General features: G+C 37.7%; 103 protein-coding genes, 1 riboswitch and 4 other annotated features (1 of these 108 cut by a window edge). Of the genes, 8 read left to right on the forward strand and 95 right to left on the reverse strand.

The features are described 5' to 3' along the window. The 8 genes from DZB84_RS07510 to DZB84_RS07545 form a co-directional block, all read right to left on the reverse strand. Positions 1–1293: the 5' portion of a GspE/PulE family protein gene (locus tag DZB84_RS07510; protein ID WP_116351648.1), read on the reverse strand. The gene continues 363 nt to the left of window position 1, outside the view; the window shows 1293 of its 1656 coding nt (coding positions 1–1293); the start codon lies at positions 1291–1293; the stop codon falls past the left edge of the window. Positions 1294–1307: 14 nt separating this feature from the next. After that, positions 1308–2618 carry a G5 domain-containing protein gene (locus DZB84_RS07515; protein ID WP_116351649.1) on the reverse strand — a complete coding sequence of 437 codons (1311 nt, stop codon included), beginning with the start codon at positions 2616–2618 and terminating at the stop codon, positions 1308–1310. A gap of 586 nt (positions 2619–3204) precedes the next feature. Continuing rightward, positions 3205–3690 carry a collagen-binding domain-containing protein gene (locus DZB84_RS07520; protein WP_116351650.1) on the reverse strand — a complete coding sequence of 162 codons (486 nt, stop codon included), beginning with the start codon at positions 3688–3690 and terminating at the stop codon, positions 3205–3207. A gap of 2 nt (positions 3691–3692) precedes the next feature. Continuing rightward, positions 3693–4730 (reverse strand): pilus assembly PilX N-terminal domain-containing protein, encoded by a 1038-nt coding sequence (locus DZB84_RS07525; RefSeq protein WP_116351651.1) that lies wholly within the window; start codon positions 4728–4730, stop codon positions 3693–3695. A 10-nt stretch (positions 4731–4740) separates the two neighbouring features. Beyond that, positions 4741–5133, reverse strand: a complete 393-nt coding sequence (locus tag DZB84_RS07530) for a prepilin-type N-terminal cleavage/methylation domain-containing protein (protein ID WP_116351652.1) — start codon at positions 5131–5133, stop codon at positions 4741–4743. 5 nt (positions 5134–5138) lie between these two features. After that, a complete protein-coding gene (locus tag DZB84_RS07535; protein WP_189655180.1) occupies positions 5139–5570 on the reverse strand; it encodes a type IV pilus modification PilV family protein in 432 nt (143 codons plus the stop codon). Positions 5571–5730: 160 nt separating this feature from the next. After that, positions 5731–7032: a bifunctional folylpolyglutamate synthase/dihydrofolate synthase gene (locus tag DZB84_RS07540; protein WP_116351654.1), complete on the reverse strand. Its 1302-nt coding sequence runs from the start codon at positions 7030–7032 to the stop codon at positions 5731–5733. A 68-nt stretch (positions 7033–7100) separates the two neighbouring features. Continuing rightward, entirely contained in the window at positions 7101–9743 is a 2643-nt protein-coding gene (locus DZB84_RS07545) for a valine--tRNA ligase (RefSeq protein WP_116351655.1), read from the reverse strand. A 202-nt stretch (positions 9744–9945) separates the two neighbouring features. Further along, positions 9946–10287: a binding site (T-box leader), on the reverse strand. Between the two features lie 340 nt (positions 10288–10627). Here DZB84_RS07545 and DZB84_RS07550 point away from each other — a divergent pair. Then, positions 10628–10822 carry a hypothetical protein gene (locus DZB84_RS07550; RefSeq protein ID WP_116351656.1) on the forward strand — a complete coding sequence of 65 codons (195 nt, stop codon included), beginning with the start codon at positions 10628–10630 and terminating at the stop codon, positions 10820–10822. Between the two features lie 13 nt (positions 10823–10835). On the opposite strand, the gene ysxE is transcribed toward DZB84_RS07550, so the two are convergent. The 8 genes from ysxE to hemA form a co-directional block, all read right to left on the reverse strand. Further along, entirely contained in the window at positions 10836–11876 is a 1041-nt protein-coding gene (gene ysxE, locus DZB84_RS07555) for a spore coat protein YsxE (RefSeq protein ID WP_116351657.1), read from the reverse strand. Positions 11877–11963: 87 nt separating this feature from the next. Continuing rightward, entirely contained in the window at positions 11964–13172 is a 1209-nt protein-coding gene (spoVID, locus tag DZB84_RS07560) for a stage VI sporulation protein D (RefSeq protein WP_116351658.1), read from the reverse strand. A gap of 194 nt (positions 13173–13366) precedes the next feature. Further along, complete coding sequence (gene hemL / locus DZB84_RS07565; protein WP_116351659.1) at positions 13367–14656, reverse strand: glutamate-1-semialdehyde 2,1-aminomutase; 1290 nt, start codon at positions 14654–14656, stop codon at positions 13367–13369. A gap of 74 nt (positions 14657–14730) precedes the next feature. Next, the gene (gene hemB, locus DZB84_RS07570; RefSeq protein ID WP_116351660.1) at positions 14731–15711 is read right to left on the reverse strand and encodes a porphobilinogen synthase; all 981 of its coding nucleotides are present in this window, start codon (positions 15709–15711) and stop codon (positions 14731–14733) included. Between the two features lie 2 nt (positions 15712–15713). Next, on the reverse strand, positions 15714–16514 hold the full coding sequence (locus DZB84_RS07575; protein ID WP_116351661.1) for a uroporphyrinogen-III synthase: 801 nt from the start codon (positions 16512–16514) through the stop codon (positions 15714–15716). Further along, positions 16514–17446 (reverse strand): hydroxymethylbilane synthase, encoded by a 933-nt coding sequence (gene hemC / locus DZB84_RS07580; RefSeq protein ID WP_116351662.1) that lies wholly within the window; start codon positions 17444–17446, stop codon positions 16514–16516. Before hemC ends, DZB84_RS07575 begins: the two co-directional genes overlap by 1 nt. 15 nt (positions 17447–17461) lie before the next feature. Further along, entirely contained in the window at positions 17462–18295 is an 834-nt protein-coding gene (locus tag DZB84_RS07585; RefSeq protein ID WP_116351663.1) for a cytochrome C assembly family protein, read from the reverse strand. 16 nt (positions 18296–18311) lie between these two features. Then, on the reverse strand, positions 18312–19664 hold the full coding sequence (gene hemA, locus DZB84_RS07590; RefSeq protein ID WP_116351664.1) for a glutamyl-tRNA reductase: 1353 nt from the start codon (positions 19662–19664) through the stop codon (positions 18312–18314). Positions 19665–20036: 372 nt separating this feature from the next. Here hemA and DZB84_RS07595 point away from each other — a divergent pair, with 372 nt between their 5' ends. Next, positions 20037–20522 (forward strand): LiaI-LiaF-like domain-containing protein, encoded by a 486-nt coding sequence (locus DZB84_RS07595; protein ID WP_116351665.1) that lies wholly within the window; start codon positions 20037–20039, stop codon positions 20520–20522. Positions 20523–20924: 402 nt separating this feature from the next. Here DZB84_RS07595 and DZB84_RS07600 read toward each other — a convergent pair whose 3' ends face one another. From DZB84_RS07600 to DZB84_RS07705, 21 genes are all read right to left on the reverse strand, one after another. Next, positions 20925–21647, reverse strand: coding sequence for an amino acid ABC transporter ATP-binding protein (locus DZB84_RS07600; RefSeq protein WP_116351868.1), 723 nt, complete (start codon positions 21645–21647; stop codon positions 20925–20927). Positions 21648–21677: 30 nt separating this feature from the next. Next, positions 21678–22340 carry an amino acid ABC transporter permease gene (locus tag DZB84_RS07605; protein WP_116351666.1) on the reverse strand — a complete coding sequence of 221 codons (663 nt, stop codon included), beginning with the start codon at positions 22338–22340 and terminating at the stop codon, positions 21678–21680. Positions 22341–22425: 85 nt separating this feature from the next. Next, a complete protein-coding gene (locus DZB84_RS07610) occupies positions 22426–23208 on the reverse strand; it encodes a transporter substrate-binding domain-containing protein (RefSeq protein WP_189655181.1) in 783 nt (260 codons plus the stop codon). Positions 23209–23423: 215 nt separating this feature from the next. Beyond that, positions 23424–24005, reverse strand: a complete 582-nt coding sequence (yihA, locus tag DZB84_RS07615) for a ribosome biogenesis GTP-binding protein YihA/YsxC (protein WP_116351667.1) — start codon at positions 24003–24005, stop codon at positions 23424–23426. Next, positions 24002–26326, reverse strand: coding sequence for an endopeptidase La (lon, locus tag DZB84_RS07620; protein ID WP_116351668.1), 2325 nt, complete (start codon positions 26324–26326; stop codon positions 24002–24004). The genes yihA and lon overlap by 4 nt, the downstream gene beginning before the upstream one ends. A 168-nt stretch (positions 26327–26494) precedes the next feature. Beyond that, positions 26495–28165, reverse strand: a complete 1671-nt coding sequence (gene lonB / locus DZB84_RS07625; RefSeq protein ID WP_116351669.1) for an ATP-dependent protease LonB — start codon at positions 28163–28165, stop codon at positions 26495–26497. Between the two features lie 209 nt (positions 28166–28374). Continuing rightward, positions 28375–29637, reverse strand: coding sequence for an ATP-dependent protease ATP-binding subunit ClpX (clpX, locus tag DZB84_RS07630; protein ID WP_116351670.1), 1263 nt, complete (start codon positions 29635–29637; stop codon positions 28375–28377). Positions 29638–30045: 408 nt separating this feature from the next. Continuing rightward, positions 30046–31332, reverse strand: coding sequence for a trigger factor (gene tig, locus DZB84_RS07635; protein ID WP_116351671.1), 1287 nt, complete (start codon positions 31330–31332; stop codon positions 30046–30048). A gap of 205 nt (positions 31333–31537) precedes the next feature. Next, positions 31538–32566 carry a tetratricopeptide repeat protein gene (locus tag DZB84_RS07640; protein WP_116351672.1) on the reverse strand — a complete coding sequence of 343 codons (1029 nt, stop codon included), beginning with the start codon at positions 32564–32566 and terminating at the stop codon, positions 31538–31540. Positions 32567–32698: 132 nt separating this feature from the next. Continuing rightward, positions 32699–33286: a 3-isopropylmalate dehydratase small subunit gene (gene leuD, locus DZB84_RS07645; protein ID WP_116351673.1), complete on the reverse strand. Its 588-nt coding sequence runs from the start codon at positions 33284–33286 to the stop codon at positions 32699–32701. A 2-nt stretch (positions 33287–33288) separates the two neighbouring features. Then, positions 33289–34716, reverse strand: a complete 1428-nt coding sequence (gene leuC, locus DZB84_RS07650; RefSeq protein WP_116351674.1) for a 3-isopropylmalate dehydratase large subunit — start codon at positions 34714–34716, stop codon at positions 33289–33291. A 98-nt stretch (positions 34717–34814) separates the two neighbouring features. Further along, positions 34815–35927, reverse strand: a complete 1113-nt coding sequence (gene leuB, locus DZB84_RS07655; RefSeq protein ID WP_116351675.1) for a 3-isopropylmalate dehydrogenase — start codon at positions 35925–35927, stop codon at positions 34815–34817. A 51-nt stretch (positions 35928–35978) separates the two neighbouring features. Further along, on the reverse strand, positions 35979–37523 hold the full coding sequence (locus tag DZB84_RS07660) for a 2-isopropylmalate synthase (protein ID WP_116351676.1): 1545 nt from the start codon (positions 37521–37523) through the stop codon (positions 35979–35981). After that, positions 37510–38538: a ketol-acid reductoisomerase gene (gene ilvC, locus DZB84_RS07665; protein ID WP_116351677.1), complete on the reverse strand. Its 1029-nt coding sequence runs from the start codon at positions 38536–38538 to the stop codon at positions 37510–37512. The genes DZB84_RS07660 and ilvC overlap by 14 nt, the downstream gene beginning before the upstream one ends. A 330-nt stretch (positions 38539–38868) precedes the next feature. Next, a complete protein-coding gene (gene ilvN, locus DZB84_RS07670; RefSeq protein ID WP_116351678.1) occupies positions 38869–39387 on the reverse strand; it encodes an acetolactate synthase small subunit in 519 nt (172 codons plus the stop codon). Continuing rightward, the gene (ilvB, locus tag DZB84_RS07675) at positions 39384–41102 is read right to left on the reverse strand and encodes an acetolactate synthase large subunit (protein WP_116351679.1); all 1719 of its coding nucleotides are present in this window, start codon (positions 41100–41102) and stop codon (positions 39384–39386) included. Before ilvB ends, ilvN begins: the two co-directional genes overlap by 4 nt. A gap of 279 nt (positions 41103–41381) precedes the next feature. Then, positions 41382–41642, reverse strand: a binding site (T-box leader). Positions 41643–42175: 533 nt separating this feature from the next. Further along, positions 42176–42589 (reverse strand): group I intron-associated PD-(D/E)XK endonuclease, encoded by a 414-nt coding sequence (locus tag DZB84_RS07685; protein WP_116351681.1) that lies wholly within the window; start codon positions 42587–42589, stop codon positions 42176–42178. Positions 42590–43262: 673 nt separating this feature from the next. Further along, positions 43263–43772, reverse strand: a complete 510-nt coding sequence (locus DZB84_RS07690; RefSeq protein ID WP_116351682.1) for a metallophosphoesterase family protein — start codon at positions 43770–43772, stop codon at positions 43263–43265. Beyond that, a complete protein-coding gene (locus DZB84_RS07695) occupies positions 43769–44374 on the reverse strand; it encodes an XTP/dITP diphosphatase (RefSeq protein ID WP_116351683.1) in 606 nt (201 codons plus the stop codon). The genes DZB84_RS07690 and DZB84_RS07695 overlap by 4 nt, the downstream gene beginning before the upstream one ends. A gap of 1 nt (position 44375) precedes the next feature. Beyond that, complete coding sequence (rph, locus tag DZB84_RS07700) at positions 44376–45125, reverse strand: ribonuclease PH (protein ID WP_116351684.1); 750 nt, start codon at positions 45123–45125, stop codon at positions 44376–44378. A gap of 138 nt (positions 45126–45263) precedes the next feature. After that, a complete protein-coding gene (locus tag DZB84_RS07705) occupies positions 45264–46325 on the reverse strand; it encodes a GerMN domain-containing protein (RefSeq protein WP_116351685.1) in 1062 nt (353 codons plus the stop codon). Between the two features lie 174 nt (positions 46326–46499). On the opposite strand from DZB84_RS07705, the gene DZB84_RS07710 reads away from it, so the two are divergent. Then, positions 46500–47420 (forward strand): nuclease-related domain-containing protein, encoded by a 921-nt coding sequence (locus DZB84_RS07710; RefSeq protein WP_189655182.1) that lies wholly within the window; start codon positions 46500–46502, stop codon positions 47418–47420. 586 nt (positions 47421–48006) lie between these two features. Here DZB84_RS07710 and racE read toward each other — a convergent pair. The 7 genes from racE to DZB84_RS07745 form a co-directional block, all read right to left on the reverse strand. Then, positions 48007–48801: a glutamate racemase gene (gene racE / locus DZB84_RS07715; RefSeq protein WP_116351687.1), complete on the reverse strand. Its 795-nt coding sequence runs from the start codon at positions 48799–48801 to the stop codon at positions 48007–48009. 10 nt (positions 48802–48811) lie between these two features. Then, positions 48812–49270 (reverse strand): MarR family winged helix-turn-helix transcriptional regulator, encoded by a 459-nt coding sequence (locus DZB84_RS07720; RefSeq protein WP_116351688.1) that lies wholly within the window; start codon positions 49268–49270, stop codon positions 48812–48814. A gap of 355 nt (positions 49271–49625) precedes the next feature. Continuing rightward, positions 49626–49850, reverse strand: coding sequence for a spore germination transcription factor GerE (gene gerE / locus DZB84_RS07725; RefSeq protein ID WP_010678342.1), 225 nt, complete (start codon positions 49848–49850; stop codon positions 49626–49628). A 166-nt stretch (positions 49851–50016) separates the two neighbouring features. After that, positions 50017–50481, reverse strand: coding sequence for an acyl-CoA thioesterase (locus tag DZB84_RS07730; RefSeq protein ID WP_116351689.1), 465 nt, complete (start codon positions 50479–50481; stop codon positions 50017–50019). A gap of 167 nt (positions 50482–50648) precedes the next feature. Then, positions 50649–51407 carry a succinate dehydrogenase iron-sulfur subunit gene (gene sdhB, locus DZB84_RS07735; RefSeq protein WP_116351690.1) on the reverse strand — a complete coding sequence of 253 codons (759 nt, stop codon included), beginning with the start codon at positions 51405–51407 and terminating at the stop codon, positions 50649–50651. A gap of 1 nt (position 51408) precedes the next feature. Continuing rightward, positions 51409–53169, reverse strand: coding sequence for a succinate dehydrogenase flavoprotein subunit (sdhA, locus tag DZB84_RS07740; RefSeq protein WP_116351691.1), 1761 nt, complete (start codon positions 53167–53169; stop codon positions 51409–51411). A gap of 72 nt (positions 53170–53241) precedes the next feature. After that, a complete protein-coding gene (locus DZB84_RS07745) occupies positions 53242–53850 on the reverse strand; it encodes a succinate dehydrogenase cytochrome b558 subunit (protein ID WP_116351692.1) in 609 nt (202 codons plus the stop codon). 385 nt (positions 53851–54235) lie between these two features. On the opposite strand from DZB84_RS07745, the gene DZB84_RS07750 reads away from it, so the two are divergent. After that, the gene (locus tag DZB84_RS07750; RefSeq protein WP_116351693.1) at positions 54236–54691 is read left to right on the forward strand and encodes a YslB family protein; all 456 of its coding nucleotides are present in this window, start codon (positions 54236–54238) and stop codon (positions 54689–54691) included. 90 nt (positions 54692–54781) lie between these two features. Here DZB84_RS07750 and DZB84_RS07755 read toward each other — a convergent pair whose 3' ends face one another. The 13 genes from DZB84_RS07755 to zapA all read right to left on the reverse strand — a co-directional run bounded on the left by DZB84_RS07755 (position 54782) and on the right by zapA (position 70339). Beyond that, entirely contained in the window at positions 54782–56026 is a 1245-nt protein-coding gene (locus DZB84_RS07755) for an aspartate kinase (protein WP_116351694.1), read from the reverse strand. 84 nt (positions 56027–56110) lie between these two features. Then, a riboswitch (Lysine riboswitch) is annotated at positions 56111–56289 on the reverse strand. 67 nt (positions 56290–56356) lie between these two features. Continuing rightward, on the reverse strand, positions 56357–58129 hold the full coding sequence (gene uvrC, locus DZB84_RS07760; protein ID WP_116351695.1) for an excinuclease ABC subunit UvrC: 1773 nt from the start codon (positions 58127–58129) through the stop codon (positions 56357–56359). A 169-nt stretch (positions 58130–58298) separates the two neighbouring features. Further along, positions 58299–58613, reverse strand: a complete 315-nt coding sequence (gene trxA / locus DZB84_RS07765; RefSeq protein ID WP_116351696.1) for a thioredoxin — start codon at positions 58611–58613, stop codon at positions 58299–58301. Positions 58614–59017: 404 nt separating this feature from the next. Further along, entirely contained in the window at positions 59018–59995 is a 978-nt protein-coding gene (locus tag DZB84_RS07770; RefSeq protein ID WP_116351697.1) for an electron transfer flavoprotein subunit alpha/FixB family protein, read from the reverse strand. Positions 59996–60066: 71 nt separating this feature from the next. Next, positions 60067–60843, reverse strand: a complete 777-nt coding sequence (locus DZB84_RS07775; protein ID WP_116351698.1) for an electron transfer flavoprotein subunit beta/FixA family protein — start codon at positions 60841–60843, stop codon at positions 60067–60069. Between the two features lie 268 nt (positions 60844–61111). Then, on the reverse strand, positions 61112–61885 hold the full coding sequence (locus DZB84_RS07780) for an enoyl-CoA hydratase (RefSeq protein ID WP_116351699.1): 774 nt from the start codon (positions 61883–61885) through the stop codon (positions 61112–61114). 51 nt (positions 61886–61936) lie between these two features. Then, entirely contained in the window at positions 61937–62530 is a 594-nt protein-coding gene (gene fadR, locus DZB84_RS07785) for a fatty acid metabolism transcriptional regulator FadR (protein WP_483867254.1), read from the reverse strand. 214 nt (positions 62531–62744) lie between these two features. Continuing rightward, a complete protein-coding gene (locus tag DZB84_RS07790) occupies positions 62745–64433 on the reverse strand; it encodes a long-chain-fatty-acid--CoA ligase (RefSeq protein WP_116351701.1) in 1689 nt (562 codons plus the stop codon). A gap of 278 nt (positions 64434–64711) precedes the next feature. Then, positions 64712–65131, reverse strand: coding sequence for a DUF350 domain-containing protein (locus DZB84_RS07795; protein WP_116351702.1), 420 nt, complete (start codon positions 65129–65131; stop codon positions 64712–64714). A 39-nt stretch (positions 65132–65170) separates the two neighbouring features. After that, positions 65171–67531 (reverse strand): endonuclease MutS2, encoded by a 2361-nt coding sequence (locus DZB84_RS07800; protein WP_116351703.1) that lies wholly within the window; start codon positions 67529–67531, stop codon positions 65171–65173. A gap of 53 nt (positions 67532–67584) precedes the next feature. Continuing rightward, a complete protein-coding gene (polX, locus tag DZB84_RS07805) occupies positions 67585–69303 on the reverse strand; it encodes a DNA polymerase/3'-5' exonuclease PolX (RefSeq protein ID WP_116351704.1) in 1719 nt (572 codons plus the stop codon). A 232-nt stretch (positions 69304–69535) separates the two neighbouring features. Then, positions 69536–70063, reverse strand: a complete 528-nt coding sequence (locus tag DZB84_RS07810) for a CvpA family protein (RefSeq protein ID WP_116351705.1) — start codon at positions 70061–70063, stop codon at positions 69536–69538. A gap of 6 nt (positions 70064–70069) precedes the next feature. Next, the gene (zapA, locus tag DZB84_RS07815; RefSeq protein ID WP_116351706.1) at positions 70070–70339 is read right to left on the reverse strand and encodes a cell division protein ZapA; all 270 of its coding nucleotides are present in this window, start codon (positions 70337–70339) and stop codon (positions 70070–70072) included. Between the two features lie 294 nt (positions 70340–70633). On the opposite strand from zapA, the gene rnhC reads away from it, so the two are divergent. After that, positions 70634–71557 (forward strand): ribonuclease HIII, encoded by a 924-nt coding sequence (rnhC, locus tag DZB84_RS07820; protein ID WP_116351707.1) that lies wholly within the window; start codon positions 70634–70636, stop codon positions 71555–71557. 130 nt (positions 71558–71687) lie between these two features. Here the strand turns inward: rnhC and pheT are convergent, their stop codons facing one another. From pheT to DZB84_RS07840, 4 genes are all read right to left on the reverse strand, one after another. After that, positions 71688–74102: a phenylalanine--tRNA ligase subunit beta gene (gene pheT, locus DZB84_RS07825; RefSeq protein ID WP_116351708.1), complete on the reverse strand. Its 2415-nt coding sequence runs from the start codon at positions 74100–74102 to the stop codon at positions 71688–71690. A gap of 15 nt (positions 74103–74117) precedes the next feature. Next, complete coding sequence (pheS, locus tag DZB84_RS07830) at positions 74118–75152, reverse strand: phenylalanine--tRNA ligase subunit alpha (protein WP_116351709.1); 1035 nt, start codon at positions 75150–75152, stop codon at positions 74118–74120. A gap of 173 nt (positions 75153–75325) precedes the next feature. Continuing rightward, positions 75326–75565: a binding site (T-box leader), on the reverse strand. A 215-nt stretch (positions 75566–75780) separates the two neighbouring features. Continuing rightward, a complete protein-coding gene (locus DZB84_RS07835) occupies positions 75781–76485 on the reverse strand; it encodes a YwaF family protein (RefSeq protein ID WP_317616386.1) in 705 nt (234 codons plus the stop codon). A gap of 15 nt (positions 76486–76500) precedes the next feature. Beyond that, complete coding sequence (locus tag DZB84_RS07840) at positions 76501–77250, reverse strand: TrmH family RNA methyltransferase (RefSeq protein ID WP_116351711.1); 750 nt, start codon at positions 77248–77250, stop codon at positions 76501–76503. A gap of 122 nt (positions 77251–77372) precedes the next feature. Here DZB84_RS07840 and sspI point away from each other — a divergent pair, with 122 nt between their 5' ends. Then, positions 77373–77582: a small acid-soluble spore protein SspI gene (gene sspI / locus DZB84_RS07845; RefSeq protein WP_116351712.1), complete on the forward strand. Its 210-nt coding sequence runs from the start codon at positions 77373–77375 to the stop codon at positions 77580–77582. A gap of 38 nt (positions 77583–77620) precedes the next feature. Here sspI and DZB84_RS07850 read toward each other — a convergent pair whose 3' ends face one another. Both DZB84_RS07850 and dut read right to left on the reverse strand, forming a co-directional pair. Then, positions 77621–78706: a M42 family metallopeptidase gene (locus DZB84_RS07850; RefSeq protein WP_116351713.1), complete on the reverse strand. Its 1086-nt coding sequence runs from the start codon at positions 78704–78706 to the stop codon at positions 77621–77623. Positions 78707–78786: 80 nt separating this feature from the next. Then, positions 78787–79224, reverse strand: a complete 438-nt coding sequence (gene dut / locus DZB84_RS07855; RefSeq protein WP_116351714.1) for a dUTP diphosphatase — start codon at positions 79222–79224, stop codon at positions 78787–78789. A gap of 109 nt (positions 79225–79333) precedes the next feature. Here dut and DZB84_RS07860 point away from each other — a divergent pair, with 109 nt between their 5' ends. After that, the gene (locus DZB84_RS07860) at positions 79334–79729 is read left to right on the forward strand and encodes a sigma-w pathway protein ysdB (protein ID WP_116351715.1); all 396 of its coding nucleotides are present in this window, start codon (positions 79334–79336) and stop codon (positions 79727–79729) included. Between the two features lie 16 nt (positions 79730–79745). On the opposite strand, the gene DZB84_RS07865 is transcribed toward DZB84_RS07860, so the two are convergent. The 25 genes from DZB84_RS07865 to citZ all read right to left on the reverse strand — a co-directional run bounded on the left by DZB84_RS07865 (position 79746) and on the right by citZ (position 105939). Then, positions 79746–80333, reverse strand: a complete 588-nt coding sequence (locus DZB84_RS07865; RefSeq protein ID WP_116351716.1) for a TVP38/TMEM64 family protein — start codon at positions 80331–80333, stop codon at positions 79746–79748. Between the two features lie 70 nt (positions 80334–80403). Further along, positions 80404–80673, reverse strand: coding sequence for a DUF1294 domain-containing protein (locus tag DZB84_RS07870; RefSeq protein ID WP_116351717.1), 270 nt, complete (start codon positions 80671–80673; stop codon positions 80404–80406). 360 nt (positions 80674–81033) lie between these two features. Next, positions 81034–81390 (reverse strand): 50S ribosomal protein L20, encoded by a 357-nt coding sequence (rplT, locus tag DZB84_RS07875; protein WP_010678372.1) that lies wholly within the window; start codon positions 81388–81390, stop codon positions 81034–81036. Positions 81391–81429: 39 nt separating this feature from the next. Continuing rightward, positions 81430–81630 (reverse strand): 50S ribosomal protein L35, encoded by a 201-nt coding sequence (rpmI, locus tag DZB84_RS07880; RefSeq protein ID WP_116351718.1) that lies wholly within the window; start codon positions 81628–81630, stop codon positions 81430–81432. Between the two features lie 21 nt (positions 81631–81651). Next, positions 81652–82170, reverse strand: coding sequence for a translation initiation factor IF-3 (gene infC / locus DZB84_RS07885; RefSeq protein WP_116351870.1), 519 nt, complete (start codon positions 82168–82170; stop codon positions 81652–81654). Positions 82171–82235: 65 nt separating this feature from the next. Further along, positions 82236–82370, reverse strand: a sequence feature (ribosomal protein L20 leader region). A 121-nt stretch (positions 82371–82491) separates the two neighbouring features. Next, complete coding sequence (gene thrS, locus DZB84_RS07890; protein WP_116351719.1) at positions 82492–84423, reverse strand: threonine--tRNA ligase; 1932 nt, start codon at positions 84421–84423, stop codon at positions 82492–82494. Positions 84424–85089: 666 nt separating this feature from the next. After that, positions 85090–85941: a putative sporulation protein YtxC gene (gene ytxC, locus DZB84_RS07895; protein ID WP_223254399.1), complete on the reverse strand. Its 852-nt coding sequence runs from the start codon at positions 85939–85941 to the stop codon at positions 85090–85092. 118 nt (positions 85942–86059) lie between these two features. Beyond that, complete coding sequence (gene dnaI, locus DZB84_RS07900; RefSeq protein WP_116351721.1) at positions 86060–86989, reverse strand: primosomal protein DnaI; 930 nt, start codon at positions 86987–86989, stop codon at positions 86060–86062. Positions 86990–87004: 15 nt separating this feature from the next. Then, entirely contained in the window at positions 87005–88390 is a 1386-nt protein-coding gene (locus DZB84_RS07905; protein WP_116351871.1) for a replication initiation and membrane attachment family protein, read from the reverse strand. A gap of 64 nt (positions 88391–88454) precedes the next feature. After that, positions 88455–88913, reverse strand: coding sequence for a transcriptional regulator NrdR (gene nrdR, locus DZB84_RS07910; protein WP_116351722.1), 459 nt, complete (start codon positions 88911–88913; stop codon positions 88455–88457). A gap of 94 nt (positions 88914–89007) precedes the next feature. Further along, positions 89008–89391 (reverse strand): cytosolic protein, encoded by a 384-nt coding sequence (locus tag DZB84_RS07915; RefSeq protein WP_116351723.1) that lies wholly within the window; start codon positions 89389–89391, stop codon positions 89008–89010. 109 nt (positions 89392–89500) lie between these two features. Further along, the gene (gene speD, locus DZB84_RS07920) at positions 89501–89881 is read right to left on the reverse strand and encodes an adenosylmethionine decarboxylase (protein ID WP_116351724.1); all 381 of its coding nucleotides are present in this window, start codon (positions 89879–89881) and stop codon (positions 89501–89503) included. A 625-nt stretch (positions 89882–90506) separates the two neighbouring features. After that, positions 90507–91538: a glyceraldehyde-3-phosphate dehydrogenase gene (locus DZB84_RS07925; protein WP_116351725.1), complete on the reverse strand. Its 1032-nt coding sequence runs from the start codon at positions 91536–91538 to the stop codon at positions 90507–90509. A 203-nt stretch (positions 91539–91741) separates the two neighbouring features. After that, positions 91742–92353 carry a dephospho-CoA kinase gene (gene coaE / locus DZB84_RS07930; protein WP_116351726.1) on the reverse strand — a complete coding sequence of 204 codons (612 nt, stop codon included), beginning with the start codon at positions 92351–92353 and terminating at the stop codon, positions 91742–91744. A 24-nt stretch (positions 92354–92377) separates the two neighbouring features. Next, entirely contained in the window at positions 92378–93013 is a 636-nt protein-coding gene (gene ytaF / locus DZB84_RS07935) for a sporulation membrane protein YtaF (protein ID WP_116351727.1), read from the reverse strand. A 239-nt stretch (positions 93014–93252) separates the two neighbouring features. Beyond that, positions 93253–94089: a DNA-formamidopyrimidine glycosylase gene (gene mutM / locus DZB84_RS07940; protein ID WP_116351728.1), complete on the reverse strand. Its 837-nt coding sequence runs from the start codon at positions 94087–94089 to the stop codon at positions 93253–93255. A gap of 162 nt (positions 94090–94251) precedes the next feature. After that, positions 94252–96882, reverse strand: a complete 2631-nt coding sequence (polA, locus tag DZB84_RS07945; RefSeq protein ID WP_116351729.1) for a DNA polymerase I — start codon at positions 96880–96882, stop codon at positions 94252–94254. Positions 96883–97300: 418 nt separating this feature from the next. Further along, positions 97301–98230 carry a protease modulator HflC gene (hflC, locus tag DZB84_RS07950; protein ID WP_116351730.1) on the reverse strand — a complete coding sequence of 310 codons (930 nt, stop codon included), beginning with the start codon at positions 98228–98230 and terminating at the stop codon, positions 97301–97303. After that, complete coding sequence (gene hflK / locus DZB84_RS07955; RefSeq protein WP_116351731.1) at positions 98227–99195, reverse strand: FtsH protease activity modulator HflK; 969 nt, start codon at positions 99193–99195, stop codon at positions 98227–98229. Before hflK ends, hflC begins: the two co-directional genes overlap by 4 nt. A gap of 195 nt (positions 99196–99390) precedes the next feature. Continuing rightward, positions 99391–100839 carry a two-component system histidine kinase PnpS gene (gene pnpS / locus DZB84_RS07960; protein ID WP_116351732.1) on the reverse strand — a complete coding sequence of 483 codons (1449 nt, stop codon included), beginning with the start codon at positions 100837–100839 and terminating at the stop codon, positions 99391–99393. Continuing rightward, positions 100832–101548 (reverse strand): response regulator transcription factor, encoded by a 717-nt coding sequence (locus tag DZB84_RS07965; protein WP_116351733.1) that lies wholly within the window; start codon positions 101546–101548, stop codon positions 100832–100834. The genes pnpS and DZB84_RS07965 overlap by 8 nt, the downstream gene beginning before the upstream one ends. 117 nt (positions 101549–101665) lie before the next feature. After that, on the reverse strand, positions 101666–102142 hold the full coding sequence (locus tag DZB84_RS07970) for a MaoC/PaaZ C-terminal domain-containing protein (protein ID WP_116351734.1): 477 nt from the start codon (positions 102140–102142) through the stop codon (positions 101666–101668). Positions 102143–102455: 313 nt separating this feature from the next. Continuing rightward, a complete protein-coding gene (mdh, locus tag DZB84_RS07975; RefSeq protein WP_116351735.1) occupies positions 102456–103397 on the reverse strand; it encodes a malate dehydrogenase in 942 nt (313 codons plus the stop codon). Between the two features lie 66 nt (positions 103398–103463). Continuing rightward, positions 103464–104738: an NADP-dependent isocitrate dehydrogenase gene (icd, locus tag DZB84_RS07980; protein WP_189655194.1), complete on the reverse strand. Its 1275-nt coding sequence runs from the start codon at positions 104736–104738 to the stop codon at positions 103464–103466. An 82-nt stretch (positions 104739–104820) separates the two neighbouring features. Beyond that, on the reverse strand, positions 104821–105939 hold the full coding sequence (gene citZ / locus DZB84_RS07985; protein WP_116351872.1) for a citrate synthase: 1119 nt from the start codon (positions 105937–105939) through the stop codon (positions 104821–104823). A 545-nt stretch (positions 105940–106484) separates the two neighbouring features. Between citZ and ytvI the strand changes: the two genes are divergently transcribed. Continuing rightward, the gene (gene ytvI / locus DZB84_RS07990) at positions 106485–107600 is read left to right on the forward strand and encodes a sporulation integral membrane protein YtvI (RefSeq protein WP_116351737.1); all 1116 of its coding nucleotides are present in this window, start codon (positions 106485–106487) and stop codon (positions 107598–107600) included. A 37-nt stretch (positions 107601–107637) separates the two neighbouring features. On the opposite strand, the gene DZB84_RS07995 is transcribed toward ytvI, so the two are convergent. The 7 genes from DZB84_RS07995 to ystJ all read right to left on the reverse strand — a co-directional run bounded on the left by DZB84_RS07995 (position 107638) and on the right by ystJ (position 115208). Further along, the gene (locus DZB84_RS07995; RefSeq protein WP_116351738.1) at positions 107638–108027 is read right to left on the reverse strand and encodes an FxsA family protein; all 390 of its coding nucleotides are present in this window, start codon (positions 108025–108027) and stop codon (positions 107638–107640) included. Positions 108028–108228: 201 nt separating this feature from the next. Next, the gene (gene pyk / locus DZB84_RS08000) at positions 108229–109989 is read right to left on the reverse strand and encodes a pyruvate kinase (protein WP_116351739.1); all 1761 of its coding nucleotides are present in this window, start codon (positions 109987–109989) and stop codon (positions 108229–108231) included. Between the two features lie 73 nt (positions 109990–110062). Then, complete coding sequence (gene pfkA / locus DZB84_RS08005; RefSeq protein ID WP_116351740.1) at positions 110063–111022, reverse strand: 6-phosphofructokinase; 960 nt, start codon at positions 111020–111022, stop codon at positions 110063–110065. Between the two features lie 284 nt (positions 111023–111306). After that, positions 111307–112287 (reverse strand): acetyl-CoA carboxylase carboxyl transferase subunit alpha, encoded by a 981-nt coding sequence (gene accA, locus DZB84_RS08010; RefSeq protein WP_116351741.1) that lies wholly within the window; start codon positions 112285–112287, stop codon positions 111307–111309. Beyond that, complete coding sequence (accD, locus tag DZB84_RS08015) at positions 112281–113144, reverse strand: acetyl-CoA carboxylase, carboxyltransferase subunit beta (protein ID WP_116351742.1); 864 nt, start codon at positions 113142–113144, stop codon at positions 112281–112283. Before accD ends, accA begins: the two co-directional genes overlap by 7 nt. A gap of 207 nt (positions 113145–113351) precedes the next feature. Further along, entirely contained in the window at positions 113352–113960 is a 609-nt protein-coding gene (locus tag DZB84_RS08020) for a FadR/GntR family transcriptional regulator (protein ID WP_116351743.1), read from the reverse strand. 18 nt (positions 113961–113978) lie between these two features. Further along, positions 113979–115208: an NADP-dependent malic enzyme gene (gene ystJ / locus DZB84_RS08025; protein WP_116351744.1), complete on the reverse strand. Its 1230-nt coding sequence runs from the start codon at positions 115206–115208 to the stop codon at positions 113979–113981. Positions 115209–115343 lie beyond the last annotated feature (135 nt).

A 115343-nucleotide genomic window follows, 5' to 3' on the forward strand; every position in this document is an offset into this window, starting at 1 on the left:
AAGAGATGAGGCAACAAGAAATGGTTCAACCCCCATATCAATTAAGCGTGTAATGGTACCAAGTGAATCGTTCGTATGGAGAGTACTTAAAACTAGATGACCTGTTAATGATGCTCGAACAGCTACATCTGCTGTTTCCTGGTCACGAATCTCCCCAACCATGATGATATTAGGATCTTGTCGTAAAATGGCCCGAAGTCCTTTGGCAAATGTCATTCCGATATTCGGATTTACTTGTATTTGATTGATACCTTCTAACTGGTATTCAACAGGATCCTCAATTGTAATGATATTTACATCTTCTGAATTAAGCTGATTTAGTGCAGCATATAGAGTTGAAGATTTTCCTGATCCGGTAGGACCGGTAATTAATACAATGCCAGTTGGGTTATGTATCAGTTTTTTAAATCGTTTGAGATTCACATTATTAAAACCTAATTGTGAAAGATTATTTAATGCACTCCCTAAATCTAGAACCCTCATTACAATTTTTTCACCAAATACAGTTGGCAATGTAGAAACACGTAAGTCAATATGATGTGCTTCAAGATTTATTTTTATTCGGCCATCCTGAGGGATGCGGCTTTCGGTAATATCTAGATTTGCCATAATTTTAATTCGTGCTGTTAGGACTCCCTGCATACTCTTTGGTAACGACCGTTCCGTGCGGAGCACACCGTCCACTCGATAACGAAGTAAGACCTTTGTTTCATGCGGGTCGACATGAATATCACTGGCACGCTGTTGAACAGCATTTTGCAGGATCTGGTTTACTAATTTAACAACTGGAGAATCCTCATTTGTAATTCTTTCTTCTTCAATTTCCGTTGGAGCCTCTGCAAAAAGCTCCTTTACCCCTTCGTCTAAATCATAAAACTTATTGATCGCCCGTAATATCTCATCCTTAGAAGCTATGACGGGCTCGATCTGAAACCCAGTCGTTAGGCGTAAATCTTCAATTGCGTAATAATCCATTGGGTCTGCCATCGCAACAAATAGCTTGTCCCCATCTTTGCGAAGGGCAATTAAATGATGTCTTCTTGCCATTTCTTTTGGTATCAATGTTGTTAATGATGTGTCGATTGGATATCGAAATAGACTCACATGTGGGATACCTAATTGGAACTCAAGAACCTCGATTAATTGTTGCTCCGTAATAAACCCTTTTTGAAGAAGAATATCCCCCAGTTTTTGTGATTCTGATTGATCTTCAAGGGCTTGTTTTAATTGTCGCTCTGTTAAAAGACCTGCCTCGATAAGCAAATCACCTAATCGCTTACGACCTCTTAGCATAGATTTTCCCCTCCCTAAGATTTTTGTAAATGCAATGGATCAGGATCCTCCCATAAATCTATCTTTTCCTTTTCGTTATCTTCATCCGTTTCATTTCCAGATTCCAGATTATTTTCTTCTCGGTTTGAACCATTGTTTGTTTCAGGATTTCCATCTAGATCCGTTACATCCTCTTCAGGTTGAGGGGGTTCCGGAAATAAAACACTATGGACTTCGATTGTGTGAACAGGTGGATAATAGTCTTCAGCTACCTTCACCTTTTCATCTACCTCACCTGCTTTTTGAATGATGCGATAGATTTTACCAAATTGACCTGCAGTCCCTTTTTGTTTTACGACCATTTCGCCTTTTGGAAGAGTACTATCATACTGCTTAATAATCTTAGGTTCGGGGGATTCTACATCTTCGATTTTTACCTTTATCGAAGACTGCATTTCTGGACCAATAAGCTGTACGGTGAATTCACGGTTTTTTAATGAAAACAGTAGTCTATATTCGAAAGGATTAACATTATAAATCATTAAATCCTTTTTTTCTTTTTCAATCATTGCTTCATTTCCGAATGTTGCATAATAAGGCAACTGAGCACTAATATGTCTTTCAATGATTTCAAAATTGGAAGATAAAACAGTCGAATATATTCCACTAGCAATCACACTTAATGCTTCATTCGAATAGTTAGATGTTGCTCCGCTTTCCGATAAAAATGAGAGCAAAGAAAATGGCTTATTAGCAGGCAAATATACAACACCAAATTCTTTTACCCACTTTACGATCTCACTTTCATCGTTAAGATTGCGAATCACTGATTGAGATACGACATTATTTTCATCAACTTTAACAAATTGCAGAAGATTAATCTCAATTGCACCGGGATGTAAAGTCGAGGCAGGAAGGAGCATCTCATTTTTAAGCTCAACTGTGTTAATATTTTTTGAGCTAAATTCGGTAAGAACTTTTTCTAAGTTTTCATCCTTTACCCCTGTAAACAAAGGGTTTTGAGTACCATCAACTGCTGTATTTACACTTTCAAGGATATCGAAACTAAACATTTCTCGTTTATTTACTTCATTTTTCATATCACCCGAAACTAGCGTTATGTCACCCATTCCATACCAGGTTTCAATCTCTGATAGTAAGGCTGCTCTTGCATCCTCTTCACTAAGACCCGATACATCAACTGGTCCAATCATTGTTCCTTCTTTGAAAGAATCGCCGGCAAAGAAGGCATGGTATGTTTTCGTTCCAAAAGTCGAAAAAAGGGATAGGAGTAAAACACAAAGTAAAAGCAAGCTGAAAATTTTAACTGTATGTAATTTCTGCATCGTTGTGCTCCTTTCAACTCTTTTTGACTTCTTTATTCAAGGCTTTTTTCGTAAATTTTGTTGTTATTGTATATGATCGTGCTAAGGGAATAGTAATTATTGGCGCCCTGTGATTTCAGCGGAAGGTACGAGATCCTCGAAAATGCAAGCATTTTCTTCGTGCGGTGAAGTTTCAAGGCAGCAAACTCAACGTCCTGCGGGAATAGCGAGCCAAGCGAGACCCCGCAGTGAAACGAGGAGGCTTGCGGATCGCCCGCGGAAAGCGAGTACCAGGAGCTGAAATCACCTATGTTTAAAAACAACAATCTTTTAGAAATGAGCCTTATTTAAAAGTGGTTAGTTTGTATTGTCTCCAGATTCAATTACATGATTTTAAAAAAGACGTTATAAACACTCAAAATCCGATAGTAAAATATACCTATTCTTTTTCTATCATTTTATATGAAAATAGGAAAATACTAAAGATAATAAACGGTCTATTTGTAATAAAAACAATTTTTTTGTTCCAATTTGTCACTTTTTTACTCAAACCGCTTTTTTTGGCAGAAAAAAAGGAGCGATTCGCCCCTCTATGCATTTCATCAACTTATTTTTCACGAGTAGGTTCCGCCGAAAGAAGATCCTTTGGTGAAATGGTTTCTGTTGCACCACCTAAAATGGGTGGTAAATCCTCACCAGAAAGGTTCATATATGTTACCGAACCTCCCCCTGAAATAGTAAGTGTCTTTGAAATGATATTCCCTTTAATAGTTCCACCACCAGTAATATTCACATTTGAATTTGGCGCATAAAATACTTGTGTTACAGCATTAGCTCCTCCACTAATATCTATTTTTCCACCACCTGTAATAATATGTCCTTGAAAACCAGAACCTCCAGTCATTGTGATATTTGCATTTTGCGCGTACAGAGAACCGTAAATTCTTTGGTTTCCAGACATATCTAAACTAGTTCCTTTATAAAAAATATCAAGCTTATTTATTTGTCCCTTGATAAGTTCCAGCTTTGTTTCTTCATTCACTTTATTATTTTCAATTTCATTTGTTGTATTAATAACACTACCGGCCCCCATTGTTATCTGATTGTAACATAAAGGGTAAGCTTGCCTGTGCCAATTATATTTATTTTTCCATTTGGAACATTTAAATGATTTACAACGATGTTTCGATCAGCACTACCTAAATCAATATTTAACGTATTATTTGAAGTAATATAAATCTCATTGAATTGTATATCCTTATTCATCTTTAATGTATAATTATTTGCAATCCAACTATTAATGAGTAATGATTTGTTAAATATGACATCATGGCTATTGTTATCTTTATAAATTCTTTCATTATTTGGTATTGAATTACTGCTAGGAAAAGCAGGAAACTGAGGTAAATCGAATATTTTAATATAGGGTAGTTTTACTACTTGAATATTTACATCCTTATTATTTGTATCAATAACATCATTTCCAGCATTTGGACCAACAAATACTGTTCCTGAAATACTGGCTCCCCCATCAAGAACGATTGACCTTGGGGCAGATGAATTGGTTCCGACATCTCCCGTAATGTTTGCTCCACCAGACAAATTAATCTTCTCTTTCACAAACACTGCCGTATCAGGAATTTCAATATTTGATTTATCAACCCAAGAGATGCGGATTTGTTTCTCCACTGTCCGGGACCGATTATCGATTGTTCCAATCGAAGTTATTTTATAATCTCGATGGCTGTCATTCACATCGTTATTCCCAACCTTTTCAATCGTTACTTTTGCCTCTGGTATATGGCCAAAAGCTTCTTCAAAATCACGGTAGGGTAGTTCATTATTTATGTCCGTAATCATATTATTAATTTCTTCAAAAAAAGCGCCTTTAGTGGTGGAGCCATTATAGATATTTACAATACTGTCATTTACTATATCCATTGTATAGGTTATGCCAGATTCAGCTATATAATAGGTAGATTGGTAGGTTCTTTCACCCGAGCTCATTTTCATATTGTTTAATGTAAGTCCCATTAAAGCTAGTCCTAAAATTGTCATGACTGTAAGAATTAATAGTACCATGACAAGAGCAATACCTTTTTCATTTTGGATAAATGAAGTTTGTTTTTTCACAGTATCACGCCTATTCTCGGATATAAATAGTGGTTTCTGGCAGTTCACCTATTTTTAAAATCACTTGATTCCCGTTCATAGAAACAGTAAAACCATTTATATTCGTTATAAACTCTTCATTATTTTTCGTAATTATCGTTCCCTCATGTTTGTATACATCCGTGCCATTAATGGTTAATTCATTGGGGTTATTGATTTCAACCGTCGCTGCTTTTCTTATTTCTTTTGTAATTAGACTTGAAGCGAGTCTTTCTTGTGATTGGATTTGTACTTCATTCTTTTGGGTATTCATCTGTTTTTGCCCAAATAAGTGAACAGAACTCGCAAGCAGAAGAATAATTGACAGAAGTGATATGGCAGCTAAAAGTTCAACTAATGTTACACCCTTCTCACATTTTGTCATCCAGATCACCCACTCTTTTCCCAAGTTAAGATTGTTTCCATCTGGGACTCGAGCTTTTGTTTACTCGAATCTCTATATACTTTTAAAACAACCTTCCCTAGGTCAGTTGAACTATCCTTTATTTGTACAAATACATAGCGCTCATCTTTCATCATTCCATAACAATGGCTACATGAAGGATCGTTGCTGTATCCTTTATTTATCATTTGATTTGATAATTCATTTAGGGATGGTGAATCAGACTTCGTATTTAATTGGATTATTTCTTCCAACTCTGATTCAGCAAGATACGTGGATTCAGTAATACTCTTAGAAAGATTGTTTGCTTTAGATGATTGAATGAACATCGGTACAATTGAGACAATGATTAGAGAAAGTATGACAATGGAGGCAAGAACTTCAATTAAGGTGATTCCACTTTGATTTTTTTTCTTCATCCTCCACTCCCCCTTCTCGAATAGTTCTTTAGCACCATTATAGGCTGAATTCATAATTTAGAAAAGAAAAAAACATAAATCCAAGTCATATGTTGTCTTTTTCATAAAAAAATAGATAAGAAAACCTTTCTTATCTATTTCACATAGGCCTTGTCTCTATTCAGTTTAATAAAAATCCCCTAACCTCTGAAATAAAATATAGGGAACCTGTAATAATTAGGGCTGCATTTTCTACCGATGATACTCGCTCTACTCCTGCTTCCACTGCCTCCTGCCAATTATCCACAGTATTTATCGATTCACCTGCAGATGAATTTTCATATAGTTCTCCTGTGGTTGCAGCTCTTGGGTAGTCAAAGCTTGTAAAAGTTAAGGATTTTGCGATTTTTTCAAGTTGCCTAATCATCGTGTCTAATTTTTTATCGCTTAAAGCACTAAAAATAATGTGAATGTCTTTCCCTTTCAAATGAGATTCTATCGTATCCACAAGACTGTTAACGCCTTCTGGATTATGGGCACCATCTAGAATAACAAGTGGATTCTTTGATATTTCTTCAAATCGACCAATCCATTTCGTTTTTTCTAAACCTGCCGCAAGTTGACTTTCTTCTATTTGTACGGCACCACAATCTTGTAATATTTGCACTGCCAATACGGCTAAGCTTGCATTTCTCACCTGGTGAGCACCTTTCATCGTGATTTGAAGATTATGAAAAGTTTTATTCTGTGTTTTTACAGTAAAAGATTCTCCATCGTTTGATTGGTGACCTAGGATAAAGAAATCATGACCAAGTTGATAAAATGGGCTATTTTTCTCTTTTGCTTTCATACTTATTACTTCAATCGCTTCCGGTTGTTCAACCGCCGTAATAACAGGTACATTTCGTTTAATGATTCCCGCTTTTTCGCCTGCAATTTCTTCAATTGTGTCTCCCAGAATGTTCATGTGGTCAAAGCCGATACTGGTAATAATCGATATTAGAGGATGAATGACATTTGTTGAATCAAGTCTCCCTCCTAATCCAACCTCCATAATCACAAAGTCGATATCGGAAGCTTCCCCAAAATAATAAAAAGCCATTGCTGTGATCACTTCAAATTCAGTGGGACCACCAAGTTCTGTCTCCTCCAACTCATCCGCTAATGGTTTTATCACCTGTAATAGAGAGACAATTTCATCATCTGAAATAGGTTGTCCATTTACACTGATTCGTTCATTAAAGGTCTCAATATAAGGAGAAGTGAAGGTTCCAATTTTATAACCTGCTTCTTGTAACATGTTTCGGATGTAGCTAACTGTGGATCCCTTCCCGTTCGTTCCCGCTACATGTATGGCCTTGATTTTTTTTTGCGGATGACCAAGTCGTTCCATCATCCATTCCATTCTAGATAGGCCAGGCTTCATGCCGAGTCTTAATCTCCCGTGAATCCAACAAAGGGCTTCGTCATATGTCTGTATCATATACGTTCCTCCAAATATAGTTAAAATGAAGGAAAGACGAATCTATAACAGATTCGTCTTTTATTCATTTAGCCTCTTAATTCTGCAATGCGCTCACGAACTGTTTCTCGTTTTTCGAGATAATCTTGTTCTTTTGCTCGTTCTTCATCGATTACTTTTTGAGGTGCTTTCTTAACAAAACCTTCGTTGCCAAGTTTTTTCTGAACGCGTTCAACCTCTTTATCAAGCTTATCAAGTTCTTTCTCTAGTCGCTTTATTTCTTCATCGATGTTAATAAGTCCTTCTAGTGGAAGGAATAATTCCGCACCTGTTACAACAGACGTCATTGACTTTTCAGGTGATGTAATGTCAGTTGCAAGTACAAGCTCACTAGGGTTACAGAATCTCTCTAAGTAAGAACGGTTCTTTTCTAGTTGAGATAGAATTGTTTCATCCTTTGCTTTAATGTGTAGCTTGATCTGCTTACTCATTGGTGTATTCACCTCTGCACGGATGTTACGAACAGAGCGGATAATATCTACTAATAGTCGCATTTCCTGTGCTGCTTGATCATCTGAAAGTTGCTCGTTTACTTCTGGCCATTTTGCAACAGTAATGGATTCGCCATTATGCGGCAGATTCTGCCATATTTCCTCGGTAATAAACGGCATGAATGGATGTAGCAATCTCATTGTATTGTCTAATACGTATGCAAGAATTGATCTTGTTGTCTTCTTTGCTTGCTCATCTTCACCGTATAAAGGAAGCTTCGCCATTTCAATATACCAATCACAGAAGTCATCCCAAATGAAGTTGTATAATACTCTTCCTACTTCACCGAATTCGTATTTATCAGCAAGATTTGTTACGGATGCGATTGTTTCGTTTAGGCGAGTTAAAATCCACTTATCAGCAACTGATTTTTCACCACTAAAGTCGATGTCTTCAAACTTTAAATCACCCATGTTCATTAATGCAAAACGGGATGCATTCCAAATCTTATTCGCAAAGTTCCAAGTGGCTTCAACTTTTTCCATGCTAAAGCGTAAGTCTTGCCCTGGTGAACTTCCAGTTGATAAGAAATATCGTAATGAGTCGGCACCGTATTTAGCAATGACATCCATTGGGTCAACACCATTTCCTAGTGACTTACTCATTTTTCGACCTTCCGCATCACGTACCAGACCGTGAATCAGAACATCCTTAAATGGACGTTTTCCTGTAAACTCAAGACCTTGGAATATCATTCTTGATACCCAGAAGAAGATGATATCGTAGCCCGTTACAAGAGCAGCTGTTGGGTAGTAACGTTTAAAGTCTGCTGCATCCTCATCTGGCCAGCCCATTGTTGAAAATGGCCATAATGCAGAACTAAACCATGTGTCTAATACGTCTTTGTCCTGTTCCCAGTTGTCGATATCTGCTGGCGGTTCATGATCAACATATACTTCACCTGTTTCTTTATGGTACCAAGCAGGTATTCTATGCCCCCACCATAATTGACGCGAAATACACCAATCACGAATATTTTCCATCCAATGGAGATACGTCTTTTCAAAACGTTCTGGAACAAAGTGGACCTTATCTTCCTGATTTTGAAGCTTTATCGCTTCATCCGCTAATGGCTGCATTTTTACAAACCATTGTGTGGACAAATATGGTTCAACAACTGCCCCACTTCGCTCACTATGTCCTACAGAATGAAGATGGTCTTCAATTTTGAAAAGTACGCCTTCTTCTTGAAGGTCCTTCACAATCTGCTTTCTGCATTCAAAGCGGTCCATACCTTGGTATTTACCAGCATTCGCATTCATCGTTCCGTCTTCATTCATGACGAGAACGCGTTCGAGATTATGACGATTACCAACTTCGAAGTCATTTGGGTCATGGGCAGGTGTGATTTTTACAGCACCAGAGCCAAATTCCATATCAACATAATCATCACCAACAATCGGAATTTCCCTTCCTACGATTGGAAGAATAACAGTTTTTCCGATCAGATGTTTAAAGCGCTCATCCTCTGGATGAACCGCAATGGCAGTATCGCCAAGCATGGTTTCAGGACGAGTTGTTGCAATTTCAATCGATCCGCTACCATCTGCTAAAGGATAGCGCATGTGGTAAAATGCACCTTGAACATCTTTATAAATAACCTCGATATCAGATAGGGCCGTTTTTGTTGCAGGGTCCCAGTTGATAATGTATTCCCCACGATAAATAAGACCTTTTTTATACAAGGTAACGAACACTTCACGAACTGCTTTTGAAAGTCCTTCATCAAGTGTAAATCGTTCTCTTGAGTAGTCTAAACCAAGTCCTAGCTTAGACCATTGCTCACGAATATGACTTGCATATTCTTCTTTCCACTTCCACGTTTCCTCTACGAATTTTTCTCGCCCTAAATCATAGCGAGATTTTCCTTCCTCACGTAACTTGGCTTCCACTTTAGCTTGAGTCGCGATGCCGGCATGATCCATTCCAGGTAGCCATAGAACATCATAGCCTTGCATTCTTTTTATGCGTGTAAGAATATCCTGTAGAGTTGTATCCCACGCATGCCCTAGGTGTAACTTCCCTGTAACGTTTGGTGGTGGAATGACAATTGTATATGGTTTTTTCGAAGCGTCATCTTTTGCTTCAAAAAATTTACCATCCAACCAATATTGATAGCGTCCCGCTTCAATTGATTGCGGGTCATACTTTGTTGACAATGTTTTTTCATTACCTTCCATGAGTATCCTCCTTAAAAAATATCCAAAAATTCATTCAAATGCGCCTCGGCGTATTTGCCGCCTAGATTTTTAAGCCCACAGGATGTGGCGTTATTAGTCTTTGTACTGACTGGTTGAAAAGTTTCATTAAAAATCTATGGCATCCCCCGGAGGCTTTTTATTCAGCTTTGGCTGAATAAATAAAAAACTCCACTCATCCTCATAAAAGGACGAATGGAGTGTATTCGCGGTACCACCTTTTTTCATAGATACTATCAAATGCGCCTTGGCGTATTTGTGCCCGATTTTTTTCGAGCTTGCTCGAAAAGTTTCCTTTAAAAAATCGAGGCATCCGCCGGAGGCTTTACCTTTATTCTATGTATAAAGGCAACGTATCTATGCTCTCAAGAAAAGATAACGGCTTTTCACCGGCTTTTACTACTCAAAGTTCATAAAAGCTACTAAAGGGCGACCTTCCATCGTAACGTTCCTAAGAAATCTCACAGCTACTGATTTCTCTCTCTGAAGGGGTATCCGATGTACTCTTCCCTCTCATCGTATGTAAGCAATAATGATGTTAAAAAGTCGCCAAATGATAAATTTCGAATCTCTGCGTCACTCGGTCTCTCCGGTCCTCGCGTATTAAATACATACGCTCCGGTCCTCAAGACTGTCCTTCCTTGACCTTCTCGTTTCTAATTCGTCGACTTTAAAACTTTTATTTTAGTTACCTTAAGATTCTACTACTAATATTCGTGAATTTCAATAGGTATTGTCAATAAGGGTAGCCAAGATTTTTATACTTTATTCACTTTGTTGCTTTTTGTTACAAATTTGACTGATTGGAACTATTCTGTTTATCCAAGCATAGTTTAATTATAGGATATTTGAAGGGAGAGATCAGCATGAAAGGACGTCGTTTTAGAAAATATTCGTATCCTCATTGGTTGCGTCAAACTCGGGATTTTTGTGCACAATTTATAATTCCGATTACAGTTGTTCAAGCTGTTCGGACTATTTTTATTCCAACCACGATTGATGTATTTTTTTTAGCCATCTTAATTTTCCTTGTAGTATGCATTCAGTTAGATTGGGTTTAGAAAATCCCATACATTATTCCGTATGGGATTCTTCTTCTCCCTGCTCTTTTCTTTTTTGTTCTGCCTCAAGAAGTTTCACGGAAACGAATTCAATGTTTTTCGTGAGCCAATAAGCTCTTTGTAAAACTTGGACATGCTCCCGCTCGGATTTCTTTTGTTTATGATCCGTATAATTGCGCACACACCGATAAATCGGTTCTGGATATGTTAAATGACTTAAAAAAAGATAAAATTCCTCTTCCCTTAAAGGAAACCGGCTTTGATAGGCTTCAAACCACTCTAGACAATCCGTACATAATATTGGATATTTTTTCAAGATGCGGTAATAGAGACTCACTAAATCATTTGTTGGACTAGCATAGCCAGCCTTTTCAAAATTTGATAGATACCCTTTTCCGCTATCATCATATAAAAAGTGGGAATCTGAAAGGTTATTTAGCGTTAACGCGTTACGAAATGACTTCCTCTCTTTCATTAATTCCTGCCATTTTCCGAGTTGGGTCCTTGCAAATGACGAAGCAAGACTTGTTTCATAAAAATACGTACAGAATTGTAGTTCAAAGGGGGACATGTACCATTTTGCCTCTGCTTCCACAACAAACCTTTCAAGAAATTGGTTTCGCTCTTCCCATTTTTTGATGATTGTTTCATAGTGTCCTGTAATCTCATTTTCATCATTAATTTGTTGTTTACTTACCGTTGTTAGATGAATCCTTGCAATTTCTTTAAAAAAGCCAAGGTAATGATCATCACGGTGCTCGAGTGTATGACTTTTCAACCATGGCATCAGGTAATGGAATTTTTGGTTATGATATACAAGGTATTTTCCTTCGACGGTAGGGTAAATGGGGACAGCCCTCGTGTAACCCTGTTGAAATAATTGTTGAAGGAAAGTGGGGAAGGATGGATTGATTTTGTGTGAAATAGATTTAAGAGCGTAAATGCCTTTGTCTGTAACGACTTTTGTGACTTTCCCGAATTGTTCAAGTGATAAGGGCTTTAAATTATATTTATTTACGATGGGCCCGATACTACTTATATCGTTTTTATTCATTGGGCCAACCACTCTCTTTCCTAGCAATTTTATAAAGTCCACACATCAAGAAAACAGGGCGAGGTTTTTCTCCCCACCCTATCATCTTTACGTATTCGCTTGGACAGGGATATATAATAACTGTCCTTCAGAAACGGAATCAGTATTTAGTGAATTCACCCGAACTAATTGTTGCACACTTATCTCATAACGCTGAGCAATTTTTTCCAATGAATCTCCATGCTGAACGATACAGATTTTCATCGTCGTATGGTCATCCACTTCATCTCTACCAAATATTTTGGTTAATAATAAATCATTTTCACTTCGTTTTACAGATTCTTCTGTTTGGTCTTTTCTATGCTCTTGAACTACTTCTTTTTCCTGGACGGCTGTGGAGCTTTTCTTATTCGGTTGATCAGAACCAAAGCTTAATTGATTATCATGTCTAGCTTTCACTTCGATTGTAGGTGTTAAAACGGCTTGAATCTCTTCTTCTTCGATTGCTTCAACAACATCAAGTTCCTCGTGTTGTTCCTGATAAACCTCTTTTCTGGCTTCCACCTCAAAAGGAACAAAAAGGTCAGCATCCGCTTCATCTTCTTGCTGTTCCCTTGTAACAATAACATCCTGTTCCTCTACCTCACTATGTAGCACTACTTCCTCTTCGTTTTGTAGCACTACCTCTTTCTGCCCATCATGTGTTACTTTAGCAGCCACATGAACTTCTTCGTCCTCGTTGTTTATTTCTGCAACGACTTGAGTTTCTTCTTCATCTTCAAATAAACTACTTCTAACAAATTCAAACTCTTCTTCAGCCGGTTGTTCAAGAGCAACAGGAGTTTGTTCTTCTTGAATGATCGCCTCAGGGGAAGCTTCCTCTTTAGATGTTTGAGTAACCCCTTGGATACCACTTATGGCTAAATCGGCAACGATCTGTAAACAACCACGCTTTGGAATTTCATAGTCGAATGTCTCAATTAAAACATACACATCATCTAAGCTTTGAACACGGTCTTGTGGAATGGTAATGTCGACAGGGAAGCGATGGTTTAGTTCACTAATCCCATCCTCACGTGTAATAACTTCGTTTACCAGTCGAACTGAGGCAAAGTCACGTTCTCCCTCTTCCGCATTGATTTCATCTATTCGATATTCACCTGTTAGCTGTAGTGCACCGCGAATGGACACATATTGGTCATGCTCTTGAATGACAATATCAGGGTCAAGTGATATTGAGATGAGCTCAGAGACTTCCTGTCCCTTTTGAAACCAGACTGATTCTTCTACTGAAAATCGTAAGTTTTCAGATGACATCAGCTACTCCTCCTTTCAGTCTCCTTCTAAACAGATTTATTATGACATTACAATTTTTATGATAGTTCCAAGCGATTTATGATAAGTTCTTCAAGAAGTTGTTCGAAATAAAAAGGCAGACCCAGTTGATTTTATCTGAGTCTGCCATATGTTTTTAACTTTATTGAGTCGGCTTCAAATCCGCTACGATAAAGTTAGCCTTTAATTTTTAAAAATGCTTTTTCAGCTGCTTGAATTGTCTTTTCGATATCTTCTTCAGAATGAGCGGTAGAAAGGAAAATCCCTTCAAATTGAGATGGTGGTAAAAATACTCCTTCATTAGCCATTTCACGATAATACGTTGCAAAATACTCTAAATTAGATGTTTTAGCAACATCATAGTTAATGACCTTTTCATTAGTAAAGAAGAATCCAATCATTGAACCGGCACGATTGATACAATGTGGGATATCATATTTTTCTGCTGCTTGTGTAAGCCCTTCTTCCAGTCGATCAGCTTTCTTTCTAAATTCTGTATAGTCTTCTGGTTTTAACTGTGATAAAGTCTCATAGCCTGCAGTCATTGCTAGTGGATTACCAGAAAGTGTTCCTGCTTGATAAATCGGTCCAGCTGGTGCGATTTTTTCCATAATGTCTGCACGTCCACCATACGCACCTACAGGTAGACCACCACCGATTACTTTACCTAGACAAGTAATATCAGGTGTAACGCCAAAATAACCTTGAGCACAATGATAATCCACACGGAATCCTGTCATAACCTCATCAAAAATTAACAATGTTCCATACTTTGTTGTAATTTCACGAAGTCCTTCAAGGAATCCAGGCTGTGGAGGAACAACCCCCATGTTTCCTGCTACTGGCTCCACAATTACGCCAGCAATATCTTCACCAAACTGTTCAAATGCATATTTTACCGCTTCTAAATCATTATAAGGCACTGTAATGGTATTTTTAGCAATACCCTCAGGTACACCTGGACTATCAGGTAAACCTAGAGTTGCAACACCTGAGCCTGCTTTTATTAATAATGAGTCACCATGACCGTGATAACAGCCTTCAAATTTCAAGATTTTATTACGGCCTGTATAACCTCGTGCTAAACGTAACGCACTCATAGTTGCTTCTGTTCCGGAGTTTACCATACGAACGATTTCAATGGATGGAACCCTTTCAATTACTAGTTTAGCAAGCTTATTTTCAGATAATGTGGGAGCGCCAAAGCTTGTTCCCATTTCTGTTGCTTTTTTTAAGGATTCGACCACTTGGTCATTTGCATGACCGTGAATAAGCGGTCCCCATGATAGTACGTAATCTATGTATTCATTTCCATCGATATCATATATTTTAGAGCCCTTCCCGCGCTCCATGAAGATAGGATCCATATTTACGGATTTGAAAGCACGTACTGGACTATTTACTCCACCTGGCATTAGGTGTATGCTTTCCGAAAATGCCGCTTTTGACTTTTCATAACTTCTCATCTTCATTAACCCCTTTCTTTTAATGGGGCCTGCCCCCGTCGCGTTAATGAGGGACAGACACTACACTTCATTCGTTAATTTTCTTTTAACCAACGTGCTACATCTTTTGAGTGATACGTAATGATCAAATCCGCTCCTGCACGTTTCATTCCGGTTAGCATTTCCATGACAATTTCTTTTTCATTAATCCAACCATTTTGAGCGGCTGCTTTAATCATTGAATATTCTCCACTCACGTTATAAGCAACTACCGGTGCATTAAAATGATTTTTAACATCGCGAACGATATCTAAGTATGACAATGCTGGCTTTACAATAAGGAAATCTGCACCTTCTTCAATATCAGATTCAGCTTCACGTAATGCTTCTAAGCGGTTGGCATAATCCATTTGATAGGTTTTACGGTCACCAAAAGAAGGAGCACTCCCAGCTGCATCACGAAATGGACCATAAAAGGCAGATGAGTACTTAACCGCATAGGACATGATTGGCACATTTTCAAAGCCCGCTTCATCCAGACCGTGACGTATCGCTGTCACAAATCCGTCCATCATGTTAGATGGTGCAATAATGTCTGCACCCGCTTTTGCCTGACTTACAGCTGTTTTTGCTAATAACTCTAACGACGGGTCATTTAGTATTTCTCCGTTCTCAATCACTCCACAGTGGCCATGTGATGTATATTCACATAGGCAAGTATCAGCAATTACAATTAATTCTGGGTGCTTCTCTTTAATTAATCGTGTTGCCTCCTGAACAATACCGTGATCATGATAAGCTCCTGTACCTACCTCATCTTTATCATTAGGTACACCAAATAAAATGACTGATTTAATACCTAATTCTACAATTTCATCAAGTTCTTGTTGGAGTAAATCTAATGAAATATTATAGACACCCGGCATTGAGGAAACTTCAACTTTTTTATTTTCTCCTTCCACAACGAATAGTGGGTAAATTAAATCATCTGTATGTAGGTGTGTTTCACGGACTAAAGCTCTCATGTTTGCTGATTGACGTAGTCTTCGGTGTCTAGCAAATTGTAATTTCTCCATCTTTATTCTCCTCCTTGTGCTTGTAAAAAATTGATAATTTCCGTGAGTAAATGGTCAGTTGTGTAATTCTTAGGGCAAATATGAATTGGGATATGTAAATGATCTGCCGCTTTCTTTGTTTCCGGTCCGATGCAAGCGAATAGTACATCTTTAGTCAATTCTTCCCAATCCGTTTGTTCCACCAAATTATAGAACTGCTTCACTGTAGATGGACTTGTGAAGGTGATAATATCAATTTGTTTTTCTTTTAAAAGCGTGATTAAATGTTCCTTTTCACGAGAATCTCCAGTTGTCTCATAGACAATTAAATCTGTTGCCACAGCACCGTGTCTCGTGATTTCATCCACTAAATAAGAACGCGATAAATTCCCACGAGCTAGTAAAAAGCGGACACCTTTCATCACATGAGGTCTTAAACTTTCAAACAAACCTTCTGCGATAAATTCATCAGGTACAATCTCTGGTCTATAGCCTTTTGCCAACAAAGCCTTCTCGGTTTTTGTACCGACTACAGCTATTTTGGGCATTGGAATATTCTTCGTTACTATTTCCACAACTTGATCATAAAAATCAAAAAAGAAATCAACACCATTCTTACTCGTAAAAATCAACCACTCATACATGTGTAGATTCTTTATTGTATCTTCAATTAAAGTTGTGTCATTTGGTTTTTGGAACGTTAGTAATGGTATTTCAATTGGAGTTCCACCTGCTGCCAAGATTTTCTTTGAAAACTCAGCAGCCGCACTTTTACCTCTTGTATTTAAAATCGTTTTTCCCAACAGAGGTTGTGTGCCTTCCATTACTTATTAAGCTCCTCTTTTACTTGGTCAATTAATTCTTTTGCACCAAGGTCTGATAATTTTTTCGCAGCTTCATGTCCAACGTCAATTGGATTTTTCCCATAAACCTGTTCTTTGTAAATGGTTTTCCCATCAGGTGAACCAACCAAAGCTGTTAACGCAATTTCTCTATCATCTGACATCGTTGCATAAGCTGCAATTGGAATCTGGCAGCCGCCTTCCATTTTATGAAGAAAAGCACGCTCTGCAGCTACTGTATTTTGCGTATATTCATCATTTAATTTTGATAATGCAAGTAATATTTCAGTATCATCTTCGCGGCACTCAATAGCAAGAGCACCTTGACCAACTGCCGGTAAACAAACCTCTGGTTCCACAAATTCCGATACGACTTCATCAGACCATCCCATACGCTTTAAGCCTGCAGCAGCTAAAACGATTGCATCGTAGTCTTCATTTTCTAGCTTGGAAAGTCTTGTATCGATGTTTCCGCGAATCCATTTAATTTCAATATCTTCTCTTTTTGCAAGAAGCTGCGCACTTCTGCGTAAGCTGCTTGTTCCAACAATTGCCCCACTAGGAAGATTATCGAAGGATACATCCCCCTTTGAGATGATGACATCACGGTGATCTTCACGCTTCGGTACACAACCTATGATAAGTCCTGCAGGAAGTTCAGCAGGCATATCCTTCATACTGTGGACAGCCATATCAATTTCCTTATCATATAAAGCTTGTTCAATTTCCTTCACGAAAAGGCCTTTTCCACCAACCTTGGATAGCGTAACATCAAGAATTTTATCACCTTTTGTAACGATTTCCTTTACCTCAAACTCATTGGGAACACCCAAATTTTTAAGCTGCTGGATTACCCAGTTTGTTTGTGTAATCGCCAATTTACTTCTTCGAGAACCAACAATAATTTTTCTCATACATGCTCCTCCTATCTATGTAAGCCAAAAATGGAAATTCGATAAACTACCAAATAAAAAGAAATTAACAAGTAAAAATAAAAATGCTCCTATGTTCCAGTAGGCAATTGTTTTTCCTTGGAGCTTTTGGACAACCCTTTTATAAAGGTACACTAAGTAAATAACTAAAACAAAAAAGGAACCTAACACCTTTGCATCGTAAAAATAAAAATTCTCAACCTTGATATAGGCCCATAGCACTCCCAAAATAAGCGCTAATAAAAGCATGGGCACCCCAATTAGATTCAATACATAGGACATATGGTCAAGCTTTGTTAAATCATCTAGTCGGAGTAATCGTTTCCCCCATTTTTTTTGTTTTAATAAATTATACTGAAGTAAATAAAGAACGGAAAAAACAAACGACAACGAAAAAGCCCCATATGAAAGGATCGCCATCGTGATATGAATCATGAGTAACTCTGAAATAAGCTGAGTTTCTACCGCACTTGATCCATGTTGCCCTGGAGCAAATGTATGTAAAGCCATAATGAAAAACCCTAATAAATTGGTAAAAAATACAATGAAGTCCACTCTTAAAAACTTGTTTAAAATTAATGAGAGTGTAATCAATACCCAAGCATAAAAATAGAGTCCTTCAAACATGGACAATATCGGTAACCTACCTGTATTTAGCATTCGTGTCAGGAGAAAAATCGATTGAATAATCCATACAAATGCAAGTAACCAGAAGGCAAATTTGTTTACCTTCCGGTTATTATGAAGAAAGTCTATAAAATAAAGTAGGACACTTAAGGCATAGAGAATTACAGTAAACTCATGTAATCTCGTTACGTTCATCTCTACCATATCGATTTTCCTCTCATTATGACTGAAGAGAAGGCTGCTGTCTATTGGCTGCTACCCTGTTCGAATTAATTTGTTCCTTTTGCATCCCATACTCTGAAACAACTGCTTCCTCAATATCGAAAATCTTCATAAATAATGATAGAGTTTCATCTGCGTTTGGCTGTGCAGCAAGTTCCTTCGCTTGTAAAATAGGATCACGCAATAGCTGATTAATAATACTTTTCGTATGTTTGTTTAAAACTTTTCGCTCGCGTTCAGTTAGATTAGGCATTTTACGTTCAATACTCTCCATTGTTTCGGCCTGAATGGCTAATGCCTTATTACGTAACGCTGAAATGACAGGAACTACACCTAAAGTATTTAACCAATTCTTGAATTCAATGATTTCATTTTCAATCATAAGTTCAATTTCTTCAGCAGCTACTTTCCGTTCCTGAAGATTAGCTTCAACGATTCCTTCTAAATCATCGATATCATACAAAAAGACGCTTTCTAAATCGGCAAGTCCCGGATCTAAGTCCCTTGGTACAGCAATATCAACCATAAATAAAGGACGACCCTTTCTCATTCGCTCGATATCTTGCATCATATCCTTCGTGACAACATAGCCTTTTGCACCAGTAGAACTAATCATGATGTCTGCATCAATTAAGGCACATTGAAGTTCCTCGATAGCTTTTGCTTCCCCTTGGAACTTATCAGCAAGGATTTGTGCTTTTTCAAAAGTACGATTCATAACTGTTACTTTTTCAACACCAGAGCCGTGTAAGTTTTGTACAGCTAATTCGCCCATTTTCCCAGCACCTAAGATGAGGACATTTTTATTCGAAAGATCACCAAATATCTTCTTCGCTAGTTCAACGGCAGCATAACTGACTGAAACAGCATTTGAACCAATTTCCGTTTCAGAATGCGCACGTTTTGCTAATGTGATGGATTGCTTAAATAGGTGGTTAAATACAGTTCCTGATGTCCCTAATTCTTGTGCAGAAAGAAAGCTTGAACGTACTTGTCCAAGAATTTGCGTTTCACCAACTACCATCGAATTCAATCCACATGTAACATGAAACAGATGTTCAACGGCACCTTCTTCTTCAAAGATATTCAAATAGGGTGCAAATTCTTCTTTATCAATTCCAAACCACTGTGAAAGGAAATCTTTTATATAATAACGTCCTGTATGCAGTTGGTCGACAACAGCATATATTTCTGTCCGGTTACATGTTGAAACAATGATATTTTCTAAAATACTCTTTTTCCCTTTTAATTCTTTCATTGCTTGTACAATGCTCTCTGAATCAAAGGTCAATTTTTCACGTATTTCGACAGGGGCTGTTCTATAGTTTAGTCCGACCATAATTGTATGCATAATCTCTCACCCCAACTTTTAAATAATAAAATAGATTTCGTTCCAAAAAACTACTACTATTATACCATGTATGATGTGAACGATTGTCGAAAAATGTGTGAACAGTTTTTGACAACCTATGCTAAGATGAATTTATAATAAGAAAAGTGCAAGGCGCCCGTCTATCGGCGACAAGCACAAGACAAGCGCTGACAGAAGGCGGTTTTTGCCTTCAGAAGTGATTGGCTTGTGACCTCGAGCCGATGGCGCCTGGAACTAGACATAAAAATGAACTTATAAATGCGTTTATACTAATAAATAAGTCGTTTTGACTTCAATCGTTACCATAACAAAAAAGCATGGTCAAATCAAGTAACTAGCATGGGGGACTATATGAAAAAAAATAATCTCTTTTCTGGTATTATCCTTGTCGGAATTGGATGCTATCTTTTGCTTCAACAATTGGGTATACCAGTATTTACTAACTTCTATTCGTGGCAAACACTTGTCATCCTTGTTGGGATTGCTTTTCTCGTGCAAGCATCTGTCGAAAACAACCCAAGCAGTATTCTTCCTGGTGTCATTCTAGTTGGTTTTGGATTCCATTTCCATGGGATCAATCAACTTAGCTTTTGGCCGAAACAGCCAGGTACTTTATTGTTCATTGTTGGACTCGGAATGCTGCTTACCTATTTTAAGACAAAAAATGGACTATTCCATAGTATCGTTCTTTTATTTGTTTCACTGTTGTTTCTCAATTATGGCCGATTTTTAAGTTGGCTAGGATTTTTAGAGGGCAGTTTTTCTTTCATTTTAGACTATTGGCCCCTTCTCCTTGTCGGGATCGGCTTTTATTTATTATTCATTAAGAAAAAGTAAATTATACCAAAACCAATCATACCCACGAAGGTTAAACTTCGTGGGTGTTTCTATTACCTTAAGACTGTTTTCGTAAAGCCATTAATAAGTATTATTAGACACTTAAGTGCACCCTCTAGTGATTGGAGCGTATGGTGCGAGATCCTCGAAAATGCAGGCATTTTCTTCGTGCGGTGTTGTTTCAAGGAAGAAAACACAACGTCCTGCGGGAATAGCGAGCCAAGCAAGACCCCGCAGTGAGGCACGAGCGAGGAGGCTTGCGGATCGCCCGCGGAAAGCAAGTGCCAGAAGCGGAAATCACCCTAGTTCCACCAATGACCTTTAAGTTAACAACAATCTTTTAGAAAAGAGCCTACATAAAAAAACACCCCAAAGTTTGACCTTTGAGGTACTTAAATTCCCTTATAGTATAGAGTTTAGAAAATCCTTTGTTCGTTGTTCTTTTGGTTTTTCAAAGATTTCCTTTGGTTTACCCACCTCGACTATTTTTCCATCATGCATATATATAACACGGTCTGCAACCTCCCTTGCAAACCCCATTTCATGGGTTACAACGACCATCGTCATTCCTTCATTCGCTAATTGCTTCATGGTATTTAGAACCTCGCCAACCAATTCTGGATCAAGTGCGGATGTTGGTTCATCAAATAACATGATTTCAGGTTTCATTGCCAACGCTCTAGCAATAGCCACACGTTGCTTTTGCCCGCCTGATAATTTAGATGGATACACGTTGACCTTATCTGCCAATCCAACCTTGCCAAGTAGTTCCTCAGCCTGTCTGACAGCTTCTGGTTTTGAAATCTTTTTAACCTGGGTAGGAGCCTCTATGACATTATCAAGGACTGTCATATGAGGAAAGAGGTTAAAATGTTGAAAAACCATTCCAACTCTTTGTCTAATTTCAGTTAGATTGTGGGTTTTTGGTTCTATTTTTTCATCTTTAATCATGATTTCTCCACTTTCCTTTATCTCTAGAAAGTTCAAACAACGGAGTAATGTACTTTTCCCAGAACCACTGGCCCCAATTAAACAAACCACTTCACTTTCTTCAACGACCATGTTGATATCTTTTAACACATGTAAGTCACCAAATGATTTATTTAAATTTACGACCTTTATCATTTCCTTTTTTCCCATATCATTTCACCATCCTTATTTGTCGGTAGCAGCCAATTTTTTCTCAAGCATACCAACTAATATTGTAAAGATTAGAACCAGGATTAAATAATAAATAGCAACTATGAGTAAATATGTCATATAGTCAAAATTATTCGATCCTAACGTTGTCGAAACATTAAATAGCTCATTTAAGCCGATAAATGCTGCTAGGGATGAGTCCTTTAAAGCGATAATAAATTGGTTTCCAAGAGGTGGTAAGGCTCTTCGAAACGCTTGGGGAAGGATAATTCTTCTCATCGTTAAGGTCCTACTCATTCCCAAAGACTGTCCAGCCTCCATTTGACCACTATCAATCGATTGTATAGCACCTCGAAAAATTTCTGCCAGATATGCACCGTTATGGAAGGCTAACCCCAATGTTACCGACCAAAACATTGATATATCTAAAGCAGATAAACCAAAATAAAAAACAAAAATCTGTACGACTAATGGGGTCCCTCTTACTAAATATATATACAGATCTGCTATCTTTACTAAGATGGTTTTCGCTGAAATTTTTAAGAATGCAAAAAGCAAACCGATAAAAACGGCAATGAAAACGGCAACGATCGTTACTTGTAAGGTTAGAAGCATCCCCTTTAGAAAAAGTGGATAGGTTTCAATTAATTGCTCAATGATATGACTTAATTCTGGCAATTTTACTCAACTCCTTTTTCAAATTGTCTCCCTTTAGAAAAAGAAACGAATGCGTAGGAAAAACACATTCGTTTCGATGATGTTCTTATTTTTCTGGATTCGTCGTTATATCTTCTTTGAAGTATTTTTCGCTTATTTTTTTCAGTGTTCCATCTTCTGTAAGCTTTTCTAATGCTTCATTGATTTTTTTCAGCAGTTCTTCATTTTCCTTTGAAACAGCAATTGCTTGCTCACTCAAACCAAGAATGTCCCTACCTTCAATTTCTAGCCCGTTGCCAATTCCTTCTTTTCCTGTTAAGAAATCCGTAATCACCGCATCATGTTTTCCTATCGCCAAAGCTTCTAATGCCGTTACATCACTGTCATATTGGATCACGTTTCCAGTAACCTCTTGTGCCGTTTTTGCATATGTTGATCCCTTTGAAACGGCAATTTCCAAATCCTTCAGATCTTCTAGGCTTTGAACATCACTATCCGGTCTGACAAAAATTTGTGGTCCTGAATAATAATAAGGTGTTGAAAAATTAACATGCTCAGCACGTTCATCTGTAATCGTATGACTAGCAACTGCAGCATCAAATCTTCCAGTCTTCACACCTTCTACAATACTGTTAAATTTAAACCTCTTTTGATTAGGTTCTAGACCGAGCTCCTTAGCAATTGCCTCTGCCACATCAATATCAAAACCAGTCATAACACCATTTCCATCTGTCACACTAAATGGATTGTATTCACCTGATGACGCAAACGTAAATTTTCCATCCTCCACTACTTTCATCCCGTTTGAAGATGATTTTTCACCGCCACAAGCACTTAAAACACCAATAACCAAAAGTAAAACGAATAAAGAACCAACTCTTTTTTTCACTGCTGTTTTCCCCCTTTTTATCCTACTAAAATTTTTTTAGTAGAGAGTCCCCCGTCTTTACTTATATCTTTATTAGTCCAACCACTTGCATATAACCTAATCGGTAAAATCACCAATAAATCTTTTTGTTTCCCAAAAATTCCTTAAAAATTGTCATGCCTCATTATTACTCAAAAAAAAAAAAGCCAAAGCGATTGCTTTAGCTGTATTTCATATTACATATACGATTGTAAAACGGTCCAGGCCTCTTCTTTTCCCAAACCTGTTTCTGATGAGAATTTAATGAGATGGTCACCTGGTTCAAGCTCCAGTGTCTCGCGAACCACCTTCAGATGTTTATCCCATTTTCCTTTTGGAATTTTATCTGCCTTTGTCGCAATGACGACAACTGGTATTTCATAATGCTTTGCAAAATCATACATGAGCACATCATCATTTGTTGGTGGGTGACGTAAATCAACAATGAGAACAACCGCTTTAAGTGGTTCACGGGTTGTTAAATAGGTCTCAATCATTTTCCCCCATGCTTCTCTTTCTTTTTTAGACACCTTTGCATACCCATAGCCTGGAACATCAACAAAATACAATAATTCATTTATTAGAAAAAAGTTTAAGGTTTGTGTTTTACCAGGCTTTGATGATGTACGAGCCAATGCTTTTCGATTGATCATTTTATTAATAAATGATGATTTTCCAACATTTGAACGTCCTGCTAGTGCAAATTCAGGTAAATCTCCCTCGGGATATTGTTCCGGTCTGACTGCACTAATTACGATATCTGCACTTGTTACTTTCATTTTTTCTCCTCTACTAACGCATGTTTTAAGACTTCATCTAAATGGGAAACCGGAACAAATTCCACATCTTCTCTTACACTCTCTGGAATATCTTCTAGATCCTTTTCGTTTTCCTTTGGAAATAAAATTTTCGTCAATCCAGCACGATGGGCACTAAGTGATTTTTCCTTCAAACCGCCAATTGGAAGAACACGTCCTCTTAACGTAATTTCGCCCGTCATTCCTACTTCCTTACGAACTGCCCTTCCAGTTAAAGCCGAGATAAGGGCAGTTGCAATGGTAATACCAGCAGACGGTCCATCCTTAGGCACAGCACCTTCTGGAACGTGGATATGGATATCATTTTTTTCATTAAAATCCGGATCAATTTTTAATTCTTCAGCTTTAGAACGAATATAACTAAATGCCGCTTGAGCAGATTCCTTCATCACATCTCCAAGCTTACCAGTTAGCACAAGCTTTCCTTTACCCGGTGCTAAAGATACCTCGATTGAAAGTGTGTCCCCACCGAAAACTGTATAGGCAAGCCCAGTCGCTACACCCACTTGATCCTCAATTTCTGCTTGACCATAGCGGAATACTTGTTTCCCTAAAAAGTCAACGACATTCTTGTCCGTGATAACAACACGTTTCTTTTCACCGGAAACAATAATTTTAGCAACCTTACGACAGATTTTTGCAATTTGACGTTCAAGCCCACGAACACCCGCTTCTCTCGTGTAATAGCGGATGATGTTTAACAGGGCATCTTCTCGCATTTGCAATTTCCCTTTTGTTAATCCATGCTCTGTAAGCTGCTTAGGTAATAAATGATCTTTAGCAATGTGGACCTTTTCAAGCTCCGTATAACCAGCGATTGTGATAATTTCCATACGATCTCGAAGCGGTCCAGGAATTGTCGCTAAATTATTTGCCGTCGCAATAAACATAACCTTTGATAAATCATAAGGCTCTTCAATAAAATGATCACTAAAATTAAAGTTTTGTTCAGGATCCAATACTTCAAGCATAGCTGATGATGGATCTCCTCTAAAATCATTCGACATTTTATCAATTTCATCTAATAAAAAGACTGGATTGATTGTACCGGCCTTTTTCATCCCTTGAATTATTCGGCCCGGCATTGCACCGACATAGGTTCTACGATGTCCACGGATTTCAGATTCATCACGAACACCACCAAGCGAAATTCGTACGAAATTTCGGCCAAGAGATTTTGCCACCGATCTAGCTAATGATGTTTTCCCGACCCCAGGAGGTCCAGCTAAACATAAAATTGGTCCCTTTAAGGAATTGGTTAACTGTTGGACAGCTAAATATTCAAGAACTCTTTCTTTCACCTTTTCAAGTCCAAAATGGTCCTTCTCAAGAATTTCTTCCGCTCGATGAATATCTAGACGATCTTCCGTCGCATTTGTCCATGGCAAAGCTAAAAGCCATTCTATATAATTTCGAATTACTGCACTTTCCGCAGAAGTTTGGGGAATTTTTTCGTAGCGATCAAGTTCCTTTAATGCTACTTCCTTTACATGGTCAGGCATACCTACTGCTTCAATTTTTTCTCTAAGAGAGGATACTTCACCCGTTTTCCCTTCTTTGTCCCCTAGTTCCTTTTGAATTGCCTTCATTTGCTCACGAAGGTAATATTCTTTTTGAGTTCTTTCCATTGAACGCTTGACACGTTGCCCAATCTTCTTTTCGAGACTTAAGACTTCTTTTTCATTATTAATGATCGTAATCACTTTATTCATTCTTTCACGCACATCAAGCGTTTCAAGAATATCTTGTTTCTCCTGAAGTTTAAGAGGAATATGAGAAGCAATGATATCTGCCATTCTTCCTGGTTCTTCAATGTCAGTTACAGAAGTGTATGTTTCAGTTGAGATTTTCTTTGAAAGCTTTATGTATTGTTCGAAATACTCTAGCATCATGCGCATGAGTGCTTCTGTTTCAACATCCTTTGTTTCGTCTTCTTCAAATGTTTTAACTCTCACTGAATAATAGCTATCATTGTCATAGATTTCTTTTATTTCAGCACGGTAAAGTCCTTCAACTAATACACGTATTGTGCCATTTGGGAGCTTAAGCATTTGCTTTACTTGTGTTAATGTTCCTATGTTATAAATATCATCCTTAGTTGGATCGTCAATTGACACATCTTTTTGGGTAGTTAAAAAAATGATATGGTCTTCTACCATTGCTTTCTCCAATGCTTGCACTGATTTGTCACGGCCAACATCTAAATGCAAAACCATTGTGGGATAGACAAGCAATCCGCGAAGTGGTAAAAGAGGAACAATGATTTCTTTTTTTCTTGTCATTGCTAACACCTCAAAATTGAATAAATATAGTTCTTAAATGTAAATTTTATCTTATTTAAAAGCTAGTGTCTATTTTAGTGGTTTTTTCTTTTACAAAATAGAAATATAAAAGACTTCGACGCTCCTTTTTAGTATGTCGAAGTCTTTCTATTTTAAACTGATTTGGTATTAGACTGATTCTGACTTTGAATAATTTGTTGATGCAGGGATGATTGATTGCTTTTGCCGTTCAGGTGTTTCAATTGCAATTTCAAACACCTCTTCAAGATTTGTAACCGGAATAATCTCAATCCCTTCAATGTCCTTTAAGATGGATTGCATATTCTCTTCTGGGATGATGACCTTCTTAGCGCCAGCTTGTTTTGCTGCCTTTATCTTCGGCACAACGCCACCAATCGGTTTTACATTCCCATGAATGCTAATTTCCCCAGTCATAGCAACCTTATGATCTACTGGGAACTTATGTATCGCGGAATAAATTCCTGTAGCCATCGCAATACCTGCAGATGGACCATCGATTGGAATTCCACCTGGGAAGTTAACATGAATATCATAATCGTGCGCTGGCACACCCATCGAACGAAGGACTGTAATTACATTTTCAATCGAACCTTTTGCCATACTTTTTCTTCGAACTGATTTTCCGCGGTCTCCAATACTTTCTTCTTCCACAATACCCGTTATGTTAATTGTTCCTTTATCTTTAGCGGGAATCACAGTTACCTCAATTTCTAACAAGGCACCCGTATTTGGTCCATAAACCGCTAAACCATTTACAAGTCCAACTCGCGCACTTGGATAAATCTTTTTTTCATAACGTGGGGTTAACTGGCTGGAATGAAGTACCCATTCAATATCTTCATCCTTTATAAAATTACGATCCTCGGAAATCGCAATACCCGCTGCGATTTGAACCATGTTGACGACTTCACGTCCATTTCGTGCATAGGATGCAAGTGTAGCAATCCCTTTCTCCGTTGCTTGCATACTCACTTTTTCAAGCGCTTTTCTTGTTACAACAGCTAATTCATCCTGATCCAATTCACGGAAAAACACCTCTAGACAGCGCGACCGAATGGCAGGTGGGAGTTCATTTGGTGTCCTTGTTGTTGCACCAATCATCCGGAAATCAGCTGGCAATCCATTTTTAAAAATATCATGAATATGTGTGGGGATTTGGGTATTTTCCTCACTGTAATAAGCACTTTCAAGAAATACCTTTCGATCCTCAAGCACCTTAAGCATTTTATTCATTTGAATCGGATGAAGCTCTCCAATTTCATCGATAAATAATACGCCGCCATGTGCATGTGTTACAGCACCTGGCTTTGGCTGTGGAATACCGGCTTGCCCCATTGCACCTGCACCTTGATAAATCGGGTCATGAACAGAACCAATTAAAGGATCAGCGATTCCACGTTCATCAAATCTTGCAGTTGTTGCATCCAATTCTACAAAAACAGCTGACTGCTTAAATGGGGACTTTGGATTTCGTTTTGCTTCCTCCATTACTAGTCGAGCAGCGGCTGTTTTCCCTACTCCAGGTGGTCCATAAATGATGACATGCTGAGGATTTGGCCCACATAGAGCGGCCTTTAATGACTTAATGCCATCCTCTTGGCCAACGATATCTGAAAAACTAGTTGGTCTTACTCGCTCAGCTAGAGGCTCTGTTAAGGAAATGGATCTCATTTTCCGAAGCTGCTCCATTTCTTTTCTAGACTCTTTATCTATAGATACCTTTTGAGTTCGTTGGTTTTTAAGGAGATTCCAAAAATAAAGCCCGATAATCACTCCAAAAAATAGCTGTACGAACAAAACTATACCTGTCCAACTCATATTATTCCTCCTGCTCGCAAAGATAGACTACTATCAGCTATTATCTCCTGAGTAAAGGTGGAATAAACCAGTTTTGAAGGATTTTTGAACGGACCTTTTGATTAATTGAAGTAATTGAGGGGGTTAGGAATGTTCGTAGGTTGGTACAATCGACGTTACAATAAATTTCATAAAAAAATCCCGAGGTAGGTTACCTCGGAATTTTTACATTAAGCAGAGATTTCTGTATTTTCAACTACTGTTCCATCATCCAATAGAAGCTTTGGAGTTGTATTTTTTGAAACTGTTTCTGCTGTAATAATACATTTTTTAATATCGTCTCTTGATGGTAGATCAAACATCACATCAAGCATGATTCCTTCAATAATGGAACGTAAACCACGTGCTCCTGTTTTACGTTCAATTGCTTTTTTCGCAATTTCTTTAAGGGCATCTTCTTCAAAATCTAGTTCAACTTCATCTAACTCAAGCATTTTTTGATATTGCTTCACTAGGGCATTTTTAGGCTTTGTTAAAATTTCAACCAATGCATCCTCGTCAAGTGGCTCGAGGCTTGCAATCACTGGAAGACGACCAATAAATTCAGGAATTAATCCAAATTTTAATAAATCTTCTGGTAAAGATCTTGAAAGTAATGATTTTTGGTCTAAATCTTCTTCCACAACGTTAGAACCAAACCCAATTACTTTTTTACCAAGACGACGCTTAATGATTTGTTCAATTCCATCAAATGCTCCACCACAAATAAACAAGATATTTGTCGTATCGATTTGAATAAATTCTTGGTGCGGATGCTTTCTTCCACCTTGTGGAGGTACACTTGCCACTGTTCCTTCAAGAATTTTTAAAAGGGCTTGCTGAACACCTTCACCAGAAACATCCCTTGTAATCGATGGGTTTTCCGATTTACGTGCTACCTTATCAATTTCGTCGATATAGATAATGCCTTTTTCTGCTTTTTCTACATCATAATCAGCAGCTTGGATGAGCTTTAAAAGAATGTTTTCTACATCTTCACCAACATATCCAGCTTCTGTTAAAGAAGTAGCATCTGCAATCGCAAATGGCACATTTAAAATACGAGCTAATGTTTGAGCAAGTAATGTTTTACCACTACCAGTTGGACCAATCATACAAATATTACTCTTTGACAATTCAACATCATCAATTTTGCTGTTTGAATTGATACGTTTATAGTGATTATACACAGCAACCGCTAAGGATTTCTTTGCTGAGTCTTGACCAATCACATATTCATCTAAAATTTCTCTAATTTCTTTTGGTTTCGGTACGTCTTTGAATTCAACTTCTTCTTCAGTACCTAATTCCTCTTCCACGATTTCAGTACATAGTTCGATACATTCATCGCATATATAAACACCAGGTCCTGCAACTAACTTACGGACCTGATCTTGTGTTTTACCACAAAAAGAACACTTAAGTTGCCCTTTTTCATCGTTAAATTTAAACATTATGTCACCCCTTATTAGTTTCTTCTCTCTACAATAAGCCAAAATTCTTTCGGTATCGATTTGCTTCGGATCCCTTCGTCCTCGCATCTCGTACACCTTTATCTTTAAAAAGTCTGGCTTGAACTTAGGCCCCATACCATCAGTTCGATAATTCTAATTCGTTATGTATTGCACATTGTACCATATTTCTTCTTCAAATAGGTAATAAATAACTCTCATGCATATTATGTAAGTATGTTTGGGTTGGAAAACGCCTAGTGAAACGTGTGAACTTTGCCCTCCTTTTAAGTGTTCCCAGATTCGTTAGAATAAAACTACTACCAACAGCCTATTGTATGTACTACTTCCATATTTTGGGTATAAAACAAGGCACGATCATATCGCGCCTTGATATTCCCTTATTTAATATTATGCAACACTTTTGCTATTTTCTACAAGAAAATCGATTGCTTTTCTTATTTTTAAATCTTCTTTAACTCCATCGATGCCACCAAGCATTTGCTTAAGTTGGTCAGCAGATACTCCGTACATAGTAGACATATTTTCAAGCTCTGCATTAATTTCTTCTTCAGAAACTTCGATGTTTTCAGCTTTTGCAATTGCTTCTAAAGTTAAGTTAACACGTACGCGCTTGCCAGCATCTTCTTTCATTTGTTCACGTAATGCATTTTCGTCTTGGCCTGAGAATTGGAAGTAAAGGTCAAGATTCATACCTTGCATTTGTAGACGTTGTTCGAATTCACGAAGCATACGATCTAATTCAGTGTTAATCATTGCCTCTGGAATATCGATTTCTGCATTTTCAGATGCTTTTTCGATTAATGTGTCTTTAAGGCTATTTTCAGCATCTTGTTTCTTAGTTTCTTCTAAACGAGTTCTTGTTTTCGCTTTTAACTCATCTAATGTTTCCACTTCATCGTCAACATCTTTTGCAAACTCATCATCTAATTCAGGAAGTTCTTTTCCTTTGATTTCATGAACCTTTACTTTAAATGTAGCTGGCTTTCCTGCTAGATTTTCAGCATGGTACTCTTCAGGGAATGTAACTTCAACGTCTTTTTCAGCTCCAGCAGCAACTCCAACTAATTGCTCTTCGAAACCTGGGATGAATGAACCAGAACCAATTTCTAATGAATAGTTCTCAGCTTTTCCACCTTCGAACGCTTCTCCATCAACGAAACCTTCGAAATCAAGTACTACAGTGTCACCATTTTCAACAGTACCTTCTTCTTTTACAACAAGTTCTGCATTGCGCTCTTGTAATTGCTTGATTTCTGCATCTACTTCTTCGTCAGTTACTGTATCATCAAGTTTTTCCACTTCTAGACCTTTATAGTCGCCAAGTTTAACTTCTGGTTTAACTGTAACTTTTGCAGTGAAAATAAGGTTTTTACCTTTTTCGATTTGCTCAACGTCAACTTCTGGACGGTCAACTGGCTCAATTCCAGTTTCTTTGATTGCATTTTCATATGCATCTGGAAGAATGATATCTAATGCATCTTGGTATAATGATTCAACACCAAAACGCTTTTCAAACATTCCACGAGGCATTTTTCCCTTACGGAATCCAGGTACGTTCACTTGCTTAACTACCTTTTTAAATGCATCGTCAAGTCCTTTGTTAAATGTTTCAGCGTCAACTTCTACAGTTAAGACACCTTGGTTTCCTTCTAATTTTTCCCACTTTGCAGACATAATTCTTTCCCTCCAACTATCTATTTACTAACTATTTTTTCCGATATGTAAATTGGGTTAACTATTACCATATGTCGGTAAACTAGCATTTTACAACCATTACATTATAACACAGAATGGTCACCTTTCAACATATAGAAAATGATTATATTGTTAGAAAGTTTACCCAACTATGCTACATTATAAAATTTCGAGATTCTTTTATTTATTCAATATAAGAAAATCGTTCTACCTTTTCTAGCTTGTCTAAGGTTTGTTTTAGTTCAAAAAGATTTACTCCATAGATTTGCTCAAGTGTTTGATTCTCAATCTCCATTCCATGTAATTCTGCACTATATAAATGTAAAGTAGCTGCATATTTTGAAGGTTCCTCTTCCTCCAATGTGAATGGATAGAGTACAAAAAGATGTCTTAGCCAAATTTCTTTTGCCATTTCGTAAAGGGTAGGATTCTCATTTTCCAATTGTTCTTCTAAAATGGAAAGAACCCGAATGGTGAATGGAGACATCGATGGATCAACAAGGTTTTTAGGGTTTACCTTTGTTGTTTCACCGAATTTCTCTACCTCTACCTCAAGATCCACCTGATTTGTAACAAGCAACTGCATGATGATGGTTTTTACAATTGGATGGTTCTCAGGTATCACAAGAAATGGAATGAGCAAATCGAGGTATTTTCTTATATTTAGTTCCTTCAAAGATTGAATAGTGGCAATTTGTTTTCCGACTATTCCTTCATTATATAGGACGTTTTGAAGCTCCTCCTCCACATCCTTGTTCACGTATTCAGCTTCTTTTTCCACCCCATCTGCAACAAGCATTCGTTTACTTAGCTCGAGTAACTGAGTTAAATGGTCCAAATACTCAGGTGGAACTGCATCTTCGTCAAGCACCGCCTCAATCGTTGATTTGACTTCATCATATTGTCCAAGCTGGATCAAGATTGTTACATAAATTTGAAGGACGTGAAAATAATCCCCGACATCCTCTTTTAACATCATTAAACAACTGTCTTTTGCCTGCTCCAATTCTCCCAATTCAAAAAGACAAATGACAATGCCTAGTTCAATTTCGTGGTTACCTTTTTCAAGCTCTTTTGCCTGTTCCAATAATGCTAGAGCCTCGTTAAATTTTTTACTCGATAAAGCTTCAAGTCCTTTTTCCATCAGTCTTTCTTTTAGCTTAGGAAAAGGAATAATTTTTTCTTGTTTTTTATCTTTGTTTTGCTTATCCATAGAGTTATTCCAACCCCAAATTCGTTTTTTTCTTGAGTTATAAGTTTAACAATGAAAAAAGGAGAAAACAATAGGGTGGCTTGCTAGATTCCAAAAATATAGACAAAGCCGAAAATGGCTTTGTCTACAATTTTAGTTGGCTGTTTTAAGTTCGTGTTCCTTAATTTGCTGCTCGTAGGAAAGTGTTTTATCAATTTCATCCCAACCATTGATCAACATTTCCTTCCAATAGGAATCAATTGTAAACTCTGTTTTGAAGCCTTTTGAATCGACAATGGTTTGTTCTTCTAAAGAAATTGTACATTCAAAATTAGCATCATTGGCTTCTTTTAATAGATACTCGATTACACTTTTTTCTAGAACAATTGGAAGCATTCCGTTCTTTAAGCAGTTATTATAAAAAATATCTGCAAAAGAAGGAGCTAGTATAGCTTTAAATCCATAGTCTTGTAATGCCCATGGCGCATGCTCACGTGAAGAACCACACCCAAAGTTTTCGTTTACTACAAGAATGGATGCACCTTCGTTTTCTTTTCGGTTTAATTCAAAATGGGGATTTGGACTACCATCTGCTTCAAAGCGCCAATCGAAAAAGGCATATTTTCCAAACCCTGTTCTTTCAATACTCTTTAAAAATTGCTTTGGAATGATTTGATCTGTATCGACATTGTTTCGATCCATTCCAGCAACTTTACCTGTATGTGTGATAAATGGTTCCATGTTTATGCCTCCTCTCCAGTTGCTACTTTTTGAAGTTTACGTACATCTACAAATCTTCCATAAATCGCTGCTGCTGCCGCCATTGCTGGACTTACCAAGTGTGTCCGGGCACCCTTACCTTGTCGTCCTTCAAAGTTACGATTCGATGTAGAAGCACATCTTTCACCTGCTGGTACTACGTCAGGGTTCATACTTAAGCACATGCTACATCCCGCATCGCGCCATTCAAAGCCAGCTTCACGAAATACATCTGCAAGACCTTCTTTTTCTGCTTGGCGTTTTACTTGTTGTGAGCCTGGAACGACTAAAGCACGCACTTTAGGAGATACTTTTTGTCCACGTATAATGTCTGCAGCTTCACGTAAATCGCCAATTCGCGAATTCGTACACGAACCAATAAATACATGCTGAATTTCAATTTCGCTAATTGGAGTTCCTGGAGCTAGTTCCATATATTCATAAGCACGCTCTGCAGATTTTCTGTCAACGTCCCTTTTAAAATCCTCAGGGAATGGAACTGTGTCATCAATTGTTACACTCATTGATGGGTTTGTACCCCATGTAACAGTTGGTAAAATTTCATCCGCATGAATTTCTAGAACAGTATCGAAAACAGCACCTTCGTCAGTTGCAAGTTGCTTCCATCTCTCAACGGCCGCGTCGAATTCAGCACCATCTGGGCTATGTTTTCTTCCTTTTAGGTATGAGAATGTCGTTTCATCTGGGCTAATTAACCCAGCTTTTGCTCCGCCTTCGATGGACATATTACAAATGGTCATTCTTTCTTCCATGGACATCTTTCGAATCGCTTCACCCGTATATTCAATTACATGTCCCGTTCCAAAATCAATCCCAAATTTGCGGATAATCGATAAAATAACATCCTTAGCATAAACACCTGGTGATAGATTTCCTACAACATTTACTTGCATGGTTTTAGGTTTTTGTTGCCATAAAGTTTGAGTTGCAAGAACATGTTCAACCTCACTTGTCCCAATACCAAACGCTAAAGCTCCAAATGCACCATGTGTAGATGTATGACTATCCCCACATACAATCGTTTTACCAGGTTGTGTTAATCCAAGTTCAGGTCCAATTACGTGGACAATCCCTTGTTCAGGGCTGTAAAGGTCTGCTAGAGGAACATTGAATTCCTTACAGTTTTTTTCTAACGCACTCATTTGTTTTGCGGCAATTTCATCCTTTGTTTGGAAACGATCGCTTGTTGTAGGTACGTTATGGTCCATTGTTGCAAATGTTAAATCAGGTCTTCTCACTTTTCTATTCTTCAAACGTAATCCTTCAAAGGCTTGCGGAGAAGTTACTTCATGGACAAGATGTAGGTCAATATATAGAAGACTTGGCTTCCCCTCTTCGTGATTGATTACGTGTTGATCCCAGATTTTTTCAATAATTGTTTTCGGTGCCATTCGTATCTTCCTCCTCCTTTTTCTCTTATTTGAAAAGACAAGCTCGGTATATACCGAGCTATCTAGTGGGTCATGCTATGCAATTCTAAAAAGAAAGCTTATGCATAAGCAGACATAATATTAGAAATCGCCCCGTCTTCAACTAAGGCCTCTTTAATTTTTTCCACCATTTCAGTTGTTGACATTGCTCTTTGTTGAGAATCAGCAATATCTGCAGTCCGGTAACCAGCCGCTAACACTTCATCTACCGCTTTTTCTACAGCTCTCGCTTCTTCTTCTAATCCAAAGGATAAGCGTAAAAGCATTGCTGCTGATAAAATGGTTGCGATTGGATTGGCAATATCCTTCCCAGCTATATCTGGTGCAGAACCGTGGATTGGTTCAAATAGACTTGGTCCATCTGTTGATAAGCTCGCTGAAGGTAGCATTCCAAGCGATCCTGTTAGCATTGACGCTTCATCACTTAAAATATCCCCAAACATATTCTCAGTGACGATGACATCAAATTGTCTTGGATTTCGAATTAGTTGCATCGCTGCGTTATCCACAAGCATATGCTCTAGCGTTACTTCTGGATAATCAACAGCTACCTCTTCCGCAACCTCACGCCACATTCTGCTAGATTCTAATACATTTGCTTTGTCAACAGAAGTTACTTTCTTCTTTCTTGACATTGCCATTTCAAATGCTTTTTCAATAATACGTTTCATTTCAGAACGCTTGTAGGATAGAGTGTCAACAGCAGCTTCTTCTCCATCCTCTATTCTTCTTCCGCTTGGCTTTCCAAAATAAAGTCCACCAGTAAGCTCCCTTACAATCACAAAGTCAGCATTTACGATGACTTCTTGCTTAAGAGGAGACGCATCTAGCAAGCTATTAAAACAAGTTACAGGTCTTACATTGGCATATAAATTCAACGCTTTTCGAATTTGTAATAAACCCTTTTCAGGACGTAAATGTGGAGGGTTTTTATCCCACTTCGGACCTCCAACTGCCCCTAGTAATACCGCATCACTTTGTTTACATACTTCCAGTGTTTCTGCTGGTAGAGGAGTGCCTTCAGTGTCTATAGCCACACCACCTATTAAAGCGTGTTGAAATGTAAACTCATGATTGTATTGGTCAGCAATAGCCTTCAACACTTCGATTGCCCCTTTAGTCACTTCTTTCCCTACGCCATCACCACGAAGTACGGCAATACTTTTCTTCATTCTGACTCCTCCTCTTTATTTCCTTTACACACTGAAAATAGTAATTAATACTTATACTCCTACTTTTTCAAGTAATTTCTTATTCTTTTCAACAGCTAGTAATCTATTAACTGCATTTACATACGCTCGAGCAGAAGCTTCTAGCACGTCTTGTGCAGAACCTCTACCACTGCTTTCTGTATTATTATGTCTTACTTTTACGAAGACTTCAGCTAGTGCATCACGTCCTGCACCAACAGACTGGATTCGGTAATCATCTAAAGTAATAGAAATACCGAAGCAACGCTCAAGTGTGTTATACAGTGCTTCAACACTTCCTGATCCTGTTGCAGCCTCTTGAATTTGATTACCTTCGCGATCTGTTAAGGTAATTGTTGCGGTAGGGATTTGGTTTGTACCGTATTGTACTTGCAACGAAGTTAATTGATACATATCTTCTACATTAGCTACTTTTTCATCTACTAATAATGTCACCAAATCATCATCCGTGATTTCTTTCTTTTTATCCGCTAAATCTTTAAATAACTTAAATACGCGATTAATTTCCCCGTCATCTAATGAATACCCTAATTCAACAATACGATTGCGGAATGCGTGTCTACCAGAATGCTTCCCAAGTACCATTGAATTCGATTTAACTCCGACTAATTCTGGTGTGATAATTTCATACGTTGTTTTTTCCTTAAGCACACCGTCTTGGTGGATACCTGATTCATGTGCAAAAGCATTTTTACCGATTACCGCTTTGTTTGATGGAACAATCATACCCGTTAATTTACTAACCAAATCACTTGTACGTTTGATTTCATCCAACTTTAAACGTGTGTTTGCTTGATAGAAATCTTGGCGAATATGCAAAGCAACGGCTACTTCTTCAAGTGCTGCATTACCTGCTCTTTCACCAATACCATTAATTGTTCCTTCTACCTGTAAAGCGCCATGCTCAACAGCTGATAATGAATTGGAAACTGCCATTCCAAGATCATCATGACAGTGAGTAGAAAGGATGACCTTATCAATATTCGGCACGTTATTTATGACATAAGTAAACATTTTTCCATATTCTTCGGGTGCGCCATAACCTACTGTATCCGGTAGATTAATAACATTTGCACCTGCGTCGATCACTTCTTTAATGATTTTTGCTAAGAAGTCTAACTCCGTTCGACTCGCATCCTCTGCAGACCACTGGATGATTGGAAAGAATTTAGATGCATACTTTACACTATCTACTGCCGACTGAATAACCTGTTCTTTAGTCTGTCTAAGCTTATATTTTCTATGAATTGGGGATGTAGCAATAAAGGTATGGAGACGTGGCTCCGCTCCACCCTTTAAAGCTTCCCAAGCAGCATCGATATCGCCTTGTACTGCTCTTGCTAATCCCGTTACAGAAACATTTTTGATGGTTTCAGCAATTTGTTTAACTGACTGAAAATCACCTTCAGAGGCAGCTGGAAATCCGGCCTCCATGACATCCACATTGAGTCGTTCCAGCTGCTTTGCAATTTCAAGTTTTTCGTGTAAGTTTAAGTTTACTCCAGCAGACTGTTCTCCATCTCTTAATGTAGTGTCAAAAATATTAATTTTCCGCACGGGCACCCACCACTTCTTTCTGTTGTCTTTGCTTCACGAATGGCATCATTGCACGAAGCTTCTTACCAACAACTTCGATTTGATGTTCTGCTTCAATTTTGTTAATTGCATTGAACTCTGGACGATTTGCTTGGTTTTCGAGGATCCAGCCTTTAGCAAATTTACCTGTTTGGATATCTTTTAATACTTCTTTCATTTCTGCTTTTACACTGTCAGTAACAATACGTGGTCCAGTTACGAAATCTCCCCACTGAGCAGTATCAGAGATTGAATATCTCATTCCAGCTAAACCTTCTTCGTACATTAAATCAACGATAAGTTTTAGTTCATGTAAACACTCAAAGTATGCAACTTCTGGCTGGTATCCAGCTTCTACTAATGTTTCGAATCCTGCTTTAACTAATGCAGAAGTACCACCACATAAAACTGCCTGTTCACCGAATAGATCTGTTTCAGTTTCTTCTTTGAATGTAGTTTCTAGAACACCCGCTCTAGCTGCTCCAATACCTTTTGCATATGCCAGTGCCACTTCTTTTGCATTTCCAGTTACGTCCTGCTCAATCGCAATTAACGCTGGAACTCCTGCACCTTCAGTATACGTACGACGCACTAGATGTCCTGGTCCTTTTGGTGCTACTAGGAATACATCTACAAAGCTTGGAGGAACGATTTGACTAAAGTGGATGTTAAAACCATGTGCGAATACTAATGCATTTCCTGGCTTTAATCCTGGCTCAATTTCTTCTTTATAAACCTTTGGTTGATTTTCATCAGGAAGTAAAACCATTACAACATCTGCTTGCTCAGCCGCTTCACGAACTGAATATACAGGTAGACCATCATTTTTCGCTTGCTCAAAAGACTTTCCTTGACGAAGACCAACAATTACATCAACGCCACTTTCGCGTAAGTTAAGTGCATGTGCATGCCCTTGTGAACCATAACCAATGATTGCAACCTTCTTATTTTGTAAAGCAAACTCATTAACATCTCCGTTATAATATACCTTTGTCATTTTGAAATCTCTCCCTTATTAGAATTAAATTATATATGGTATTGTGATTAAACCCTTAAGTTGATGTTCAAAAAGTCCGGTGAAAATGACACTTCGAATTTCTTCGTTGGCTTGTTTTTCTGGTCCTCGGAAAAGAAAACCACTTTTCCTTCGTGCGATGCCAATTCTTAGAAGCAATCCTTCTGCTCACGTATTAACTACATACGCTCCGCTCCTCAAAACTGCGCCGCCTTGAACTTTCGACGCACATGATGTGCTAGTGTCGACAATGCCACAGGACGTGGCGTTTTTGTCGACGTGGTCCTTTTCATCCTCCTTTTGAACACATATTTAAACGATAGAAAAATTCTTTGAATTTGAAGCTGTCTTTTGGTTTCCTCTTGTGAAAGCAGTTGTGCCAGTACGGGCAACTTCTTTGATACCGTATGGCTTTAAGAGGTCAATTAACGCTTCTACTTTTTCTGATTCGCCTGTCACTTGAATAACAAGGCTTTCCTTACTTACATCAATAATAGATGCTCGGAATGGATCTATTAAGCTATAAATCTCATTTCTATTGGATGGACTGGATGATACTTTAATAAGAGCTAACTCTCTTGCGACAATCGCTTGATTTGTAATATCCATGACCTTAATAACATCAATTTGCTTATTTAGCTGTTTTGTAATTTGTTCAACTACAGTTTCCTCATCAAGATGAATGACAAATGTCATCCTTGAGAGCCCCTCAGTTTCAGAATGGCCAACTGTGATGCTTTCAATGTTGTAATGACGCTTTGTTAACAGGCCGGTGATTCGATTAAGTACACCTGCACGGTTATTTACTAATAATGTAATAATTCTTTTCACAGCTTAACACCTACCATTTCATGATGACCCTTTCCTGGTGCAACCATTGGGTATACATTTTCGAAAGGCGTCACACTAAAGTCCATTAGAACAGGTCCCTCATATTCAAGTGCTTCTTTCAACACTTGCTCTGCTTCTTGTTCACTGTTCGCTTTTAATCCCTTGATTCCGTATGCATCAGCTAGTTTCATAAAATCCGGCTGGTTATGAAGTAAGGAATGGGAGTATCTTTCTTTATAGAAAATCTGCTGCCATTGTCTTACCATTCCTAACGCTTTATTGTTAAGGATGATAATTTTAATTGGTAGTTTTAACTCATGAATGACTGAAAGCTCTTGTGACGTCATCTGGAAACCACCATCTCCAAGAATCGCAACAACTGTTGATGATTTATCAGCTAGCTGTGCACCAATACTTGATGGTAAACCGAAGCCCATTGTTCCGAGCCCACCTGAGGTTACCCAACGATTTGGCTTTGTAAAATGGTAGTACTGAGCTGCCCACATTTGATGCTGACCAACGTCAGTTGTTACAATCGCTTCGCCCTTTGTATATTTATAGATAAGTTCAATTAATTTTTGTGGCTTTAATTCTTCTTCTGATGATTTATAAACAAGTGGATATTCGGCTTTCCATCCAGCTAGTTTTTCTCTCCATTCTAGTGAGTCTCCAGGTTTACCATTTTGGTGAACTAGGCTCTTGAGAACTTCTTTTGCATCCCCCACAACAGGAATTTTGGTAGGTACATTTTTCCCTATTTCAGCAGGGTCAATATCGATGTGTGCAACGGTTGCGTTTGGTGCAAAATGCTCTAAGTTTCCAGTAACCCGGTCATCGAATCTTGCTCCAATACTGATTAAAAGGTCACATTCGTGTAAAGCCATATTCGCTGTATATGTTCCGTGCATTCCAGCCATTCCAAGATAGAGTGAATGATCTGCAGGGAAACCACCTAAACCTAAAAGTGTATGGGTTAAAGGGATATTTTGTTGTTCAACATATTCTCTTAACTCGTTTGCTGCTTTTGCAAAAATCACCCCAGCACCTGCAAGAATAACTGGTTTTTTTGCTTGGCTTACTGCTTCAACTAGCTTACGAATTTGTAAGTGATTCGGCTGAATGGTCGGTTGATAACCTGGTAAGTGAATTTCTTGTTCATAATCAAAATCCGCTTCCTTTGTTGTCATATCTTTCGGAATATCAATTAATACAGGTCCTGGTCTTCCAGATGTAGCGATATAAAATGCTTCTTTAATAATCTTTGGTAGGTCTTTCACATCCCTAACCTGATAACTATGTTTTGTAATTGGCATTGTGATTCCAAGTATATCTGCTTCTTGGAAAGCATCAGATCCAATTACTGTTGAAGCAACCTGACCTGTAAATACAACAAGTGGAATTGAGTCAATCATTGCATCTGCTAATCCAGTTACTATATTTGTAGCCCCCGGTCCAGAAGTAGCAATAACGACACCTGGTTTTCCTGAAATTCTCGCATACCCTTCAGCTGCATGTATTCCACCTTGTTCATGTCTAGTTAGGACATGAAAAATACCTGAATCATATAAACTATCATAAATATTTAGTACAGCACCGCCAGGATATCCAAAAATGACTTCTACGTTTTCCCTTTTTAATGCTTCAATTAGCATTTGGGAACCGTTCATTTTTGTAGAAGCTTTGGTTTGTTCTTCCACTTTTGCATTTACGCCCATTTTTTCTTACATCCCTTCCTTATAATAAATAATTGGTTTTTAATCAAATACGCCTTGGCGTATTTGCGCCCGATTTTTAGGCCCACAGGAAGTGGGTCATAAAGACGTTGCCACAGGAAGTGGCGCTTTTAGTCTTTGATCATACTGCTCGAATTGTTTCCTTTGAAAAATCTTGGCATCCGCCGGAGGCTATTTTCTTTAATGATTCGGGGTTTGACCTCCGACTTATTAAAGAAAAAAATAAAATGCCAATCCACCCACTAGACCAATTTTCTTGGTCGAAGGGGTGAAAAGGCATTTATCACTTTCCACGGTACCACCCTTGTTCGCGATCTAAAAAATGATCGCCTCAGGAACAACTTTGTTGTTCATTTTGATAACGGGTGAGCTGTTACCAAACACCCGGTTAGCCCTACTAAAAAAATTCAAGCTAACACTCAGAGGTGAGTTCATCTTAACGGGATAACACCGGGTTCCACCATTGCCGGCTCTCTGTCGATATCGTAACGTTAGATTACTTATCCTCTTCAACGTTTATGAATATTAGGAATTTTCATTCTGCATCTTTTAAAGTTCTATGCGCTCGTTAAGTCTTTAATGCCTAAAAACTTAAACGCTTTACACTGCTGAAAACTAAGGTTTAAAAAATAATCCAAATCCACGAACTTTCATCTTTTAAAAATGATGAAGTACTTATGTTAGGACTGTCATATGCTGTTAATTCACGAAATAAACAATAGTCTATTTTGTGAAAATATTTAATATTAGAGCTTATATTACTCTCATTTTTTATAAGAGTCAACACCATTTTAGAGAATTGTTAGATTATTTTGATTTGCAACATAATCTGTATCCGCTTACAACTTTGATGCGACGCCATTTCTGAATTAAAAGAATTTCTTGAAAAATTTGTGAACGAAAACTGAGCTTTTAATGGAAGTATATGGTTGGATATATTAGGTGAGGATCTAACAAATTTTGAGAGAAATAAAAAAACACTTCAATTTCATTTTTATGAAAAGAAGTGTTTGTGATTGAGTATGTAATATGGCAATGTTGCATTTTGGGTCGCCCTATGGAAGTTGACGATATTCATTTACAAAATGTACATTCTCCACCTGTTTATTCTTCGGAGTCTTTACTCTCAATGTTAGCGATTTCTTGCATACTTTTGGATCAAAATAATAACATTCATCAGTGTTGGGGCAGTATACACAGTAAATGTCTATTTCTTTTTTATTTGTTTCTTTAGTCACAACTCCCTTACTGTTGCAATAAGTCGAGCGGAACCTGACTTCCAGTACACCACTCCGATTCAACCCCCTATACTTAACCTGGACTCTCTTGAATTCTTGATTTTTATAAATTACCAAATCAAAAGCGGCATGTTCTGTATGAGGTATTAAAATCATATAACCCTTTTCGTACAAATCAACCTGAGCCTTAAAAACTCCTAAATCTCCTTTTAGCTTAGTATGATGTTCCATGGTTATCCCCCCAATAGAGAATGAAATTTTTAATCATCCAAAACTCGAAACAGAACATATATTCCCTTCTTTTGTAATTTTAGCTTAATTTATTTTATAAAGCTATACAAAAAACCTCTTATAACGAAATTTAACATTTCGATATAAGAGGTTATAATTAGCTACTCACTTATTATGTAATATGGCGTCCCAGGAGAGATTCGAACTCCCGACCGACGGCTTAGCTTACCACTATGACTTTCGCCACCAACGATTGTTGTTTGTAGTCTGGACTATATCTTCACCATTTCAGGTGCGACACGTGTAGTCTCTACGGAACCTCACAATAATCATGATTGATTATTCTTTGGAGTTTCTACCATCATTACATGATCATTCGAATCCCCTCAGTCTTTTATCAAGACGTAAGTTTCCTCGGTATTACCATCAGCTTAAAACTGTTAAGGCTTCACCGATATAGTGTCGTCCACTCTATAAGTTATTGTTTCCCTATAGAGGCTCCTATTCTTGAAGGCCGTTGCTCTATCCTGCTGAGCTACTGGGACATATTATATTTTTTAGTCGTTAACTTATTAGCGACATTTTTTATTATAGCCAGATAGGAATCAGATGTCAATAACTTTTTAAGAAAAATTTACTAAAGGGAGTAGAAAGTACTCCCTTTGCTATTGTATCATAAATTTACCTTCGTCGATAACTCCTCAACTATATTTCCTTCACTATCGTAAAAAACAACATTTGCTTGTTTTTCAACAATCTCTAAAATTACATATGTTTTTTCCCTGCGCATTCTTGGCAAACGAAAACTACCTGGATTAATAAACAAAATACCGTCAATTATTTCTGCACCCGCTATATGGGAATGTCCAAAACAAGCTATGGATGCACCTACTTCTTGTGCACGATATGTAAGATTCATTAACGTCATCTTCACATTGTACAAATGACCATGTGTAAGATAGACCTTTACCCCATTCAATAGAACAACCATATCATTGGGGAAGTTCGAGTCAAAGTCACAATTTCCTCTTACAACTGAAAATCCACTCATTTCCTCTGATTTTGAAGAAAGCTCAGAATCCCCAAGATGGAGCATAAATTCCACTTCATCTTTGTGACGATCCTTTATGTCTAATAATTCCTCAGTCAGCCCATGACTATCGCTTATAATTAGCACTTTCATCTTTGAAACTCCTCACGTTCTCTTAAAAGCTCGTCAAGCTGACGAAGTGCATTACCACGATGACTGATTTGATTTTTCTCATCTTTTGATAGTTCAGCCATGGTTTTCCCTTTTTCCGGTACAAAAAAGATTGGATCATAACCAAACCCATTTTCTCCAACTGGCTTTTCTGTAATAACACCTTCACAAATTCCCTCAACAATCTTCGTTTGTTCCCCTGGTATAGTTAGAGCTAATGCACAGTGAAACCTAGCCGTTCTTTTGTCTTCTGGAACTCCTTTTAACTCATCTAACACTTTATTAAGGTTATCAAGATCATTTTTATGCTCACCCGCATATCTTGCAGAATATACCCCTGGCCTGCCATCAAGATAGTCGATTGAAAGACCGGAATCATCTGCTATAACAGGTATGTGAAGTTTTTTTGCAATGGCTTCCGCCTTTATTTGTGCATTTGCAGCAAAGGTTTCACCAGTCTCCTCAATATCCTCAATATATGGATAATCAAGTAAGGACTTCACCTCCACACCTTGACTTGCAAATAAGTCCCTAAATTCTTTAACCTTCCCTCTATTTTTAGTAGCAATCATGATTTCTTTCACTTTATGAATCCTTCTTTCCAATGAAATTTGCTAAATCACCTAGTGCATTTTTCTGAGCGTCTATCAACTCATGTATCCCTTTTTCGGCAAGTTCTAATAATGTTTGTAGTTGTTGACGGGAAAAAGTAGATTCTTCTCCTGTTCCTTGAAGCTCTACAAATTGACCCCCACCTGTCATTACAACATTCATATCTACATTCGCAGTTGAATCTTCTATGTAATTTAAATCAAGGATTTCTCCTTTTTCGGGGTCTATTCCTACCGAGATGGCTGCCAAAAAATCAGTGATTGGAAAGGTATTCATCTTTTTACTTTGATAAATTTTATGTACAGCAAGAACCATTGCGATAAAAGCCCCAGTAATCGATGCCGTTCTTGTACCCCCATCCGCTTGGATGACATCACAATCTATCCAAATTGTTTTTTCACCGAGCTGTTCCAAATTAACAACAGATCTAAGAGCTCTTCCAATTAGACGTTGGATTTCCATCGTTCTCCCTGAAATTTTCCCCTTGCTCGATTCCCTGATATTTCTCTGTTCAGTAGCCCTCGGAAGCATGGAATATTCAGCTGTGATCCATCCTTTACCAGACCCTCTCATAAACGGTGGCACCCTGTCATCAATGCTCGCATTACAAATGACCTTTGTATCACCGACTGTTATTAAAACAGATCCTTCTGGATGTTTTATATAGTTCATATCAAACCGAATCGGTCTTAGCTGATTATGTAATCGTCCATCAACCCTCAAAAATAAAACCTCCTGTCTTTCACTAAAAAAAGTGGCCACTCATTCGCCCAAGCATCCTTTATAGTATAACAAAATTTTGCTTTACTATTGTACCCTCACAACAAAAATGGATGTGAACAAAGTCCACATCCATTTTCGTTAGAAACTACCTGTATTCACATTTGAAGGACGAGTTACTGGCTCAGTTAAGGATTTTCCATCTTCAGTAACAACGTCTTCACTACCATTAACCGTTATCGAAACACTCTTTACTTCTGGCTGCTCAGTTAAGGATAAAACTAACGAGTTAATGACGTGATTGGAAATCATTTTCTCGTTAAAAGCTCCATAAATTGCCTCATTGAAATCTAGTGTGACTTTTCCATCATCCATTTTTGCACTTAAAAGTTTTACATCTTGATGAATATCGCTAATTAAATTTGAACTCATATTTGGTCCGTTAATTAACGCATTTACTACGGCAGATACTCTGTCATCACCAGTATTTTCAATACGTTTCGTTACTGGTACATAGTAATCACCTTCTTCGTTTTGTGCAAAGAAGTAAAGGGTAACAGGACGGCTGTTCGTAATGTCGACAACATCGCTGTTATCCATATTTATCCCATCAGCTCTACTTAAATCAGCTGGGATTGGAGTACCGTTTACAGGCATTTCCTCTAATTTATAACCATTCACGCTGATGACAACGTTGTTTACATTTTCAAATTGAGTTAATGTCCAAGTAATGGCTTGTAAAATTTTTTCTTCGTCCTCTGGACTATAGGTTTGAAATTCCTTTGAAAAATCAGCTGTTATTGTTCCATCCTTCAGGTTTACACTCACTTCAGTATCCTGTGGAATAACAGCTCTGAACCCGTCCGGTAAAATTTCATTTAACGGTCCACCTGCAACTAAATACTCAAGTACTTGTTTTGCTGCCGCATTTTGCTTCGGAAGATCTACAGTGTAAGGGACCACTAATCCATTTGCATCAATTAGATATAAGTCTCGTTTTACTGTTTCAGTAGCGGCTTCCTCCTGATCAGTTGCCTCTGTAGCTGGGTTTTCTCCTTTTGCGACTGTCTCATCAACCGCTTCGTTTTGTGGTGGATCCATTTGCTTGGCTTCTTCCTTTCCACCTAATAAGCCACATCCTGATAGTAATACTGTTGAAGTAACCACTGTGGCAGCTATTGCAGATTTAGTTATTTTACGCATTCTTTTCCCTCCTAAGGCAGTTTGTACTACTATGTATACGAGCCCTATTTTCAAATTAGACCGCTTTTTAGTGAAAAAAATGGACAAAATGTTTTGATTTTAAAAGCTAATAGATTGTAAAAATAGAATAGAAGATTTAAAATTATTTTGAAAATCAGAAAGGAAGTGATGCGTTTGATCACGAAAAGTCGTACTGTACCAATCGAATTACTGCTCCTAAGATCCATCCGTGCACGGCAGAAAGTTTCCGAAAAAATTGAGAATCAAGTCCATACACTTGAGAAAGGTTTTATTGGAGAAACATGGTTTGACCAGCGATTAGAAAGTCTTTCCCTTGATTGCCTCATCCTTAATGACTTGCTTCTTGAAACAAATAACACTCATTACCAAATTGATTCACTCCTAATTTCTCGCCGCAAAATTCACATTTTTGAAGTAAAAAACTATGAAGGTGATTATGTTGTCAATGGAGATCGCTGGCAAAGTTCATCCTCTGGAATAGAGATCAAGAACCCCCTTTTACAGCTTACGCGAAGCGAGTCCCTTTTTAGACAATTACTACAACAGCTCCGTTCTGATTTCACCATCGAAAGTCATCTTGTTTTCATAAATCCCGAATTTTACCTCTACCAAGCATCACCAAACCTACCGATTATTTTTCCATCTCAACTAAAACGCTTTATTTGTTCTTTGAATGCTCAACCATCAAGATTGGTTGAGAGACATCATACCCTGGCGAAAAACCTACTTTCTCAACATATTAAAAAATCACCTTATTCAATTGTACCTGCTTATAATTTTGATGAGTTTGCAAAAGGTATTTTATGTTCGGTGTGTTGGAGTGGGTTTATGGTGAGTGGGAGTCAACACAAGTTAACATGCAGAAAATGCGGTAATGTTGAGGACATTAAGACAGCAATTTTAAGGAGTGTAAAGGAATTAAAAATCCTTTTTCCTGATATAAGAATTTCAACGAAGACTATTTTTGATTGGTGCAATACGGTAAAGGATAAAAGAACTATCAGAAAAGTTCTTGCGAACAACTACAATTACGTTTCATTAGGAAAATATTCATATTATGAGTTTAAAGAGTAATCCGGGGTTTCTACCTAGTTGCAGTATATGCTTTTCTTTCGATTTTGAAGATATACTTATATCTCTTCTTGCGGTACATACTTACCCGGTTTTTCCGCCTAGCTTGTACCGCTAAACTCGTCTTGCGGTACATACCCTACCGGTTTTCTGCCTAGCTTGTACCGTTAAACTAGTATTGCGGTACATACCCTACCGATTTTCTGCCTAGCTTGTACCGCTAAACCCTTCTTGCGGTACATACCCTACCGATTTTCTGCCTAGCTTGTACCGCTAAACCCTTCTTGCGGTACATAACCTACCTGTTTTCTGCCTAGCATGTACCGCTAAACTCGTCTTGCGGTACATGCTTACCCGGTTTTTCTACATAGTATGTACCGCTAAACTCGTTTTGCGGTACATAACCTACCGTTTTCCTGCCCAGCTTGTACCGTTAAACTAGTATTGCCACCCATGCCCACACATTTTTCTCTTGAGCTTTACCCCATAAACTATGTTTACAAAACATGCTTGCTCTTCTATCTTACAGTCCTGAACCCTCAACTAAGTAATATAAACAAAAAAAGCCCCACCCGGGACTTTTCTTTCCTTATAACTTTACTGATTTCACATTGTAAACCGGTTTTTCAAACCAGTTAGTGGCGATTCGTTGAAAGATTTCTTTCTCGCCTGTTGTGAGGAATAAGTGATTCCTTTTCCTCGTCTTTTTGTTTAATAGTCCACTATAGAACAATACCGTGCTGACCTCGCGGGCGGTTTCGGCTCCGGAATCGATAAGCTTAATTCTATCTCCAAGATAGGCTTGGATGGTATTACGAAGAAGTGGATAATGAGTACAGCCAAGAATCAAGGTGTCGATCTCCTTACCACGTAGGGGCTCGAGTGACTCAGCAACAATTTGTTCTGCCTTTTGACCGACAAACTCGCCTGCTTCCACAATTGGAACAAATTGAGGACATGCAAGACTTTCGACAATGATTTGATTGTTGATTGATTTTAGCGCATCTTCATAAGCTCCACTTTCGATTGTGTTGACTGTCCCGATGACACCAACATAGTTATTTTTTGTGACCTTTAATGCGGTTCTCGCTCCTGGATAGACTACGCCGATTACTGGGATGGAAAGCTCAGCTTGGATTTCATCCAAAACAAGGGCAGTTGCCGTATTACAGGCGATAACAAGCATTTTAATATCATGTGACAATAAATAGTTCGTCATCTCCCACGTAAACTGACGAACTTCCTCTTTAGGTCTTGGCCCATACGGGCATCTTGCGTTATCACCTAAATAGATGATTTCTTCATTAGGTAATTGTCTTATTATTTCCCGAGCAACGGTTAAACCGCCCACCCCAGAATCAATAACTCCGATTGGTCTTTTCAAACGTTTCGCCTCATTCTACTCGCATTTCTTGATGTAATTTCCTTAGACTTTTTTCTAATTGGATTACTTCATCGTCAGAGAAGTTTTCCATGATTTCTTGTAAGTAGTCCTGTCTTTTTTTAATAACTTCCTCGATGATACGTTCTCCTTCTTCAAGTAAATGAATTCGAACGACCCGACGATCTTTTGGGTCTTTTACACGCATCACAAGCTCGTTTTTTTCCATTCGATCAACTAGATCGGTTGTTGTGCTGCAAGCTAAGTACATTTTATTTGATAATTCACCAATTGTCATATCTCCATGTTCAAGCAACCACTGAAGGGCAATAAATTGTGGTGTTGTAATTGTAAAGTTACTTAAGATTTCACGACCTTTTTGTTTAAGTAAGCCGGAAATAAAACGAAGTGATTTTTCAATATCTGCAATAACCTGGTAGTCTTTAGTTTCATTGCTCCCTTGAACTGTCATTACATCCTCTCCTAGTAAGGTTTTTTAGTGTAAAATCCAACTGTTTTCTCTCGTTTCACAGTTAGTGGAATTGTATGATCCGTAAGAACTTCCTTCATTTCAGTAAAAAACTATATTATTCTTATTTTCTACTTTTTTCGCGTAAAAAGCAAGTTCCAGTATATCGAAATATGTAGTTGATCTCTAAATAATGTGTTCAAAAGGAGATAAAAAAAGACAAATCACGCCAATAGGTTGTGGTGACTTCGACGTTTAACACAAACGTGTCTGTTTTTAGTCAAAGTTCCTCTTTTGATGAACTTCCTCTAAATAAGTAACCGGCTACCTTACATGTGTAAAGTGTAGCCGGTAATACTTAAAGTTCAAGTTCTCCCATACGAAGGAGCTCTACAACTGCTTGAGAACGCCCCTTTACTCCCAGCTTCTGCATCGCATTCGAAATGTGGTTACGAACTGTTTTTTCGCTAATGAATAGTTCACTTGCGATATCTTTCGTTGTTTTGTCTTGAACTAGTAATTCAAAAACTTCTCTCTCTCTTTTTGTTAGTAGCGGTTTTGGTTGAAACTCTTTCTCCTTCAAGTATTGTAACCCTCCTTGCTAAGGTTCGAGCTGAACTACTGGATGGGTATATATTTAGTCACAATATAGTATGAGAAGGAGAGGGTTGCTGTGACTGTTAAAAGGTTGATATGTAGACATTTTCGCGTCCATTTTTTAATGTATTGGTATATTTGTTCTACTTAGCTCATACGATATAGGTTAGGTGCTTTTTTAACATATGCTTCATCTCATCAGACCATGGTTCCCCTTTTCCTGTTCGCTTAGACATTTGAACGAGTGTACTCCTACCGACAAAACAAATGGATCCTTCTTTGTCCTTTGCCATATAATGAATATCCATTGAGGAATTGCCAAGCTGATTTATTTTAACGTATAACTTAAGCTGTTCTCCAAAAAAGACTTGTTTCAAATAATCACATTGTTGGCTTGCAACCACGGGGATTGCTTCGCTGGATTTGTCGGTCCATTTTTGCATAAACCCAATTTTATTAAAATATTGAATTCTGGCTTCCTCAAAATACGTAAAGGGTACAGTGTTATTTAAATGTCCAAACATATCTGTTTCGGAAAAGCGAACTTGAATCGGTTGGAAAAAATCAAATGCATTCTCCCATGTCTCAATATCATCGATATACGTAATATGTTTCATTCCAATAGCTCCCTTACATAAGATTATTCACTTCACGGTAAAGTGGTGCCTTCTTCTAGTCGGAAAAGAAGTTTTTTTCGAGACTTCTTAAATTGACAGTATTTTGAAATATCTTTTCGTAAAAAAGCACTCCTCCATATACATGAAGGAGTGCTTTCGTATTTCTATTAGACTTGGTCACTACCAAACATATTTCTGAATGCTTGGATAGATGTATCTCTGTTTAGAGCAGCAATTGAAGTTGTTAGTGGTATACCTTTTGGACAAGACTGTACACAGTTTTGTGAGTTACCACAGTTTGCAAGGCCACCATCTCCCATAATCTCTTCTAAACGTTCACTCTTATTCATAGCACCTGTTGGGTGTGCGTTAAATAAACGAACTTGAGATAATGGAGCTGGACCGATGAAATCAGACTTGCTGTTTACGTTCGGACACGCTTCCAAACATACACCACATGTCATACATTTTGATAATTCATATGCCCATTGACGTTTCTTCTCCGGCATACGAGGACCAGGACCCAAATCATACGTTCCATCAATCGGAATCCAAGCTTTTACTTTTTTCAATGAATCAAACATTCTGCTACGGTCGATTTGTAAGTCACGTACAATAGGGAATGTCTTCATTGGCTCAAGTTTAATTGGTTGTTCAAGTTGATCAATAAGTGCTGAACATGATTGACGAGGTTTACCATTGATAACCATTGAACAAGCTCCGCAAACCTCTTCTAAACAGTTCATATCCCAAGTAATTGGGGCAACTTTATTACCATTTATATCTACCGGATTACGACGAAATTCCATTAAAGCGGAAATAACGTTCATATTCTTACGGTATGGAACCTTAAATTTTAAAACATATGGTTCAGAATCTGGAGTATCCTGACGAGTTACATGAAATTCAACTGTTTTTTCACTCATCTTAATTTTCCTCCTTCTTCTTTGAATAGTCACGTTTACGTGGTGCGATTAATGAAGTATCTACTTCTTCATAATGGAATGCAGGCGCAGAATCCTTCCCAGTAAATTTAGCCATCGTTGTTTTTAAGAAATCCTCGTCATTACGATCAGGGAAATCAGGTTTATAGTGTGCTCCACGGCTTTCATTACGGTTGTATGCACCAATTGTAATTACACGTGCTAGCTGAAGCATATTTTGTAATTGACGCGTAAATGTAGCACCTTGGTTACTCCATTTAGACGTGTCATTGATATTAATGTTCTTGTAACGTTCCATAAGCTCTTGAATTTTTTCGTCTGTCTTTAAGAGCTTGTCATTGTATCGAACAACTGTTACGTTATCTGTCATCCATTCACCGAGCTCTTTGTGGAGGAGGTATGCATTTTCAGTACCATCCATTGACATAATGTCATCCCATTTTTCTTGCTCTTGTTTTTCGTGGCTTTCGAATACAGATGAAGATATAGAATCAGTACCTTTTTTAAGTCCATTAATATAATGAACTGCATTAGGACCTGCAACCATACCACCATAGATAGCTGATAATAGTGAGTTTGCACCCAAGCGGTTTGCACCGTGCTGTGAAAAATCACACTCACCTGCTGCAAATAATCCAGGGATGTTTGTTTGTTGGTGATCATCAACCCATAATCCACCCATTGAATAGTGAACAGCTGGGAAGATTTTCATTGGAACTTTACGTGGATCGTCACCCATGAACTTTTCATAGATTTCAATAATTCCACCTAATTTAATATCAAGTTCCTTTGGATCTTTATGTGATAGATCCAGATAAACCATGTTTTCACCATTGATACCTAGCTTCATATCTACACATACATGGAAGATTTCACGTGTTGCAATATCACGTGGAACTAAGTTTCCGTATGCAGGATATTTTTCCTCTAAGAAGTACCAAGGTTTACCATCTTTGTAAGTCCATACGCGACCACCTTCACCACGAGCAGATTCACTCATTAGACGAAGTTTGTCATCTCCAGGGATTGCAGTTGGGTGAATTTGAATGAACTCACCATTTGCATAATAGGCACCTTGTTGGTACACAATAGATGCAGCAGAACCAGTGTTAATAACTGAGTTCGTTGTTTTTCCAAAGATGATTCCAGGTCCACCTGAAGCCATGATAACAGCGTCAGCAGGGAATGATTTAATTTCCATTGATTGAAGGTTCTGTGCGACAATACCACGACAAATCCCTTCATCATCTTGTACAATTCCTAAGAATTCCCAACCTTCGTACTTCGTTACTAGCCCTGCTACTTCATGACGGCGAACTTGCTCATCTAATGCATAAAGTAATTGTTGACCAGTAGTTGCGCCAGCGAATGCAGTACGGTGGTGTTGAGTTCCACCAAATCGACGGAAATCAAGTAAACCTTCTGGTGTACGGTTAAACATAACTCCCATACGGTCCATTAAGTGAATGATTCCTGGTGCCGCCTCACACATCGCCTTAACTGGCTTTTGGTTAGCTAAGAAGTCTCCACCATATACTGTATCATCGAAGTGAATCCAAGGAGAATCCCCTTCACCTTTTGTATTAACCGCACCGTTAATCCCACCTTGTGCACAAACAGAGTGAGAACGTTTTACAGGTACGAGTGAAAATAAATCAACTTGTGTTCCCTCTTCAGCAGCCTTGATGGTAGCCATTAAACCAGCTAATCCACCACCAACTACGATAATCTTTCCTTGACTCAAAGTAACTCACTCCCCAATAAAGAGATCGTTCAACTTGTAAATGTAACCGTGAACGTTCTAATATTTTAATTCTTATACGAAAGCAAAGATTGTAGATACACCTACGTAAGTTAATGCAATAAAAATAATGATTGTAACATATGTTGCAATTTGTTGAGAGCGAGGAGTTATTGTAAGCCCCCAACTTACAGCAAATGACCATAAGCCATTTGAGAAATGGAAAATTGTTGAGATTACACCAACAAGATAGAAAATAAGCATCGCTGGTGAATTTAAGATATCTTCCATCATTTGAAAGTTAACTTCTGCTCCAAAAGCTGCTTGAATACGAGTTTCCCATACATGCCATGCTACAAAAATTAGAGTAATGATTCCGGTTATGCGTTGCAGGAAGAACATCCAGTTACGGAAGAAACCGTATCTACTCACATTGTTCTTTGCAGTAAAGGCAATATAGAGACCGTAGATCGCATGGAATATTAATGGTAGATAAATAATAACTACCTCTAGAAAGATTCTAAATGGAAGATTTCCCATAAAACCAGCAGCACTGTTAAATGCTTCTTCTCCTCTTGTCGCAAAGTTATTCGCTGTTAAGTGTACCAATAAGAATACCCCTACAGGAATTACACCTAATAACGAATGAAGCCTGCGATTAAAAAATTCACGATTACCTGCCATACTTTAATTTACCCCCCCTTAATAATAAACCGTACCTTCTCGGCACTCATTTTCATTCCTCATCCTGCAGTAATTATATAATAGGACGAAATAAAACTGACAATTGAAAACCTTTGCAGGAAACTACAGAATGCTTTTTTCATAGATAAAAAGACAAATGTAGCCACAATTTTCTTTTATCAGTATAATGTAACAAATTCATTTTACTCCCATAAAGCAAGAGCGTCAAGGAAACACGTCCACAATTTATTCATGAATCTGATAATAATTAGACACTTTTGTTAGGCTTGACTTGTAATCCATATGACAAAAAGAAACAAAAAAATTCATGTGTTTCTTATCCCCTCATGTTATATAATAATGAATGGAGAAAGAGGGGAATACAGTGAAGAACACAAACATCAATGAACAAAATGTAAATGTAAGTGAACAGACCGTTTCTGTTTTTGGATATGAACTCATACGTGAAATTTTAATTCCTGATTTACTTGGAAAAGAAACGCCACAGATTTTATACTGGGCTGGAAAAAATCTTGCCCGTAAATTCCCCTTACCAACGATTGAAGAAATTATTTCGTTTTTTCATGATGCTGGATGGGGAGACCTTAAGGTAGAGCGTTCGGATAAGAACTCCATTGAATTTCATTTGGATGGTTCGATCGTGTCTTCTCGTTTTAAACGAAAGGATATTTGCACATTTCAACTTGAATCTGGTTTTCTTGCTCAACAAATTCAACAACAGAAAAATCGAATCACCGAAAGCTTTGAACAACAAAAAAGACGAGCTCAAAGTATCATTTTTACGGTGAAATGGGATCACAAAGATATGACCGAAGAATAAAATCCTGCACATTTCGTGCAGTTTTTTTTATACACAAAAGGGCGCCCAAAGGCTAATAATCTCCTCTGAACGACCCTATGTAAATAAAAATTATAGTTTAACTTTTGCTTTTTCTTCTTCAACAGCAGCTAAATTAAATGAATCATGTAGAGCTTCAACAGCACGAACCATACTTGCTTGATCAACAACAGTTGAAACTTTGATTTCAGATGTACTTACCATTTTTACTTCAATGTTTTCTTGTGCAAGCACCTGGAACATATCAGCCGCAACCCCTGGATTAGAAACCATTCCAGAGCCTACAATAGATACCTTCGCTAACCCATCTTCATGTTGAATGCTTTCATATTTTAATAAATCCTTATTATTTTCCAAAACAGCTAGTGTATCGCGTAAATCTTGAGTTTTTACTGAAAATGAAATATTTGTATGATTTTCATCTGTCTGGTTTTGAATGATGATATCTACGTTTAGACCATTCTTTGCGAGTGTACCAAAGATGGTTGAAAGTGTGTGTAATTCATTCGGTAATCCAGAAACTGTTACCCTTGTAATTTGGTCTTCAAAAGCAATTCCCCTAACAACAAGATTTTTTTCCATTGAAACTTCCTCCTCAATAACGGTTCCATTTTCTAGCTCTATGCTTGAACGAACTTCAAGCGGCATTTCAAAGTTTTTTGCAAATTCAACTGCCCGTGGATGAAGTACACCCGCACCTAAGTTTGCAAGCTCCAGCATTTCATCATAGGAAATTGAATGAAGTTTACGTGCAGATGGGACTACACGAGGATCTGTCGTATAAACACCTGTTACATCCGTGTAGATATCACATTTGTCTGCACTCAATGCTGATGCAAGTGCAACTGCTGTTGTATCAGACCCACCCCGTCCAAGAGTTGTGATATCTCCCGAACTGCTGATTCCCTGAAATCCTGCAACGACAACAATTTTGCCTTCTTTTAAGCTATCGTTAACCCTTGAAACTTCTATATTTTCAATACGGGCATTGCTATGTATAGCCTCCGTTTCAATACCAGCCTGCCAGCCTGTATAGGATACAGATTCATACCCCTTCTCCTGTAATGCCATGGATAAAAGGGCTATTGTTACTTGTTCACCTGTACTTAACAACATATCCATCTCACGCTTACTTGGCGAGCTTGTAATTTCATTTGCTAAGCGCACAAGCTGATCTGTTGTTTTGCCCATTGCTGAAACCACTACTACAACTTTGTTTCCAGCTTGCACTTCTTGAATAACGCGATTTGCAACATTTTTAATTCTATCCGGTGACCCTACTGAGGTGCCTCCAAACTTTTGAACGATGATCCCCATGCTTATACCCTCTCCTTCGAATAATAAAAAAACAGCAATGAGATTATCTCATTGCTGTGATATACGTAAAAACAACGTGTCACACCGTGAGATAGCTCTCCAAGATGAATTCATCTTGACAATCTTACGTCTCTTAAACATAAGACCAGCAAAAAAGGGTATGAGTCCTTTTTCACTTCGGCAAACTTTCCTTTCAGCAATCATCAAAGGGGCTCATCCCCCTCCTATTGCATACTGATAAAGCTTGCACCTCTATCATCACTTCAACGTAATGAAGTGTAATATTATATTAGTTAGGATTATATCAGAGTATTTTTAAAATAGCAACGACTATTCCTTTAATTTTTCAAAGATGGCTTCAGCTGTAGAACGAGGAATATTAGCTTGTTGAATTTCCTCTATACTTGCTTCTTTCAACCTCTTGATTGAGCCAAAATGCTTTAGTATTGCTTTCTTTCGTTTTTCACCGACCCCAGGAATATCATCAAGCACAGATTGAAAAGCACTTTTTCCACGAACTTGACGATGAAAGGTAATCGCAAAACGGTGTACTTCATCTTGAATCCGTTGGAGTAGATAAAACTCCTGGCTATTTCTAGGTAATTCTACAATTACAGGTGGCTCCCCAATTAACAACTCTGAAGTCCTATGCTTATCATCCTTAGCAAGTCCTGCTAACGGGATTTCTAATCCTAACTCATTTTCTAGAATATCCCTTACTGCAGCGAGATGACCTTTTCCTCCATCAATGAGGATTAAGTCAGGCAATGGAAGGTTTTCTTTGAGTGCGCGACTATATCTTCTTCTCACTACTTCCCGCATTGATTCATAATCATCAGGACCTTGAACGGTTTTAATTTTATATTTTCTATATTCCTTTTTATCTGGTTTTCCATCAGTAAACACAATCATTGCTGAAACAGGGTCTGTTCCTTGGATATTTGAGTTATCAAATGCCTCAATTCGATGTGGTGTGTATATTCCCAATCGATGCCCTAAGTTTTCAACCGCCTTGATTGTCCTTTCTTCATCACGTTCAATAAGTGCAAACTTTTCCTTTAACGCGATTTTAGCGTTTTTCGTTGCTAAGTCTATTAGTTGTTTCTTCTTCCCTCGACTAGGCTGTTGAACATTTACCTCTAGTAATTGCTCTGCAATCTCACGGTCAATAGAACTAGGAAGTAACACTTCTTTTGGTTTAAAATGATTTTCTTTCAAATAGAATTGACCAAGGAAGGTTAAGAAATCTTGTTCTGGCTCATTATAAAAGGGGAATAAAGAAACATCCCGCTCTATTAATTTACCTTGACGAATGAAGAAGACTTGAACACACATCCAGCCTTTATCATAGGAATAACCGAATACATCTCGATCAATAAAATCGGTCATGGTCATCTTTTGTTTTTCCATCGTTGTTTCAATATTTGCGATTTGATCACGGTATTCTTTCGCTCTCTCAAAATCTAGTTCTTCTGAAGCCTTTATCATTTTTTCTGTTAATTCCGTTTTAATCTCTTTATAGCCACCATTAAGAAAGCGAATGATGTCATCCACCATTTTTTTATTCGTTTCATCAGAAACTTCGTTCACGCAAGGAGCAAGACATTGACCGATATGATAATACAAGCAAACCTTATCTGGTAGAGTTGAACATTTTCGTAATGGATAAATCCGGTCTAATAGTTTTTTTGTTTCAGTTGCTGCTTGTACATTCGGATACGGACCAAAATATTTACCTTTGTCCTTTTTCACCTTTCGTGTTATCAACAAACGAGGATGTTTTTCAGCAGTAATTTTAATAAAAGGATATGTCTTGTCATCCTTTAGCATGATATTATACTTTGGATCATGTTTTTTAATTAAGTTTATTTCTAATAGGAGAGCTTCTATATTTGAAGATGTTACAATATATTCGAAGTCCTCAATCTCATTTACAAGTCTCAACGTTTTACCATCATGCGATCCAGTAAAATAAGACCGAACACGGTTCTTTAACACTTTGGCTTTTCCTACATAAATAATGGTCCCCTGCCTGTCTTTCATTAAATAACAACCAGGCTGGTCCGGTAATATCGCTAATTTTTCTTTAAGATGATCGTGCATTTTTCACCACTCCATCTGTAATAAAATAAAAAGTACCTTTGTACCTTTGCACTAATTAAGCCGTACCTAATATTGTATCATTTTTACGGAGAAGTTGTATGTGAAAAATAAGGAATTAAATTGATTAAAAAAGAGCAAACAAAAAACAGCCTGGCGGCTGTTTTTTGAATTAATAATGGTTAGCAAGTCTATCAGCTAGTGCCTCTTTTGGTTGGTAACCAACAACTTTATCCACAACTTCACCGTTTTTGAAAACAAGTAAAGTTGGAATGCTCATTACACCAAACTTAGCTGCAGTTTCTTGGTTGTCATCTACATCAAGCTTTACGATTTTCACTTTGTCTCCAATTTCAGAATCTAATTCTTCTAATACTGGAGCAATCATCTTACAAGGTCCACACCAAGGTGCCCAGAAGTCTGCTAATACTACACCTTCTTTTGTTTCTGTGTCAAAATTTTGATCCGTTACGTTTGTAATAGCCATTTAAACCCCTCCTAAATATGTTACAACTTTGAAATTCTACCAAGAGTATAACATCTGAAATGTCATTTTACGAATGATTTGCTTCATAAAAAAACAGTTAACTAAAAACTATAGAAATGATAAGAATAGAAAATTAAACTTCATTCATAATCATCTTCCCCAACTTTTAAAGCTGATATGTATGGAAACAGAAGATGCCAAATAGAAAAAGACGCCCAGAAGGACGTCTTTTTGCGTATTGCGGCGAGAGACAGCACTCCACATAGTGCTTGCCAATAGGCGTGTCACTCGACTTATGCAATTCAGCTCATCGCTTGATTAGTATACCATATTTTTTAAAAAGGTAAATAGAAAAATTCCCCATACATAAAGCGAGCGAGCTAGTTAGCTGGCTTCACTACGCATTATGCATTTACCTTTAGTTTCTTGAACTCTTCTGTAAGCATCGGCACTACTTCGAATAAGTCCCCAACAATACCGTAGTCCGCAACCTTGAAGATGTTTGCTTCCGGATCTTTGTTGATTGCTACGATAACTTTAGAGTTTGACATGCCAGCTAAATGCTGGATTGCTCCCGAAATACCGCAAGCAATATACAAGTCTGGTGTAACCACCTTACCCGTTTGACCAATTTGAAGGGAGTAGTCACAGTAATCAGCATCACATGCACCGCGGGAAGCACCTACTGCGCCACCAAGTACATTTGCTAATTCTTTTAATGGTTCAAAACCATCTGCACTTTTTACTCCACGTCCACCTGCAATTACAACCTTCGCTTCAGACAAATCAACACCTTCCGTTGCCTTGCGAACTACTTCCTTCACAATTGTACGTAAATCCTTAATGTCAACGGATAGAGACGAAACTTCTCCAGTACGCGATTCGTCTTTTTCAAGTGGGGTAATATTGTTTGGGCGAACACTTGCGATCATCAATCCATCTGTCACAATTTTCTTTTCAAATGCCTTACCTGAATAAATAGGACGAGTAAAGACAATATTTCCACCAGCACTTTCAATAGCCGTTACGTCTGAAATCAAACCAGAATTAAGTTTACTTGCAATTTTTGGTGATAAGTCTTTACCTAATGCAGTATGGCCAAATACTAATCCTTCTGGTGATTCGGCGTCAATAACAGCTAGTAAAGCTTGAGAGTAACCGTCCGGAGTATAGGATCCTAATTTTTCATCTTCTATTGTTACAACCCTGTCTGCCCCGTAATGAATTAATTCATTAGCTAATGAACTTATAGAGTCTCCAACTAATACTGCAACGACTTCGCCACCTTCAGCCACTGTTTTACCAGCTGCGATTGCTTCAAAGGATACGTTACGTAATGCACCATCTCGTGCTTCCCCTAGAACTAAAACTTTTCTTGACATTATGCATAACCCCCTAGATTAGTTGAGTGAAATTTTGTAAACGTGTACAAAAAACATTTTTTTAGATTCGGTTAAACTACCTTTGCTTCATTATGAAGAAGTGATACTAGTTCCTTGACCTGATCTCCTAATTCACCTTCAAGCACTCGACCCGCTTCTTTTTTAGGTGGAAGATAGATTTCAATTGTTTTTGTTTTTGCTTCTACATCATCTTCGTCTAAATCTAAATCATCTAACTCAAGCTCATCAAGTGGCTTTTTCTTCGCTTTCATAATTCCAGGTAAAGATGGATAACGAGGCTCATTTAGTCCTTGTTGACATGTAACAAGTAGTGGTAAAGATGTCTCGATAACCTCAGAGTCCCCTTCAACGTCCCTAACAACTGTTACTTTTGAGCCGTCAACTTCAAGTTTTGTAATGGTCGTTACATAAGGAATATCTAAAATTTCTGCAACACGTGGACCGACCTGACCCGAACCACCGTCAATTGCAACATTTCCACCTAAAATGATATCGGCATCCTTATTTTTTAAGTATTCAGCTAATATTTTTGCTGTCGTGTACTGATCTCCATCTTCCAAATCATCTTCTGTATTAATCATTACGGCTTTATCTGCACCCATTGCTAAAGCTGTACGTAATTCTTTATCGGCTTCATCAGTGGTAGCAACTGTTACAACCGTTACTTCTCCACCATTTGCATCACGGAGCCTAATTGCTTCTTCAACCGCATACTCGTCATAAGGGTTTATAATAAATTCAGCCCCATCTTCACTGATTTTGCCATTGTTAACAACGATTTTTTCTTCTGTATCAAATGTTCTTTTCAATATAACAAAGATGTTCATGTGTTTCCCTCCTAAGTTTTCTGTGCTTTTTTGTAGATTTGTCAAACTTTGTTGTTTTTTATATCGTTGATCTCCGCTACGGGCGAACGCTTTTCGCGGGCGTGGCTTGAGCATCCTGGACGCTTACGCTCCTGCAGGGTCTCAAAGTCTCACGCTTTTCCCGCTGGAGTCGCCGCCCTTCGTTCCAATCAACTAGGTGTGGACTTTATTATCTAAAAGCAACAATCTTTGTAAAAACTTTGTGTATTACGTAAACACTTGTTATCTATTATTTTCCTTTAAACGTTGGCTGTCGCTTGTCAATAAAGGCAGATATTCCTTCTTGTCCATCCTCAGAGACGAACATTTCACCGAATAAAACAGCTTCACGTTTAACAGTTGCATCATATTGTTCATTTTTCATTGAATTTAATAATTCAATAGTTGCTTTTATCCCTAAAGGGCTTTTTTGTGCAATTTTTTGTGCAATCTCCATCGTTTCCTCATGAAGTTTTTCTTCTGGGAAAGCTTGATTTGCCAAACCATACTGGACTGCCTCAACGCCACTAATCGGGTCACTTGTCCACAGCATTTGTGCAGCTTTAGCAATTCCAACGTAACGTGGTAAGCGTGCTGTTCCTGCAAATCCAGGGATAAGTCCAAGCTGCAGTTCTGGTAAGCCCAGTTTTGCCTTTTCACTCACGAGACGGAAGTGGCAGGCCATTGCTAGCTCCAGCCCACCGCCTAAAGCTGCTCCATGGATACTTGCAATAATCGGTTTTGGGAATCGTTCTATTCTTTCAAATAAAGTTTGACCCTTTCTTGCAAGATTCGAAAATTCTTCACCTGAGCTGATTGTTGTAAACTCTTTTATATCTGCTCCAGCTGAGAAGAATCGCCCCTCCCCATGTATAACTAAAACTCGTACAGCATCATTAGACTCTAGTGTCTCTAGTAAACTTGTAAGCTCTTTCAAAACAGCGGTTGATAATGCATTTGCTGGAGGACGATTAAAGGAAATTGTAGCGATATACTCGTCAATTTTTACTTTGAAAAACTCCATCTGCATCCCTCCTAATTATGTATATGTATGTAACACACCTCTAAAAGATAACTAGAGGTGTGTCTTTCCACAACCATTTACTAATAAGGCATGAACATCTTTTGCCAATGCAGACAAATCATATTTTTGTTCGTTCATAACCCATGTGGTTGCTGTTTCATCAATTGAGCCAAATATCATTTGTCGTGCTAACCGGACATCAAGATTTGGATTAAACTCGCCGTTTTCGACCCCAAATTGGATAATGGTTTCGATAGTTCGTAAATATCCTTTTAGGACTTCATTAATTCGGTGTCTTAATTCCTTATTTGATTGTCTTAATTCTAGCTGTGTAACGATTGCAAGGTGATGATCAGCAGATAAAAGCTCAAAATGTTTTTCTATTAATGTTAATAACTTCTCTGCTGCGCTCGTTTTTCCTGCTATCTCAGCTTCAATTTTTTCAATAAACTCTCCCATTTTTTCGTGGAATAACGACACAAGAATATCTTCTTTATTTTTAAAATAAAGATAAATCGTCCCGTCTGCCACGCCTGCTTGTTTGGCAATTCTTGAGACCTGAGATTGATGATAACCATTTTCCGCGATGACAACTACTGCTGCGTCTATGATTTGCTTATATTTTGGTTTTGTTGTTTTTTTCAAGATCTTACTTCCTTTCAGAAAAATGAATGAATAGTCATTCATATTTCTATGATAAAACTTAAAACAACAACTGTCAAGAATATATTATTTAATTTGACATGTTTCTAATTGGTTTCTTTTCATTCTTAAAAGAAAAGAGAGCCATAGGCTCACATCATGGCTCGATAGCTTATGTTCATACATAGATGTCTTTAGAGCTGATTGATCCTAATTCTTAATTAACTTTTGTTCTTTTTTCCTTTTCTTCTTCCACTAATACTCGTCGCAGTACTTTACCGACAATTGTTTTAGGTAATTCCTTTCTAAATTCATACACTCTGGGAACTTTATAGGCAGCTAGATGCTTACGGCAATGCTTATCAAGCTCTTCTTCTGTACATTGTTGGCCGTCTTTTAAAACGACATATGCCTTTACTGTTTCACCTCGATATGGATCAGGAATTCCGGCAACAACAGCCTCTTGAATCTTTTCATATTCAAATAGGACTTCCTCCACTTCTCTTGGGTATATATTAAATCCACCTGCAATAATCATATCCTTTTTACGATCTACTACATAGAAAAACCCATCCTCATCCATATAGCCCAAGTCACCTGTTAATAACCAGCCATCCCGAAATGTGGCTGCCGTATCCTCTGGTTTATTCCAGTATCCTTTCATGACCTGGGGACCTTTTACGGCGATTTCGCCAATTTCTCCAAATCCGACAGGTTCACCTGTTTCCATTGAAAGCACTGCTGCATCTGTGTCTGGCCATGGTAATCCAATACTACCATTTATACGATGACCCCAAAGCAAATTTGCATGTGTTACAGGAGAGGCTTCCGATAATCCATAGCCTTCTACAAGCTTTCCACCTGTTACTTTTTCAAATTGCTCTTGAACTTCAAGTGGCAATGCTGCAGAACCACTAATACACGAATCAATAGAAGATAAATCATACTTATTAAGGTCAGGATGATTCAATAACCCAATGTACATTGTTGGTGCACCTGGAAATAAAGTTGGCCTCAGCTTATGAATTGTTTTTAATGTATCTCCTACATCAAATTTTGGCATAAGAATCATTTTGGAAGCCATCATAATCGAAAGATTTAACACAGTAGTCATACCGTATACATGGAAAAATGGCAGTATTGCTAATACAGATTCTTCACCTTTTTTACATTTGTACATCCATTTTGAACACATCTCTGTATTTGCAACTAAATTACGGTGAGTTAACATGACTCCCTTTGGAAAACCAGTTGTTCCTCCTGTATACTGTAACAATGCTAGGTCTTCTTCTGGATCAATTTCAATATTGATTTCTTTTGCCTCGGAATTTTTCATAATTTCCCTAAACAAGTGGTTCGTACCTTCGTGTTCAACTTTAACTACAATACCATATTGCTTCTTTTGAATGTAAGAATAAATCATATTTTTAGGGAAAGGTAGATAATCCTTAATCTCAGTCACAATAATGTGTTCAAGTTGTGTTAGCGCTTTCACTTTTGAGACGCGTGGAAAAAGGATATCCAATGTTATAATAGCTTTTGAGCCTGAATCCTTTAGATGATATTCAAGTTCTCTTTCTGTGTACAAAGGATTCGTCTGGACAACAATTGCACCAGAAAATAACACACCGTAATAGGCAATAACACCCTGGGGACAGTTTGGCAACATGATGGCAATACGATCTCCTTTTTTGATCCCTTGCTCCACCAAATAGTTTGCAAGCTTCAAAGACTCTTCGTACACCTGCGAAAAAGTTAATTCTTTTCCTTGAAAATGAACGGCAGTTTTTTGAGGATATTCCTTTGCTGTTCGTTTCAAATACGTTTGAATCGGAATGTTTTCGTATTCAAGCGTATGTGGAATTTCCTCCGGATAATTTGCTAACCACGGCCTTTCTAACTCCATCTAAAAACCTCCCTTATTTACATTCTATTAAGAATACGAAGTCGTATTCAGTGACCAGTTTGAATTTTCAAACCATTTATATTCATTATAGTATAATGAATATTCCGTGACAATTACATTCATGAATTGTTGTTACTTTATAGGTCATACTTATGGCATGTAAATAGGGCTGATGGATATTCCAATCAGCCCTTTTGCCTATAAAAAGAGATATAATATTCCAACCACCACAAAGATTCCACTAACAACTAACAAAATTTTCGCTAGCTTTTCCATATCTAAAAACCACCATTTCCGATCCCAGCGCCGATTACATAAGAGAGACCCACGGATATAATCATGGATATGAGCCCTACTGCGCGATTATCTTGTTGGATTTCAACATCAATATTGAACTTAGGAGTTAAAAATTCAAAAATAAAATAGCCGATTAATAGGAGGAAGAATCCAAATACGCCCCAGCCGATCATGACGAATAGTGAGTCATGGTTTTGGATGGAATAGCGAAAGATATTTGCGATTCCGAAGATTTTCCCCCCGGTTGCCATTGCAACTGACAGGTTACCTTTTTGGATTTCTTCCCAATTTTTATATTTGGTGACTAATTCAAATATGGCCATAAACAGAACCATACACAGTATAACCACACTGTAGTTAGCGGCTGTTAATACATATTCATTATCCCAAAATTGCTCCATCATCTTCTCTCCCTATTAGAGATTGCACTTCATTCATGTTTATTTGAGTTCTACAACAGTGACGCCTGTTCCACCTTCTCCGGCTTCCCCGAATCTTGTTGATTTTACAGAGCGGTGATTTTTCAGGTATTCTTGAACTCCCTGCCTTAGGGCACCAGTTCCTTTTCCATGAATAATGGAAACACGTGGATATCCCGCTAATAAAGCATCATCAATGTATTTTTCCACTCTTGCTAGTGCATCTTCATAGCGTTCACCACGTAGGTCAAGCTCAAGACTCACATGATAATCTTTACCTCTAACTGTTGCAAGCGGCTTTGTTTCCACTGGTTTTGGGCTACTTACAAACTCGAGGTCTTTTTCTTTTACTTTCATTTTTAAAATCCCGATTTGGACCTGCCATTCATTATTTCCTGACTTTTCAACTAGATGACCCTTTTGATTTAAACTTATTACCTTCACTTCGTCACCAGGAACAAGCTTTCTCTTCGTTTTCGTTGCAACAGATTGTTTATTTGTTTTTTCAGTAAGCTTTGGAACAGCATTTTCCAAACGTTTTTTTGCATCAATCAATTGATGTTCTTTGACAAGCGATTGTTGCTCAAGCTTCATTTTACGTAGATCACGAATGACATGTTCTGCTTCAGCTTTTGCATTTTCAACCGTTTCCGCTGCTTTTTGTTCAGCTTTTTCATATAGTTTATCACGCTGTTCATTAAATTCGATGATTTGTTGTTGTAGTTGCTTATGAAGTTTTTCGGCTTGTTTACGGATTTCTTCTGCTACATCAAGCTCTTGCTCGGCATCCTTTTTACTTTTTTCCAAAGACGCGATCATATTTTCAACAGTGTTCGTTTCAGAGCTAATATGACTTTTTGCAGCATGTATGATTGTATCTGAAAGTCCAAGACGTTTTGAAATTTCAAATGCATTGCTTCGACCTGGTACTCCAATTAATAGCTTATAAGTCGGGCTCAATGTTTCTATATCGAATTCGACACTTGCATTAATAACTCCTTCTCGATTATAACCATAAGCTTTAAGCTCTGGATAATGCGTTGTTGCGATTACCCTCGCACCACGGTTATAGACTTCATCAAGTATCGAGATTGCAAGTGCAGCCCCTTCCTGCGGATCGGTTCCGGCTCCCAATTCATCAAAAAGCACTAGACTATTTTCATCGACCCGTTTTAAAATATCCACAATATTTACCATATGAGATGAAAACGTACTTAAGCTTTGTTCAATCGATTGTTCGTCTCCGATATCAGCATATACGGACTCAAAAACAGCAATCTCTGACTCTTCCTGTGCCGGGATTTGCAAGCCTGATTGTGCCATAATGGTTAATAAACCGATTGTTTTTATTGTCACGGTTTTACCACCTGTGTTTGGACCAGTTATCACGATTGAAGTATAATCCTTACCAAGCTCAATATCATTAGGAACAACTTCTTGTGGATCAATTAAGGGATGGCGCCCCTTTTTAATAAGTACATAGCCATTGCCATTAATTTTTGGTTTCGAGCCTTTTACTTTTTTACTGTAGCGCGCCTTTGTGAACATAAAATCAAGTTCACCAAGTGTCTCTACATTTTGATAAAGTGATTCTGCATCAGCTGCTACTTCATTTGACAATTCAAATAAAATGCGGTCGATTTCTTGTTTTTCTCTTACCCTCGCCTCTTGCAATACATTATTAAGCTCAACCACTGACTGAGGTTCGATAAATAATGTGGCACCAGAAGAGGATTGGTCATGAACGATTCCACCATATGTTCCACGGTATTCTTGTTTAACTGGGATTACATATCGATCATTTCGAATCGTAATAATGGCATCCGAAAGTGTTTTTTGAGCAGAAGAAGAACGAATAATATGTTCAAGCTTTTCCCTAATTCTTGCTTCACTGCTTCGGAGCTGGCTTCGAATTCCACGTAATTTGTCACTCGCACCATCCATGACCACACCATTATCATCAATACAATTCTTTATTTTTTGCTCAAGCTCAAATAAGGGAGTAATGCTTGTAACTACTTCCCTTAATATAGGAAGACTAATATCGTCTTCAATCATGCCTTCTATAAATTTCTTCATTTGACGTCCGGCATAAATCGTGCCTGCAATATCTAATAGCTCCATTGTATTTAAAGCTCCACCGATGCTAGCACGTTTTATGGAGGCTCTGATATCTGTTAATCCTCCTAGCGGAACATTCCCTTTTAAACGCAGTACTTTAGCTGCTTCATCTGTTTGCTCCTGTAGAAAAATAACCTCCTCTACATTTGTAGATGGAATCATTTTATCTACCTTTTCTCTTCCCAATGAGGATGAGACATGCTGTTTGAGCTGCTCCTTCACTTTATCAAACTCTAATACCTTTAAAACTCGTGGTTGCATGCTGTAACTCCCTTCCTGCACCAACTGCTATAACCTAAAGGATCCTTTTAATCCTAAAAATTTCGTTTTAGATAAGCGATTAGCTCATCCTTATCCCATGTATTAATGACATTCTCCTTTTTAATCCACCCTTTTATTGCAGCGGAAACGCCATATCCCATATCCTCTAGCATGTCCATATTATGTGCATCTGTGTTAATGACTAGTTTTACTCCCTTTTCCTGTGCCTTTTTAATATATTCTGATGATAGATCTAAACGATTCAAATTCGCATTTAGTTCTAAAGCTGTATTCGTTTCTTTTGCTAACTCAATTAACATATCGACATCTACGTCATACCCTTTTCTACGCCCGATAATCCTACCAGTAGGGTGTGCGATAATATCTACATGGAGATTTTCTAGAGCGGTTTTTAAGCGCTGCATGATTTTCTCTCTTGGCTGAGTAAAGCTTGAATGGATCGATGCGATCACGACATCGACATCCCTGATAATTTCGTCGTTATAATCAAGGCTACCATCTGGTAGAATATCCATTTCCACACCTGTAAAGATTGTAAAATCGTCATATTTTTCATTTAATCTTTTAATTTCTTTGTGTTGTTCTAATAAACGCTCAGGTGTTAGCCCATTTGCCACACGTAAGTATTGGGAGTGGTCTGTAATCGCCATATAACGATAGCCTTTTTTCCTGCAAGCTTCTACCATTTCTTCGATGGTGTAGGCACCATCACTCCACGATGTATGCATATGGAGATCACCTTTTATATCTTCAAGCTGAATATGTTCCACTTTCTTTTGGAAAGCATCTACCTCGGAGCCGTCCTCTCTTAGCTCTGGAGGGATAAAGGTGAGTCCGAAATATTGGTAGAATTCTTCTTCTGTTTCAAAGGTTTTTATTTCACCTGTTTCACTATTTTCTACGCCATACTCACTTATTTTTTCACCACGTTCTTTTGCAAGTTGCCTCATTCTCACATTATGATCTTTGCTTCCCGTAAAATGATGAAGAGTCGTTGCAAATTCATGTGGTTTCACAAGACGAAAATCGACCGAAATATCATAGCTGTATGAAATTTGGACAGAAACCTTTGTATCTCCACTTGCTATAATGCCATTAATGCCGTTTAGCTGTAAAAGCTGTTCTCTTACTTTTTCAGGTTCATTGGTTGCAATTATAAAATCAAGATCTTTAATTGTTTCTCTCATCCGACGAAGGCTGCCTGCTCGGGAAAATGTAATGATTCCCTCCATCGTACTTAGCTGTTTTTCGATATCTTCAGCTAGTGCAAGCATTAAAGCAATCGGTAAGCGATCTGGTCGTTTACCATATTCCTCAATAGAAGCAAGTATTTTTTCTTCTGTTTTCTTTCCAAAGCCTGCTAGTTTTTGAATTTTTTCATTTAGGCACGCTTGTTTTAGCATTTCCATATCTTCAATGCCAAGTTCCTGATAGAGCTTGGCTATTTTTTTTCCACCAAGTCCTGGAAGGTCCAGTAAAGGAATGAGACCCTCTGGTACCATTTCTTTCAATTCCTTTAAGACAGTTGATTCTCCGGTATCGATATATTCTGTAATCACAGATGCTGTTCCTTTACCAATTCCAGGTAATGTTGTGAAGTCATCGATCGTCGATAAGCTTCGGTCATCATTATCAAGGGCTGCTGCAGCTTTTCGAAAGGCTGATATTTTAAATGGGTTGTCCCCTTTAAGTTCCATATAAATCGCAATTGTCTCTAAAAGACGGATTACATCTTTTTTATTGATTGTCATTGTGACCACCTACCTATATTCCATACGTTTTATATTAATCAGTTGGGGTTTAAATCCCGACTGATTAATATTAGCCCGGGCGAATGCCACGATTTTTCTCGAGAAAGTCGAATAAAATCGGCGCAAGGGCGTATTTCTTCTATCCAAAATGATACAGATTTTTTGTGAAAAAGTCACTTTTTGTGGGTTAAAAGCTGTTTTTCATAAAAAAAACTTCTCTGTTAGAGAGAAGTTAAATCCACATATCCTTAATTTTACCTGTAAAGAATGGGGTATGTTGGACAATCATTTTAGCCATGAATGAATCATTGAGATTAGACTGAACGATTTCTACAGGGAGAAGCGCTCCAATATAAAGTATGATAAAGACAATTAAATATACTTCAACAAAACCTAGTAAACCTCCAGCCCAACCATTGATTTGTTTTAGAAGTGGTAGATTTGCGAGGAAGTCTAGCATCGATCCAATGATTTGCCAAAGGAACTTTGTTGCAAAGAAAATAATGGCAAATGCAATTGCACGATAATAAGAAGTTTCTAAATTCGTACTTTCAAATAAAAACTTCATCGTATCGGCATCACCAAATGTTGGATATGGAATCCATAATACTAATTTTGGCATAAGTTCATCATAATAGAGGTATGCAACGATAAATGCAACAATAAACCCAGTAAGATGAACGATTTGGAGGATAAACCCTCTTTTTAACCCAATTATAAATCCCATTAAAAGGATGATTATTAAGACTAAATCGAACATTTCACGTCAATCCTTTTCATTTTTTGCTTGTTCTAACTGTTTTTCAAGCTCTTCATAATCTTCTTTTAGCTTTAAATGTTCATGGACTATATTAACGGCTGTTAATACTGCCAGTTTATTAATATCAAGTGAGGAATTCTTACTACTAATTTCTCTCATTTTATCATCGACAATTGAGGCCACAAGGCGTATATGGCTTGTGCTCTCAGAGCCGATAATCGAATATTGCTGTCCATATATATCTACTGTTGTTCTTGTTTTTTGTGGCTGTGACAAGTAGTTGGCCTCCATTCTAGTCAATCCTACAAAAGGATGTTCAAAAAAGTCCGGTGAAAATGACTCGTCGAATTTCTTCGTTGGCTCGCTTTTCCGCTCCTCACGTATAAATAGCATACGTTCCGGTGCTCAAAGCTTCACCGCCTCGAACTTCTTGGTCCTTTTCATCCTCCTTTTTGAACACGTACTACTGATAATAATACCATGAACACGATATTTATGGAAAGAAATCTCAACAAACGTTATGATAGATTATAAAGAATAATCTCTTATTATGTAAAGGGGAAGTTATTTTTGTCTAATACTGTCCTAAAGTGTACCCCCGGTACCATTGAAAAAATGAAATTACAATATAAAAATCAATTACAAGATAAGGTCCCACAGGGTGGGGTATTTGTCGCTAAACTACCAAGCTGCACCATTACAGCATATAAATCTGGCAAAGTGTTATTTCAAGGAAATGGCGCTACGGTGGAAGCAGAAAAATGGGGAAGTTCAGAAACTTCTACTAAAAAGAAAACTGTTGCAAAAAACAGTGGCTTGCCCCCCCATATCGGAACATTATCGATGATCGGCTCTGATGAGGTTGGAACAGGTGACTATTTTGGGCCAATGACTGTTGTTGCAGCATATGTTTCGAAAGATAAGTTTGCTTTGCTAAAGGAACTTGGGGTTAAAGATTCCAAGGATTTAAATGACAAACAAATTTGTGAGATTGCTGAATCGATTATTCATGTGATTCCATATAGCTTATTAATTTTACATAATGAAAAATACAATGAACTCCAAGCAAAAGGCATGACACAAGGTAAAATGAAGGCATTACTACATAACCAAGCAATTGGGCATGTCCTAAGAAAAATTGCTCCGGCTACACCAGACGGTATTTTAATCGATCAATTCGCTGTTCCTGATGTGTATTTCAAGCATTTGTCCGGTCAAAAGGAGATTATAAAAGACAATGTGTATTTCAGCACAAAGGCAGAAGGGGTTCATTTATCTGTCGCCGCTGCCTCAATCATAGCAAGGTATTCTTTCATTAAGGAATTTGATAAGCTAAGTGAAAAGGCTGGACTTGAGTTAAAAAAAGGCGCTGGAGCCCAAGTTGATGTAGTGGCTGCTAAACTGATCAAAAAGCAAGGTATAGGTTCACTACGCAACTTCACAAAGCTTCATTTTGCAAATACAGAAAAAGCAAAGAAAATAGCTGGAGTATGAGAAAAGTATAAGACGAGCGCTGTCAGAAGGTGCCTTTTCCGAAGCGATTGGCTTATGACATCGAGCCGAAAGCGCCTGAAGCTAGACATAAAAAATGGAGTGGTCACTTTGGACCCACTCCATTTTTTTATTATGAACGCAATGTTGCATTGAATTTTTCAGCAACAGCTTTTAGTACTTTATCATGTGCTTTTGTTACTTCTTCTTCAGTTAACGTACGTTCTGGATCAAAATACTTGATTGAATAGGCAACTGATTTTTTACCAGGCTCCATACGCTCTCCTTCATAAAGGTCAAAGATTGTAACATCGCGAAGTAACTTACCACCCGCTTCAATAATGACCTGCTTCATGTCACCCGCAGCCACTGATTGATCGACAACAAGTGCAATATCACGAGTCATAGACGGGAATCGTGGAATTGGTCGATAAAGAATTTCTTCAACATCCGCTTCTAGAACATCCTTTAATGATAATTCAACCACATACGTTGGCGTTAAATCTAAGTCTTTTTGGACATTTGGATGAACTTGGCCAACAAACCCAATTTCTTTGTTATCTAATAACACGGTAGCTGTTCGTCCAGGATGCATCCCTTCAACTCTTGCTTGTAGGAATGAAGTTCTGTTTTCAAGACCTAGCTTTTCAAAAAGCCCTTCTAAAATTCCTTTCACTACATAGAAATCTACCGCTTTTTTCTCACCTTGCCATGTTGGTGATAACCATGAGCCAGTCAGAGCAATAGCTAAGTGTTCCTTTTCATCTGGCAGTTCTTGATTCGGTCTCGCAATGAATACAGAGCCAGTTTCGTAAGTCGCCACGCTATCAATTTGACGAGCTAGATTATGTGAAACAACCTCTAATAAATGTGGAAGAAGGCTTAACCTTAAAAGAGCACGTTCTTCACTCATTGGCATGGCTAAACGAATTGGTTCACTTATTTCTAATGCATATTTTTTTGCTTTTTCAGCACTTGTAAGTGAATATGTGGTGCTTTGGTATAATCCAACACCCTCTAAATATCTTCTAACTAAACGGCGCTTTGCTTGATATTCCGTTAATCTACCAGGATTTGATTCACCAACTGGAAGAGTTGTTGGCAATTCATCATATCCGAATAGTCGTGCTACTTCTTCAATTAGATCCTCTTCAATTGTAATGTCAGGTCTGCGAGTAGGAACAGTAACATGGAAAATCTCGTTATCAACACTATATGAGAATTTTAGGTTTGTGAAAATTTCCTCTACTTTTTCTTTTGAAATAGCAGTACCTAACACTTTGTTGATTCTATCAAGTGATACAGATACATTGACTGGCTGAATATCAAGAGTATCAACAGCCACAACACCGTCAAGAACTTCACCACCAGCAAGCTCTACCATAAGTTCAGCTGCACGGTCCGCTGCTTCTCGTGTACGGTTTGGATCAATCCCCTTCTCAAAGCGTGAACTAGCTTCACTACGTAAACCGTGATCTTTAGATGACTTACGGATTGTACTTCCAGTAAAAAATGCAGACTCGATTAAAACGGTTGTTGTATCATTTTTAACTTCAGAATTCGCTCCACCCATTACACCTGCAAGTGCTACTGGAACAGTTCCATTGGTAATCACAAGGTGTTCATCAGTTAATGTACGCTCTGTATCATCTAAGGTCGTAATTTTTTCTCCATTTTTCGCACGTCTAACGAGAATTTCTTTAGAACCTAGTCGGTCATAATCAAACGCATGTAATGGTTGACCATATTCTAATAAAATATAATTTGTAATGTCGACTACATTATTATGTGGACGAATTCCTTCAGCCATCAGGCGTGTTTGAAGCCATAATGGTGATGGACCAATTTTTACATTCTTTACTACACGCGCTACATATAATGGATTATCTTCCTTCGCTTCAACTGAAATCGAAATGTAATCCTCCGCTTTTTCCGATGTAGTAGTCACATTGGGTTGTGGTAGTTTTACGTCTTTTCCTAAAATAGCCGCAACCTCATATGCAACCCCCATCATGCTCATAGCATCAGCACGATTTGGTGTTAGTCCTAGCTCAAGAACCTTATCATCAAGATTTAATTGAGTAATTGCGTCTGTTCCTGGCTCTACCTCATGTGGGAATACAAAAATTCCTTCAGCATATTCCTTTGAAACAAATTTTGATTCAAAACCAAGCTCTTGAAGTGAACAAATCATTCCATTTGATTCTTCACCACGAAGCTTTGCCTTTTTGATTTTAAAATTGCCCGGTAAAACAGCCCCTACCTTTGCGACTACGACCTTTTGACCTTTGGCAACGTTTGGTGCTCCACAAATAATTTGAACAGGCTCACCTTCACCAACATCAACGAGACATTTATTTAATTTGTCAGCATTGGGATGTTGTTCACATTCTAATACATGACCAACCACAATCCCACTAATGCCTTCGCCTAAATGATCGACACCTTCAACTTCAATTCCACTTCTCGTAATTTTTTCTGCTAATTCTTCTGCCGTTACTCCTGATAAATCAACGTATTCCTGCAACCATTTATATGAAACAAACATTCTCTTTCTCCCTCCTTAAGCCCGATTGAATTGTTTGATGAAACGATTATCATTTGTGTATAAATGACGAATATCATCAATACCATATTTCAACATTGCAATACGTTCTGGGCCCATACCGAACGCAAATCCAGTATATTTCTTTGAATCAAATCCTGACATTTCAAGGACATTTGGATGAACCATACCAGCACCTAAAATTTCAATCCATCCTGTCTTCTTACATACATTACATCCATCCCCGCCACACTTAAAGCATGAGATATCCATTTCTACTGAAGGCTCAGTGAATGGGAAAAAGCTTGGGCGTAGACGAATTTCACGGTCCTCACCAAACATCTTTTTCGCAAAAGTATTAAGAGTTCCTTTAAGATCACTCATACGAATGTTCTCATCGACAACCAATCCTTCGATTTGTGTAAATTGATGAGAGTGGGTCGCATCATCATTATCACGGCGGTATACTTTACCTGGACAGATGATTTTTACAGGTCCTTTTCCTTCATGCTTTTCCATTGTTCTGGCTTGAACAGGAGATGTTTGGGTACGAAGGAGAATATCCTCCGTGATATAAAATGAATCCTGCATATCTCTTGCTGGGTGGTCTTTCGGTAAATTCAAAGCTTCAAAATTGTAATAATCCTTTTCAACTTCAGGTCCCTCGGCAATGGAATAACCCATCCCTAGGAATAAATCTTCAATTTCTTCAATAACCTTAGTAAGTGGGTGAGGTCCTCCTACTTTAATCGGTCTTCCCGGAAGTGTAACATCAATTGTTTCAGAAGCTAATTTTCTTTCGACTTCTTCTTTTTCAAGTAGTTCTTGTTTTTCAGTTAGTTTTTCAGTGATTTGCTCTCTGACTTCATTAACAAGTGCTCCCATTTTTGGACGTTCTTCAGCAGAAAGCTTACCCATCCCTCTTAGTACTTCCGTAATCGGTCCTTTTTTACCTAAATACGCCACACGAATATCATTTAATTCTTTGAGATTCGTTGCAGCCTCTACTTTTGCAAGAGCTTCTTCTTTCAGCTCAAATAATTTTTCTTGCATTGTTTTTTCCTCCTTTTTCTTAGAAAAGCGCAAGGCGACCGTTCATCGGCGACAAGCTCAAGACAAGCACTGGCAGAAGGCGCTTTTTGCCTTCCGAAGTGATTGACTTGTGATCTCGAGCCGATGGCGCCTGGAGCTAGACAATAAGACAAAATAAAAAACCTCAATCCCAAAAAAGGGACGAGGTTTAGATTCGCGGTACCACCCTTGTTAACAACTACAAAAAAAGTAATTGCTCACTTCATTTCGATAACGGCCAAATGCCGGTACACCTTTACGCCAATTGTTCAGACGGTCCAAGTGCCAACTCCAGAGGTGAATTCACTTTCTTCTTCTATAAAAATGCTTGCAGTCACGGCATTTTCTCCCTGAATAGTGAGTGGAAAGTTACTCTTCTCTTTCACAGTTTTTTCAATATGATGTTTAAAAAGTCACCAAATGATAAGCTTCGAATCTCGTCGTCACTCGGCCTTTCCGGTCCTCACGTATTCATACCATACGCTCAGGTCCTCAAGCCGCGAGTTCCTTGACCTTCTCGCTTCTGATTCGTCGACTTTTAAATCACAGATAATATGTAAAGCATATAAATTATATTATACGTATCTTCGAGGTGCAAATCAAACCCATTTTAATTCTTTTTTCGTATAAATGGGAGATAGAGTATAAAAAACATAATCAGTGCGACAAATTCTAAAGATAAGATATACCAAGGGTAAGGACCGAGAAAATCAATTAAACTTGGGTTTATTGGTTTTCGGGCAAGAAACATATAGTTACCACCAGTTGCTTTGTTGACAAAAAAGACAATGATTGCAATGACATTCAAAGCAGCAAATGCCTTCCAAACTGATTTGATAGTAGGTCTAATATCCTCATACCAAAGCATGTACAGGCTTGCTAGAATTATTGCGATGTGAGCTAAGAAAAAGTGAAAATAACGATAATGTGGAAAGTCATAGACGAGTTCCGGTGTAAGCATAGCCTGTAGGGCACCACCTATGCCTAAGAAATAGGTTATTTCAAATAATAGGTGGCTCTTAGTCAGTAACATGATAATACTCAAAAAAAGTGAAATGGAACATAGCTGGAATGGTAGAGAATCGATTGGATCCCACACTCCCGTATATACATACCAAACATAAAGAGACAGCTCACTAATTAATAAAAATAGTGCCAATGTATATCGAATGACTGATTTTCCTTTTGTAAGTCTGGTTCTAAAAAGAAATAACAGAACACCCGAGACTAAAAGCAAGCCCATCATCACGACATGTGAAAAAGATAACCAATGGAACGGTTCACCTACAATTGAGCCCCCGAAAAAGTCGATTATTTTACTCCCCCCTGTTTACCGCAAATGATAAAGTAAAATCCCCGCTGCTACTGCAACATTTAAAGACTCGCTTTTTCCGAAGATTGGAATATAGAGATTTTGATCTGTTTTCTCTAGTAATGCTGGCTGTACTCCATTCCCTTCATTTCCGACTATTAATGCAAAAGAATCTACGACAGGTGCTTGTTTATAGTCGACAGCGTTCTTTAAAGATGTTCCATAGACTTTAATACCATTTTGTTTTAGCCCATCAATCGTATTAAGTAAATTTTCCTTCACAATAGGTATATGAAAAATCGAGCCCTGTGTAGAACGAACTACTTTTGAATTATAGACATCAACGCTCCCCTCACCAATAATCACTGCGTCGATTCCTGCAGCATCTGCAGTTCGAATCATTGTGCCTAGATTACCAGGATCCTGAACGGCATCTACTAATAGCAACCTTGAGAACTGCCCATCTTCTTTTACAGAATATTGGTCACAAATGGCAGCTACTCCTTGTGAGGTATCTGTGTCACTTATTTCTTGCATTATTTTTTCTGTCACAATCGTGATAGATAGATTATCTACATTCCAGCTTGAGGGGATGTCTACTGTCTCACTAATGATCAATTCTCTGATGACAACATCACTTTTTAAAGCCTCTTCTACTAAATGAAAGCCTTCAATCATAAAAGTTCCGGTCTTGTCACGTTCTTTTTTCGTATGTAGTTTTTTCCATTGCTTAATTTGAGGATTTTTATTTGATTCAATTCGTTTCAACGTATTAATTGCTCCTTTTAGCTAATTCTTTTTCCATTATATCCTATGGTAAATACATAAAAAAGGCGGATAGCGTAAAAGATACAAAAGAAAAGAGTTACATACGAAAGGTGTGCTTGTAAATGAACTTGAACTTAAGACATGCTGTTAAGCATAATGTCTCTGGAAATTCTCAAGCGGAATTAGAAGATACTATTGTAGATGCCATTCAAAGTGGCGAAGAAAAAATGCTCCCGGGATTAGGAGTATTATTTGAAGTGATCTGGCAAAACGCAAGCCAAGATGAAAAACAAGAAATGCTCTCAACATTAGAGCAAGGGTTAAAGGAATAATAAGGAAAGCCGATGACAAAAATCATCGGCTTTTTTTATCAATCAAATTTTATTTTGTTAACTGTCTCTTGGTCTAGACGTTTAATCACTTCTGCAATAAGTTTTACTGCATTTTCATAATCATCACGGTGAAGAATACCGGCATGTGAATGAATATAGCGTGTTGCGATTGTAATCGCTAAAGCTGGAACACCTTCAAGGGAAATGTGAATCGATCCTGCATCTGTTCCACCACCAGCAATTGCATCAAATTGATATGGGATGCTAAGTTCATCCGCAACTCCAACAACAAAATCGCGTAAGCCCTTGTGTGAAACCATGGAAGCATCATATAAAATGATTTGAGGACCTTCACCCATTTTACTCATTGCTTCTTTTTCTGAAATTCCAGGTGTGTCACCGGCAATACCTACATCAACGGCAATCGCAATATCTGGCTTGATCATCGTTGCTGCTGTTTTTGCACCACGAAGACCCACTTCCTCTTGAACCGAACCGACTCCATAGACAACGTTTGGATGTTCTTCGTTCTTTAAATATTTTAAAACATCGATCGCAATGGCACAGCCAATTCGGTTATCCCATGCCTTGGCAAGTAGCATTTTTTCATTATTCATCACTGTAAATTCGAAATATGGAACAACCTGGTCTCCAGGTTTTACTCCAAATTCAAAAGCTTGCTCCCTACTTGCTGCACCAATATCAATAAACATATCTTTGATTTCAACAGGCTTCTTACGTGCGTCAGCAGATAAGATATGTGGCGGTTTTGAACCAATTACACCTGTAATATCTCCTTTACTTGTGACAACGGTTACTCGTTGTGCAAGCATAACCTGTGACCACCAGCCACCTACGGTCTGGAAACGTAAAAATCCTTTTTCATCAATCTGTGTTACCATGAAGCCAACTTCATCTAAATGCCCTGAAATCATAATTTTCGGGCCGTTTGGGTTGCCTTCTTTTTTAGCAATTAAACTTCCTAGTCCATCATAAGTAAGTTCATCTGAATAGGGAGTTATGTATTTTTTCATGACTTCACGAGGCTCTCGTTCGTTACCAGGAATACCTTTTGCGTCGGTAAGATCTTTTAGCATCGTTAATGTTTCATCAAGCTTTGTCATTCGTAAATCACCTAACTTTCGTTAATTTGACTATTTCATTATACAGAAAATAGTGGTAATTGAGCAATTTTGGTTCCTTATTATTTGGTACCACTCGAACCAAATCCGCCTTCTCCTCTTTCAGAGGCTGTCACTTCCTCAACCTGTAGTAAGTGTACTTGAGCTACTTCTGCAATTACCATTTGTGCAATCCGCATCTGTTTTTCCACTACAAAATCATTTTTTCCATGATTAATTAAAATGACAGCAATTTCTCCTCGATAGCCTTCGTCAATGGTTCCTGGACTATTTAAAACAGTAACGGAATGTTTGAGTGCAAGTCCACTTCTTGGTCTCACTTGTGCTTCTGTTCCTGGTGGTAGCTCAATTTTGATTCCTGTTTTGATTAATTCAGCTTCCCCTGGTTTAATAACCTTTTCTTCAGCAGAAAATAAATCTAGGCCAGCATCACCTGGATTTGCTTGCAATGGAAGTCTTGCATCCTCATTAAGTAGCATTACTTTTAAGTTGTATGTCATACGAAAATCCTCCTCTAGAAAAAAATTATAGCAAATTTAAAATAACTTGAAACCTTTTGTATGGGTTATTCGTATATGTTGGCAGATTGAAAATGGAGGGAGTCCTCTTATGTTTGTCATACTTATTCGTTTTGTCATCTTACTTCTAATCATCTTTTTATTATATCGGATTTTTAAGTACGTATTAAATCCAAAGAGGAAGCTTGAGATCGCTCAAGAAAAAAAGGAATTCTTCTGGCTTGATGACCTGGCAAATGTCCATAAAAACTTTTTATTAACGTACAAGGGAGTATTATTCGAAGGGGAGAAATATTTAGGTTCTACAAAAAATTCATTTGAGGTTGTGTCCATCTTTGTATGGGCCAAAACGGACAATCTGAAGGGATTAACCTATACGGATTTCCAATACATTGAGCGTAGAATTAATGAGATTTATCCACATGCAAAAATTGATTGGAAAAGTCCAATAAAAGAACTGATAAAGGAAAACAGTCGTGAGCGTTAAGCACACGACTGTTTTTTTATTGAAAAGACCTACCTGCTTTTGGATTAAAAAACTCATGCCATTTGATAATGACTTGTTTTTCTCGTAATAGATAGAATAAAAGAGTAAGTGCAAGGAGTATCGCTAGAATGACGGTTGTAGAGAACTCACGGATAAATTGGCCGAAAACCGTGTAAAGAAGGGCTACTGGGATATTTGTATAAAAGGAGGCTTTGGCATATTCTCGAAAATTTCTTGTTACATCCAAGATACATAAGGATAAAAGATGAAAATTAATGAAAGGAATAATACGTAAAATTGCAATTTGCCCAACGGTAAAATTCACTTTGTCACCTAACCATTTTTGCTTGAGTGTATTAATTTTTTTCGACAATCTTGGAACCTGTCGATATAAAAAATAGAAAAGAATGCTGAGAAATGATAATCCTACTATGGAATAGATTGTGCCAAAAACGGACCCGAATAAAATCCCTCCGACAATACATACAACAGGTACTGGTATGAAAAAGAAAGGACGGATCAGATGGATTCCAATAAAAATGATGGGTGCAAGTAGCCCAGTCGATTCAATAAAAACGAATAGCAGTGTCATTGTATCATCCAAATGTACAACTCACCTCTTCCGTAAGTTTCTATGAAAAGTGCTATTTAAGCATATACATTCGTACAAGTTGTTATGACAAGTTAACTAAAATATAAACATATATGGCTATAGAAAGTATTGTAAGAACAGGAAGAAGGATGACAAATTGCTTATGCTTCGTCTTATGCCGAAACTGCCTCATACCAAAAGTCGTTCCAAGCGCTCCACCTAAGATGGAGACAATCCAAATATGTTTTTCAGAGATGCGCCATTTGTTGGTTTTAGCTCTGTTTTTGTCGATGTACATGAGTAGGAAACCGTATATGTTAAGGATGATGTAGATGATTAAAATTGCGTACATTGTTTATCCACCTTTTACAGCGCGCAAAAATGCGGCTTATGGTTTTTATTTTCTTTCTGCGGTCGATATTTCGATTTTATGGTCGTTATTTCACTTCTATGATTTTTAGCTTAATGTCACGAACTAATAAAAAAGGTTACTCTCATTTTACAATGGGAGTAACCTTTTTACCTAGACTTATTTGTAGTCTAGCTTCAGCGACTAGAAATTCGGGAAACTTCAACTCCTCCGGCAGAGGCAAAATACGCCTCTTCGTCGAAGTCTCCGACGCACAGGAAGTGCTAGTGCCGACGTTGCCACAGGACGTGGCGATTTTAGTCGGTCAGTTTCCTCATTTCTGGTCAAGTCGCTTCCGCTTTTTTATTTTAGGTTGTTTTTAGCTACAGTTGCTAATTCTGCGAATGCTTTTTCATCGCTAACAGCTAGGTCAGCAAGCATTTTACGGTTTACTTCGATACCAGCTACTTTAAGTCCGTGCATTAAACGGCTGTAAGAAAGACCGTTCATACGAGCAGCTGCATTGATACGAGTAATCCATAGCTTACGGAAGTCGCGTTTCTTTTGACGACGGTCACGATAAGCATACATTAATGATTTCATTACTTGTTGGTTTGCAACTTTATATAAAGTGTGTTTTGAACCGAAATAACCTTTAGCTAATTTTAATACCTTTTTACGACGTTTGCGTGTAACAGTTCCGCCTTTTACTCTTGGCATTTTGTTTCCCTCCTAGAATCTATATCAATCAATCAACGATTATTTAATGTTGTCTAACATGTGGCGAATACGTTTGAAATCGCCTTTGCTAACTAGTGAAGCTTTGCGAAGCTTACGCTTTTGCTTTTGAGATTTATTTCCGAATAAGTGGCTTGTATATGCATGTGAACGTTTAAGCTTTCCAGATCCTGTTTTCTTAAAACGTTTTGCAGATCCACGGTGTGTTTTCATTTTTGGCATAGGGAGTTCCTCCTCAATTCATTACTTTTCGATTTTAGGTGCTAGTACTAAAAACATACTTCTTCCATCCATTTTCGGGTGGGATTCAATAGTAGCTACTTCAGCACAAGCTTTAGAAAAACGATCTAAAACACGTTGACCGATTTCTTTATGTGTAATCGCACGACCTTTAAAGCGAATAGATGCTTTAACTTTGTCACCTTTTTCAAGGAATTTGATTGCATTGCGAAGCTTTGTATTAAAATCATGCTCATCAATCGTTGGACTAAGTCTAACTTCCTTGATGTTAATAACCTTCTGATTTTTACGAGCTTCTTTTTCCTTCTTCTGTTGCTCAAAACGGAATTTACCGTAGTCCATAATACGACATACAGGTGGTTTCGCATTTGGGGCAACCAATACAAGATCAAGATTTGCTCTAGCAGCGATTTCTAATGCTTCACTTTTGGATTTAATTCCTAGCTGATCACCATTTTGACCAATCAAACGAACCTCACGGGCACGAATGCCTTCGTTTACCATCATGTCTTTGCTAATAATTAGCCACCTCCAAGGTTTTTTAAAGAATGCCTCGTTTGAAATCTTGCGCATTTTACAGATTTGAGACAAATAAAAAAGTGTGAATGTATGCACACCCACACTATTACAATTCATTTACACATTAATGATTAATGAACGTAAGACCTACCAACTGCAATTTGCGTCAATCAGGTGAGAAGCGGGTGCTTCTACTTTCTCAAACAAGTATTCAATTACCTATAAAAGTATAACATCTATGATGGTCTCTGTCAAACGGTGCATGACTAGAATAACACAACGAAATTTATTCTAGCATGCACTTTTATCTTTGACAAGGACTTTTTACTTTTTTACTTCCTGTAAAATATTTGCAAGAAAAGTATCAAAGGATAAAGTCTCTGATTTCTGCTCGCCATACTTCCTTACGTTTACTGCATTTTCGCCCATTTCATTGTCTCCGACAACAAGCATAAATGGAATTTTTTGCATCTGGGCTTCACGAATTTTATAGCCAATCTTTTCATCACGGTCATCTATTTCTACACGTAAGCCTTCTGCCTGAAGCTTCTCTTGAACACTCTTCGCATAGTCTAAATGAACGTCTGGAGATACTGGTATGACTTGAACCTGAACAGGTGCTAACCAAGTTGGAAATGCTCCTTTGTATTCTTCAATTAAATAAGCAACAAAGCGTTCCATTGTTGATACAACACCACGGTGAATGACGACTGGACGATGTTGCTTTCCATCTTCACCGATATAAGTTAAATCAAAGCGTTCTGGTAATAAGAAATCAAGCTGAACAGTTGAAAGTGTTTCATCTTTTCCAAGTGCTGTACGAACTTGAACATCAAGCTTTGGACCATAGAATGCCGCTTCACCCTCTGCCTCAAAATAATCAAGACCAAGGTCATCCATTGCACCTTTTAACATGGATTGTGCTTTTTCCCACATCGCATCATCATCGAAGTATTTTTCAGTATCAGCTGGATCGCGATAAGAAAGACGGAAGCTGTAATCTTTAATATCAAAGTCTTTATATACCTCTAAGATTAGATTAACAACGCGTTTAAACTCTTCTTGAATTTGGTCTGGACGAACGAAGATATGAGCATCATTTAGAGTCATCCCTCTAACACGTTGTAGACCTGATAATGCTCCACTCATCTCATAACGATGCATAGTTCCTAATTCAGCAATACGGATTGGGAGCTTACGATAACTGTGAATGCCATTTTTATAGATCATCATGTGATGCGGGCAGTTCATTGGACGAAGCACAAGCTCTTCATTATCCATTTCCATTACAGGGAACATGTCATCTTGATAATGATCCCAGTGACCTGAAGTTTTATATAGCTCAACATTTGCAAGAACAGGTGTATACACATGGTCATAGCCTAGTCTTACTTCTTTATCCACAATATATCGTTCGATCACACGACGAATAGTTGCGCCTTTTGGAAGCCATAATGGCAAGCCTTGACCAACTTTTTGTGAGTTTGTAAAGAGACTTAGTTCTTTACCTAATTTTCGATGGTCACGTTCTTTGGCTTCTTCAAGGAAATGAAGATGTTCTTCGAGGTCTGCTTTTTTGAAGAATGCAGTCCCATAAATTCGTTGAAGCATCTTGTTGTCGCTATCCCCACGCCAGTATGCACCAGCAATGCTTAATAGCTTGAATTCTTTGATTTTTCCTGTTGAAGGAACATGGACACCACGGCAAAGGTCAAAGAATTCGCCTTGCTCGTAAATGGATAAAGGTTCTCCTTCTGGAATATCTTGAATCAGCTCGAGCTTAAGCTCGTCACCAATCTCTTCGTATCGACGAATCGCTTCATCTCGTGAAACCTCAACACGGTGAATTTCAAGATTTTCATTTACAATTTTTTTCATTTCTTTTTCAATTTCAGGTAGATCTTCAGGTGTTAATGACTTTTCCATATCAATATCATAGTAGAAGCCATTTTCAATAACAGGTCCCACACCAAGCTTAACGTCTTTGTATAGACGCTTAATTGCTTGAGCCATTAAGTGAGCTGTACTGTGTCGCATGATTTCTAATGCTGCATCAGTATCTTGGGTAATGATTGCTATTTCACCATCTTCATGGATTTCAGTTCGCAAATCAATTTCCTTGCCGTTAAATTTACCGGCAATTGATTTTTTCTTTAGTCCTGGGCTGATCGAGCCAGCAATTTCTTCTGTTGTTGTTCCTTTAGGAAACTCCTTCACTGCTCCGTCTGGAAATGTAATTTTTACTACATCTGACATCAGTTTTCAACTCCTTTAATTTAAAAGCGCAAGGCGCCTGCCTATCGGCGACAAGCATAAGACGAGCGCTGACAGAAGGTGCATTTTACCTTCCGAAGCGATTGGCTTATGACCCGAGAGCCGATGGCGCCTGGAGCTAGATATAAAAAATGTAATGAAAATAAAAAATACCCGTCCCTATAAAAAGGGACGAGTATATGTATCGTGGTTCCACCCTTGTTCCCATGTCAGACAAACGACTTTCCGTTGATCATTCATGGCTCAAGAAATAAATAACGGTTATCCCGTCAGTAATTACAGCTTTGCTTAACAAAGATTCACTACTGAAGTTTAGAGGTGGTAATAGTACATTCGTGTTAGGAAGCTCTCAGCCTCGTCTTCCCTCTCTGAAAACCGTAATTATACCATCGTGTCCTCATCATAACTTTTAAATTATATAGGATGTTTAAAAATCCGGTGAATATGACACATCGAAATTCTGCGTTGGCTTGCTTTTCCGTTCCAGACGTATTAATTGCATACGCTCCGGTACTCAAAGCTGCGCCGCCTTGAAATTCTCGGTCCTCTTCATCCTCCTTTTTAAACACAAACTATAAAATGTATGATTTGCAATATGTGTGTATTATAGTCTTATTTAAATGTTAAATCAAGGGCACTTCACATATTTTATATTTTTTTTGCTCTCAGACGTCTATTTTCAAAGGATTTCTTTGTGTAAATACTAACATTCTCTAAAAAGATATTGTGAATGGTTTGGATCATTCCATTATCCATCTGATCCGTGTAAATGGAAATAGATCTTGGTGCAATCGATACTAATGGTGCCAAGACCGCAGAATCAATGTACATCGGCTGATGCAAAATTAATTTTCGATCGATAAATTTAAAAAGCTCATCTCGCTTAATTTCAGTAAATGTATCATTATAAAAATAAAATTGCTCATCATGTAAAATATGTAATTGTTCAAGTTTCGGTTCCCGCTTTTCCCGAAATTCTCGCAATCCTTGGATAAACGTTTGATACTCTTGCTCTAGTTTGTATTCGTCAATAGCTGACTCCACAATTTGTAATAATGCCTCATTATACGAGCGCATACGAAACTTTAAAAACGATTCAAATGAAAAAGAAATCGGAACCTGTAGGAAATCGTAAAGTGCTTCAGCTACCAGTTGTTCCCGTGGAACGACATCCTGCACAGTAGGGATATCAGGGTTATTCCCGTCCATTAACGCTTTTGCAATTTCTAATATTTGTTTTTTCTCTTCGTAGTCAGTAAAGTAAAATAAATTTTCGATATAATCAAGAATCCAATGATCTTCTTTATTTTTGATGATAAATTCGGTCATAACCGGAATGATCACGACCTGTACAACATATTGTGTTTTTTCTGATGCGAACACCGACACTACATTTTCTTCTTCATGTACAACCTCTATGTAATCTATTGAAAGAGCTTCTACCTTTCTTAGTAAGCCCTTATACATTTTTTGTGCATCTGTTGTTTCTTGAAAATGCATTTCAATCAAGCTAGTCCCCCCCTAATAGCCAATACCATTACCCTGTTACATGTATATGGCTAATGGGACAACTTTAGAATAAAAAAATAGCTATCCCATTTTGAGATAGCTATTTTGCTTAATAACGACGGTTTTTTCCTTTTAGTTCAACTGGTTTCGCTAAAAATTTAATTCGTTCCATAATTCTCGCTGCTTTTACCTTTTCCTCTTCACCACGTTGTGTATAGGATAAGTGGTGTTCAAGTCCTTTGAAATCAAAATTTGAAGTGAAGAAAGTTGGTAGGTTCTCAAGCATTCGATATTGAAGAATACTTCCAAGAATATCATCGCGCATCCAACTTGACATCGATTCTGCTCCTATATCATCAAGCATTAAAACTGGAACCTTTTTAACTGCATCAATTTTTGAGTTGATCGACTGGTCTTGTAGGGAACCCTTTAATTCTCTCATAAATTCCGGTACATAGACGAGCATGGATGCTACCTTTTTTTGTGCCAAACCATTTGCAAGTGCCCCTAAAAAATAGGTTTTCCCAATTCCAAATGAACCGTATAAATATAGTCCTTGCATTCTTTTGCCTGGTTCATAGTGATCAAGAAATTCCTGGATTAATAAAATGGCATCTGAACGCCCTTCATCAAAATCAAGAGATTCAAGAGATGCATCAAGAATATCCTTTGGAACATACATACTTTTAATTAATGACTTATATTTAACCTGTTCATCATACATAACCTTTTTTGGACATCTTTCATAGCTTAAATCGATTGTATTTCCTTTAAGTTCGAGTTGAGGATGATATCCCTGTAGCATGTTTTTACATGCATCAAGGCTTTCACATTTACTACATTCCTTGCTTTGATTAATATACTCGTACAACTTCCCAAGACTTCTATTGATTGTATCATTCGATATCTCGTCTTGATGAGCATTTATAAAATTCCTGACCTCTGGATGATTTAATACTTCATGCTTGATTTGTTCATATCGCTGCTGAAATCCAGTGTTATTAGATAGTTTTTTAAAAGAATCCTGAATCGGTTTCATATCCTCACCCCCATCCTATTTGTTTTTTTTCAGTCTTTCCTCAAATAGACGCTTCTTTTCCTCAAACGATGGATCATGTGTTTCTTCCTGTTTAGGCGTTTCTGCTTGCGGTCCTTCTTCTTGCTTTAACCAATCAGGCAATAATTCTTTGCGAATTGGTTGTCTTTTATATTTATTTGTCTTTTTATCAGCGGTCCAATTATGCTTTTTAGCCGTCTCCATGGCCTCTTTTACTGTCTTAATATTCAAACGTGCCCAGTTGCTCGCAATGGTTTCAATATAGGACTTTGTTAGTCTCATATCTGATTTTAACATGACATAATATAACAGTACATTCACAACACCTGGAAGAAGGTTTTGTCGGAACATGACTTCTTCGATGATTTTTAATTCTGAGACAGATGGCTGCGCTCCCCCAGAAACATCAATTAGAAACTCTTTCGGGGAAATTCTTTCAAGCTTTTGTATTAATTCCTCTTCCTTTGTTTGGGGAACTTTATTGATCATCGTTTGATTTGTTAATGGTTGGATTTTTTCAGTCAGCGTAGGTAATTCATTTCCCGTTTCAAATTGATACCAATCTCGTGAGGCCTTTCTTAACTTTTCAATATCAATTTTTTCATTCGGGTCTAGAGCGCTCATAACAATCCCTTGCATTTCAATTGGATCAATTCCGTAAAGGAAGGAAAGCTTTGTGATCGCCTCTTTTACTCGAGGGGTAATCGATTTTTTTGGTATCATTACTTCGGAAATTCCTGCAAAGAATAAATCAAAATCAAAGTTATCATTTTCAATTAAAAGCTTTTTATCTTCATTTCGATCCATGAATTCTGTATTTTCATCCTGATCAAGATTATGATTCATTTCATCACTAATGGTTGAAATCATTTTTGAAACTTTAACTGATTCAAATACTTCACTAAACGCCTTTGTAATGGGTTTGTACGAATCTAAATCTATTTCATTATCTGAAAAGAACTGCTTTAGTTTAAAAAATTTACTCTTACCAAGCCTGTTATATAAGTAAACGTTAAGAACACCATCCGTAAAAAAAGCTCTCGGCGAAAGGGGTGCTTGAAGTTCATAGATAAAACTTCTCGAATCTTCATCAGTCTTAACAAATGTTTTTAATAGGCCAATGCCTTCAAGCTTTAATCGTTCTTGATAAATTTCCTCAAGATTCGTTTGAAGTAGCGCCATTAATGTATAATGGGTACTTTCATCACTCCAAAGTCGGTTTTGCTCCAATTCACTCCACAGGGTCATATAAAGACTGAAGGCTTTCATGCCAATTAGAGGTTGGTATAGCAATGAGACAATTTTCCGATCATAGTCATGCAAAAGGTCTGCAGCATGAACAATATAGCGATCAACTGGTACTATTTCCTTCCAATGCTCCATTTCATCAAGGCCTTCCATTTCTCTTTATTTTAGTGAAAAAAAGAGCTTAAAAGTTCTTAAGCCCTTAACGTTCCCGTTTAATTAATTCCTTTAATTCATCAATAAATACATTTATATCTTTAAATTGACGGTATACGGATGCAAAGCGAACATATGCCACTTCATCCACTTTTGCCAGATGATTCATGACATACTCACCAATCGTATCGCTTTTTACTTCTGCAATCCCTTGACTTCTCAATTCCTTTTCAACTTCGTGGGTGATATCCTCTAATTGTTTTAAAGAAACCGGACGTTTTTCACATGCTTTAATTAGCCCACGGAGCATCTTCTCCCGGCTAAATTCCTCACGCGTTCCTTCTTTTTTAACTACAATTAAAGGTATTTCCTCTACTTTTTCAAATGTCGTAAAACGGAATTGACATTTTTCACATTCACGTCTTCTACGGATGGATCGACTATCATCAACGGGACGTGAATCCAAAACTCTTGTTCCATTATGGTGACAAGTAGGGCATCTCAATGGTAACAACTCCCTTCCGAGGAGATTTCTATGTATTCATCTTATAAGAAAGATTTTTGTAGGACAAGGGTTTTTACTCAGGAAATTACTGTTGTTACAATTCGCCCTTTCCAATTAGCGGTAGTTCTTTATCTAAGTGTTGATACAAATTCAAGATTACCTTTCGGCTATAGCCAAAATCTATCGGTAACAGAAGTGTTTCTGTCGTTACTGCAAAGTCAATGGCTGTTTCAAATGGTCTAACGGAAACGACTGTTGCTACAACAAAGGCTTTTCTTCCTTTTTTGATTGAGATACTTATTTCTCCTCGTTCTTCTGATACAGAGTTGAGGTGGTAACCATCTAAATTATGAATAACCTTTTTTACTGCTTCGATTGCTTTTTTATTTGTTGTTTTATAATAATGACTTTTTAAAAGCTCGTCCGAATGTTTGTCTCTTGTTTCACTGTGATTAGAAAAAAACGCTTGCAATCCCATATTTGCCACTCCTTATAAAATCTATATTATAAATATTGCAGTTATAAATGTAAAAAAAGAGGTGTAGTTAATTACACCTCTTACTATTTTAGATGATTCATATTTATTTTTAAAGTACTTTAACTTGTGCTGGCTTTATTTGCACCGGACCCATGCCACGTGGGAGTTCAATATTCTCACGCGTTTGTGCACCAAGTGCCTCAGCAATATAGTCTGCAGCAATATTCGGATCTAAATCCCCACAAGTGTAAACGTCAATACTTGCGTATCCATGCTCAGGAAAACTGTGAATTGTTAAATGTGATTCCGAAATGATCACAACACCGCTTACTCCCTGTGGAGCAAATTTATGAAATGCTACTTCACGAATTTCTGCACCTGATTTCAGTGCTGCCTGAACAAACGTTTCTTCAATACCTTGTATGTCATTTAATTTTTCAAAATCGCAACCCCATAATTCAGAGATCACATGACGTCCCATTGTTTCCATAATTAAGTTGTTCCCCCTCTTACAATAATTTCGGGTGAGTTCTTCGCGTAAAGCATGAGCATAACTACCACGGGGGAAAGTTAGTCCAGAGAGGTCCTAACCCTTTAAGTAGTTACAAAAGCATAAGCTTTTAAGAAGTTCACGAAATTTAGTATACTTTGTTTATATACTTTTAGCAACAGTTATTAAATAAAAAATAAGGCCCTTTTCTAAAAGATTGTTGTTCTTAACCTAAAGTTCATTGGTGGAACTAGGGTGATTTCCGCTTCTGGCACTCGCTTTCCGCAGGCGAGCCGCAAGCCTCGTCAGGCCTACACGATGTAGGTCACGAAGCCGTTGCCACAGGAAGTGGCGCTCTTAGGCTTCGAACATTAATTTCTCACTGCGGGGTCTCGCTTGGCTCGCTGTTCCCGCAGGACATTGAATAAGCTTCCTTGAAACTACACCGCACGAAGAAAATGCGTGCATTTTCGAGGATCTCGTGCCATACGCTCCAATCACTAAAGGGAACATCTATGTGTCTAATAATACTTATCAATGGCTATATCAAAAACAACAAAGGTTGCGAAAACAGCCAAAAATAAAAACCTTCCCGTAATTGGGAAGGTTTTCTTTATTTTCTTAGTTAGCCTACTCTGGCTTCTGTTTTTTGGATGATTTTTGCGCCTACATATTTTGCTAAATCTACAACTCTACAAGAATATCCCCATTCATTATCGTACCAAGCTAATACCTTTACCTTACGATCTCCGATGACCATCGTAGATAAGCCATCAATAATGGATGAATGTGGATTTGTATTGAAATCAATAGAAACTAGCGGTTCAGTTGTAAAATCCAAAACCCCTTTTAATGCTCCCACAGAAGCAGTAATAAAGGCTTCGTTTATTTCTTCAACTGTAACATCTCTCTCGACATCTACAACTAAATCAACTAACGACACATTTGGAGTTGGAACTCGAAGCGCCATCCCATGCAATTTTCCTTTTAGTTCTGGCAACACAAGTGATAATGCTTTTGCTGCTCCTGTTGATGTTGGAATAATGGATTGTGCACAAGCCCTTGCTCTTCGCAAATCTTTATGTGGATTATCTATATTTTTTTGATCATTTGTATACGCGTGAACGGTTGTCATTAAACCGTTTACAATTCCAAACTGTTCATTAAGCACCTTCACAACTGGCGCTAAGCAATTTGTTGTACAGGATGCATTTGATATAATCAAATGATTGTCATGATCATATTTATCTTCGTTAACACCCATTACGATTGTAATGTCTTCATTTTTACCAGGTGCTGTTAAGATAACCTTTTTCGCACCAGCTTGTAAATGTAAGCCTGCTTTTTCTTTTGAGTTAAACTTTCCTGTTGCCTCAATCACAATATCTATATTCAAACTTTTCCATGGAAGCTCTAAAGGATCACGGGAGCTTAGAAGTTGTACACGCTTTCCATTTACCAACAATGAGTCATCCCCAGGAATGACCTCCGCATTGAACTTTCCGTGATTTGTATCATATTTTATGAGATGTGCCAGTGTTTCAGCAGGGTAGCTTGCATTGATTGCAACTATTTCTAATGAATCATCCATGATTGCATTTCTAAATACCATTCTACCAATACGGCCAAATCCATTAATTGCGATTCTTGGCTTCATTACAACCCCTCCAGGATATATGTTATACAATTTAACCGAAACTTTCATGATTAGTATAACACATTAGATTAGATATGTAACATTTTTATTCTGATTTTTTATAAAAATGGTTATTTATACAATTTCTGAATGCTCATTGTCTATGTATAAGCATAGAAAAAGGCATCTCAGTCATTCGAGACACCTTAGTTATGTTCTGAAACCTATGAAACTTTACTTTGAATACCCCATTGTTTACAAACAACACGAAACTGATCTTTCGTATCCTCAATTGTGCCATTATTATCAATCACAGCATCTGCAAGTTGAATTTTGTCCTTAAGCGGCATTTGTGATTGAATCCTAGCCTCTGCCTCTTCCTTGGTAAGACTATTGCGATTCATAAGACGTGATAACTGTGTCTCATAATCAACATAAACAAGGAGGGTTTTATCGACTAAGGAGGTTAGTTTACTTTCAAATAATAATGGGATATCCAATACAACTGTTTCTTCACCATTCTTCATATGCTCTTCTTTTTCCTTCAGCATTTGTTTCCGAACAGCTGGATGAACAATTGAATTCAATAAAAGTCGTTTGTCTTCACTGAAAAAGACAATCGAACCTAACTTCGGACGGTCAATCGTCTTATCTGGTAATAAAATGTCTTCGCCAAATGATTGAACAATTTGTTCGTATGCTTCTTCACCAATCTCAACAACTTTACGTGCAATAACGTCGGCATCTATTACAACTATTCCTGCTTCTTTAAACATCTGTGATACTGTACTTTTTCCACTTGCGATTCCACCTGTTAATCCGATTGTTAATGTCACGTATTTTATCTCCTCTGCTGTTTTTTAGAATTTCCAGATTCCAATTAAAATCAATAGGATTCCTGGCAAAAATGAAAATTTCTGTATCCATCGTTTCTTTGAAAAAACAGAACCACTTTTCATACCTGTATAAACAAAAAGGGAGCTCATCACGGCCACCAACAATGCCATTACCCACGGAGAAAAGCCTAATAAAGCAGCACCAATTCCTGCACCAAAAGCATCAAGCGAAAGGGCAAGACCTAGTAAAAATGCTTCAAGACCGGTAATGGTTCCTGATTTGTCAAGGTCGGCAACCATGGGCTTCTTTAAAATATTGATAACAAGTCCAAGTGATTTTATTTCAACCTTCACTAATAGTTTTTCTTCGTTCTGCTCTGCTGTTTGGGATGATGGACGAAAAAACTGAAACAATACCCAGGCACCAATAATTACGAGTACGATACCGCCTAGCCGGTCCGCCATTTCTGGTGAAACAAAGAGGGCAATTGATTTACCTAGCCCCATGGCAGCCGCCATGGTTACAGCTGAACAGCAGGCTATTGTTATGATTGACCTGAATGGTATTTTCATTTTTCTCATACCATATGTGAAACCAACACTAAAACTATCTAAGCTAACTGCAAATGCTAATAAAATGAGTGATGCGAACTGGGACATCTCATAGAATCTCCTTCCTATCCATTGCTAAGATAGTATATGGAGAGAGCCCATTTCATGTGAAATAATTGAAAAGCGTAAGCGCCTTGAGCAGCCCCGACAAGCACAAGACGAGCTGGCTAGAAGGTTGTTCTTTGACCTTCTTGACAGATTGACTTGTGACCTCGAGGGGCTAGGCGCTGGAGCTAGAACCAAAAACTATGTAAAAAGTTCTATACTTTCCAATCCATGAATACAGTTCATTTTCTTTTATTCTTTTGGCATTTTGGACAGTAGTGAGTGCCCCTTCCGCCGACGACTGTTTTTTGTATTTCTGTTCCGCATCTTTGACATACTTTTCCGTTTTGACCATAAACAAATAACTGCAATTGGAACATCCCAATTTCACCTTGTGTGTTCACATAGGATCGGATTGTGCTTCCACCCTTTTCTACAGCTTCATTCAATGTTTGAATGATTTCATGGTGGAGTTTCTTCATTTCCTTCTTAGTCAGGGAATTTGCTTCGCGTTCAGGATATATCCCCGCTCTAAATAAAGCCTCATCCACATAAATATTCCCAAGCCCAACAACATTTGTTTGGTCAAGTAGTGCAACTTTAATCTTCCGATTGGTTTTTGATAGCTTTTCCTCTAAATATTTAAGTGTAAATTCTTTGGAAAATGGCTCTGGCCCTAATTGGGATAAGGGAAGATTCTCTTCTTCTTCCCCTTTGCTAAATAAATGCATCGTTCCAAATTTCCGGACATCCCGATAGCGGAGTTCGGTTCCATCTGTAAAAGTAAACAAAACATGGGTATGTTTATCGTATGGCTCGTCTTTATCATAGAGTCCATATCTGCCCTCCATGCGTAAATGGGAAACCATCACATAATCATCTAATATAAACTTTAAAAACTTTCCTCTTCGCCCCACATCATGAATGGTTTGACCACGAAGAGCGTCACAAAATTGTTCTGGTTCTTCTGGTTTCTTGATTATTTTAGGCCAAAGCACCTTCACATGATTGATCGTTTTTCCATTTACAAGCTGAGTTAACGTTCGTCTGACTGTTTCAACCTCTGGTAATTCAGGCATTTGATCACTTCCTTATTTCTTAACATCAAATACGCTTTGGCGTATTTGCGCCCGATTTTTTTCGAGCTTGCTCGAAATACTTCCTTTGAAAAATCGTGGCATCCGCCTGCGGGCTTTTAACTTTATTCAGCTGGGTTTAAAACCCAGCTGAATAAAGTTAAACTATTTAGCATCGTACCATGTCTTCCCGTATGCATAATCGACCTTTAATGGTACTTTTAAGGAAATGGCATTTTCCATTACTTCTGGTACAATTTTTTTCAATATCTCAATTTCTTCTTCTGGTGCTTCAAAAATTAATTCGTCATGTACTTGTAACAGCAATTTTGCTTGAAGCTTTTCTTCTTTTAATCTAGCCGCCATATCAATCATTGCCTTCTTGATAATATCAGCAGCACTTCCTTGAATCGGAGTATTCATCGCTGTTCTTTCTGCAAAGCTACGAACATTAAAATTACGAGCTGTAATTTCAGGAATATATCGTCTTCTATGAAGAAGAGTTGATACATACCCTTTTTGTCTAACGTCCTCAACGATATCTTCCATATATTCCTTAACGCCTGGAAAGCTTGCAAAATAACGCTCAATAAATTGTCCCGCTTCCTTCCTTGTAATTCCAAGGTTTTGGGATAATCCGAAATCACTGATTCCGTATACGATTCCGAAGTTAACAGCCTTTGCCTGTCGACGCATATTGGAGGTAACCTCGTCTTCCTTTACATGGAACACATCCATTGCCGTTTTTGTATGAATATCGAGATCATTCGTAAAGGCGTGAATTAGATTCTCATCGTTTGCAATATGTGCCAGCACTCTTAATTCAATTTGTGAGTAATCAGCTGCAAACATAAACCAATCCTTTTTCGAAGGTACAAAAGCTTGTCTAATTTTTCGTCCTTCCTCTAAGCGAATTGGAATGTTTTGCAGGTTTGGATCTGTCGAACTTAATCTTCCGGTTTGTGTTAAAGCTTGCTGGAATCTAGTATGAACCTTACATGTATCTTCATGCACAACCTTTAATAACCCTTCAATATAGGTTGATTGAAGCTTTCCAACTTGTCGATAATGCAAAATATATTCAATAATCTCATGTTCTTTAGCCAGTTTTTCAAGAATATCTGCAGACGTTGAATAACCTGTTTTGGTCTTCTTGTAAACAGTAAGTTGAAGCTTTTCAAAAAGAATGACACCCAGCTGCTTTGGTGAATTAATGTTAAATTCTTCTCCAGCTAGTTCATAAATCTTTTGTTCGAGCTCTTGCAAATGTGCCTTTAATTCTTCTCCCATTGCTTTTAATCGCTCAACATCAACCTTTACCCCGGTTGCTTCCATTTCGGCTAATATTAGCGATAATGGCATTTCTAAATCAGTGAAAAGCTTATATTGTTCGTTTTCCTGCAATTCTTTAAGGAAAATATCCTGTAGCTTCTTGAGTGCAATTGCCTTTCTAACAATATGCTCAGAAAGCTCTTTTTCGTCTGGTATGCTTTGTTTCGCACCTTTTCCATACACAGCTTCATCCGTTTGTACATCTGTAATTCCTTTTAATTTTGCTATTGCAGCAACGTCATCGGTTGAATCAGATGGATTTAAAATATAAGAGGCAATTAAACAGTCAAAATCAATTCCTTGTAAGTCTACCCCCTTCCATCTCAACGCAACAAGTGACTTTTTTCCATCAAATACGGTTTTCTTTTTTTGGTTATCCTTTGCCCATTCCTTAAACGTATCTGACTCAAGAGCAAGTTTTGTCGGAATATAAAAATTCCCGTTTTCATTTGATATCGCAATCCCTTGTATGTCTGCTCTATGGTAGCTCTCATCAAGCACTTCCACAATCAAAGAAGATTCAGCAGATAACATATCGTCAGTAACTCTATCGACAATCTTATATGAGATTTCTTCTAAAGGCTTGTCTTCTGTTTTCTCGCTGCCCTCTATTTTATCGAGCAAGGAATTAAACCCGAGCTCTTTGAAAAGCTTAATCACCTGGTCGCCATCATAGCCATTATACTCAAGTTCAGAAACCCCAATTTCAATAGGTGCTTCACGATAGATTGTAGCAAGATTCTTACTCATGATGGCTTGGTCCTTATGTTCTTCAAGCTTCTCTTTCAGCTTCTTTCCGCTTACCTTATCAATCGATTCTAGTAGTTCCTCTAATGTATTGAACTCTTGTAATAATTTTAAAGCTGTTTTCTCACCTACACCTGGGACACCGGGGATATTATCAGAGCTATCCCCCATAAGCCCTTTCATATCAATAATTCGTTCCGGCGTAATTCCATATTTTTCATGAATAAAATCAGGCGTATATGAATCAACATCTGTAATCCCTTTTTTGGTAATATCAACTGTAACATGGTCGGAGGCAAGCTGTGTTAGGTCTTTATCACCTGAAATAATTTTAACCTCAAAACCTTCTTTTTCAGCTTGAAGCGATAATGTTCCGATAATATCATCGGCTTCATAGTTTTCTAATTCATATCTGGCAATCTTGTAAGCATCAAGGAGCTCTCGTAAAAACGGAAACTGTTCTGAAAGCTCAGGTGGTGTTTTTTGTCGACCGCCTTTATATTCACTAAAAGTGCTATGTCTAAACGTTGTTTTTCCTGCATCAAATGCTACTAAAATATGTGATGGCTTCTCCTGTTCAAGAATTCGGTTCAAAATCATTGTAAAGCCATAAATAGCATTCGTATGTACACCTTTATCATTATTCAAAAGTGGCAAGGCAAAAAATGCCCGGTATGCAATACTATTTCCATCCACCAAAACAATCTTTTTTTCCAAGAAAAATCCTTCCTTTCTATGACAACTTGGGACCTATTATATTCACTACAACCATTCAAACTCATAAAAAATAGCCGTCAATTCCTACTGTTCATTTTAGCATGTCATGAACAGAATAGAAAATAACGACTACTTAATAGGTGTCCAAAAAGGAGGTTGAAAAGGACCGCGTCGACAAGAGCGCCACATCCTTATGTCTTGTCGACACTAGCACGTCCTGTGCGTCGAAAGTTCGAGGCGGCGCAGCTTTGAGTACCGGAGGAACGTATGCAATTAATACGTGAGCAACGGAAAAGCAAGCCAACGAGCTTCCATAGGATGTGGTGACTTCGACGTTCGACACAGGACGTGTCGGCATTTAGTCGAAGTTCCTCTTATAGAGTGTCATTTTCACGGACTTTTTGAACTGCCACTATCGTTAGTCAGTGTATCCCATTAACAATCTCGCATACGGAGAGTCAGCTGGTAAAATAATGACTGTTTCTTCATCAATTGTAGTTTTATAGGATTCTAACGTACGGAAAAGGTTGTAAAACTCTGGATCCTTAGAGAAGGCTTCATTATAAATACGCGCTGCTTCCCCTTCCCCTTCACTTCGAATAACCTCAGCGTCAGCTTGAGCTTTTGAAATAATTACTTTTACTTCTCTATCCGTTTCAGCTTCGATTTCATTCTTCTTAGCATCCCCTTCTGAGAGATAGTTTTGAGCAGTTGACTCACGCTCGGAGATCATTCTCGTATATACGGATTGTTCGTTTTCAGCTGGTAAATCTGTACGCTTCATACGAATATCTGTTACAACGATTCCATATTTGTCTTCTTCAAGGTTTTTATTTACAATGTCTGTAATTCGATCATTTAGACTGCCACGTTCAGACTTCTCATCATTAATAATCTCATCATAATTTAATTGACCGAGCTCTGTACGAATTGCAGAATAGACAAATTCATCAAGCTTCGCTTCTGCATTTAAGACTGTTCTTGTTGTAGATATCATTTGTTTCGGATCTTCAATGCGCCAAACTGCATAATTATCAATCATCATTCGCTTTTTGTCTTTTGTATTGATTTCAGCTTCCTCAACATCATAAATCATTTGATATTTTGGTAAGGTCTCAACCGACTGGATAAACGGAATTTTATAGGAAAGTCCCGGATTTTCTTCAATTCGGACAACCTCACCAAACTGTCGAACGACCTTATATTCGCCTTCTCTTACTATAAATATATTCACTAAAACAATACCTATTAAAATAATAACAATAAGTGAAATGATTCCACCTTTTGTGTATTTGCTAAATTTATTGGAACCCTTTTTTTCGTTTAAATCCACGACATTTTCACTCATTGGTTCCCACTCCCTTCTGTTTCTACAGGAGGAACCTGTGCTTGGCTTCCAGCTGGACGAATTGGCAAGTATTTCATCGTATTGCCGTCATCCTTCATAATATAAATTTCGGTATTTGGTAACACTTGATCCAATGTTTCTAGAACGAGACGTTTTCTAGTAATATCAGGATTTTTAACATATTCATTGTATAATGCATTAAATGTCGCAACATCTCCACGTGCAATTTCGATACGTGCTGCTTTATCTCCATTAGCACGAGAAATAAGGGCTTCCTTTTCCCCTTTTGCTTCGTTCAATTTTTGGTTCCGGTATTTGTTAGCTTCATTTACTTTTGTATTTCTCGTTTCACGAGCATCTGTTACATTCGTAAATGCCTTTCGAACTTCATCATTTGGTAGTTCAACATCCTGCAATTTAACAGCCGTAACAGAAACACCAATATCATATTTCTTTAAAAGATCTGTCAATAAGTCTCTTACCTCAGCTTCAATTTCTGCTTTACCGGATGTTAAGGCATCATCGATTTTAGAACTTCCAATTATACTTCTTAATGATGAAGAAGTAGCATTATATAAAATTTGCTCTGGATCCGCTGAATTAAATAAGAACTTCGAAGGATCAGTAATTTGCCATTGGACAACCATATCGGCAAGAACAATATTTTCGTCACCGGTTATCATTTTCGTGTCCTTTGGTACATCTGTAATTTCGCCATCCTTTTGATTATATCCAAACTGTAAACTGTACGTTGTTTTTGGCAGTTTCTCTACGTCTTGGATCGGCCATGGCATTTTAAAATGAAGTCCTGGCTCTGTAATGCCTTCGTCTGCTTTCCCAAAGGTTAAAATAATGGCTTGCTCTGATTCATCGACTGTATACCATGATGTAAATCCAACTACACCTAAAATCAGAACGAGCACACTTAGTCCAACAATCGTATAAATCCTTTTTAAACTAACCATGCTTTCCCCCCTCAATATATCTACATAGTCTTATACGAATATCATGTAAAAAGGTTTCATTTAAATATCAAAAAAATGACAAGGATCATACATCCTTGTCAAAAAAGTTTGGCCTCCTGAATGAAGGGGTTCTCATAAATATCATAAGGTTCGGATATTAAGAGAATATGTTTATATTGTAAACATTTTGTAAAATTAGCCTATTTTAGTAGCTGATAGTTCTTTTTTCAAACGAATTGTAACGGTTGTTCCTTCTCCTACCTTACTAGTGATTTGCACTGCCCCTTCATGTGCCTCAATAATATGTTTTACAATTGCAAGACCTAAACCGGTACCTCCGGAATTTCTGCTTCTAGCTTTGTCCACACGGTAAAATCTTTCAAAAATTCGGGAAAGCTCTTTTTCTTCAATTCCAATACCTGTATCGATAATTTGAATTTCAACGTGGTCAGTAAGATTTGTTGCTTTTACCGCAACCTTGGCCTTGTTTGGAGAATATGACAGGCTATTATTAATGACATTGATAAAAACCTGTTTCAATCTGTCCATATCTCCTTCAATTACTGTTGTTATGTCATCTACTGTAAGCTCTAAATGAATATCTTTATCTTCAGCCTTTGATCTAAGCATTCGTAAACTATTCTCTAAAAGCTCCTTCACATTTACACGTGATAGGTTAAGCGAAAACCCTTTATTCTCTATCTTGGATAAGTCCAATAAATCTTGTATGAGGACTTGAAGACGATGACTTTCATTTAAAATGATTGTTAAAAACTCGTCAAGAACTTCTCTATCATTCATCGCTCCATCTAATAAAGTTTCAGCAAACCCTTTAATGGAAGTAATTGGTGTACGAAGTTCATGGGAAACATTTGCAACAAAGTCCTTTCGCATCTGTTCGAGCCTTTTCAAATCTGAAATATCATGAAAGACTAGAACAACACCCCTCCATTCCACGTTCGCTCCTAATATTGGTGTAGCATACACCTCAAAGTCCTTTTGTTCGGTTCCTATCATCAGATGGAATTGTCTTCGTAACTTCCGTTCTGTCATAAAAATTTCTTCTACTAAATTTACAATTTCTTTATGAGTAAAAGCTTCGTAATAAAGCTGACCCATTAAATCGCCCTGGTCAGTCTTAAATATCTCATTGATCGTTCGATTGAAAATACTAATATATCCTTTGCTATCAATGAACAATAAACCGCTCCCCATATTTTCAATCAACGTATGTAATCGGTCATGCTGCATTTCATAGGATTTAGTCATTTCTTCAATATTTCTTGCAACAATATTGATTGATTGTCCAAGTAATCCAGCAGCACTTATATCATCTTCATAGGTTCTTGCTCGATAATCTCCCTTTGCAAGCTCTTTAACTGCTTTAGTTGCAGCATCAATTGGCTTTGTATAGGTGGTAGTAATTCTAACGATAAGCGAAAGAATAATAACCAATGCGATTCCTAGGCAGATCACAAGTGCAATCCAAACCTGCTGAACTGTTTTTTCAACGGAAGTTCCATGTACCGCACTATTCGTGATAAGACTACTAATGAATTGGCCCAACATAAAACCCATACAAAGAAAAACAATAATAATTAAAAAGATAATCGCAAATAGAAGTCTCGAGTGAAATTTATTCATAGAGTTTTGGCTCCTCAAGCTTATAGCCTAATCCCCTTACTGTTTTAATCATACTTGGCTTTTTCGAATCTTTTTCGATTTTTTCACGCAAATGACTGATATGAACATCCACAATTCTTGTATCACCAGCAAAATCATAATTCCAAACTGCACTTAAAAGTTGATCACGAGTTAGAACTCTACCTTTATTCTTTGCTAAATAAGCAAGTAACTCAAATTCTTTTGGTGTAAGGTCAAGTGCTTCCTCATTATAATAAGCCTCAAAATTTTCTGGTAAAATTCGTAGATGCCCAATCATAATTTGAGGAGATGCTGTAGTGTCTTCTGAATTGACTTCGTTTAAACTTGTTCTTCTTAGTATTGCCTTCACCCGGGCAACTACTTCTCTTGGACTAAATGGTTTTGTCATATAGTCATCTGCCCCAAGCTCCAAACCCAGAACTTTATCAAATTCGTCATCCTTTGCGGTTAACATTAGGATTGGGATATCCACTTTGTTTTGGCGAAGCTGTTTGCACACTTCAATACCATCCAATTTTGGCAGCATTAAGTCAAGGACGATTAAACTAGGTCTTTCTGCTAAGGCTTTCTCCAAGCCTTCCTCTCCATCCATAGCCGTAATGACCTCGTAGCCAGCCTGTTGTAGGTTGTACTGAAGCAATGTAATAATCGAACGTTCATCCTCTACAACCAATACTTTTTTCTTCATTGTCTTCCTCCATCAAAAAAGATAAACCCCATCATTATTTTTATCTCTATATAAAATCATTATAGATTAACATTTCTTGACTTGCCATGAAAAAACAAAAAAGAGAGACATAGCTCTCTAAAAGTTCTCCAATATTTTCCCTTCCATAGGGGTAATTCGGTGTGGAGGACAGACGAGTAGTCTTCCCTCGATTGCCTTTGATTCATCTTCACCCAATGCGGTAACTGTAATTTCAACAGTATGTTCGTGAAAATGAATCTTCGTAACCTCAAAGAGAAATTGAACTGTGTCGTAGTGGTACAAAGGCTGCAAAAATTCAATTTCTTGCTTAAGAATATGACTACCAGGACCAGGTAAATATTTTGATACAGCCGCAGATATAATACCAGTCAGCATAACTGTTGGTACAATCGGTCTCTTAAACGGAGTTTGTGATGCATAATCATGTTGAATATAAAGAGGATTTGCATCATTTGTTAAACCCAAATATAAAAGTAAATCTTTATCTTCTATTTTCTCAGTTAACGTTAATTTTTCACCTACGTTCATTTCTTCAATCATTCTACCTAGTTTTCGCTTTTTCCCTAATAACATAAAAAAGGATGCACCTCCATTAAAATGAAAACGATTACAAGGTTATGTATAAAAAATTCGGGGAGACCCCCGAATCTTTTCATAGAAGTTCAAAAAGTCCGGTGAAAATGACACATCAGCAGAGGAACTTCGACTAAATACCGACACGTCCTGTGTCGAACGTCGAAGTCACCACATCCTGTGGAAGCGCGTTGACTTGCTTTTCCGTTCCTCACGTATTAACTGTATACGCTCCGGTACTCAAAGCTGTACTGCCTTGAAATTCTCGGTCCTTTTCATCCTCCCTTTTGAACAGGTATTTTTAAGTTTATGATTAGGCTAGGATATTCATGACGTTTTTTACGGAATCGGCTGATTTTGCAAGTTCTGCTTTTTCCTTCTCTGTTAGTTCAAGTTCTATAATTTTTTCAATGCCATTTGCACCTAGAATGGTTGGAACTCCAAGGTAAATTCCGGTAAAGCCATATTCACCTTCAAGATATGCAATTGCAGGTAGGACACGACGCTGGTCTTTTAAAATTGCTTCAACCATTTCTACTAAGGAAGCAGCTGGTGCATAATATGCACTTCCATTTCCTAATAGGTTTACAATTTCACCGCCACCCTTACGTGTCCGTTCAACTATAGCGTCTAAGCGATCTATTGGAATTAAGGTTTCAAGTGGGATGCCTCCTGCATAGGAGTAACGAACAAGTGGTACCATGTCATCACCATGACCACCTAGGACAAATCCAGTAATATCTTTTACTGATAAATTTAGTTCCTGGGCAATAAATGTACGGAATCTAGCAGTGTCAAGTACGCCTGATTGGCCAATAACACGGTTTTTCGGGAAACCAGATTCTTTAAACACTGTATATGTCATAGCGTCAACTGGATTTGTTAAAACAATGATATAGCTGTTTGGAGAATGTTTTGTAATTTCTTGGGCAACACTTTTCATGATTTTTTGGTTTGTTTGAACAAGGTCATCACGACTCATACCAGGTTTACGAGCAATTCCGGCTGTAATCACAACAATATCAGAATCAGCTGTATCCTCATAATTTGCTGTTCCGGTAATGTTTGCATCAAACCCTTGAACAGGACTTGCTTCTAGCATATCTAGAGCTTTCCCCTTGGTCGGGTTCTCCATTTGTGGAATATCAACTAAAACGACGTCTCCTAATTCCTTTTGAGCAAGTAGAAAAGCTGTTGTTGCACCAGTAAATCCACTACCTATTACAGAGATCTTTTTGCGTTTGAATTGACTCATTATATATCCTCCCTATTCATACGTAAGTAAGTAACTACCCAAAAGGGTAGTTACTTATAATTATGATTAGCCTAAGTTTTTGATTAGTTCATCAGCAAACTCTGAACATTTTACTTCTGTTGCGCCTTCCATTAGACGCGCAAAGTCGTATGTTACAACTTTAGATTCAATTGTTTTTTCCATTGAATTCATGATTAGGTTTGCTGCTTCATTCCAACCTAGGTGTTCAAGCATTAATACACCTGATAATAGAACAGAGGATGGGTTAACTTTGTCTAAGCCAGCATATTTAGGTGCAGTTCCGTGAGTAGCTTCGAAAATTGCATGACCAGTTTCATAGTTAATATTTGCTCCAGGTGCAATTCCAATTCCACCAACTTGTGCAGCTAATGCATCAGAAATGTAATCACCGTTTAAGTTCATAGTAGCAACAACATCAAATTCACGAGGACGAGTTAAGATCTGTTGTAAGAAGATATCTGCAATTGAATCTTTAACAATAATCTTACCTGCAGCTTCAGCATCAGCTTGAGCTTTATTAGCAGCATCTTTACCTTCTTCTTCAACGATGCGGTCATATTGAGCCCATGTAAATACTTTATCGCCAAATTCTTGTTCAGCAAGCTCGTATCCCCAGTTTTTGAATGCTCCCTCAGTAAACTTCATGATGTTTCCTTTGTGAACAAGTGTTACTGACTTACGCCCTTGCTCGATCGCATAGTTGATCGCAGCACGTACAAGACGCTTTGTACCTTCCTCAGAAACTGGCTTGATTCCAATTCCAGAAGTTTCTGGGAAACGGATTTTATTAACACCTAGCTCATTTTGAAGGAAGTTAATAAGTTTTTGAACACCTTCAGAACCTTGTGCATATTCAATACCAGCATAAATATCTTCTGTGTTTTCACGGAAAATAACCATGTCTGTATCTTCTGGACGCTTAACTGGTGAAGGTACACCTGTAAAATAACGAACAGGACGAAGACATGTGAATAAATCTAGTTCTTGACGTAATGCAACGTTTAATGAACGGATACCACCACCAACCGGTGTAGTAAGAGGTCCTTTAATAGCAATTATGTACTCACGAATAAGATCTAATGTTTCTTCTGGTAACCATTCGCCAGTTTGATTAAACGCTTTTTCCCCTGCTAATACTTCTTTCCAAACAATTGATTTTTCACCATTGTAGGCTTTTTCAACTGCTGCTTCTAATACACGTGACGCTGCTGCCCAAATATCAGGACCAGTTCCATCACCTTCAATAAAAGGAATAATTGGGTTGTTAGGTACGTTTAGTACACCATTTGATACTGTAATTTTTTCTCCTGCCACTAGTATTACCTCCTAAAATTCTAAGAAGCATCTCAGGAAGAATTTTCTCCTGAAATACTTCTCTTTTATTATATATTGTATAGATTTATTAACCTCTTTGGTCAATTGGAATGTATTTTTGCATTCCAGGACCAGTATATTCAGCACGTGGACGGATTAAACGGTTGTTCTCATATTGCTCTAGAATATGAGCTAACCACCCTGAAACACGGCTTACTGCAAAGATAGGAGTAAATAAATCATGATCAATACCTAAGCTATGGTATACAGATGCTGAGTAGAAGTCAACATTTGGTGGTAATGGTTTTTCACTTGTTACAATCTTCTCAATTTTCGTTGACATCTCATACCATTTTGGTTCTCCGGTGATGGTTGTTAACTTTTGAGACATTGCTTTTAAGTGCTTAGCACGTGGGTCACCTTTGCGGTATACTCTATGCCCGAATCCCATTATCTTTTCTTTATTAGCTAATTTTGTTTTTATATAATGTTCAACGTTTTCAACTTCTCCGATTTCAGTAAGCATTTTCATAACTGCTTCATTTGCGCCACCGTGAAGAGGACCTTTTAACGCCCCAATCGCAGCAGTAACACCTGAATAAATATCGGAAAGAGTTGCAACGCAAACACGAGCCGTGAAAGTAGATGCATTAAGTTCATGGTCAGCATGTAAAACGAGTGCTTTATTAAATGCTTCTTCTGCAATCTCACTTGGCTCTTGGCCGCTTAGCATATACAAGAAGTTTCCTGCAAAGCTTAAATCTGTGCGTGGAGAAACTGGCTCTAATCCTTTTCGCACACGTGAAAAAGCGGTAACAATTGTAGGTAATTTTGCTTGTAGACGAATCGCCTTACGATAATTTGCTTCTGGATCCATTACATCCGCTTCTTCATCATAAAGCCCTAATAGTGAAACTGCTGAGCGAAGAGCTGCCATTGGATGAACTTTATCGATTGGATATGTTTTGAAATGATTTAGTACTTCTTGAGGTAGACTTGCATTATCAGCAAGCTGCTGCTTTAATTCAGCTAACTCCTCTTTATTTGGAAGTTTGCGGTGCCATAGTAGATAGACAACCTCTTCAAAACTAGCATTTTCAGCTAATTCATCAATATCGAATCCTGCATACGTTAATGTGTCATCAATAATTGAACTAACTGAAGAAGTAGTAGCTACAATTCCTTCAAGTCCCTTTGTTGCTGTCATAAGACCCTCTCCTTTTTTCATATTCCCCTACCCCTTAAGAGGTGAATTGAGCGCATGCTCAAAATAAAACATCACATTGAGAATGCGATAAAGACCCTTCATTTCGTGAAGTAAATGCTTTCATTTTCAAATAAAACATTCAATGCCACAAAATATCGAAATAATATTGTGACAATTACGAGAATTAGCAAGTGCTATGTAGAAAAAGTTGTAACTCTCGACTCTATTATAATAAAGAATCAGACTTTTGTGAATCAAAAGAGACTAATTTTCGTAATAAACTATTATCATGCAAAAATATTTTTCTCTTTTACTATTTAACAGAGTCGAATACCTAAATAAGCAATATATCATTAGATATAGCTATTTTTGTGTTTTTGCAGTTTGTTCACGAAATTTTTTTCACTCGCTCTTACGTATAATATCATATTTCCAATTTTTTCTCCATAATTGGAAACTTTATTATTCATAACTTCGTATTTACTTTTAAAGTTTTCAATGTGGTTGTAAAATAAGATGTAAGAATTACCTAGGGAGGAAAAAGTTTGAACATTCATTATGTGTACAGTTTTCTTCGGTTTCTTTTGGTTATTGCTTTAGTAGTGGTTGGCTTTATCTTGTTTTATTTTCTATTTAAACTAACCTATCCGTTTATTTTTGCTTTATTAATCGCTTTCCTCATCAATCCCCTTGTCAATTTTTTAGAACGCAAAGGAAGGATGCCACGAGGTTTATCAGTATTTTTAGGAATCTTCATTGTATTTGGTGTTGTCACAGGGTTCCTTACGCTTTTAATAGCTGAAATTATTTCGGGAGCAAACTATTTAGCAAAAGAGGTTCCACAGCATTTTGAAAAACTAGTAGTTTATTTTGAAGATTTAATCGTTGGGCAAATTATCCCTTTATATGAGAGATTAACAAGCATGTTCCATAATTTAGAGCAAGACCAACAGCAAACCATAATGGATAATGTAAGCAATGTAGGTACTACGATTGCAACAAATGTTGGAGAGTTTTTAAAAGCGTTCTTAGAAAACATTCCTAAATTTCTAGGTTGGTTGCCGAATGCAGCAACTGTTATTGTATTTTCACTGCTAGCTACGTTTTTCATAAGCAAGGATTGGAATAAATTCATCATAATGGGGAGAAAATTCATCCCTGTTAAAGCTAGAACAAGCGGAAAATCAATTTTTGTAGAACTAAAGAAAGCATTATTTGGATTTATTAAAGCTCAAGCAACTTTGATTTCGATAACTGCGGGAATCGTATTGATTGGATTATTAGTATTACGGGTTGATTATGCAATTACAATTGCCTTGTTAATTGGGCTTGTGGATCTTCTCCCGTATTTAGGTACTGGTCTTGTGTTTGTTCCGTGGATTATTTACTCCGCTTTTAGTGGGGAAATTTCACTAGCAATCGGGCTGGGAATTTTATATATTGTGGTGATTGTGCAGCGTCAAGTAATGGAGCCAAAGGTAATCTCATCAAGTATTGGACTAGATCCTTTGGCAACCTTGATATCCCTTTTCGTTGGGTTTCAATTATTCGGTTTCATCGGACTGATTATCGGGCCTGTCATTTTAGTCATCATTAGGACCTTATATACAACAGGTGTATTTCAAGATGTATGGAATTTTATTATCGGAAGAGAAGCATAAAGAAAAAGCCACCCAAATGGCTTTTTCTTTATCTTTATCAACGACGAATAACTGTAAAATGACCTCTATTAATTCTCCGACTAATCCAGTTTGCTATAACCGGCTTAAGATAATTTCGGGTTACAGGAATGAGCAGGAGAAATCCTGTCAAATCGCTAATGTAGCCGGGAGTTAAAAGCAAGACTGCACCTATTAAGATACAGATTCCATCCATTATCGCTTCCCGTGGCACTTGACCGTAATCCATCTGTTGCCTTGCACGTCTAATCGTTTCTAGCCCTTGTTTCTTTGCAAGCCATGCACCAATCACTCCTGTTAGAATGATTAATAGTAATGTAAATGGAATTCCAAGCGTCTTGCCTGAAAAAATTAGAACACTTATTTCAAGAGCTGGTACAACAATAATCAATGCTAGTAATATTCTCATATTGTCCTCCTAGTGAAGGCTTTTCTTATATTATATGTTTTCTATCTTCAAAAAAGTAGTTTTTATTCATCTTCTCCTAATTTTTCCAATTCGTAATGCACAGCACCATTTGCTAGAGTATCCCTTTTTTTATCCCGTTGGGAGACGTTTTTTCACTTTATAGGCAAAAAAAAGAGAAGGTTTCCCTTCTCTTACTTATACTTATAAAACATTTGCATGTCCTTCATAAATAACTCCACGAGCAGAATCAACAGTAATATCTTGTCCATCCTTCAATAGTGTTGTTGCCTTATCTACACCAACAATAACAGGAATTCCGATGCTTAATCCTACTACAGCTGCGTGGCTAGTTAGACCGCCTTCTTCCGTAATTAACGCTGAAGCTTGCTCCACGTATTTTACCATATCACGGTCAGTTGCAGGTGTTACAAGGATTGCTCCATCATACATCTTTGCTGCAGCTTCTTCACTATTATGTGCTACAACTACCTTGCCAAAAGCTGATTTTCTACCAATTCCTTGTCCATTTGCAAGGATGTTGCCAACAACATGAATCTTCATTATATTAGTTGTTCCACGCTCTCCAACTGGAACACCAGCTGTAATCACAACTAAATCACCAGGTTTGATAATTCCGGTTCCTAATGCTACATCAACAGAGTTATCGAGCATTTCATCCGTTGATTTTGCCACGTTACCTGTTTGTGCGTATACGCCCCAAACAAGTGAAAGCTTTCTTGTTGTTGATTCACTTGCTGTTACAGCAATAATTGGTGCCTTTGGACGGTATTTTGAAATCATTCTTGCTGTATGTCCACTTTCAGTAGGTGTGACAATCGCAGAAACATCTAGGTTAAGTGCAGTATGGGCAACCGACTGACCAATCGCATCTGTAATAGTAGTACCAGAGATTTTACTACGTTGAGATAAGATTTCACGATGTACTAAAGCCTCTTCAGCGCGTGAAGCAATATTATGCATCGTTTGAACAGCCTCAACTGGATATGATCCCGCAGCAGTTTCACCAGAAAGCATAATTGCATCAGTACCATCAAAGATCGCATTCGCAACGTCACTAGCTTCTGCACGAGTTGGTCTAGGATTACGTTGCATGGAGTCTAACATTTGAGTTGCAGTAATAACTGGTTTACCAGCTGCATTACATTTCTTAATTAAATCCTTTTGAACGAGTGGCACTTCTTCAGCAGGAATTTCAACTCCTAGGTCACCACGAGCTACCATGAGTCCATCCGATACTTCAAGGATTTCATCAATGTTATCGACTCCCTCTTGGTTTTCAATTTTAGGGATGATTTGAATGTTTACTCCTTTATTTTCTTCAAGCAATTCTCTAATTTCTAGTACGTCTGATGCACGACGAACGAAGGATGCTGCTATATAATCAACATCTTGTTGGATACCAAATACAATATCCTTTGCATCTTTTTCAGTAATACCTGGTAGGTTCACACTAACACCCGGTACGTTTACACCTTTTTTGTTTTTTAATGTTCCACTATTTAATACTTTAGTTAGAATTTCACGTTTCTGATGATTAATTTCTACTACTTCTAATCCGATTAAACCATCATCTAGTAGAATTCTGGAGCCTGGATGAACATCCTCAATAAGTCCCGGATATGTAATTGAGAATTTTTCCGGTGTACCAACAACTTCTTCCATTGAAATAGTTATATTTGACCCTTCAACTAATTCAATTGCACCATTTTCCATTGTATTTGTACGAATTTCAGGTCCTTTAGTATCTAATAAGATTGCAATATTCTTGCCAGTTATTTTAGAAGCTTCACGGATATTTTTGATACGTGCACCATGTTCTTCAAAGTCGCCATGTGAAAAATTAAGTCTTGCTACATTCATCCCAGCATTTGCTAAAGCTACAAGCTTTTCAATACTTTCACTAGCTGGTCCTATCGTACATACTATTTTTGTTTTTCTCATTACATTTTCCTCCTCTATAATCGCCTTAGAGCGATTACCAACACTTCCTCAGTGAATTATACAGAAATCATTATTAAATTGATAGTTCTTGCGACAGGTTATACATTTTTTCGTCAACTGTATGTTTACGATCTAAGATTTCCATAATATCATGGTCTACTAATTGGTTCTGTTGAATTCCGACCGCTCTTCCACCTTTTCCTTCCAGCAAGAGCTCAACAGCTTTTGCTCCAAGACGGCTAGCTAATACACGGTCAGTTGCAGTTGGTGAACCACCACGTTGAATATGTCCAAGTACACTTACTCTCGTTTCAAAATTTGTCGCTTCTTGGATCTTCTTCCCGATTTCCACACCGCTGCCTACACCTTCAGCAACTACAATAATACTATGTTTCTTACCACGTTCATGACCTCGGTTAAGCTTTGCAACAACTTCATTCATGTCATGATCAACTTCAGGAATTAAGATTGTTTCAGCACCCCCGGCCAATCCTGCCCATAATGCAAGATCACCAGCATGTCTACCCATTACTTCAATTACATATGTACGTTCATGAGAAGTTGCTGTATCCCTAATTTTATCAATTGCATCAATAACTGTATTTAATGCTGTGTCAAAACCGATTGTAAAATCAGTACCAGGGATGTCATTATCAATTGTACCTGGAACACCCACACATGGGAAACCAAGTTCCGTTAATTTTTGGGCACCACGGTATGAACCGTCACCGCCTATTACAACTAAGCCTTCAATCCCTAATTTATTGAGTTGTTCAATACCTTGTTTACGACCTTCTTCTGTCTTAAATTCCAAACATCGTGCCGTATAAAGCATTGTACCACCACGATGAATGATGTCACCGACATCCCCAATTTCTAACTTTTTAATCTGTCCACTAATAAGCCCGGCATATCCCTGATAAATTCCATATACTTCAACATCATGAAAAATCGCTTTACGTACAACAGCACGAATTGCAGCGTTCATACCAGGTGAATCCCCGCCACTTGTTAAAACACCTATTCTTTTCATTTTTCCACCTCTATGTAAAAAATAATCGTGAACTTATTTTTCCATATGCTTTTACTATTCTTTCGCAATATGTATAAAATAACACTAATATATAAGTAAAACAAGTTATGAAAACGTATTAAATAAAGAAAAAAGTGTGAAATCTGCCGAAAAAACAAAATATAAAAGGAATTTTACGCGGGGGCAATTCGCAAATCATGTATGCATAAAACATTTTCATTTTTTTGAAAATAAGACAAAGTAAAACGTGCCCTACACTTTGTGTAAGATGCACGTCTACTTTTTTACTGAACTCCGATATACTCTTCTTCAGCTATTTTAAATTGGCCGATCTTTTTATATTTTTGATAGCGGTGCTGAATTAACTCATCGTTATTTAATTTACGCAATTCTTTTAATGATTTTAATAGAACTGTATCAATGGAAGCTGCTTGCTCTGCAACATCTTTATGAGCACCGCCTCTAATTTCAGGAATAATTTCATCTACAATTCCTAGTTCTTTTAAGTCTGGCGCAGTAATCTTCATAGACTCTGCAGCCTTTTTCGCAAGTCCAGCGTCTTTCCAAAGCAATGCAGCTGCACCTTCAGGCGAAATAACAGAATACGTAGAGTTTTCAAGCATATGGATGTGATTTCCAACACCTAAAGCAAGAGCTCCGCCACTTCCACCTTCTCCAATAACGATACAAATAACAGGAACAGTTAAGCTTGCCATTTCAAAAAGATTTTTGGCAATCGCCTCACTTTGTCCACGTTCTTCTGCTGCTTTACCTGGATATGCCCCCTTCGTATCAATGAAGCAAATAATTGGACGTCGAAATTTTTCAGCCTGTTTCATTAAACGAAGTGCTTTCCGATATCCTTCAGGATGCGGCATACCAAAGTTTCTTTTAATATTTTCTTTCGTGTCCTTACCACGTTGATGGCCAATAACGGTTACTGCTAATCCATGGTATTTAGCCACGCCACCGACAATGGCAGCATCGTCACCGTAAAAGCGATCACCATGACATTCGAAAAAGTTTGTAAAAATACGTTCAATATAATCAAGGGTTGTTGGTCTCTCGGGATGACGCGCGATTTGCACACGGTCCCATGGTTTTAAATGAGTATAGATATCATTTTCTAGTTTTTGAAGTCTTGATTCAAGTTTTGAAATTTCATCAGATAGATCCACATTTGAATCACTTGTAAATTCTTTTAACTCAGCAATCTTCTTTTTCAATTCCACAACTGGTTTCTCAAATTCTAGTTCTCCTACCAATTCACCGCACCCCCGTTCATATGAATGTCTACAATATTTGCCAATGTATTTTTTAAATCATGACGGTGGATAACAGCATCCAATTGACCATGTTTTAATAAAAATTCAGCTGTCTGGAAATCATCTGGAAGTTCTTCGCGGATGGTTTGCTCAATAATCCTTCTTCCAGCAAAACCTATTAACGCACCTGGCTCCGCAAAATTAAAATCTCCTAAGGAAGCAAAGCTTGCAGATACACCACCTGTTGTTGGGTGAGTCATAATTGAAATAATCAGTCCACCTTGATCACTAAAGAGCTTTAAGGCTGAACTCGTTTTTGCCATTTGCATTAAACTAAGTACACCTTCTTGCATTCTTGCTCCACCTGAAGCTGTGAAAATCAGAAATGGAACTTTTTCTTCCATTGCCTTTTCAATCGCTCTCGTAATCTTTTCACCGACAACAGAACCCATACTTCCCATTCGGAAACTTGAATCCATAATTGCTAAAATAACTCGATTACCTTCGATTGTACCCTCACCAGTAACAACGGCTTCATTAATACCCGTTTTAACTTGGTCCTTCTTAAGCTTTTCCAGATAGTCCGGAAACCCAAGTGGGTTTTCAGATATCATATCATGATCGAGCTCAACGAAAGATCCTTCATCAAGTAAGCTCTCAACTCTTTCATAAGCGGTCATTTGATAATGATAGCCACAGTTCATACAAACCTTATCGTTTTTCATTAATTCCTTTGTATACATGATTTTTTTACAGTTTGGACATTTGCTCATAATTCCTTCTGGAACATCTTGTCTTGCCTGTTCTGAAGGGATTGAAGCATATTTTTTCTTTTTTACAAAAAAGTCTTTTAACAAAATAAACCTCCTCACACATTTCAATAGAAATGGCTTCTTCGTTGGAATTTATCGCCTTAGTGATTATAATTTTAAGACAAAAAGTTGAGTAACGAAAAAAAGGAAAATCTCTATCTTCCTTCGTTGCCAAAAAAGCATGTACTTATACTTTACTGAATGTCTTCTTTATTTTTTGTAGGAATATGTCAATAAAAGCACGACAAATTCCTACAAAGTGATGTTTTCGTAGGCAGATAAAGCTTTTTCCACATCTCTTTTACTTAGTGCGTCAACTAACTCATCAAAACCTTCTTTGTTTATTTCATGTGTCTGTTCCTCATAAATGAACTTCACATATTCATTAATAACGACCCAAATGCGGAGTAAAAGTCGATTACCTGTAGCTTCGGCAATTGTCTTAAAAAGGTATTCCTCGGGATCTTCAACATCCCATATAGTCCTTTTTAATTCTGTAATCATTTGATCGTTTATTTGTTGACACGCTAATTCAATACAGGATTTTTCGAGAGTTTGTTTCGTTTCGAGGAGATCGTCTTTTGTTTTATCTCCTTGGATGATAAAGGTACCTAGTAAATGAATCAACTGGTGATCTCCGAAATCCTTTAAGAAGGTACCTTCACCCCTTCTTGTCTCAATTAGCCCTAATAATTCTAGCGACCTTAAGGCTTCTCTTACAGAGGAACGCCCTACTTTAAGACGATCAGAAAGCTCTCGTTCGGAAGGGATTTTATCCCCAGTGGAAAGTCCATCATCTTGAATGATGGACCTAATTTGTTTCACAATTTCAATATAAACCTTCGAACTTTGGGATGTCATTTTATATCATCCATTCAATTATTCAATTATGGCTAAACGCCTTGTCTTCTCCGCAACTTCTTCCGGATTTACAGTGATTCTTGCTACCCCTGTTTCCATTGCTGCCTTTGCCACACTTGCTGCAACTGCGGGAGCAACACGCGGGTCAAATGGCGCAGGAATGACGTACTCAGGTCGAAGTTCCTCGGAAGTTATCAATGATGCAATTGCTTCAACAGCTGCAATTTTCATTTGTTCATTTATATGTGTGGCTCTAGCATCTAAAGCCCCTCTAAAAATCCCTGGGAATGCAAGTACATTGTTTACTTGGTTTGGAAAATCAGATCTTCCTGTTCCAACAACCTTAGCACCTGCTTCTAACGCTACATCCGGCATAATTTCAGGATTAGGATTTGCCATAGCAAAGATAATTGGGTCTTGATTCATCGTTTTAACCATATCTGCTGTTAAAGCACCTTCAACAGACACTCCTATAAAGACATCCGCATCCTGGAGAGCATCTGCAAGAGAGCCTTCGACGCGATTACGATTTGTATATTTTGCTACTTCTGCTTTTACATCATTCATACCAAAGGTACGTCCCTCATAAATCGCACCTCTAGAGTCACACATAATAATGTCACGAACACCATAGCGGTATAAAAGCTTAATAATAGCAATACCTGCAGCACCTGCTCCGTTTGCAACCACTTTTATTTCTGACATTTTCTTTCCAACAAGCTTTAATGCATTCACTAGTCCTGCTACTGTAACAATCGCGGTACCGTGTTGATCATCATGAAAAACCGGAATATTGGCTTCTTTTTTAAGACGCTCCTCAATGACAAAGCAATTTGGAGCAGCGATATCCTCTAAGTTGACTCCACCAAAAGTTGGCTCTAATAATTTTACAGTTTCCACAATCTTGTCAACATCTGTTGTATTCAAACAAATTGGAAATGCATCTACACCTGCAAAGCTCTTAAACAATACAGCCTTTCCTTCCATTACCGGAAGTGCAGCTTCCGGACCAATGTTTCCTAAGCCAAGGACTGCTGTCCCGTCAGAAACAACAGCTACCATATTCCCCTTCATTGTGTATTCATACACTTTGGACTTATCATCGTAAATAACCTTACATGGTTCAGCTACACCTGGTGAGTATGCTAAACTTAAATCCTTTGCATTTCTTACTGGAATTTTTGATTTTGATTCAAGCTTTCCCTTATGAATTTGATGAATATGTAGAGCTTCTTCTCTTAGAGTCATTTCCTTTTTTTCACTCCTTGTTATAAAGAAAACTTGGCAGCCTTAAATATTGGCTCCAGTTAAAGTCATAAAAGCAGTTAAAACATGTCCAACTTTTTTCATGAAAACTAGTAAATTAGAATTTCCTTTTACACG

Origin of the sequence: Bacillus sp. HNG (assembly GCF_003400205.1) — a bacterium.
Taxonomy (GTDB): Bacteria; Bacillota; Bacilli; order Bacillales; family Bacillaceae_L; genus Ferdinandcohnia.

Bases quoted from the DNA above. Each gene is read 5' to 3' on its own strand.
- sspI (WP_116351712.1), top strand. From the start codon at position 77,373: ATGAACTTGAACTTAAGACATGCTGTTAAGCATAATGTCTCTGGAAAT.
- DZB84_RS07995 (WP_116351738.1), bottom strand. From the start codon at position 108,027: ATGAGAATATTACTAGCATTGATTATTGTTGTACCAGCTCTTGAAATA.
- tig (WP_116351671.1), bottom strand. From the start codon at position 31,332: ATGTCTGCAAAGTGGGAAAAATTAGAAGGAAACCAAGGTGTCTTAACT.
- DZB84_RS07755 (WP_116351694.1), bottom strand. From the start codon at position 56,026: ATGGGGATCATCGTTCAAAAGTTTGGAGGCACCTCAGTAGGGTCACCG.
- DZB84_RS07535 (WP_189655180.1), bottom strand. From the start codon at position 5,570: ATGAAGAAAAAAAATCAAAGTGGAATCACCTTAATTGAAGTTCTTGCC.
- DZB84_RS07905 (WP_116351871.1), bottom strand. From the start codon at position 88,390: ATGGAGCATTGGAAGGAAATAGTACCAGTTGATCGCTATATTGTTCAT.
- ilvC (WP_116351677.1), bottom strand. From the start codon at position 38,538: ATGACAAAGGTATATTATAACGGAGATGTTAATGAGTTTGCTTTACAA.
- DZB84_RS07705 (WP_116351685.1), bottom strand. From the start codon at position 46,325: ATGCGTAAAATAACTAAATCTGCAATAGCTGCCACAGTGGTTACTTCA.
- uvrC (WP_116351695.1), bottom strand. From the start codon at position 58,129: ATGCACGATCATCTTAAAGAAAAATTAGCGATATTACCGGACCAGCCT.
- DZB84_RS07685 (WP_116351681.1), bottom strand. From the start codon at position 42,589: ATGGAACATCATACTAAGCTAAAAGGAGATTTAGGAGTTTTTAAGGCT.
- leuC (WP_116351674.1), bottom strand. From the start codon at position 34,716: ATGGCACCGAAAACAATTATTGAAAAAATCTGGGATCAACACGTAATC.
- DZB84_RS07600 (WP_116351868.1), bottom strand. From the start codon at position 21,647: ATGATAAAGGTCGTAAATTTAAATAAATCATTTGGTGACTTACATGTG.
- DZB84_RS07595 (WP_116351665.1), top strand. From the start codon at position 20,037: ATGAAAAAAAATAATCTCTTTTCTGGTATTATCCTTGTCGGAATTGGA.
- DZB84_RS07575 (WP_116351661.1), bottom strand. From the start codon at position 16,514: ATGGAAGGCACACAACCTCTGTTGGGAAAAACGATTTTAAATACAAGA.
- polX (WP_116351704.1), bottom strand. From the start codon at position 69,303: ATGACAATCAATAAAAAAGATGTAATCCGTCTTTTAGAGACAATTGCG.
- DZB84_RS07585 (WP_116351663.1), bottom strand. From the start codon at position 18,295: ATGGTAGAGATGAACGTAACGAGATTACATGAGTTTACTGTAATTCTC.
- DZB84_RS07870 (WP_116351717.1), bottom strand. From the start codon at position 80,673: ATGTACGCAATTTTAATCATCTACATCATCCTTAACATATACGGTTTC.
- DZB84_RS08020 (WP_116351743.1), bottom strand. From the start codon at position 113,960: ATGACATCCCAAAGTTCGAAGGTTTATATTGAAATTGTGAAACAAATT.
- pfkA (WP_116351740.1), bottom strand. From the start codon at position 111,022: ATGAAAAGAATAGGTGTTTTAACAAGTGGCGGGGATTCACCTGGTATG.
- DZB84_RS07915 (WP_116351723.1), bottom strand. From the start codon at position 89,391: ATGGGATTGCAAGCGTTTTTTTCTAATCACAGTGAAACAAGAGACAAA.
- mutM (WP_116351728.1), bottom strand. From the start codon at position 94,089: ATGCCTGAATTACCAGAGGTTGAAACAGTCAGACGAACGTTAACTCAG.
- DZB84_RS07780 (WP_116351699.1), bottom strand. From the start codon at position 61,885: ATGGAGTTTTTCAAAGTAAAAATTGACGAGTATATCGCTACAATTTCC.
- spoVID (WP_116351658.1), bottom strand. From the start codon at position 13,172: ATGTCATCTGAAAACTTACGATTTTCAGTAGAAGAATCAGTCTGGTTT.
- DZB84_RS07550 (WP_116351656.1), top strand. From the start codon at position 10,628: ATGAAAGGACGTCGTTTTAGAAAATATTCGTATCCTCATTGGTTGCGT.
- ysxE (WP_116351657.1), bottom strand. From the start codon at position 11,876: ATGAATAAAAACGATATAAGTAGTATCGGGCCCATCGTAAATAAATAT.
- DZB84_RS07810 (WP_116351705.1), bottom strand. From the start codon at position 70,063: ATGTTCGATTTAGTCTTAATAATCATCCTTTTAATGGGATTTATAATT.
- DZB84_RS07795 (WP_116351702.1), bottom strand. From the start codon at position 65,131: ATGGAGCAATTTTGGGATAATGAATATGTATTAACAGCCGCTAACTAC.
- DZB84_RS07640 (WP_116351672.1), bottom strand. From the start codon at position 32,566: ATGGATAAGCAAAACAAAGATAAAAAACAAGAAAAAATTATTCCTTTT.
- thrS (WP_116351719.1), bottom strand. From the start codon at position 84,423: ATGTCAGATGTAGTAAAAATTACATTTCCAGACGGAGCAGTGAAGGAG.
- hflC (WP_116351730.1), bottom strand. From the start codon at position 98,230: ATGAGTGAAAATGTCGTGGATTTAAACGAAAAAAAGGGTTCCAATAAA.
- hemC (WP_116351662.1), bottom strand. From the start codon at position 17,446: ATGAGAAAAATTATTGTTGGTTCTCGAAGAAGTAAATTGGCGATTACA.
- leuD (WP_116351673.1), bottom strand. From the start codon at position 33,286: ATGGAACCATTTATCACACATACAGGTAAAGTTGCTGGAATGGATCGA.
- DZB84_RS07925 (WP_116351725.1), bottom strand. From the start codon at position 91,538: ATGAAGCCAAGAATCGCAATTAATGGATTTGGCCGTATTGGTAGAATG.
- pheT (WP_116351708.1), bottom strand. From the start codon at position 74,102: ATGTTTGTTTCATATAAATGGTTGCAGGAATACGTTGATTTATCAGGA.
- trxA (WP_116351696.1), bottom strand. From the start codon at position 58,613: ATGGCTATTACAAACGTAACGGATCAAAATTTTGACACAGAAACAAAA.
- lonB (WP_116351669.1), bottom strand. From the start codon at position 28,165: ATGAGTTGGACAGGTATAGTTTTGTTCGTACAGCTATTTTTTGGAGTG.
- ytaF (WP_116351727.1), bottom strand. From the start codon at position 93,013: ATGTCCCAGTTCGCATCACTCATTTTATTAGCATTTGCAGTTAGCTTA.
- ilvB (WP_116351679.1), bottom strand. From the start codon at position 41,102: ATGGGCGTAAATGCAAAAGTGGAAGAACAAACCAAAGCTTCTACAAAA.
- DZB84_RS07965 (WP_116351733.1), bottom strand. From the start codon at position 101,548: ATGAAGAAAAAAGTATTGGTTGTAGAGGATGAACGTTCGATTATTACA.
- DZB84_RS07540 (WP_116351654.1), bottom strand. From the start codon at position 7,032: ATGATACAGACATATGACGAAGCCCTTTGTTGGATTCACGGGAGATTA.
- DZB84_RS07775 (WP_116351698.1), bottom strand. From the start codon at position 60,843: ATGAACATCTTTGTTATATTGAAAAGAACATTTGATACAGAAGAAAAA.
- pnpS (WP_116351732.1), bottom strand. From the start codon at position 100,839: ATGAATAAATTTCACTCGAGACTTCTATTTGCGATTATCTTTTTAATT.
- ytxC (WP_223254399.1), bottom strand. From the start codon at position 85,941: ATGCATTTTCAAGAAACAACAGATGCACAAAAAATGTATAAGGGCTTA.
- leuB (WP_116351675.1), bottom strand. From the start codon at position 35,927: ATGAAGAAAAGTATTGCCGTACTTCGTGGTGATGGCGTAGGGAAAGAA.
- dut (WP_116351714.1), bottom strand. From the start codon at position 79,224: ATGACATACAACTTAAAAGTAATGCTACTTAATGAGGATGCAAGACTT.
- pheS (WP_116351709.1), bottom strand. From the start codon at position 75,152: ATGCAAGAAAAATTATTTGAGCTGAAAGAAGAAGCTCTTGCAAAAGTA.
- sdhB (WP_116351690.1), bottom strand. From the start codon at position 51,407: ATGAGTGAAAAAACAGTTGAATTTCATGTAACTCGTCAGGATACTCCA.
- DZB84_RS07770 (WP_116351697.1), bottom strand. From the start codon at position 59,995: ATGTCAAGAAAAGTTTTAGTTCTAGGGGAAGCACGAGATGGTGCATTA.
- DZB84_RS07515 (WP_116351649.1), bottom strand. From the start codon at position 2,618: ATGCAGAAATTACATACAGTTAAAATTTTCAGCTTGCTTTTACTTTGT.
- speD (WP_116351724.1), bottom strand. From the start codon at position 89,881: ATGGAAACAATGGGACGTCATGTGATCTCTGAATTATGGGGTTGCGAT.
- pyk (WP_116351739.1), bottom strand. From the start codon at position 109,989: ATGAGAAAAACAAAAATAGTATGTACGATAGGACCAGCTAGTGAAAGT.
- mdh (WP_116351735.1), bottom strand. From the start codon at position 103,397: ATGAGTCAATTCAAACGCAAAAAGATCTCTGTAATAGGTAGTGGATTT.
- DZB84_RS07790 (WP_116351701.1), bottom strand. From the start codon at position 64,433: ATGGAGTTAGAAAGGCCGTGGTTAGCAAATTATCCGGAGGAAATTCCA.
- DZB84_RS07720 (WP_116351688.1), bottom strand. From the start codon at position 49,270: ATGACAGTTCAAGGGAGCAATGAAACTAAAGACTACCAGGTTATTGCA.
- DZB84_RS07690 (WP_116351682.1), bottom strand. From the start codon at position 43,772: ATGAAAGTGCTAATTATAAGCGATAGTCATGGGCTGACTGAGGAATTA.
- citZ (WP_116351872.1), bottom strand. From the start codon at position 105,939: ATGACAGCAACAAAGGGACTTGAAGGAATTGTAGCTACTACTTCTTCA.
- clpX (WP_116351670.1), bottom strand. From the start codon at position 29,637: ATGTTTAAATTTAACGATGAAAAAGGGCAACTTAAGTGTTCTTTTTGT.
- DZB84_RS07730 (WP_116351689.1), bottom strand. From the start codon at position 50,481: ATGAAACATATTACGTATATCGATGATATTGAGACATGGGAGAATGCA.
- DZB84_RS07800 (WP_116351703.1), bottom strand. From the start codon at position 67,531: ATGCAACCACGAGTTTTAAAGGTATTAGAGTTTGATAAAGTGAAGGAG.
- yihA (WP_116351667.1), bottom strand. From the start codon at position 24,005: ATGAAAGTAACAAGTGCAGATATCGTAATTAGTGCAGTCAGACCGGAA.
- DZB84_RS07520 (WP_116351650.1), bottom strand. From the start codon at position 3,690: ATGGGGGCCGGTAGTGTTATTAATACAACAAATGAAATTGAAAATAAT.
- lon (WP_116351668.1), bottom strand. From the start codon at position 26,326: ATGACAAGAAAAAAAGAAATCATTGTTCCTCTTTTACCACTTCGCGGA.
- rplT (WP_010678372.1), bottom strand. From the start codon at position 81,390: ATGCCAAGAGTAAAAGGCGGAACTGTTACACGCAAACGTCGTAAAAAG.
- DZB84_RS07530 (WP_116351652.1), bottom strand. From the start codon at position 5,133: ATGACAAAATGTGAGAAGGGTGTAACATTAGTTGAACTTTTAGCTGCC.
- ystJ (WP_116351744.1), bottom strand. From the start codon at position 115,208: ATGACTCTAAGAGAAGAAGCTCTACATATTCATCAAATTCATAAGGGA.
- DZB84_RS07745 (WP_116351692.1), bottom strand. From the start codon at position 53,850: ATGGCAGGTAATCGTGAATTTTTTAATCGCAGGCTTCATTCGTTATTA.
- hflK (WP_116351731.1), bottom strand. From the start codon at position 99,195: ATGGTTAGTTTAAAAAGGATTTATACGATTGTTGGACTAAGTGTGCTC.
- DZB84_RS07850 (WP_116351713.1), bottom strand. From the start codon at position 78,706: ATGACAAAGCTTGATGAAACATTAACGATGCTAAAAGATCTTACCGAC.
- rpmI (WP_116351718.1), bottom strand. From the start codon at position 81,630: ATGCCAAAAATGAAAACACACCGTGGATCTGCAAAACGTTTTAAGAAA.
- hemL (WP_116351659.1), bottom strand. From the start codon at position 14,656: ATGAGAAGTTATGAAAAGTCAAAAGCGGCATTTTCGGAAAGCATACAC.
- dnaI (WP_116351721.1), bottom strand. From the start codon at position 86,989: ATGAAACCGATTCAGGATTCTTTTAAAAAACTATCTAATAACACTGGA.
- DZB84_RS07545 (WP_116351655.1), bottom strand. From the start codon at position 9,743: ATGGAAGGTAATGAAAAAACATTGTCAACAAAGTATGACCCGCAATCA.
- DZB84_RS07970 (WP_116351734.1), bottom strand. From the start codon at position 102,142: ATGTTATTAGGGAAAAAGCGAAAACTAGGTAGAATGATTGAAGAAATG.
- hemB (WP_116351660.1), bottom strand. From the start codon at position 15,711: ATGGAGAAATTACAATTTGCTAGACACCGAAGACTACGTCAATCAGCA.
- hemA (WP_116351664.1), bottom strand. From the start codon at position 19,664: ATGCATACAATTATGGTCGGACTAAACTATAGAACAGCCCCTGTCGAA.
- DZB84_RS07860 (WP_116351715.1), top strand. From the start codon at position 79,334: ATGTTTGTCATACTTATTCGTTTTGTCATCTTACTTCTAATCATCTTT.